Annotated in this window: 105 protein-coding genes, 4 tRNA genes, 3 rRNA genes and 2 pseudogenes (2 of these 114 running past the window's edge); 60 read left to right on the top strand and 54 right to left on the bottom strand. The window is 60.6% G+C overall.

Translation table 11 applies throughout. The features are described from left to right. Positions 1 to 183 carry the end of a 1-acyl-sn-glycerol-3-phosphate acyltransferase gene (locus tag HU715_RS17365; RefSeq protein ID WP_186705029.1) on the top strand. 984 nt of this gene lie to the left of the window's left edge, so the window shows 183 of its 1,167 coding nt (coding positions 985-1,167); its start codon lies beyond the left edge, outside the window; its stop codon occupies positions 181 to 183. 280 nt (positions 184 to 463) lie between these two features. Here the strand turns inward: HU715_RS17365 and HU715_RS17360 are convergent, their stop codons facing one another. Then, complete coding sequence (locus tag HU715_RS17360; RefSeq protein ID WP_014340169.1) at positions 464 to 745, bottom strand: hypothetical protein; 282 nt, start codon at positions 743 to 745, stop codon at positions 464 to 466. A gap of 414 nt (positions 746 to 1,159) precedes the next feature. On the opposite strand from HU715_RS17360, the gene HU715_RS17355 reads away from it, so the two are divergent. Continuing rightward, positions 1,160 to 1,366: a hypothetical protein gene (locus tag HU715_RS17355; RefSeq protein WP_058544127.1), complete on the top strand. Its 207-nt coding sequence runs from the start codon at positions 1,160 to 1,162 to the stop codon at positions 1,364 to 1,366. A 163-nt stretch (positions 1,367 to 1,529) separates the two neighbouring features. Here the strand turns inward: HU715_RS17355 and HU715_RS17350 are convergent, their stop codons facing one another. Continuing rightward, positions 1,530 to 2,114 carry a YajG family lipoprotein gene (locus tag HU715_RS17350; RefSeq protein ID WP_003205489.1) on the bottom strand — a complete coding sequence of 195 codons (585 nt, stop codon included), beginning with the start codon at positions 2,112 to 2,114 and terminating at the stop codon, positions 1,530 to 1,532. A gap of 205 nt (positions 2,115 to 2,319) precedes the next feature. Here HU715_RS17350 and HU715_RS17345 point away from each other — a divergent pair, with 205 nt between their 5' ends. Together HU715_RS17345 and mqo are read left to right on the top strand one after the other, a co-directional pair. After that, positions 2,320 to 2,553: a hypothetical protein gene (locus tag HU715_RS17345; protein WP_186705028.1), complete on the top strand. Its 234-nt coding sequence runs from the start codon at positions 2,320 to 2,322 to the stop codon at positions 2,551 to 2,553. Between the two features lie 738 nt (positions 2,554 to 3,291). Further along, the gene (gene mqo, locus HU715_RS17340; protein WP_186705027.1) at positions 3,292 to 4,797 is read left to right on the top strand and encodes a malate dehydrogenase (quinone); all 1,506 of its coding nucleotides are present in this window, start codon (positions 3,292 to 3,294) and stop codon (positions 4,795 to 4,797) included. A 63-nt stretch (positions 4,798 to 4,860) separates the two neighbouring features. Here mqo and HU715_RS17335 read toward each other — a convergent pair whose 3' ends face one another. From HU715_RS17335 to HU715_RS17325, 3 genes are all read right to left on the bottom strand, one after another. After that, the gene (locus HU715_RS17335; RefSeq protein WP_186705026.1) at positions 4,861 to 5,319 is read right to left on the bottom strand and encodes a hypothetical protein; all 459 of its coding nucleotides are present in this window, start codon (positions 5,317 to 5,319) and stop codon (positions 4,861 to 4,863) included. A 189-nt stretch (positions 5,320 to 5,508) separates the two neighbouring features. Continuing rightward, positions 5,509 to 5,796, bottom strand: coding sequence for a PA4642 family protein (locus HU715_RS17330; protein ID WP_186705025.1), 288 nt, complete (start codon positions 5,794 to 5,796; stop codon positions 5,509 to 5,511). A 61-nt stretch (positions 5,797 to 5,857) separates the two neighbouring features. Continuing rightward, on the bottom strand, positions 5,858 to 6,343 hold the full coding sequence (locus HU715_RS17325; RefSeq protein ID WP_186705024.1) for a hypothetical protein: 486 nt from the start codon (positions 6,341 to 6,343) through the stop codon (positions 5,858 to 5,860). A gap of 331 nt (positions 6,344 to 6,674) precedes the next feature. On the opposite strand from HU715_RS17325, the gene dauA reads away from it, so the two are divergent. After that, positions 6,675 to 8,414, top strand: coding sequence for a C4-dicarboxylic acid transporter DauA (dauA, locus tag HU715_RS17320; protein WP_186705023.1), 1,740 nt, complete (start codon positions 6,675 to 6,677; stop codon positions 8,412 to 8,414). Between the two features lie 151 nt (positions 8,415 to 8,565). Here the strand turns inward: dauA and HU715_RS17315 are convergent, their stop codons facing one another. Beyond that, positions 8,566 to 9,039 carry a WbuC family cupin fold metalloprotein gene (locus tag HU715_RS17315; RefSeq protein WP_186705022.1) on the bottom strand — a complete coding sequence of 158 codons (474 nt, stop codon included), beginning with the start codon at positions 9,037 to 9,039 and terminating at the stop codon, positions 8,566 to 8,568. A 3-nt stretch (positions 9,040 to 9,042) separates the two neighbouring features. After that, positions 9,043 to 9,600: a hypoxanthine-guanine phosphoribosyltransferase gene (locus HU715_RS17310; RefSeq protein WP_053125250.1), complete on the bottom strand. Its 558-nt coding sequence runs from the start codon at positions 9,598 to 9,600 to the stop codon at positions 9,043 to 9,045. A gap of 162 nt (positions 9,601 to 9,762) precedes the next feature. Here HU715_RS17310 and upp point away from each other — a divergent pair, with 162 nt between their 5' ends. Beyond that, positions 9,763 to 10,401, top strand: a complete 639-nt coding sequence (upp, locus tag HU715_RS17305; protein ID WP_186705021.1) for a uracil phosphoribosyltransferase — start codon at positions 9,763 to 9,765, stop codon at positions 10,399 to 10,401. Between the two features lie 2 nt (positions 10,402 to 10,403). Continuing rightward, positions 10,404 to 11,678 (top strand): uracil-xanthine permease family protein, encoded by a 1,275-nt coding sequence (locus tag HU715_RS17300; protein ID WP_186705020.1) that lies wholly within the window; start codon positions 10,404 to 10,406, stop codon positions 11,676 to 11,678. Positions 11,679 to 11,810: 132 nt separating this feature from the next. Here HU715_RS17300 and hemH read toward each other — a convergent pair whose 3' ends face one another. Further along, complete coding sequence (gene hemH / locus HU715_RS17295) at positions 11,811 to 12,836, bottom strand: ferrochelatase (RefSeq protein ID WP_186705019.1); 1,026 nt, start codon at positions 12,834 to 12,836, stop codon at positions 11,811 to 11,813. A gap of 13 nt (positions 12,837 to 12,849) precedes the next feature. After that, positions 12,850 to 13,749, bottom strand: a complete 900-nt coding sequence (locus HU715_RS17290; protein ID WP_186705018.1) for a TIGR01777 family oxidoreductase — start codon at positions 13,747 to 13,749, stop codon at positions 12,850 to 12,852. Positions 13,750 to 13,945: 196 nt separating this feature from the next. Between HU715_RS17290 and HU715_RS17285 the strand changes: the two genes are divergently transcribed. The 6 genes from HU715_RS17285 (at position 13,946) to HU715_RS17260 (ending at position 19,707) form a co-directional block, all read left to right on the top strand. Then, positions 13,946 to 14,932 (top strand): NAD(P)/FAD-dependent oxidoreductase, encoded by a 987-nt coding sequence (locus tag HU715_RS17285; protein WP_186705017.1) that lies wholly within the window; start codon positions 13,946 to 13,948, stop codon positions 14,930 to 14,932. A gap of 176 nt (positions 14,933 to 15,108) precedes the next feature. Further along, complete coding sequence (locus tag HU715_RS17280; RefSeq protein WP_186705016.1) at positions 15,109 to 16,071, top strand: YbgA family protein; 963 nt, start codon at positions 15,109 to 15,111, stop codon at positions 16,069 to 16,071. Next, positions 16,071 to 17,015 carry a MerR family transcriptional regulator gene (locus tag HU715_RS17275; RefSeq protein WP_186705015.1) on the top strand — a complete coding sequence of 315 codons (945 nt, stop codon included), beginning with the start codon at positions 16,071 to 16,073 and terminating at the stop codon, positions 17,013 to 17,015. Before HU715_RS17280 ends, HU715_RS17275 begins: the two co-directional genes overlap by 1 nt. A gap of 12 nt (positions 17,016 to 17,027) precedes the next feature. Continuing rightward, on the top strand, positions 17,028 to 18,479 hold the full coding sequence (gene phrB, locus HU715_RS17270) for a deoxyribodipyrimidine photo-lyase (protein WP_186705014.1): 1,452 nt from the start codon (positions 17,028 to 17,030) through the stop codon (positions 18,477 to 18,479). 121 nt (positions 18,480 to 18,600) lie between these two features. Further along, positions 18,601 to 19,374 (top strand): SDR family NAD(P)-dependent oxidoreductase, encoded by a 774-nt coding sequence (locus tag HU715_RS17265; RefSeq protein WP_186705013.1) that lies wholly within the window; start codon positions 18,601 to 18,603, stop codon positions 19,372 to 19,374. Positions 19,375 to 19,401: 27 nt separating this feature from the next. Continuing rightward, on the top strand, positions 19,402 to 19,707 hold the full coding sequence (locus tag HU715_RS17260; RefSeq protein WP_186705012.1) for a YkgJ family cysteine cluster protein: 306 nt from the start codon (positions 19,402 to 19,404) through the stop codon (positions 19,705 to 19,707). A gap of 193 nt (positions 19,708 to 19,900) precedes the next feature. Here HU715_RS17260 and HU715_RS17255 read toward each other — a convergent pair whose 3' ends face one another. The 6 genes from HU715_RS17255 to hemA all read right to left on the bottom strand — a co-directional run bounded on the left by HU715_RS17255 (position 19,901) and on the right by hemA (position 25,280). Further along, positions 19,901 to 20,419: an acyloxyacyl hydrolase gene (locus HU715_RS17255; protein ID WP_186705011.1), complete on the bottom strand. Its 519-nt coding sequence runs from the start codon at positions 20,417 to 20,419 to the stop codon at positions 19,901 to 19,903. Positions 20,420 to 20,533: 114 nt separating this feature from the next. Beyond that, positions 20,534 to 21,325 (bottom strand): glutamate racemase, encoded by a 792-nt coding sequence (murI, locus tag HU715_RS17250; RefSeq protein ID WP_186705010.1) that lies wholly within the window; start codon positions 21,323 to 21,325, stop codon positions 20,534 to 20,536. Next, positions 21,318 to 22,073, bottom strand: a complete 756-nt coding sequence (locus tag HU715_RS17245) for a molybdopterin-synthase adenylyltransferase MoeB (RefSeq protein WP_186705009.1) — start codon at positions 22,071 to 22,073, stop codon at positions 21,318 to 21,320. The genes murI and HU715_RS17245 overlap by 8 nt, the downstream gene beginning before the upstream one ends. Further along, positions 22,067 to 22,897 carry a peptide chain release factor N(5)-glutamine methyltransferase gene (gene prmC, locus HU715_RS17240; RefSeq protein ID WP_186705008.1) on the bottom strand — a complete coding sequence of 277 codons (831 nt, stop codon included), beginning with the start codon at positions 22,895 to 22,897 and terminating at the stop codon, positions 22,067 to 22,069. Before prmC ends, HU715_RS17245 begins: the two co-directional genes overlap by 7 nt. A 14-nt stretch (positions 22,898 to 22,911) precedes the next feature. Then, a complete protein-coding gene (gene prfA / locus HU715_RS17235; RefSeq protein ID WP_186705007.1) occupies positions 22,912 to 23,994 on the bottom strand; it encodes a peptide chain release factor 1 in 1,083 nt (360 codons plus the stop codon). Then, positions 23,991 to 25,280, bottom strand: coding sequence for a glutamyl-tRNA reductase (hemA, locus tag HU715_RS17230; protein WP_186705006.1), 1,290 nt, complete (start codon positions 25,278 to 25,280; stop codon positions 23,991 to 23,993). The genes prfA and hemA overlap by 4 nt, the downstream gene beginning before the upstream one ends. A 172-nt stretch (positions 25,281 to 25,452) precedes the next feature. On the opposite strand from hemA, the gene HU715_RS17225 reads away from it, so the two are divergent. The 8 genes from HU715_RS17225 (at position 25,453) to ychF (ending at position 32,370) form a co-directional block, all read left to right on the top strand. Continuing rightward, positions 25,453 to 27,177 (top strand): tetratricopeptide repeat protein, encoded by a 1,725-nt coding sequence (locus tag HU715_RS17225; protein ID WP_186705005.1) that lies wholly within the window; start codon positions 25,453 to 25,455, stop codon positions 27,175 to 27,177. Between the two features lie 4 nt (positions 27,178 to 27,181). After that, positions 27,182 to 27,799: a lipoprotein insertase outer membrane protein LolB gene (gene lolB, locus HU715_RS17220; RefSeq protein ID WP_186705004.1), complete on the top strand. Its 618-nt coding sequence runs from the start codon at positions 27,182 to 27,184 to the stop codon at positions 27,797 to 27,799. Between the two features lies 1 nt (position 27,800). Beyond that, positions 27,801 to 28,652, top strand: a complete 852-nt coding sequence (ispE, locus tag HU715_RS17215; protein WP_186705003.1) for a 4-(cytidine 5'-diphospho)-2-C-methyl-D-erythritol kinase — start codon at positions 27,801 to 27,803, stop codon at positions 28,650 to 28,652. Positions 28,653 to 28,689: 37 nt separating this feature from the next. Beyond that, positions 28,690 to 28,764: transfer RNA gene (locus HU715_RS17210), tRNA-Gln, on the top strand. 47 nt (positions 28,765 to 28,811) lie between these two features. Continuing rightward, complete coding sequence (locus HU715_RS17205; protein WP_003171603.1) at positions 28,812 to 29,753, top strand: ribose-phosphate pyrophosphokinase; 942 nt, start codon at positions 28,812 to 28,814, stop codon at positions 29,751 to 29,753. A gap of 140 nt (positions 29,754 to 29,893) precedes the next feature. After that, positions 29,894 to 30,496, top strand: coding sequence for a 50S ribosomal protein L25/general stress protein Ctc (locus HU715_RS17200; RefSeq protein ID WP_060740648.1), 603 nt, complete (start codon positions 29,894 to 29,896; stop codon positions 30,494 to 30,496). A 166-nt stretch (positions 30,497 to 30,662) separates the two neighbouring features. After that, positions 30,663 to 31,247, top strand: a complete 585-nt coding sequence (gene pth / locus HU715_RS17195; RefSeq protein ID WP_003185374.1) for an aminoacyl-tRNA hydrolase — start codon at positions 30,663 to 30,665, stop codon at positions 31,245 to 31,247. A 22-nt stretch (positions 31,248 to 31,269) separates the two neighbouring features. Beyond that, positions 31,270 to 32,370, top strand: a complete 1,101-nt coding sequence (gene ychF, locus HU715_RS17190) for a redox-regulated ATPase YchF (RefSeq protein ID WP_060740647.1) — start codon at positions 31,270 to 31,272, stop codon at positions 32,368 to 32,370. Positions 32,371 to 32,462: 92 nt separating this feature from the next. Here the strand turns inward: ychF and HU715_RS17185 are convergent, their stop codons facing one another. The 5 genes from HU715_RS17185 to HU715_RS17170 all read right to left on the bottom strand — a co-directional run bounded on the left by HU715_RS17185 (position 32,463) and on the right by HU715_RS17170 (position 37,657). Then, complete coding sequence (locus tag HU715_RS17185; RefSeq protein ID WP_186705002.1) at positions 32,463 to 34,526, bottom strand: calcium-binding protein; 2,064 nt, start codon at positions 34,524 to 34,526, stop codon at positions 32,463 to 32,465. 318 nt (positions 34,527 to 34,844) lie between these two features. Beyond that, positions 34,845 to 35,216 (bottom strand): c-type cytochrome, encoded by a 372-nt coding sequence (locus tag HU715_RS27335; RefSeq protein ID WP_225917651.1) that lies wholly within the window; start codon positions 35,214 to 35,216, stop codon positions 34,845 to 34,847. 5 nt (positions 35,217 to 35,221) lie between these two features. Continuing rightward, entirely contained in the window at positions 35,222 to 35,809 is a 588-nt protein-coding gene (locus tag HU715_RS17180) for a hypothetical protein (RefSeq protein WP_186705001.1), read from the bottom strand. A 4-nt stretch (positions 35,810 to 35,813) separates the two neighbouring features. Next, on the bottom strand, positions 35,814 to 36,257 hold the full coding sequence (locus HU715_RS17175; protein WP_186705000.1) for a DUF3592 domain-containing protein: 444 nt from the start codon (positions 36,255 to 36,257) through the stop codon (positions 35,814 to 35,816). 182 nt (positions 36,258 to 36,439) lie between these two features. Further along, a complete protein-coding gene (locus tag HU715_RS17170) occupies positions 36,440 to 37,657 on the bottom strand; it encodes an MFS transporter (RefSeq protein ID WP_186704999.1) in 1,218 nt (405 codons plus the stop codon). Positions 37,658 to 37,986: 329 nt separating this feature from the next. On the opposite strand from HU715_RS17170, the gene HU715_RS17165 reads away from it, so the two are divergent. The 3 genes from HU715_RS17165 to ggt all read left to right on the top strand — a co-directional run bounded on the left by HU715_RS17165 (position 37,987) and on the right by ggt (position 42,258). Then, complete coding sequence (locus tag HU715_RS17165; protein WP_186704998.1) at positions 37,987 to 40,044, top strand: methyl-accepting chemotaxis protein; 2,058 nt, start codon at positions 37,987 to 37,989, stop codon at positions 40,042 to 40,044. Between the two features lie 103 nt (positions 40,045 to 40,147). Continuing rightward, positions 40,148 to 40,224, top strand: a tRNA-Met gene (locus tag HU715_RS17160). Between the two features lie 192 nt (positions 40,225 to 40,416). Beyond that, positions 40,417 to 42,258 carry a gamma-glutamyltransferase gene (gene ggt / locus HU715_RS17155; protein ID WP_367617214.1) on the top strand — a complete coding sequence of 614 codons (1,842 nt, stop codon included), beginning with the start codon at positions 40,417 to 40,419 and terminating at the stop codon, positions 42,256 to 42,258. Positions 42,259 to 42,528: 270 nt separating this feature from the next. On the opposite strand, the pseudogene HU715_RS27705 reads toward ggt, so the two are convergent. Then, a pseudogene (locus HU715_RS27705) lies at positions 42,529 to 42,960 on the bottom strand (methyl-accepting chemotaxis protein); the annotation flags it as partial. Between the two features lie 108 nt (positions 42,961 to 43,068). Further along, positions 43,069 to 43,755: pseudogene (locus tag HU715_RS27700) on the bottom strand (PAS domain-containing protein); the annotation flags it as partial. 302 nt (positions 43,756 to 44,057) lie between these two features. Between HU715_RS27700 and HU715_RS17145 the strand changes: the two are divergent. From HU715_RS17145 to HU715_RS17135, 3 genes are all read left to right on the top strand, one after another. Beyond that, complete coding sequence (locus tag HU715_RS17145; RefSeq protein ID WP_186704995.1) at positions 44,058 to 45,476, top strand: short-chain fatty acid transporter; 1,419 nt, start codon at positions 44,058 to 44,060, stop codon at positions 45,474 to 45,476. Between the two features lie 114 nt (positions 45,477 to 45,590). Further along, positions 45,591 to 46,751 carry a hypothetical protein gene (locus HU715_RS17140; protein ID WP_186704994.1) on the top strand — a complete coding sequence of 387 codons (1,161 nt, stop codon included), beginning with the start codon at positions 45,591 to 45,593 and terminating at the stop codon, positions 46,749 to 46,751. 182 nt (positions 46,752 to 46,933) lie between these two features. Then, positions 46,934 to 47,461, top strand: coding sequence for an SET domain-containing protein (locus HU715_RS17135; protein WP_186704993.1), 528 nt, complete (start codon positions 46,934 to 46,936; stop codon positions 47,459 to 47,461). A gap of 10 nt (positions 47,462 to 47,471) precedes the next feature. Here the strand turns inward: HU715_RS17135 and can are convergent, their stop codons facing one another. Continuing rightward, complete coding sequence (can, locus tag HU715_RS17130; RefSeq protein ID WP_186704992.1) at positions 47,472 to 48,116, bottom strand: carbonate dehydratase; 645 nt, start codon at positions 48,114 to 48,116, stop codon at positions 47,472 to 47,474. Between the two features lie 5 nt (positions 48,117 to 48,121). After that, positions 48,122 to 48,250 carry a hypothetical protein gene (locus tag HU715_RS27470; protein WP_264083867.1) on the bottom strand — a complete coding sequence of 43 codons (129 nt, stop codon included), beginning with the start codon at positions 48,248 to 48,250 and terminating at the stop codon, positions 48,122 to 48,124. On the opposite strand from HU715_RS27470, the gene HU715_RS17125 reads away from it, so the two are divergent. Beyond that, positions 48,249 to 48,653: a serine kinase/phosphatase gene (locus tag HU715_RS17125; protein ID WP_186704991.1), complete on the top strand. Its 405-nt coding sequence runs from the start codon at positions 48,249 to 48,251 to the stop codon at positions 48,651 to 48,653. The genes HU715_RS27470 and HU715_RS17125 overlap by 2 nt on opposite strands. Before the next feature lie 248 nt (positions 48,654 to 48,901). On the opposite strand, the gene rimI is transcribed toward HU715_RS17125, so the two are convergent. Together rimI and HU715_RS17115 are read right to left on the bottom strand one after the other, a co-directional pair. Continuing rightward, on the bottom strand, positions 48,902 to 49,354 hold the full coding sequence (gene rimI / locus HU715_RS17120; protein WP_047229376.1) for a ribosomal protein S18-alanine N-acetyltransferase: 453 nt from the start codon (positions 49,352 to 49,354) through the stop codon (positions 48,902 to 48,904). After that, positions 49,347 to 50,126, bottom strand: a complete 780-nt coding sequence (locus HU715_RS17115; protein ID WP_186704990.1) for an energy transducer TonB — start codon at positions 50,124 to 50,126, stop codon at positions 49,347 to 49,349. Before HU715_RS17115 ends, rimI begins: the two co-directional genes overlap by 8 nt. Before the next feature lie 180 nt (positions 50,127 to 50,306). On the opposite strand from HU715_RS17115, the gene mksB reads away from it, so the two are divergent. Genes mksB through mksF form a run of 3 tightly spaced genes read left to right on the top strand, consistent with a single transcriptional unit; the run spans position 50,307 to position 55,115 of the window. Beyond that, complete coding sequence (mksB, locus tag HU715_RS17110; RefSeq protein ID WP_186704989.1) at positions 50,307 to 51,587, top strand: Mks condensin complex protein MksB; 1,281 nt, start codon at positions 50,307 to 50,309, stop codon at positions 51,585 to 51,587. Next, on the top strand, positions 51,577 to 52,278 hold the full coding sequence (mksE, locus tag HU715_RS17105) for an Mks condensin complex protein MksE (RefSeq protein ID WP_014340217.1): 702 nt from the start codon (positions 51,577 to 51,579) through the stop codon (positions 52,276 to 52,278). The genes mksB and mksE overlap by 11 nt, the downstream gene beginning before the upstream one ends. Next, entirely contained in the window at positions 52,275 to 55,115 is a 2,841-nt protein-coding gene (gene mksF / locus HU715_RS17100; protein ID WP_186704988.1) for an Mks condensin complex protein MksF, read from the top strand. The genes mksE and mksF overlap by 4 nt, the downstream gene beginning before the upstream one ends. A 196-nt stretch (positions 55,116 to 55,311) precedes the next feature. Here the strand turns inward: mksF and HU715_RS17095 are convergent, their stop codons facing one another. From HU715_RS17095 to HU715_RS17030, 14 genes are all read right to left on the bottom strand, one after another. Next, complete coding sequence (locus tag HU715_RS17095; protein WP_186704987.1) at positions 55,312 to 57,615, bottom strand: PqiB family protein; 2,304 nt, start codon at positions 57,613 to 57,615, stop codon at positions 55,312 to 55,314. Next, entirely contained in the window at positions 57,608 to 58,231 is a 624-nt protein-coding gene (locus HU715_RS17090; protein ID WP_186704986.1) for a paraquat-inducible protein A, read from the bottom strand. The genes HU715_RS17095 and HU715_RS17090 overlap by 8 nt, the downstream gene beginning before the upstream one ends. Then, positions 58,218 to 58,877, bottom strand: coding sequence for a paraquat-inducible protein A (locus tag HU715_RS17085; protein ID WP_186704985.1), 660 nt, complete (start codon positions 58,875 to 58,877; stop codon positions 58,218 to 58,220). Before HU715_RS17085 ends, HU715_RS17090 begins: the two co-directional genes overlap by 14 nt. A gap of 148 nt (positions 58,878 to 59,025) precedes the next feature. Then, positions 59,026 to 59,141, bottom strand: a 5S ribosomal RNA gene (rrf, locus tag HU715_RS17080). 157 nt (positions 59,142 to 59,298) lie between these two features. Further along, positions 59,299 to 62,190, bottom strand: a 23S ribosomal RNA gene (locus HU715_RS17075). A gap of 242 nt (positions 62,191 to 62,432) precedes the next feature. Then, positions 62,433 to 62,508: transfer RNA gene (locus tag HU715_RS17070), tRNA-Ala, on the bottom strand. A 10-nt stretch (positions 62,509 to 62,518) separates the two neighbouring features. Then, positions 62,519 to 62,595 (bottom strand) — tRNA-Ile (locus HU715_RS17065). A gap of 123 nt (positions 62,596 to 62,718) precedes the next feature. Next, positions 62,719 to 64,255, bottom strand: a 16S ribosomal RNA gene (locus HU715_RS17060). The 16S, 23S and 5S rRNA genes sit together here with 2 tRNA genes alongside, the layout of an rRNA operon. A 553-nt stretch (positions 64,256 to 64,808) precedes the next feature. Continuing rightward, on the bottom strand, positions 64,809 to 65,429 hold the full coding sequence (gene msrQ / locus HU715_RS17055; protein ID WP_186709153.1) for a protein-methionine-sulfoxide reductase heme-binding subunit MsrQ: 621 nt from the start codon (positions 65,427 to 65,429) through the stop codon (positions 64,809 to 64,811). Continuing rightward, positions 65,429 to 66,442, bottom strand: a complete 1,014-nt coding sequence (msrP, locus tag HU715_RS17050; RefSeq protein ID WP_186709152.1) for a protein-methionine-sulfoxide reductase catalytic subunit MsrP — start codon at positions 66,440 to 66,442, stop codon at positions 65,429 to 65,431. Before msrP ends, msrQ begins: the two co-directional genes overlap by 1 nt. A gap of 75 nt (positions 66,443 to 66,517) precedes the next feature. Next, entirely contained in the window at positions 66,518 to 67,363 is an 846-nt protein-coding gene (gene pssA / locus HU715_RS17045; protein WP_053125264.1) for a CDP-diacylglycerol--serine O-phosphatidyltransferase, read from the bottom strand. 144 nt (positions 67,364 to 67,507) lie between these two features. Beyond that, positions 67,508 to 68,524 carry a ketol-acid reductoisomerase gene (ilvC, locus tag HU715_RS17040; protein ID WP_003185459.1) on the bottom strand — a complete coding sequence of 339 codons (1,017 nt, stop codon included), beginning with the start codon at positions 68,522 to 68,524 and terminating at the stop codon, positions 67,508 to 67,510. 45 nt (positions 68,525 to 68,569) lie between these two features. Then, a complete protein-coding gene (gene ilvN / locus HU715_RS17035) occupies positions 68,570 to 69,061 on the bottom strand; it encodes an acetolactate synthase small subunit (RefSeq protein WP_003176102.1) in 492 nt (163 codons plus the stop codon). Positions 69,062 to 69,063: 2 nt separating this feature from the next. Next, entirely contained in the window at positions 69,064 to 70,788 is a 1,725-nt protein-coding gene (locus HU715_RS17030; protein WP_186709149.1) for an acetolactate synthase 3 large subunit, read from the bottom strand. Between the two features lie 400 nt (positions 70,789 to 71,188). On the opposite strand from HU715_RS17030, the gene HU715_RS17025 reads away from it, so the two are divergent. Then, entirely contained in the window at positions 71,189 to 71,611 is a 423-nt protein-coding gene (locus tag HU715_RS17025; RefSeq protein WP_186709148.1) for a DUF4124 domain-containing protein, read from the top strand. Between the two features lie 6 nt (positions 71,612 to 71,617). Here the strand turns inward: HU715_RS17025 and HU715_RS17020 are convergent, their stop codons facing one another. The 3 genes from HU715_RS17020 to mrcB are packed head-to-tail and all read right to left on the bottom strand — an operon-like array spanning position 71,618 to position 75,001. Continuing rightward, the gene (locus tag HU715_RS17020; protein WP_186709145.1) at positions 71,618 to 71,947 is read right to left on the bottom strand and encodes a YqcC family protein; all 330 of its coding nucleotides are present in this window, start codon (positions 71,945 to 71,947) and stop codon (positions 71,618 to 71,620) included. After that, on the bottom strand, positions 71,947 to 72,666 hold the full coding sequence (locus HU715_RS17015) for a tetratricopeptide repeat protein (protein WP_186709143.1): 720 nt from the start codon (positions 72,664 to 72,666) through the stop codon (positions 71,947 to 71,949). Before HU715_RS17015 ends, HU715_RS17020 begins: the two co-directional genes overlap by 1 nt. Positions 72,667 to 72,682: 16 nt before the next feature. Next, positions 72,683 to 75,001 (bottom strand): penicillin-binding protein 1B, encoded by a 2,319-nt coding sequence (gene mrcB, locus HU715_RS17010; protein WP_186709141.1) that lies wholly within the window; start codon positions 74,999 to 75,001, stop codon positions 72,683 to 72,685. 118 nt (positions 75,002 to 75,119) lie between these two features. On the opposite strand from mrcB, the gene HU715_RS17005 reads away from it, so the two are divergent. The 3 genes from HU715_RS17005 to HU715_RS16995 all read left to right on the top strand — a co-directional run bounded on the left by HU715_RS17005 (position 75,120) and on the right by HU715_RS16995 (position 77,604). Further along, positions 75,120 to 76,676: an AAA family ATPase gene (locus HU715_RS17005; RefSeq protein WP_186709139.1), complete on the top strand. Its 1,557-nt coding sequence runs from the start codon at positions 75,120 to 75,122 to the stop codon at positions 76,674 to 76,676. Positions 76,677 to 76,767: 91 nt separating this feature from the next. Then, the gene (locus HU715_RS17000) at positions 76,768 to 77,109 is read left to right on the top strand and encodes a pentapeptide repeat-containing protein (RefSeq protein WP_186709138.1); all 342 of its coding nucleotides are present in this window, start codon (positions 76,768 to 76,770) and stop codon (positions 77,107 to 77,109) included. Between the two features lie 222 nt (positions 77,110 to 77,331). Continuing rightward, a complete protein-coding gene (locus HU715_RS16995; protein ID WP_186709137.1) occupies positions 77,332 to 77,604 on the top strand; it encodes a TfoX/Sxy family protein in 273 nt (90 codons plus the stop codon). A 222-nt stretch (positions 77,605 to 77,826) separates the two neighbouring features. Here the strand turns inward: HU715_RS16995 and HU715_RS16990 are convergent, their stop codons facing one another. Genes HU715_RS16990 through HU715_RS16975 form a run of 4 tightly spaced genes read right to left on the bottom strand, consistent with a single transcriptional unit; the run spans position 77,827 to position 81,377 of the window. Beyond that, on the bottom strand, positions 77,827 to 78,675 hold the full coding sequence (locus HU715_RS16990) for a ChaN family lipoprotein (protein ID WP_186709136.1): 849 nt from the start codon (positions 78,673 to 78,675) through the stop codon (positions 77,827 to 77,829). Positions 78,676 to 78,697: 22 nt separating this feature from the next. After that, complete coding sequence (locus HU715_RS16985; RefSeq protein ID WP_186709128.1) at positions 78,698 to 79,465, bottom strand: heme ABC transporter ATP-binding protein; 768 nt, start codon at positions 79,463 to 79,465, stop codon at positions 78,698 to 78,700. Beyond that, positions 79,465 to 80,448 carry a FecCD family ABC transporter permease gene (locus HU715_RS16980; RefSeq protein WP_186709154.1) on the bottom strand — a complete coding sequence of 328 codons (984 nt, stop codon included), beginning with the start codon at positions 80,446 to 80,448 and terminating at the stop codon, positions 79,465 to 79,467. Before HU715_RS16980 ends, HU715_RS16985 begins: the two co-directional genes overlap by 1 nt. Positions 80,449 to 80,498: 50 nt before the next feature. Then, positions 80,499 to 81,377, bottom strand: a complete 879-nt coding sequence (locus tag HU715_RS16975) for a heme/hemin ABC transporter substrate-binding protein (protein WP_186709126.1) — start codon at positions 81,375 to 81,377, stop codon at positions 80,499 to 80,501. Between the two features lie 248 nt (positions 81,378 to 81,625). On the opposite strand from HU715_RS16975, the gene HU715_RS16970 reads away from it, so the two are divergent. Next, the gene (locus HU715_RS16970; RefSeq protein WP_186709124.1) at positions 81,626 to 81,943 is read left to right on the top strand and encodes a Rieske (2Fe-2S) protein; all 318 of its coding nucleotides are present in this window, start codon (positions 81,626 to 81,628) and stop codon (positions 81,941 to 81,943) included. Here HU715_RS16970 and sfsA read toward each other — a convergent pair. Beyond that, on the bottom strand, positions 81,899 to 82,645 hold the full coding sequence (gene sfsA, locus HU715_RS16965) for a DNA/RNA nuclease SfsA (RefSeq protein ID WP_186709121.1): 747 nt from the start codon (positions 82,643 to 82,645) through the stop codon (positions 81,899 to 81,901). The genes HU715_RS16970 and sfsA overlap by 45 nt on opposite strands. Further along, the gene (locus HU715_RS16960; RefSeq protein WP_186709118.1) at positions 82,645 to 83,817 is read right to left on the bottom strand and encodes a pyridoxal phosphate-dependent aminotransferase; all 1,173 of its coding nucleotides are present in this window, start codon (positions 83,815 to 83,817) and stop codon (positions 82,645 to 82,647) included. Before HU715_RS16960 ends, sfsA begins: the two co-directional genes overlap by 1 nt. A gap of 338 nt (positions 83,818 to 84,155) precedes the next feature. Between HU715_RS16960 and dksA the strand changes: the two genes are divergently transcribed. The 14 genes from dksA (at position 84,156) to HU715_RS16890 (ending at position 103,769) form a co-directional block, all read left to right on the top strand. Next, on the top strand, positions 84,156 to 84,599 hold the full coding sequence (dksA, locus tag HU715_RS16955) for an RNA polymerase-binding protein DksA (protein ID WP_186709115.1): 444 nt from the start codon (positions 84,156 to 84,158) through the stop codon (positions 84,597 to 84,599). A 234-nt stretch (positions 84,600 to 84,833) separates the two neighbouring features. Beyond that, the gene (gene gluQRS, locus HU715_RS16950; protein WP_186709100.1) at positions 84,834 to 85,715 is read left to right on the top strand and encodes a tRNA glutamyl-Q(34) synthetase GluQRS; all 882 of its coding nucleotides are present in this window, start codon (positions 84,834 to 84,836) and stop codon (positions 85,713 to 85,715) included. A gap of 77 nt (positions 85,716 to 85,792) precedes the next feature. Beyond that, complete coding sequence (locus HU715_RS16945) at positions 85,793 to 85,969, top strand: hypothetical protein (protein ID WP_003176118.1); 177 nt, start codon at positions 85,793 to 85,795, stop codon at positions 85,967 to 85,969. Then, on the top strand, positions 85,953 to 88,907 hold the full coding sequence (locus HU715_RS16940; RefSeq protein WP_186709097.1) for a sensor histidine kinase: 2,955 nt from the start codon (positions 85,953 to 85,955) through the stop codon (positions 88,905 to 88,907). Before HU715_RS16945 ends, HU715_RS16940 begins: the two co-directional genes overlap by 17 nt. Before the next feature lie 22 nt (positions 88,908 to 88,929). Beyond that, complete coding sequence (locus HU715_RS16935) at positions 88,930 to 90,363, top strand: sigma-54-dependent transcriptional regulator (RefSeq protein WP_186709094.1); 1,434 nt, start codon at positions 88,930 to 88,932, stop codon at positions 90,361 to 90,363. Positions 90,364 to 91,080: 717 nt separating this feature from the next. Beyond that, positions 91,081 to 92,478: a polynucleotide adenylyltransferase PcnB gene (locus tag HU715_RS16930; protein WP_186709091.1), complete on the top strand. Its 1,398-nt coding sequence runs from the start codon at positions 91,081 to 91,083 to the stop codon at positions 92,476 to 92,478. A 3-nt stretch (positions 92,479 to 92,481) separates the two neighbouring features. Continuing rightward, positions 92,482 to 92,967, top strand: a complete 486-nt coding sequence (folK, locus tag HU715_RS16925) for a 2-amino-4-hydroxy-6-hydroxymethyldihydropteridine diphosphokinase (RefSeq protein ID WP_186709087.1) — start codon at positions 92,482 to 92,484, stop codon at positions 92,965 to 92,967. 373 nt (positions 92,968 to 93,340) lie between these two features. Then, positions 93,341 to 94,141 carry a 3-methyl-2-oxobutanoate hydroxymethyltransferase gene (gene panB, locus HU715_RS16920; RefSeq protein ID WP_186709086.1) on the top strand — a complete coding sequence of 267 codons (801 nt, stop codon included), beginning with the start codon at positions 93,341 to 93,343 and terminating at the stop codon, positions 94,139 to 94,141. Next, positions 94,138 to 94,998: a pantoate--beta-alanine ligase gene (gene panC / locus HU715_RS16915; RefSeq protein ID WP_186709083.1), complete on the top strand. Its 861-nt coding sequence runs from the start codon at positions 94,138 to 94,140 to the stop codon at positions 94,996 to 94,998. The genes panB and panC overlap by 4 nt, the downstream gene beginning before the upstream one ends. A gap of 371 nt (positions 94,999 to 95,369) precedes the next feature. Continuing rightward, positions 95,370 to 97,034 (top strand): glucose-6-phosphate isomerase, encoded by a 1,665-nt coding sequence (gene pgi, locus HU715_RS16910; protein WP_186709079.1) that lies wholly within the window; start codon positions 95,370 to 95,372, stop codon positions 97,032 to 97,034. A gap of 191 nt (positions 97,035 to 97,225) precedes the next feature. Continuing rightward, on the top strand, positions 97,226 to 99,163 hold the full coding sequence (gene acs, locus HU715_RS16905) for an acetate--CoA ligase (protein WP_186709076.1): 1,938 nt from the start codon (positions 97,226 to 97,228) through the stop codon (positions 99,161 to 99,163). Between the two features lie 238 nt (positions 99,164 to 99,401). Next, entirely contained in the window at positions 99,402 to 100,418 is a 1,017-nt protein-coding gene (locus tag HU715_RS16900) for a class I SAM-dependent rRNA methyltransferase (protein WP_186709073.1), read from the top strand. A gap of 119 nt (positions 100,419 to 100,537) precedes the next feature. Further along, on the top strand, positions 100,538 to 103,471 hold the full coding sequence (locus tag HU715_RS16895; protein ID WP_186709070.1) for a DUF748 domain-containing protein: 2,934 nt from the start codon (positions 100,538 to 100,540) through the stop codon (positions 103,469 to 103,471). A 1-nt stretch (position 103,472) separates the two neighbouring features. Continuing rightward, on the top strand, positions 103,473 to 103,769 hold the full coding sequence (locus HU715_RS16890) for a DUF2845 domain-containing protein (protein WP_186709067.1): 297 nt from the start codon (positions 103,473 to 103,475) through the stop codon (positions 103,767 to 103,769). A gap of 329 nt (positions 103,770 to 104,098) precedes the next feature. Here the strand turns inward: HU715_RS16890 and HU715_RS16885 are convergent, their stop codons facing one another. After that, positions 104,099 to 104,452 carry a BON domain-containing protein gene (locus HU715_RS16885; protein ID WP_186709064.1) on the bottom strand — a complete coding sequence of 118 codons (354 nt, stop codon included), beginning with the start codon at positions 104,450 to 104,452 and terminating at the stop codon, positions 104,099 to 104,101. Positions 104,453 to 104,795: 343 nt separating this feature from the next. Continuing rightward, positions 104,796 to 105,218: a pilin gene (locus HU715_RS16880; protein ID WP_186709061.1), complete on the bottom strand. Its 423-nt coding sequence runs from the start codon at positions 105,216 to 105,218 to the stop codon at positions 104,796 to 104,798. 223 nt (positions 105,219 to 105,441) lie between these two features. On the opposite strand from HU715_RS16880, the gene pilB reads away from it, so the two are divergent. From pilB to yacG, 5 genes are read left to right on the top strand one after another with little or no spacing between them, the layout of a single operon-like run. Beyond that, positions 105,442 to 107,142, top strand: a complete 1,701-nt coding sequence (gene pilB, locus HU715_RS16875; protein WP_186709059.1) for a type IV-A pilus assembly ATPase PilB — start codon at positions 105,442 to 105,444, stop codon at positions 107,140 to 107,142. 2 nt (positions 107,143 to 107,144) lie between these two features. Next, complete coding sequence (locus HU715_RS16870; protein WP_186709057.1) at positions 107,145 to 108,362, top strand: type II secretion system F family protein; 1,218 nt, start codon at positions 107,145 to 107,147, stop codon at positions 108,360 to 108,362. A 1-nt stretch (position 108,363) separates the two neighbouring features. Beyond that, positions 108,364 to 109,233, top strand: coding sequence for a prepilin peptidase (locus HU715_RS16865; RefSeq protein ID WP_186709046.1), 870 nt, complete (start codon positions 108,364 to 108,366; stop codon positions 109,231 to 109,233). Positions 109,234 to 109,245: 12 nt separating this feature from the next. Further along, the gene (gene coaE / locus HU715_RS16860) at positions 109,246 to 109,869 is read left to right on the top strand and encodes a dephospho-CoA kinase (RefSeq protein WP_186709043.1); all 624 of its coding nucleotides are present in this window, start codon (positions 109,246 to 109,248) and stop codon (positions 109,867 to 109,869) included. Then, positions 109,866 to 110,072, top strand: coding sequence for a DNA gyrase inhibitor YacG (gene yacG / locus HU715_RS16855; protein ID WP_186709040.1), 207 nt, complete (start codon positions 109,866 to 109,868; stop codon positions 110,070 to 110,072). Before coaE ends, yacG begins: the two co-directional genes overlap by 4 nt. A gap of 146 nt (positions 110,073 to 110,218) precedes the next feature. Here the strand turns inward: yacG and HU715_RS16850 are convergent, their stop codons facing one another. From HU715_RS16850 to HU715_RS16840, 3 genes are all read right to left on the bottom strand, one after another. Further along, the gene (locus tag HU715_RS16850) at positions 110,219 to 110,434 is read right to left on the bottom strand and encodes a hypothetical protein (protein WP_053125334.1); all 216 of its coding nucleotides are present in this window, start codon (positions 110,432 to 110,434) and stop codon (positions 110,219 to 110,221) included. A 63-nt stretch (positions 110,435 to 110,497) separates the two neighbouring features. Then, the gene (locus HU715_RS16845; RefSeq protein WP_186709037.1) at positions 110,498 to 111,184 is read right to left on the bottom strand and encodes an energy-coupling factor ABC transporter permease; all 687 of its coding nucleotides are present in this window, start codon (positions 111,182 to 111,184) and stop codon (positions 110,498 to 110,500) included. A gap of 18 nt (positions 111,185 to 111,202) precedes the next feature. Further along, positions 111,203 to 111,616 carry a tautomerase family protein gene (locus HU715_RS16840; protein WP_186709021.1) on the bottom strand — a complete coding sequence of 138 codons (414 nt, stop codon included), beginning with the start codon at positions 111,614 to 111,616 and terminating at the stop codon, positions 111,203 to 111,205. 151 nt (positions 111,617 to 111,767) lie between these two features. On the opposite strand from HU715_RS16840, the gene HU715_RS16835 reads away from it, so the two are divergent. The 5 genes from HU715_RS16835 to HU715_RS16815 all read left to right on the top strand — a co-directional run. Then, positions 111,768 to 112,661 (top strand): LysR substrate-binding domain-containing protein, encoded by an 894-nt coding sequence (locus tag HU715_RS16835; RefSeq protein ID WP_186709018.1) that lies wholly within the window; start codon positions 111,768 to 111,770, stop codon positions 112,659 to 112,661. A gap of 218 nt (positions 112,662 to 112,879) precedes the next feature. Further along, entirely contained in the window at positions 112,880 to 113,506 is a 627-nt protein-coding gene (locus tag HU715_RS16830; protein WP_186709015.1) for a DUF1780 domain-containing protein, read from the top strand. Beyond that, positions 113,503 to 114,030, top strand: coding sequence for an MOSC domain-containing protein (locus HU715_RS16825; protein ID WP_186709012.1), 528 nt, complete (start codon positions 113,503 to 113,505; stop codon positions 114,028 to 114,030). The genes HU715_RS16830 and HU715_RS16825 overlap by 4 nt, the downstream gene beginning before the upstream one ends. A 52-nt stretch (positions 114,031 to 114,082) precedes the next feature. Further along, positions 114,083 to 114,256: a DUF3094 family protein gene (locus HU715_RS16820; protein WP_039593877.1), complete on the top strand. Its 174-nt coding sequence runs from the start codon at positions 114,083 to 114,085 to the stop codon at positions 114,254 to 114,256. 60 nt (positions 114,257 to 114,316) lie between these two features. Next, positions 114,317 to 114,787, top strand: the start of a protein-coding gene (locus HU715_RS16815) for an NAD(P)/FAD-dependent oxidoreductase (protein WP_186709009.1). Its footprint extends 828 nt past the window's final position; the window shows 471 of its 1,299 coding nt (coding positions 1-471); it begins with the start codon at positions 114,317 to 114,319; its stop codon lies off the right edge, out of view.

The raw sequence follows: 114,787 nt of genomic DNA, 5'->3' as shown, positions 1-114,787 counted from the left end.
GACCCGCAGTTACAGGTGCCGACGGCGGCCGAGGTGTTTGGTGCTGATGAGTTGGCCAAGGCCCAGGAGGAATGGCAGCGCCGACTGGACGCATGCCCGCCGGAACACCGGCCATTCCTGGTGCTGCAATATGCGACGCCGGTGCGTAACCAATATCGGGTCAAGGCGGGGTTGGCGCTTTAAAGCCGGGCTTGCGAGGGCCTGGTTTGGCCTCTGTGGCCTCTGTGGCCTCTGTGGCCTCTGTGGCCTCTGTGGCCTCTGTGGCGAGGGAGCTTGCTCCCGCTCGATTGCACAGCAATCGCAACACAGGCTTGGAGCTAGGGTTGAGCGTTCGAGAGGGGCTGCTTTGCAGCCCAGCGGGAGCAAGCTCCCTCGCCACAAAAGCACTTTTGCCAGGCAATCCTCATTTGCCCTGCAAACACTTTTACAAAGCGATCCTCGATTGCCTTGCAAGGCTACTGCTTCAGAACTGCGTACTGATCCACGACACCAGCAACGCCAGCGCCAGGCAGCCGAAGCCAAACCGGTAGAAAAACCGGTTCATGCGCTGGGTGGCCAGATCCAGCAGCGCTTCAAATCGTTCGTTGCCATCGCGATTGCGGGCTTCAAGGCAGGCCCGCGCCCGTTGTTCACGGCGGCGCGTCGCATGCAGCACCCAGCCGCCCGGGCAGGCAAACAGCAACGCGAGCAAGTTGATCAGTTTGGCGGGGTGGGCAGCGAACAACGAAAGCAGATGCGACGACATCACGAACCTCAAGCGAAAAACGGACGGGACACGTCCGTGGCCTACGAACAGGGCGCGGATTCTACCGAAAGCCTGCCGCCCTGCGCCGTTTTTTCCGACCAGTAACGATCCCCTACGGGATTGGATGCTTTTGTGGCGAGGGAGCTTGCTCCCGCTGGGGTGCGAAGCGCCCCCATGAGCGTAATCAATCAACCGAGACGCCGCAGGGTCAGTTTGGGGCTGCTGCGCAACCCAGCGGGAGCAAGCTCCCTCGCCACAGGAATGTCGCCAAGCGTTCGGGCCGTGTGTGTTTTTTGTTGGGCTGGCCTGGTCATTACAGGCTCGGCGATCAGGCCTTGGATTAATTTTCCCAGTCACGGTTTCGTCATCTGATTAGGCCACTCTGTCGCCCTTCAAACCTGCACGGAACCCGTCATGCTGCACGCCGAAAACCAGGATCGTCTCTATCTCATCAGCCCGAGCGACGAACAACAGAACCTCGTCGACAGCTTGTCCTTCAATGTGCAGGACCGCCATTGGCTGGTGTATTGCGCCCTCGGCGGCCATCCACATGCCGACCTGCCGGAGACAGACCTGCTGACCGGGATCAGCGTGCTGGAGTTCTATTCCCAGGCAGCCTGAGAATTTCGCCCATAAAAAACCCCTGTGGGAGCGAGTCGGTGTGGGAGCGGGCTTGCTCGCGAAAGCGTTGTGCCAGTCAACATTCATGCAGCTGGCCCACCGCCTTCGCGAGCAAGCCCGCTCCCACACAAGCTCGCTCCCACAGGGGATAGGGGTTTGTTATTTACTCAGCCAGCACCTGGCCAATGGTCGGGTCCTTGAACAGCCGGGTCAGGGCATCGCTCAAGACATCGCTGACCAGCTTGGTATTGGTGTCCTGGTTAGGTGCCATGCCGAAGCGCTGGTCCAGGGACGCACCGTAGCGACCGCTATAGCGCCGGTTGGCGTTCTGCACGTCGGAGCGGAAGGTCGCGCCGATGGTGGCTTCGGTCACGTACATGCCTTCCTTGGGCGACTGGTACTTGAGCTCGGCCAAGGTCACGGTCAGTTGCGGAGCATTCAAGGCATTGGCGGTCGGCGTGAAGCCCAACAAACGCACCGCGGCTTCAGCCTGGGCCTGCAGCTTGGGCAGGATCTGCGCGCCCTGCACCGTGATCACGCTGGTTTCCGGATACAGCCCACCGCGGGTGCCGAGCGTCGGCGACGGACGACCGTCCACGACCCGCACCACCACCGGCTGGCCACGACCCACAGGCGCCAGTTGGGCATTGAGCTTGGGCTCCGGGTTAAGTTGTTGCGGGCTGTGGGCGCAGCCGACGAGGGTCAGACTGGTCACAGCGATCAAACCGAACAACAGGCGTTGCAACATGCTCTTCTCTCCAGAATCGGGCACAAACAGGCCGGCAGTATAGCGGTGCGCCATCGCGGTGAACTAGCGTCATACGATGAATACTGAAATGTCTGACACGGGCCGTGATTGCCGGTTCCTGTCACCCCACTGTCACGATCCTTACACCGGTATGTCATGGCCCGCTGTCAGGCTTGCTCCAAGCTTCCTGACCCGGTATCCGCTCATGCGCTTCCTCATTTCGCTGTTCACCCCGCGCCCCCATCACCGCAGCTTCGCCCTGCTCGATCGCAACGGCCGTTGCCAGGCGTTCAAGCAGTGCAGCCTGCAACCCATGGGCGAAGGCTGGGTGGAAATCGATGAGATCCGTCTCAACTGGTTGCACCAGCCATTGCCCGCCAGCGCCCGCGTGCAACCGCTTCGTGCCCGCGCACGCAACCGGCAACTGTTGACCACCTGACCGGACGGCTAATAAAAGTCATTAAACACGACCATTTCCCTGCGTTTCTTCGATACAATCTCCCCCCGATTATAAGGACGTCTCCTGATCGGGCCGCGCAACACCGCTGATGCGCTGGTATTGGCACCCCGCACCGCCCACAGAGAGCCGCCCACACAGATCGAGTGAAGCTGGCGCGCTTGCTGTTCCTCCAGGCAAATCACCACTTTTCGCGAATCTGCAGAGCTGTCATTACGCTCGGTCACTGAGCTGTCTGCCCGTTTTGCCTGTCATGTATTCCATGGGGGCAACCAAACCGGGCGCAGTGCCAGGCTGGGACAGCCCTTTTTTGAGGTTCACGTCTTCAAAAGAGCGTGAAAAAACGGGTTTTCACAACTTCACGAGAGTGTGGCGAGCAAATGAAGAGTTTTGCGTCTGAACAAGCACCATTGGCGTCTGAAACAGCCCAACGACACAGGACCGGATATCGCTCAAGAACCGGCGCCTGAAGCCTGTCCGCTACGGATTTGGTTGCACGAACGGATGTCTCGGCCATAAGTCGAATTGCCTGCCCGGCGCTTAAATGAGTTCATGTGACTCTTGAGGCCAGGCTGCATGCATCCGCAGTAGGTGCGAAAAATTGCGAAGATTCGGACATGGCGATCCTGGCCATGGATCACTGGGGCGCAACTGACCTGCCCCGCCACTCCTGGCCGCTATGCCGACAATTTGGTGCTGCAGATTTTGGAGACGCGTTAAATGGCGCATAACGAAGCAGTCGATGTAGTTCTGGTAGGGGCCGGCATCATGAGTGCCACCCTGGCCGTGCTGCTCAAGGAGCTCGACCCCGCGATGTCGCTGGAAGTCGTCGAGCTGATGGATTCCGGTGCCGCGGAGAGTTCCAACCCGTGGAACAACGCCGGTACCGGCCATGCCGGGCTGTGTGAGCTCAACTACACGCCCCAGGCGGCCGACGGCACTGTCGACATCAAGAAAGCCGTGCACATCAACACCCAGTTCGAGGTGTCGAAACAGTTCTGGACGTACCTGACCCAAAAAGGCACGTTCGGCTCCTCCAAGTCTTTCATCGCCCCGGTGCCACACCTGAGCTTCGTGCAAGGCGAGAAAGGCGTGGCGTTCCTGAAGAAGCGTTTCGAGTTGATGCACCAGCATCACGCCTTCGCCGACATGGAATACACCGAAGACAAGGCCAAGATGGCCGAGTGGATGCCGTTGATGATGCCTGGCCGGCCAGACGATGAAGTCATCGCCGCCACCCGCGTCATGAACGGTACCGACGTCAATTTCGGCGCGCTGACCAACCAGTTGCTCAAGCACCTGACCAGCGCCCCGGATACCCAAGTCAAATACTGCAAGCGCGTTACCGGGCTCAAGCGCAACGGCAGCGGCTGGACCGTGAGCATCAAGGACGTCAATTCCGGCAGCACCCGCGAAGTCGACGCCAAGTTTGTATTCCTCGGCGCCGGCGGCGCGGCGCTGCCGCTGCTGCAAGCCTCGGGCATCGAGGAAAGCAAGGGCTTCGGCGGCTTCCCGGTCAGCGGCCAGTGGCTGCGTTGCGACAACCCGGAAGTGGTCAAGCACCACCAGGCCAAGGTCTACAGCCAGGCCGCCGTGGGTTCGCCGCCCATGTCGGTGCCGCACCTGGACACCCGCGTGGTCGACGGCAAGAAATCCCTGCTGTTCGGACCCTACGCCGGTTTCACCACCAAGTTCCTCAAGCACGGCTCGATCATGGACCTTCCGCTGTCGGTACGTGCCGGCAACATCGGCCCGATGCTGGCCGTGGCCCGGGACAACATGGACCTGACCAAGTACCTGATCAGCGAAGTGATGCAATCCATGGAACAGCGCCTGGAATCCCTGCGCCGCTTCTACCCCGAGGCGAAAGCCGAAGACTGGCGCCTGGAAGTGGCCGGCCAACGGGTACAGATCATCAAGAAAGACCCGAAGAAAGGTGGCGTCCTGCAATTCGGCACCGAACTGGTGGCGGCCAAGGACGGCACCCTCGCCGCCCTGCTCGGCGCATCGCCGGGTGCATCGGTGACCGTGTCGATCATGCTGGAACTGATCGAGCGCTGCTTCCCGGACAAGGCCAAGGGCGAGTGGGCTACCAAGCTCGCGGAGATCTTTCCGGCACGGGAAAAAGTGCTGGAAACCGACGCGGCGCTGTATCGCAAGATCAATGTGCAGAACAACATTGCGTTGGAGTTGGTCGAAGACAGCAAGGCGCACAGTTACGCCTGATACCTTGCCGTTAATATAAAAAGCCTCCCGTGCAAAACGGGAGGCTTTTTATTTTCCGCGGCGTTATTTCATGGTGAATTTGATGCGTGTTCCGCCGTTGCGAACATAGTCGTCATCATCTTCTACATCAATCAATTGAGCGACACAATAATCCGTCGGCTCCGCATTGACCCAACGACGATAAGGCATTGCCCCTTCACTGACCGGTGTTCGTGCGACATGCCCAAAGCTGAAATGACAGGTGCGGCTGTCCTGCGTGTAGCTGAGGGCCTCTCGCTCGGCGCGCGATTGGGGCAGATAGTACGTCAGCTCCTGGCTCTCACCCGGGACTATCCAAAAATTGTGGCCCGAAGAGGCCCAATAATCAGTCCAGCTAAAGCCGCTACCAGGCACAATGTCGGCAGCTGTTGCGTTGTAGATTTCGACATTGACGATTTCATCTCGTGCGCAGGAAGCAGAACTTGCCAGGCACGCCGCCAGGGACAACAACACCCCGGCGATATACTTCTTTTGATCTTCCATGATGCATACAGCTCCATTTAAACGATGACGTTAAAGCCACTTGGCTTCGACGCAAAAGTAATGGAAATCCAAACAAAACAAAACACTCCGAATGGTGACATATCCTTTCGGAGCAACTTTAAAAGGAAGAAACTAGTTACGCACAAGCGAAGCGTTCAACGCCCCGAAGAGCGTTAACGGGATTTCAACTCAGCCGCGCGCCTTGTTGATCAACTCGATGTATTCCTCGGCATTACGCTGGTCCTTGATCAGCGCAACGAAATCGTTGCCGTGCTCATCCTTGCCATCGAGGTCATGGCCGGCCTCGACGAAGAACGTCAGGAAGCGCTCGAAATCGTCGACCCGCAGGCCACGGTAGGCCTTGATCAGTTTGTGCAACGACGGCGAAGTGGCATCGACCGGTTCGAAATTGAGGAACAGCTTGATCTGCTCGTCGCCAATTTCGTCGCCAATCACTTGTTTCTTGTCTTTACGCATTGCCGGCTCCAACTCGCACAATTCACGGGGCGGGCAGTTTACCCCCGGCAGGCCCCGGGGCTCAACGCGGGCGTTCGGCGCCGGTGTGCAGGTCGGCCCAGATATGGCCGTTGGCGTAAGTGAGGAACTGCACATAAACCGTGTTGTTGCGCAGCAGATCGATGACCACCCGGTACTGGGCCTGTGGATAAGACAGCGTCAGGGTCTTGCTCGCCTCATCGAAGACTGGCTTCTTCAGGCTTTTGCTTTCGCCGTCGAAGTTGAGGATCACCTGGCTGACGGTCGCTCCTTTGTTCAAGGGCTTGCCCTTGAGACGGACCAGCAGGGGCGAAGTGACCGGGATCGGTTGCTGGTTAGACTGGCGCTGGTTACCCAGCACCACCGAATATTCGGTCACTTGCAGCAACTGCTGCTGTTCAGGTTGTTCCTGGCGCACCACCAGGTCATCCGGTGGCAGGAACTGGCTGTGCATCGGCGCGGCCACGGCCGTCAAAGGCAGACAGGCGATCAACAACAAAATGGCGCAACGGCGGATCGATACACGCATGGCAAGCTCCAGGGTCTTGGCCGGGCACTCTAGCATGAGCACCGGCGGTAAAAATAAGCGATCCGGATCAATACATCCGGGCAGCGGGCGCGGCATACTCAAAGTGGGCATCAGCCTCGATCTCACTGGCGCATGCCTGTGTGGCGAGGGAGCTTGCTCCCGCTGGGTGGCGCAGCCGCCCCAAACAACAGGCGACTGCGATTCCCCTGGCAAACCGCGTCGACCCGTTTTACGACGGCTGCGCCGCCGAGCGGGAGCAAGCTCCCTCGCCACAGGGATCGTTGTTCGGCAGATCCAGATGTAACGCCCGTTCATTTTGTGTGGAGTGCCCATGTCTTTTTCCGCCCCACCGCTGTTCGCCGCCTGGCGCCAAACCTGGCGGGCCGGTTACACCCTCGAACGCCTGCGCGGCGATCTGGTGGCCGGGCTGACCGTCGGCATTATCGCCATCCCCCTGGCCATGGCCCTGGCGATTGCCGTCGGCGTGCCGCCGCAGCACGGTCTGTACACGGTGTTGGTGGCAGCGCCGCTGATCGCCCTCACTGGCGGCTCACGCTTCAACGTGAGCGGGCCGACAGCGGCGTTCGTGGTCATCCTGCTGCCCATCACCCAGCAATACGGCCTGGGCGGCCTCTTGTTGTGCACCATGCTTGCCGGCCTGATCCTGATCGCCCTGGGCCTGATGCGCGCCGGCCGTTTGATCCAGTACATTCCCTACCCGGTCATCCTCGGTTTCACCGCGGGCATTGGCGTGGTCATTGCTACCTTGCAACTGAAGGACCTGCTGGGGCTGACCACCGCAGGCCAAGCCAAACACTACATCGAACAACTGGGGGAATTGCTCGTGGCGCTGCCCGGTGCCCGTCTCGGCGATGGAGTCATCGGCGCCGCGTGCCTGGCGGTGCTGATTGCCTGGCCGCGCTGGGTGCCCCGGGTGCCTGGGCATCTGGTGGCCCTGCTGGTGGGTACGCTGCTTGGGCTGGCGATGGAAAGCGGCGGATGGCCGATCGCGACGCTGGGCGAACGGTTCAGCTACGTTGTCGATGGCATCGTTCACCCAGGCATCCCACCTTTCTTACCGAGCTTCGACTGGCCCTGGAACCTGCCGGACGGCCAGGGGCATCGGTTGATCCTCTCCTATGACCTGATCCGCCAACTGCTGGCGCCCGCCTTTGCCATCGCCATGCTCGGCGCCATCGAATCCTTGTTGTGCGCGGTGGTGGCGGATGGCATGACCGGCAGCAAGCACGACCCCAACGCCGAGTTGATGGGCCAGGGCCTGGGCAATTTGGTGGCGCCGCTGTTCGGTGGCATCACCGCCACCGCCGCCATTGCCCGCAGCGCCACCAATGTGCGCAGCGGCGCCTCTTCACCGCTGGCCGCGATTATCCACAGCCTCGTGGTGCTGGTGGCGATTGTGCTGCTGGCGCCGCTGTTCAGTTATTTGCCCATGGCCGCACTGGCCGCGCTGTTGGTGATGGTCGCCTGGAACATGAGCGAAGCCGGGCATGTGCTGCACACCCTGCGCATCGCCCCGCGCAGCGACGTACTGGTGCTGCTGACCTGCCTGGGCCTGACGGTGCTGTTCGACATGGTCCTGGCCGTCGCAGTCGGCCTGCTGCTCGCCGCCGGGCTGTTCATCAAGCGCATGAGCGAACTGACCGACAGTGCCGAACTGCCGCGCCACTTCCACCAGGCCCTGCTGGACATGCCCGAACATGTACGCTGCTACGGGATCCGTGGGCCGCTGTTCTTCGGCGCGGCGGAAAAGGCCCTGGATGTGCTGCGCCGGTTCGACCCGGGCGTTCGTGTAGTGGTCGTGGACATGAGCGCCGTGCCGATGCTGGACATGACCGCCCTGGCCGCGCTGGAAAATATCCTGAAGGATTACCGCAAGCACGGCATCGGCCTGATCCTGGTCGCGACCGCGCCCCGGGTACGCCTGAAACTGCGCCGCGCCGGCATTCATCGCGAACAACGTCAGTTGGCGTATGTGCAGACCTTGGAGCAGGCGCGGGTCAAGAGCGAAAAATGGCTAGCCGGTAGCGCGACTCAAGCAAGGCTGGCCTGATCTGTAGCAAGGGAGCCTTTGTGGCGAGGGAGCTTGCTCCCGCTGGGCTGCGTAGCAGCCCCTTGGGGTGGAGTTGTGCAATTGCAGGTGGGTGCTCCGCACCCAAGCGGGAGCAAGCTCCCTCGCCACAAAAGCTCTCAGGCCACAGGTGCTAGGCGAATTGGGCGCGCATCCAGGCGTGGTATTGCGCTACGCCAGGCTCGCCTTCGCGGGGCGCCCAATGGGCCAGTTCGCCCTCGCCCACGGGCCGGTAAGGGCCGGCCTTGCATTCGAACATCAGGCTGTCGGCTTCCAGCACCACCAAGCCGTGGTACACGCCAGCCGGCAAGTCGACGCCGAGGCAATCGCCGCCGGCCTGCAGGATGCGCTTGTCCACCACCGCACCGGCCTGGTCAAAAATCAACACCCCCAATCGGCCCTTGAGCACCAGCAAGGTTTCCGCCTTGTCGGCACTCAGGTGACGGTGCGGCGGGATGTAGGTGGAAGGCTGCAAACCCACCGCCATGCGATGGCACGGCTCATCCATCCCATGGAAATTATGGTGCTGCCGCCCGCGAGGATTGGCCGCGGCTTTCTCGGCCAACTCATCGAACAGCGCTTGTTCCAGAAAGCTTGGCCGAGTCATCGATTACATGCCCTTGACGGCGAAGATGCCATTGGCGTTGCGCCAGTAACCTTTGTAGTCCATGCCATAACCGAAGATGTAGCGGTCGATGCATGGCAGGCCGACGAAATCGGCTTTCAAGTCCGGCCGCGCCTTGCGGTCATGGTCCTTGTCGATCAGCACGGCGGTGTGCACGGCACGGGCGCCGGCGTGTTTGCAGAAGTCGATGATTGCGCCCAGGGTGTGACCTTCGTCGAGGATGTCATCGATGATCAGCACGTCGCGGTCGATGAACGAGACTTCCGGCTTGGCTTTCCAAAACAGATCGCCGCCGCTGGTTTCGTTGCGATAACGCGTCGCGTGCAGGTAGGACGCTTCCAGGGGGAAGTTCAGGTAGGTCAACAGCTTGCCGGAGAAAATCAGCCCGCCGTTCATCACGCAGAACACCACCGGATTGGCATCGGCCAGTTGCTCGTTGATTTGCGCACCGACACGGGCGATGGCCGCTTCGACTTCGGCTTCGGTGTACAGGCAGTCAGCCTCTCGCATGATTTGACGGATATGCTCGAGATCAGCGGACATGGCGCTCTCCAAGGGGCAGGGTTCGGAAAAGCCGGCAAAGGTACGCATCCCGCCCGGCCAGATCAAGCGTTTGTGGACTAACGTTCTGTATTGTCTATAGGACAACACCCTCGGATAGATTAATCTAGGCCGGTTTTTTTGCCCGCCGCCGGAGCCTTCCCCATGCCCATCCTCGAGATCCGCCACCCGCTGATCAGACACAAACTCGGCCTGATGCGCCGCGCCGATATCAGCACGAAGAACTTCCGTGAACTGGCCCAGGAAGTCGGTGCCCTGCTCACCTACGAAGCCACCAAGGACCTGCCGCTGGAGTCCTATGACATCGACGGTTGGGCCGGTACGGTCCAGGTCGAGAAAATCGCCGGCAAGAAAATCACCGTGGTGCCGATCCTGCGCGCCGGCATCGGCATGCTCGAGGGCGTCCTGAGCCTGATCCCCGGGGCCAAGGTCAGCGCCGTGGGCGTGGCTCGCAACGAGCAGACCCTGCAAGCGCATACCTACCTGGAAAAACTGGTGCCGGAAATCGACGAGCGCCTGGCGATGATCATCGACCCGATGCTCGCCACTGGCAGCTCCATGGTCGCCACCATCGACCTGCTGAAAAAAGCCGGTTGCCGGGACATCCGCGCCATGGTGCTGGTCGCGGCCCCCGAAGGCATCAAGGCCGTGCAGGACGCCCACCCGGATGTGACCATCTACACCGCGTCCATCGACCAGAAACTCAACGAACATGGCTACATCATCCCGGGCCTGGGCGATGCCGGCGACAAGATCTTCGGCACCAAGCAGAAGGACGCTTGAGCATGCAAGACGAGTTCAACGATCCGCTCTGGCGCCAGATCCTGTCCGGTGCCCAGATGCTGTTCGTCGCCTTCGGCGCGCTGGTATTGATGCCGCTGATCACCGGGCTGGACCCTAACGTGGCGCTGTTCACCGCCGGTCTGGGAACGATCCTGTTCCAGGTCGTCACTGGGCGCCAGGTACCGGTGTTCCTGGCCTCGAGCTTTGCCTTCATCACCCCGATCATCCTCGCCAAAGGCCAGTTCGGCCTGGCCGCGACCATGGGCGGCGTGATGGCGGCGGGTTTCGTCTACACCTTCCTGGGCCTGGCGGTGAAGATCAAGGGCACCGGGTTCATCGATCGGCTGCTGCCGCCGGTGGTGATTGGCCCGGTGATCATCTCCATCGGCCTGGCCATGGCGCCGATTGCCGCCAACATGGCGATGGGCAAGGCCGGCGACGGCACCGAGCTGATTCATTATCAGACCGCGATGATGATTTCGATGCCGGCCCTGCTCACGACCTTGATCGTCGCGGTGTTCGGCAAAGGCATTTTCCGCCTGGTGCCGATCATTTCCGGCGTGCTGGTGGGCTTTGCCATGGCGTTTTTCTTCGGTGTCGTGGACACCGCGAAAATCGCCGCCGCGCCATGGTTCGCCCTGCCGGCCTTCACCGCGCCGGAGTTCAACTGGCAGGCGATCCTGTTCATCGTGCCGGTCGCCCTGGCGCCGGCCATCGAGCACATCGGTGGGGTGATTGCCGTAGGCAGCGTGACCGGTCGCGACTACCTGAAAAAACCCGGCCTGCATCGCACGCTGCTGGGTGACGGCATTGCCACCACCACCGCCGGCCTGTTCGGCGGCCCGCCCAACACCACCTACGCCGAAGTGACCGGCGCGGTGATGCTGACCAAGAACTACAACCCGAAGATCATGACCTGGGCGGCGATCTTTGCCATCAGCCTGGCGTTCATCGGCAAGTTCGGCGCGCTGCTGCAAAGCATCCCGGTGCCGGTGATGGGCGGGATCCTGTGCCTGTTGTTCGGCTCGATTGCGGCGGTGGGCATGAACACGCTGATCCGCCACAAGATCGACCTGGGCGAGGCGCGCAACCTGGTGATCGTTTCGGTGACGCTGGTGTTCGGCATCGGCGGTGTGCTGGTGGGCACCGGCACCGGCCCGGACGACTTCGGCCTCAAAGGCATCGCGCTGTGCGCGGTGGTGGCGATCGCGCTGAACCTGCTGCTGCCGGGTAATGACGGTTGGAAGCAGAAGAAGGTGGATGAGCCGCTGATTTAAAAGTTCTGTTGTCTGACAGGCCCTCTTCGCGAGCAAGCCCGCTCCCACACTTGATCCTCAGCGTACACAAACTTTGTGAACGACAAAGATCCAATGTGGGAGCGGGCTTGCTCGCGAAGGGGCCGCTGAAATCTACAGAGCTATCGGCGCCCGTTCGCAGAGGGTACTCAACGCCTTCGCCCACTGCGGCTCATCATTGAGGCAAGGCACCAACACCAATTCATCCCCACCCGCTTCGCGGAACTGCTCGCGGCCGCGATCGCCGATTTCCTCCAGGGTTTCAATGCAGTCGGCGACGAACGCCGGGCACATCACCAACACCTTCTTCACGCCGCTTTTAGCCAGTTCATCGAGACGCGCCTCGGTGTAGGGTTCGATCCACTTGGCCCGTCCCAAGCGCGACTGGAACGACACCGACCATTTGCCGTCCGCCAGCCCCATGCGTTGGGCGAACAGTTCGGCCGTACGGATGCATTGCGCGCGGTAACAGGTGGCCATGACCTCCGGCGGCGCGTTCTTGCAGCAGTCGGCATCCCTGAAGCAATGGAACCCCGTTGGGTCGAGCTTGGTCAGGTGCCGTTCCGGCAGGCCGTGAAAACTCAACAACAGATGATCGTGTTCCTGCATCAGGTACGGCTTGGCGCTGGTGACCAGGGCGTCGAGGTATTCCGGCTGATCGTAGAACGGCTGGAGGATCGAAAACTGCACATCGAGTTTCTTTTCCCGCACGACCCGCTTGGCCTCCTCGATCACCGTGGTCACGGTGCTGTCGGCGAACTGCGGGTACAACGGCGCCAAGGTGATCTTCTTGTGTCCCTGGCTCGCCAGCCGCACGAGCGCCGATTCAATGGACGGCTCGCCATAACGCATCGCCAGTTCCACCGGGCCCTGGGTCCACTGCGCGGTCATGGCCTGTTGCAGCCGGCGACTGAGCACCACCAGCGGCGAACCCTCCTCCCACCAGATCGAGGCGTAGGCATGGGCCGACTGCTCGGGACGCTTGATCAGGATCAGCGATACCAGCAAGCGCCGCACCGGCCATGGCAGGTCGATGACATACGGATCCATCAGGAATTGATTGAGGTAGCGGCGCACATCGGCCACCGAGGTGGAGGCAGGCGAACCCAGATTCACCAGAAGCAACGCGTGATCGGTCATGCAACGTCCTATTTCAAAGGCGGCTGGACAAGTCTTCCAGGGCCGCGGGCAAATCAGTGAACCGGAATGTGAAACCCGCCGCCTGCAATCGGGCCGGCGTGGCGCGCTGGCCGCCGAGCAACAGCAAGGACAATTCCCCCAGCGTGACCTTCAGCGCAAGCTCCGGCATCGGCACCACGGCCGGCCGATGCAAGACGCGCCCCAGGGCCTTGGCAAAATCGCGGTTGCGCACCGGGTTCGGCGCGCACGCATTATAAGGACCGCTGGCATCGGTGCGGTGCAGAAGAAAATCAATCAGGGCGATTTGATCGTCAATATGAACCCATGGCATCCACTGCCGACCATTGCCGATACGCCCGCCCAGCGCCAGTTTGAACGGCAGCAGCAGCCGCGACAAAAAGCCGCCCTCGGCAGACAGGACCAGGCCGGTACGCACCAGCACCACGCGCAGGCCCAAGGCCTCGGCCCGCTGCGCGGTTTCTTCCCAGGCGATGCACAACTGGCTGGCGAAATCTTCGCTCACCGGCCCCGACTCCTCGGTCAACTCACGCTCGCCACCATCGCCGTACCAACCCACCGCGGAACCGGAAATCAACACCTGCGGTTTCTGCTCGCAACGCCCCAGCCACGCCAGCAAAACTTCGGTCAACGTGATGCGACTGCTCCACAACAGCATCTTGCGTTTATGGCTCCAGGGACGGTCGGCAATCGGTGCTCCCGCGAGGTTGACCACCGCATCCACCGGCTCGTCAATTTCGTCGAGCCTGGCGACGCCCCGCACCGATGTCCCGCAGATTTTCGCCACCTCTTCGGGTCGACGACTCCATACCGTCAAGCGATGCCCCTGCTGCAACCAGAGGCGGCAGAGCTGACGTCCGATCAAACCAGTACCGCCGGTCAGCAATATGTGCATGAGATGTTCCTCGCATCGCGTTTTACCCGGCCCATTAGTCTATTTTTATAGGTAGGGATTTTTCGTATCGGACAGGGTCTGTGTTTAACAATAGGACAACCTGTCCAAACGCGAACGGTAAAACTTATACCAAAAACCAAAATTGTACAGGTTTAATCGACGGCGTAGTCTGTACAGAAAGGTAAACGAGGCCCTCATGACTGTACCTATCGCAATCATCGGCACCGGCATCGCCGGACTTTCAGCCGCCCAGGCCCTGACGGAGGCCGGGCATGTCGTTCAACTCTTCGATAAAAGCCATGGCAGTGGCGGACGCATGTCGAGCAAGCGCAGCGATGCCGGCGCGCTGGACATGGGCGCGCAATACTTCACCGCTCGCGACCGCCGCTTTGTCACGGAGGTCCAGCGCTGGCAAGCCAACGGCTGGGCCGCGGAATGGAACCCGCAGCTCTACAACTTCCAGAATGGACAATTGAGCCCATCGCCGGACGAGCAGACCCGCTGGGTCGGCACCCCGCGCATGAGCGCCATCACCCGCGCCTTGCTCGACAAGCTGCAAGTGCAGTTTTCCTGCCGGATCACCGAGGTGTACCGCGGCCAGGAACATTGGCATCTGCAGGACGCGGAAGGTTTCACCCATGGCCCCTTTGGCCAAGTGGTGATTGCCACACCCGCGCCCCAGGCCACCGCGTTGCTGGCGGCCGTACCGAAACTGGCTGCGGTGGCCGCCGGCGTGAAGATGGACCCGACCTGGGCCGTGGCGCTGGCTTTCGAAGCACCGTTGGATACGCCCATGGAAGGCTGCTTCGTGCAGGACAGCCCGCTGGACTGGCTGGCACGCAACCGCAGCAAACCGGGACGCGACAGCAAACTCGACACTTGGGTACTGCACGCCACCAGCGACTGGAGCCGGCAGCACATCGACCTGTCCAAGGAAGCGGTGATCGAACACCTGCACGGCGCGTTCGCTGAGCTGCTGCACAGTGCGATGCCCGCCCCGAGCTTCAGCGTGGCCCATCGCTGGCTCTACGCCCGCCCCGCCGGCAGCCACGAATGGGGCGCCCTGGCCGATGCCGACCTGGGCCTGTATGTATGCGGCGACTGGTGCCTGTCCGGCCGGGTCGAAGGCGCATGGCTCAGCGGCCAGGAGGCAGCACGCCGCCTGCATGCCAGCCTGCAATAAGATCGCGCGTTAGCGCTCGTCATCCGCTGCTGTCGAACGAGACAGCAGCCTGCCTGCGACACTCATTGCGTCAGTCCCTTCGATAAATCCAATTGACTTGCATACATTCGGACCTATGATGGAAATATTGTACAGAGCAAAAAATCTGTACAAGATTTAGCTATCAGAGGTCGCCCATGTCCAAAGCAGCCATCGCCAAACCCAGAATCGCCATCAGCGCCTGCCTGATGGGGGCTGAAGTTCGCTTCAATGGCGGGCACAAGCAATCGCCATTGTGCAGCCGCACCCTCGTCGAGTACTTCGATTTCGTGTCGGTGTGCCCTGAAGTCGCTATCGGCCTGGGTATTCCTCGCGAACCGATCCGCCTGGTGGGCGACCCCGAACACCCCGAGGCGCTCGGCACGGTGAATCGCGACCTCGACGTGACCCGGCCACTGGCCGACTACGGGCGGCAGATGGCGGGTGAACTGGATGACATCTGCGGCTACATCTTCATGCAGAAATCGCCCTCCTGCGGACTGGAGCGGGTCAAGGTCTACGACCACAACGGCGTGACCCAGGACGGCGGCGGGCGCGGCATCTATGCCCAGGCCTTTTGCGAACGCCATCCCGACCTGCCGGTGGAGGAAGACGGTCGCCTCAACGACCCGGTGCTACGGGAAAACTTCCTGACCCGGGTGTTTGCCTATGCCGCCTGGCAATCCCTGCGCCGCCAGGGCCTGACCCGTCGCGACCTGATCGAATTTCACTCGCGCTACAAATACCTGCTCATGGCCCACAACCCGGAGCAGTACAAGGCCCTGGGCAAACTACTGGGCACCATGGGCAAGGCCGATGCCAACGAGCTAGGCCCACGCTATTTCAGCGCATTGATGGCCGCCCTGAAGAAATGCGCCACCCGCCGCACCCACACCAACGTGCTGCAACACCTGAGCGGATATCTCAAGCGCGACATCGACGCCGAGGACAAACAAGAGGTGCAGCACCTCATCGGGCAATATCGCCTCGGCATCGTGCCCTTGGTAGTGCCGCTGACATTGCTCAAGCATCACCTGCGCCAGCACCCCGATCCTTACCTGGCGCAGCAGGTCTACCTGCAACCGCACCCGGAAAACCTCAGCTTGCGAAACGCTATCTAATGAAGAACGACCCCGACGCCAGCGCCCGCGAAGACTTGGGGGCCGATTTTGCCCAGGCCTTGGCCCAAGGCTGGCTGCCCATTCGCGAAGTCGCCCGGCAGACCGGGGTCAACGCCATCACGCTACGGGCCTGGGAGCGCCGGTACGGCCTGATCGTGCCGCACCGCACACCCAAGGGTCACCGACTGTTCAATGCCGAGCATGTACAACGGATCCGGAACATCCTCACGTGGATCGATCGTGGCGTTGCGGTGAGCAAGATCAAGCCGTTGCTGGACACACCAGCGCCGACCGAAACCACACAGCCGGCGGAGAACGACTGGCAGCGTCAGCGCCACGCCTTGGTGCTGGCGGTGACGCAACTGGCCGAGCGCCAGGTCGATGACCTGATCAACCAGGCGATGGCGCTGTATCCGCCCTGGACCGTGTGCGAGCAATTACTCCTGCCATTGCTGGCCGACCTGCACCTGCGCTGGCAAGGCCAGTTCGGTGCGCAGTTGGAACGCGTCTTCCTGTACTCGTGGCTGCGCAGCAAGTTCGGCAGCCGGATCTATCACAACAACCGCCAACTGCGCGGCGCGCCCCTGTTGCTGGTCAATCAATCGGACCTGCCCCTGGAGCCGCACCTGTGGCTCACCGCCTGGCTGGCCAGCAGCGCCGATTGCCCAGTGGAAGTGCTCGACAGCCCGCTCCCGGCGGGCGAGCTGGCCCTGGCGGTCGAACGTCTCAAGGCCCGTGGCGTCCTGTTGTATTCCAGTCACGCCCTCAACCTGTCCCAACTGCCCAGGCTATTGGGCGCAATTGATTGCCCAATCATCATTGCCGGCCCAGCCGCGTCGATCCACCACGCCCGGCTATCCACAGGCGTCTCGATGATCGAGGTGTCCTGGGCCGAAGACCCGCTATCGGCTCACCGCGAACTGAGTCGCCGAGAACTCCTTTAGATGAAGAACAGCATGCGATTGATCTGGCTGCGCAGCGACTTGCGCCTGCGCGACAACACCGCCCTGGCGGCCGCCGCAGCCCAAGGGCCTTGCGTGGCGGTGTACCTGACCAGCCCCGAGCAATGGCGTGCCCATGACGACGCACCGTGCAAGATCGATTTCTGGCTGCGCAACCTCGGCGCGTTGAGCGCGGCCCTGGATGAATTGAACGTCCCGCTCTTGATCCGCGAGGCAGCGCATTGGCATCAGGCTCCGCACGTGCTGCTCACGCTATGTCGCGAACTGAACATCAGCGCCGTGCATGTCAATGAAGAGTACGGCGTGAATGAAACGCGACGCGACGCCGAGGTCGCCCATGCCTTGAATGACCAGGGCATCGAGTTTCACAGTCACCTCGATCAACTGCTGTTCAAGCCCGGCAGCGTGCTGACCAAGACCGGCAATTATTTCCAGGTGTTCAGTCAGTTCCGCAAGGTCTGCTACAACCGCCTGCATTTCTCATTGCCGAGCCTGGTCGCCACACCGCCGCGGCAGGCGCCCACCGGTATTGCCCGCGACCCGGTACCGATGCAAGTCGATGGATTCGCCCCGCCCAGTGAAGCATTGCGCGCCCTCTGGCCCGCCGGTGAAACCGAAGCCCGGCGGCGCCTGGACAGTTTTGTCGACCAGCACCTCGACGATTACCAGCACGAACGGGACTTCCCGGCCCGGCCCGGCACCAGCCAACTCTCGGCGTACCTGGTGGCTGGGGTGGTGTCGCCGCGTCAGTGCCTGCATGCAGCGCTGCAAGCCAACCAGGGAGAATTCGAAAGCGGAAGTGCCGGTGTTGTGACCTGGATCAATGAATTGCTCTGGCGTGAGTTCTATAAACATATTCTGGTGGGCTATCCGCGCGTGTCGCGTCATCGCGCGTTCCGCCCGGAAACCGAGGCGCTGGCGTGGCGCAGGGCCCCCGCGGAACTGGAGGCCTGGAAACAGGCGCGCACCGGCTTGCCGATCATTGATGCGGCCATGCGCCAATTGATGGAGACCGGCTGGATGCACAACCGTTTACGGATGGTCGTGGCCATGTTTTTGACCAAGAACCTGTTGATCGATTGGCGCGAAGGCGAGCGCTTTTTCATGCAGCACCTGATCGACGGCGACTTGGCCGCCAACAATGGCGGCTGGCAATGGAGCGCCTCCACTGGCACCGACTCGGCGCCCTGGTTTCGCATATTCAATCCGTTGAGCCAGTCGGAAAAATTCGATCGCGAAGGATTATTCATCAAACATTGGTTACCTGAGTTGAACGATCTCGATAAACGAAGTGTCCACCGCCCTAATGTGCAAGGCGAATTGTTTGGCAATACAAACTACCCGGCACCGATTGTTGATCTGGCCCAGTCCCGGGCACGGGCGCTGGCAGCGTTCAGAAGCCTGCCGACGCGACAGGACGCAGCCCTTGAAGGGACGGGCGATTAGCGAACATGAAATTACCGGTCTCCGGGATGCATTATTTATCCGATGACATATAGTCTTACTAATCGCAGGAACTCGACTGAAGCGGTGTATCAGAGCCCTGCGCAAGCGAAAGGAGTATGGAATGGGTGTACGACCGCCACGGCGCTACTGGCTTACCGGAGCTGGCAACGGAATCGGCGCTTCGTTGGCTGAAGCGATACTCGAGACGGGGGCCTACCTGGCCGTCAGTTCGAACTCGGCCCGATCCTGCGAAACCCTTTCGATACGTTATCCCGGACAGGTGCTGATAGCGCCCGGCAATTTGACCGACAGCCAGACCGTGCGCGAGATCGGCGAACACATCACTCGACAATGGGGCGCGCTGGATCAGGTGATCCTCAATGCCGGCACGGCTGAGTACGTTGACGGGCAGCCCGCCGATCACACATTGATCGAGCATATCGTGCGCAGCAACCTGCTGGCCGCCAGTTTCTGCATCGAAGTGGCCATGCCCTTGTTACGCGCCGGGATTGAATCTCATCTGGTGGGTATCGCCAGCCTGGCAACCTACCTGCCGCCTTCGAAAATCGAAGCGGGGGGCAACGGGATGCGTCATCTGTTCGAATCGGCTCGGGCAGAGCTGGCCCCCGCCGGCATCGATGTGACGTTGGTGCACCCGGGGTTCGACGACCCATCGCTGGAGCCCGACGATTGTTTCCCGGCCCCGTGCCACTGGTCGCCAGAGGAAGCCGCGCGACAGGTGCTGGATCATTTGGTCGAACGTCCCAGGGAAGTTGCGCTCCCCATTGCCTCCATGACCGGGCTCTGGCCCCTGCCTTCATCCGCCGAAACCCTGCCGGCCGACTCGGGCTCATGCCAGGCAAAAAACGGCTGTCCGATCAAGGGACGCCCCTGAGCCGCCGATTGCCTTACACTGCGCGCCATGAAAACCATCCCCCTCCATGAAATCCAGGCACCGGCGGTTACGTGCTCGACGTGCGCGGCGTGCTGCTGTCAGTTGGAAGTGATGCTGATCACCGACACCGGGGTCCCGGAGCGTTTTATCGACACGGACGATTGGGGTGGGGAAGTGATGCTGCGGCTTGACGACGGATGGTGCGCTGCCCTGGATCGCGACAGCATGATGTGCACCATCTACGAAAAGCGCCCACTGATCTGCCGCGAGTTCGAGATGGGCGCACCGGAATGCTTGGAAGAACGCCAGGGCATTGCCACGGCGTATCGGTAGAAGATGCTCGGCTTTTGAGGGCATGCAGCGCTATTCACTCAGCAGGATGATAAACCTGTGGCGAGGGAGCTTGCTCCCGCTTGAGTGCGAAGCGCTCATAAAATAGGCTGCTGCGCAGCCAGCGGGAGCAAGCTCCCTCGCCACAATGAATCAAACAACCCTTAAGTGAGCAACATTGCCAAGGGTTCGAGCTTTACAGCGGCATCGTGTAATGCAGCGCGTAGCTTTCCACACCGTCGTTGGTCGACTTGATACCCGCGTTGGAGTAGTGAGTGGCGCGAATGCCCACTTCATGCCCACCATTGAAGCGCAGGCCGAACCCGATGCGATCTTCGAACTGGAAGGCCGTGCCGAGCTTGTTGTCTTCCACTTGGGTATTGGCGAACAACGCGACACCGACACCTGCCTCGATGTAAGGCTTCACGTTCTGGCCGGAAAATTCGTACACGAACACGGGCGAGAACGACAGGCTGTGGTTGCTGGATGCTTCGTCCCCGTCCCAATAGGTATAGGCGCCGCTCCAGTAGCCGGTCAGGCGGCCGACGTCACTTTGCAACCAGCTCTTGTCCCAGTCGAACTGCATGCCCAGGCGATAGGTCATGGTCGAGTCGCTGGTCTGGCCCACCCCAAACTCCACACCCGCTGCCTGCGCAGTGTAAGTGTGCCCCAACAACGCAGCCGCAAACGCGGCAAAGCAGAATAAGCGCTTCATTAGAAACATCCTTTTCCGAACAGACTTAGTCGATTTTGTTACAAACACTCAAAGCTATAGAAATCCACGCTAAAACAGAAGTTCAGCAGGAATTACCTAATTTTCACGTTTTTTTTACAGCTCGAAGCTTCGCACAACGCCAGACGAATGCCATAGCGTTGGTAGGATTTTTCTTAGATGTATCGGATCGGCACTCGTCCAGAAGTGCGTTTCGCTGGCAGGTCCTTCAGACAACAACCCTCGCTCAATCAACAGGCGTTGAAGTTGCCGGGCCACCGCCGCCCCCGTGTCGATGAGGCTGATATGTTCAGGAATCATCCTCTCGAGCAATGGCTTGAGGAACGGATAGTGCGTGCACCCCAGGATCAGCGTATCGCAACCGGCCGCCAGCAACGGCTCGATGTACTGGTGCAGCAGTTGATACAGGGCTGGGCTTTGCAGGTCACCCGTTTCGATCAGTTCCACCAAACCCGGACACGGCTGCGTGATGACCCGCACATCGCTGGCGAAACGGTCGAGCAGCGCGGCGAACTTGGCGCTCTGCAAAGTGCCGGTGGTGGCCAATACGCCGACGATACCGCTGCGGGTTGCGGCGGCCGCCGGCTTGACCGCCGGCTCCATGCCAACGATGGGCCACTGGGGAAAATCACGGCGCAGGTCGGCAACGGCAGCCACCGTTGCGGTGTTGCAGGCAACGACCAACGCCTTGGCGCCCTGGCCCAGGAGAAAGTCAGCAATGATCGCGCAGCGTTGCCGGATGTATTCCGGGGTCTTTTCGCCGTAGGGAATATGCCCACAGTCTGCCACGTACAACAGCGACTCATTGGGCAGCAGTCGACGGATCTCCCCCAGTACCGACAGCCCGCCGACACCCGAGTCGAGCACACCGACCGGCGCTTCACTCATGTGGATCACCGCAGACGCTGCAACCTGGGTCACGCTTGACCCGCAGCTCACGGAACCGTGTACCCAAGGCATCGATCAACAGCAGACGCCCCACCAGCGGTTCACCGAAGCCGGCGAGCAACTTCAAGGCTTCAAGGGCTTGCAAGCTGCCCACCAGGCCCACCAGCGGCCCGATCACGCCGGCTTCGCTGCAGGTCAGCTCGGCTTCGCTGCCGTGGCCGTAGAGGCAGTGGTAGCAAGGGCTTTCGGGGCGGCGCGGGTCGAAGACCGACAACTGCCCTTCCAGGCGAATCGCCGCGCCACTGACCAACGGTTTGCCCGCCGCGACACAGGCCGCGTTCACCGCTTCGCGGGTCGAGAAGTTGTCCGAGCAGTCGAGCACCACATCCACCGCCCCGACCGCCGCGGCCAGGCTGTCTTCGTCCATGGCCGCTCGGTGAGGCACCAACCGAACCTCGGGGTTGATCGCCCCCAGGCGCCGCATCGCCGAATCGACCTTGCTCAGGCCGACGCTGTCGGTGTCGTGGATGATCTGGCGTTGCAGGTTGGTCAGGTCGACGCTGTCGAAATCCGCCAGGTGCATCTCGCCCACGCCAGCGGCAGCCAGGTACAACGCTACCGGGGCGCCGAGCCCGCCGAGCCCGATGATCAACACCCGGCTTTGCTTGAGACGCAACTGGCCGTCGATGTCGACGTGCTGCAACAGAATCTGCCGGCTGTAGCGCAACAGCTCCTGATCGTTCAGCACGGCAGGCACCCCAGACTGATGCGTTCATGAGCGCCGAGGTCCTTGCGGCTGTGGACTTGCGTGAAACCTTGGGCGCTCAGCAAATCGCGCACCGCTTCGGCCTGATCGTATCCGTGCTCTAGCATCAGCCAGCCACCCGGTTCCAGGTGAGCCGGGGCCTCGGCCACGATCTGGCGCAGATCGTCGAGCCCGTCGGGCCCGGCCACCAAGGCACTGGCCGGCTCGAAACGCACGTCGCCCTCGGCCAGGTGCGGATCGCTGGCCGCGATGTACGGCGGGTTGCTGATGATCAACTGGAAACGCTCGCCTTCCAAAGCGCTGAACCAGTGGCTGCTCAACACCGTGACGTTGCGCAGGTCCAGGCGCTGGCGATTGCGTTCGGCCAGGGCTACGGCTTCCAACACCCGGTCGACCGCCGTGACCTTCCAGGCCGGGCGCTCGCTGGCCAAGGCCAGGGCAATCGCGCCGCTGCCGGTGCCCAGGTCCAGGACCCGGGCCGGTGTCGCCGGCAACAAGGCCAACGCGGTTTCCACCAGCAGCTCGGTGTCGGGACGCGGGATCAGGGTATGGGGCGCGACTTCCAGGTCGAGCTTCCAGAAGCCTTGTTGCCCAAGAATGTAGGCCACCGGCTCGCCGGAACGCCGCCGCCGCAGGTATTCGGAGAACAGCAACGCCGCCTCGCTGGGCACGATCCGCTCCGGCCAGGTGTGCAGGAAGCTGCGGGACTTGCCCAGGGCAGCGGCCAGCAACAACTCGGCGTCCAGCCGTGGCGTGGGTGAATCCGGCAGTTCGGCGGCGCGTAACAGACTGGCGATGATGGTCATTTATTCACCTGTGCTCACTCGCCAATCGCCGCCAACTGGTCGGCCTGGTATTCGGCCAACAAAGGCTCGATCACCGCATCGACACCACCGGCAAGGATCTCGTCCAGGGAATACAGGGTCAGGTTGACGCGATGGTCGGTGACCCGGCCCTGGGCGAAGTTGTAGGTACGGATCCGCTCGGAACGATCGCCCGAGCCCACCAGCAACTTGCGCTCGCTGGCGATGGCGTTGGCGGCGGCACTGGTCTGTTGGTCGTTGAGCTTGGCCGACAACCAGGCCATCGCCCGCGCACGGTTCTTGTGCTGGGAACGTTCTTCCTGGCACTCGACCACGATGCCCGAGGGCAAGTGCGTGATACGGATCGCCGAGTCGGTCTTGTTGACATGCTGGCCGCCCGCGCCGGAGGAGCGGTACGTGTCGACCCGCAGGTCCGCCGGGTTGATCTCGATGGCTTCCTGCTCGTCCGGCTCGGGCAATACCGCCACGGTGCAGGCCGAGGTGTGGATGCGTCCCTGGGATTCGGTGGCCGGCACGCGTTGCACACGGTGGGCGCCGGATTCGAACTTCAGCTTGCCGTAGACATTGTCGCCCTCGACCCGGGCGATGACTTCTTTATAGCCGCCGTGTTCGCCCTCGTTCTCCGAGAGGATTTCCACCCGCCAACCGCGACGCTCGGCATACCGCGAATACATGCGGAACAGGTCGCCAGAAAAAATCGCCGCCTCGTCGCCGCCGGTGCCGGCACGGATCTCCAGGAACACGTTGCGCCCGTCATTCGGGTCCTTGGGCAGCAGCATGCGTTGCAGGCTGCTTTCCAGTTCGAGCAATTGCTCCTTGGCTTCGCGGACTTCCTCCACGGCCATTTCACGCATGTCCGGGTCGCTGTCCTTGAGCAGCGCCTGGGCGCCTTCGAGATCGCCCTGCACTTTAAGCAACTGTTTATAAGTGGTAACAATCGGCTCGACTTCCGCGTATTCCTTGGAATAGGTGCGGAATTTGTTCTGGTCGGAAATGACTTCGCCATCGCCCAGCAAGGCGGTCAGTTCTTCGAAACGGTCCTGGAGGATGTCCAGTTTGTTGAGCAGTGACGCTTTCATTGCGGTTTTTTATCCGAAAAGCTATCCGGTGAACCCTCACCGAGGGCAAAGAGTTCCTGGGCCATGGCCAGCGCATCGAGGCGGCCCTCGGCGGTCAGCTTCTTGAGCTGGACACTGGGGGCATGGAGCAATTTGTTGGTCAGGCCGCGGGCCAGTTGCACCAGCACCTCTTCGGCACTACCGCCGTTGGCCAGCAGGCGCTGGGCCTTTTGCAGCTCCTCGTCGCGCAGGCGCTCGCTCTGTTGACGATACGCCTTGAGCACATCCACCGCAGCCAGCTCGCGCAGGCGCACCATGAAGTCCTCGGCGCCGACACTGATCATCTCCTCCGCCGCCTGGGCCGCGCCCTGCCGGCTCTTGAGGTTCTCGGCGACCACCTCGTGCAAGTCGTCGACGCTGTAGAGGTAAACGTCGTCCAACTCGCCGACTTCCGGCTCGATGTCCCGGGGAACGGCGATGTCCACCATGAAAATCGGCTTGTGCTTGCGCAGCTTCAGGGCACTTTCCACGGCGCCCTTGCCAAGAATCGGCAACTGGCTGGCGGTGGAACTGATGACGATGTCGCTGTGCACCAACTCGGCGGGAATGTCCGACAGCAGCACCGCATGGGCACCGAACTGTTCGGCCAGGGTACTGGCCCGTTCCAGGGTGCGGTTGGCAACGACGATACGTTTCACACCCAGGTCATGGAGATGGCGGGCGACCAGGGTGATGGTCTCGCCGGCGCCGATCAGCAGCGCCTGGCTGCGTTGCAAATCACTGAAAATCTGTTTCGCCAGGCTGACCGCGGCAAACGCCACGGACACCGGGTTCTCGCCAATGGCGGTGTCGGTGCGCACCTGTTTGGCGGCGTTGAACGTCGCCTGGAACAGGCGCCCCAGCAGCGGGCCGACGGTGCCGGCCTCGCGGGCCACGGCGTAGGCCGACTTCATCTGGCCGAGAATCTGTGGCTCGCCCAGCACCAGCGAATCGAGCCCCGAGGCGACGCGCATCATGTGACGAACGGCCGCATCGTCTTCGTGCACATAAGCACTGGCGCGCAGCTCTTCAAGGCTCAAATCATGGTATTCGGCCAACCAGCGCAACACTGAATCGGACGAAACGTGATCCTGTTCTATATAGAGCTCGCTGCGATTGCAGGTGGAGAGGATCGCAGCTTCGCGGCTGTCGGTCAGTCGGCAGAGCTGCTGCAAGGCCTCGACCAGCTGCTCAGGCGTAAAGGCCACGCGCTCGCGGACGTCTACTGAAGCAGTCTTGTGGTTGATACCGAGTGCAAGGAAGGCCATTCAAGGTCGCTGATGGTGACGTGAAGCCGGCAATTGTCCTACTTCGTCAGATCCAGAACAACTACTCCATCTCTATCGCCCGGCCCTGGAGGGTAAATCGACGGGGCGGTTATGTTTGCCCCAAGGCTTGTGTCATGATGATCCGACCGCAGGTTAGTCGTCCTCTTCCTATATGAATAGATCTTCCGCGTTGCTCCTCGCTCTCGCCGTGCTCAGCGGCTGCCAGTCCATGGCCCCCGTTTCGACGGACGGTACGCCGCCCGTCGAAGACAGCGTGCAGGCCCCTGAAAAACCCAAGGTCTACGGCTCCTTCAGCGAAGAAACCATCTTCAGCCTGTTGAGCGCCGAACTGGCAGGCCAGCGCAATCGCTTCGACATTGCGCTGGACAACTACGTGACCCAGGCCATCAATACCCAGGACCCGGGCATCTCCGAGCGGGCATTTCGCATTGCCGAATACCTGGGCGCCGACCAACCCGCGCTCGATACGGCGCTGATCTGGGCCAGGAATGCCCCGGACGACCTCGAAGCGCAGCGCGCCGCCGCCGTGCAACTGGCCCGGGCCGGGCGCTACGACGACTCCATGGTGTATATGGAGAAAGTCCTGCTGGGCAAGGGCGACACTCATTTCGATTTCCTGGCGCTGTCCGCCGCCGACACCGACCAGGAAACCCGCAACGGCCTGATGAAAAGCTTCGATCGCCTATTGCAGCGCCACCCGAACAACGGCCAGCTGATTTTCGGCAAGGCCCTGCTGCTGCAACAGGACGGTGACGCCCAGGGCGCCCTCACCCTGCTGGAAGACAACCCGCCGGAAGCCGGCGAAGTGGCGCCGATCCTGTTACGGGCACGCCTGCTGCAAGGCTTGAACCGTGGCGACGAAGCGCTGCCGCTGCTGCAAAAAAGCATCAAGAAGTATCCGGACGACAAGCGCCTGCGCCTCACCTACGCCCGCATGCTGGTGGAAAACAACCGCATGGACGACGCCAAGGTGGAGTTCTCCAGCTTGGTCCAGCAATACCCGGAAGACGACGAGTTGCGCTATTCCCTGGCGCTGGTCTGCCTGGAAGCCAAGGCCTGGGAAGAGGCCAAGGGTTACCTGGAAGACCTGATCGCCCGGGAAAGCCATGTCGACTCGGCCCACCTGAACCTGGGTCGCATCGCCGAGGAACGCAACGACCCCGAGAGCGCACTGATCGAGTACGCCCAGGTCGGCCCGGGCAACGATTATCTGCCGGCACAGTTGCGCCAGGCCGATATCCTGATCAGCAATGGCAAGACCGCCGATGCCCAGAGTCGCCTCGCCGTACAACGTGACTCCCAGCCCGACTACGGGATCCAGCTGTACCTGATCGAAGCCGAAACCCTGTCGGCCAACAATCAGGGCGACAAGGCCTGGAACGTACTGCAACAAGCCTTGAAGCAATACCCGGACGATCTGAACCTGTTGTATACCCGCGCCATGCTGGCGGAAAAACGCAATGACCTGGCCCAGATGGAAAAAGACCTGCGCCTGATCATCCAGCGCGATCCGGACAACGCCATGGCCCTTAACGCCCTGGGCTATACGTTGTCGGATCGCACCACCCGCTACGACGAGGCCAAGCTGCTGATCGAACAGGCCCACCAGATCAATCCGGAAGACCCGGCGGTACTCGACAGCCTTGGCTGGGTGAATTACCGCCTGGGCAATCTCGACGAAGCCGAACGCCTGTTGCGCCAGGCCCTGGAGCGCTTTCCCGACCAGGAAGTCGCCGCGCACCTGGGCGAGGTCCTGTGGGCCAACGGCAAACAACGCGAAGCCCGGCAGATCTGGAGCCGATTCCTCAAGGATCAGCCCGACAGCCCTATCTTGCGCAGCACCATCAAACGCCTGACCGGATCCGAGACTCTTTAAGATTATGTTTTTGCGCCATCTCATCGTGTTCAGCTTCATTGCCCTGCTCGCCGGTTGCGCGGGCTTCGGCGCCCGTGAATCCGTCCAAGGCCAGGGCAACCAGGCCCAGTGGCGCGAGCACAAGCAACAACTGAGCGGCCTGGACGGCTGGCAGATCGACGGCAAGATCGGCATTCGCGCCCCGAAAGACTCGGGCAGTGGCACGCTGTTCTGGCTGCAACGCCAGGACTACTACGATATTCGCCTGTCGGGCCCGCTGGGTCGTGGTGCGGCCCGCCTGACCGGCCGGCCGGGCCAGGTTTCGCTGGAAGTCGCCAACCAGGGGCGCTACGAGGCGCCCAGCCCCGAAGCGCTTCTGGAAGAGCAACTGGGCTGGAAACTGCCGGTTTCCCACCTGACCTGGTGGGTTCGTGGATTGCCGGCACCGGACAGTAAAAGTCGCCTGACACTCGACGCCGACAGCCGCCTGTCCAACCTGGAACAGGACGACTGGCAGATCGAATACCTCAGTTATGCCCAGCAGAACGGCTACTGGCTGCCCGAACGCATCAAGCTGCACGGCAGCAACCTCGACGTCACACTGGTGATCAAGCAATGGCAGCCGCGCAAGCTGGGGCAATGACATGACCGCTGCACGCCTGACCCTGCCCTCTCCGGCCAAGCTAAACCTGATGCTGCACATCCTCGGTCGCCGCCCGGACGGCTACCACGAGTTGCAGACAATTTTTCAGTTCCTGGACTACGGCGACGAGCTCACCTTTGCCGTGCGCGACGACGGCGTGATTCGCCTGCACACCGAATTCGAAGGCGTCCCCCACGACAGCAACCTGATCGTCAAGGCCGCGCAAAAACTCCAGGCACAATCCGGTTGCGCGCTAGGCATCGATATCTGGATCGAAAAAATCCTGCCCATGGGCGGCGGCATCGGTGGCGGCAGCTCGAATGCGGCGACGACTTTACTGGGCCTCAATCACTTGTGGCAGTTGGACTGGGACATCGATCGCCTCGCGGCGCTGGGCCTTTCCCTGGGCGCCGACGTGCCGGTTTTCGTGCGTGGCCACGCCGCTTTTGCCGAAGGCGTTGGGGAAAAACTCACCCCAGTGGAACCCGAAGAACCCTGGTACGTGGTGCTGGTGCCGCAAGTCTCTGTAAGTACAGCAGAAATTTTTTCAGATCCACTGTTGACACGTAACTCTCCTCCCATTAAAGTGCGCCCCGTTCCCAAGGGAAACAGTCGAAATGACTGCTTACCGGTGGTAGCAAGGCGTTATCCAGATGTTCGTAACGCTTTGAATTTGTTAGGTAAATTTACCGAAGCAAAACTCACCGGAACTGGAAGTTGTGTGTTTGGGGGCTTCCCAAGCAAAGCTGAAGCTGATAAAGTCTCGGCCCTTCTGACAGAGACCCTTACAGGGTTTGTAGCAAAAGGAAGCAACGTTTCGATGTTGCATCGCAAGCTGCAAGACCTGCTCTAAAAGGAATCGAGTGCTGGGCACTCGCAGCAACAGATACAGGGGCGTCGCCAAGCGGTAAGGCAGCAGGTTTTGATCCTGCCATGCGTTGGTTCGAATCCAGCCGCCCCTGCCATTTTCCTATACTCATCCAGGTATACCCTCAGCCTTCAGGTACTGCGCGTGTCCAAGATGATGGTCTTTACGGGGAACGCTAACCCCGATCTGGCTCGGCGTGTCGTACGTCAGCTGCATATCCCTCTCGGTGACATTTCTGTCGGTAAGTTCTCCGACGGCGAAATCACTGCCGAGATCAATGAAAACGTTCGCGGTAAAGACGTCTTCATTATTCAGCCGACTTGCGCTCCGACCAACGATAACCTGATGGAACTCGTCGTGATGGCTGATGCCTTCCGCCGTTCCTCGGCTACTCGTATCACTGCTGTTATTCCTTACTTTGGTTATGCCCGTCAGGATCGCCGTCCGCGTTCCGCACGTGTGGCGATCAGCGCGAAAGTCGTGGCTGATATGCTGACCGTAGTCGGCATCGACCGTGTCCTCACGGTTGATTTGCATGCTGACCAGATCCAGGGTTTCTTCGATATCCCCGTGGATAACATCTACGGTTCCCCGGTCCTGGTGGATGATATTGAAGATCAGCGCTTCGAAAACCTGATGATCGTGTCCCCGGACATTGGTGGCGTCGTGCGTGCACGGGCTGTTGCCAAATCCCTGGGAGTGGATCTGGGTATCATCGACAAACGCCGTGAGAAAGCCAATCACTCCGAAGTGATGCATATCATCGGCGACGTCGAAGGGCGCACCTGTATCCTGGTCGATGACATGGTCGATACCGCCGGCACCCTGTGCCACGCGGCCAAGGCCCTGAAAGAGCATGGCGCTGCCAAGGTCTTTGCCTACTGCACACACCCTGTGCTGTCGGGTCGAGCGATCGAGAACATTGAAAATTCCGTGCTGGACGAGCTGGTGGTGACCAACACCATCCCGCTGTCCGCTGCAGCACAAGCCTGTGCGCGTATCCGCCAACTGGATATCGCACCGGTAGTTGCCGAAGCGGTTCGCCGCATCAGCAATGAAGAATCGATCAGTGCGATGTTCCGTTAAGGGCCCTGCCCTTTCCAGAAGATCTCGTTGACGAAAAGCGCCCCGCCCCAACACTCATGTTGGGGCGGGGCTTTTTTGCCCATACCGCTTTGGCGTCGGTCGCAGACGTCATTCGGAAATGGCTATTTTGGAGATACAACATGAACGATTTTACTCTGAATGCTGAAGTGCGTTCCGACCTGGGGAAAGGTGCGAGCCGCCGCCTGCGTCGTCTCGCAAGCCTGGTTCCAGCTGTAGTCTACGGTGGCGACAAAGCCCCTGAGTCCATCAGCATGCTGGCCAAAGAAGTTGCCAAACTGCTCGAAAACGAAGCGGCCTACAGCCACATCATCGAGCTGAACGTTGGCGGCACCAAGCAAAACGTTGTGATCAAAGCCCTGCAGCGTCACCCGGCCAAAGGCCACGTGATGCACGCTGACTTCGTCCGCGTTGTTGCCGGTCAGAAGCTGACTGCTGTTGTTCCAGTGCACTTCATCAACGAAGCTGCCCCGGTCAAGAAAGGCGGCGAGATCTCGCACGTGACTTCCGAGCTGGAAGTGTCCTGCCTGCCGAAAGACCTGCCTGAATTCATCGAAGTCGACCTGGCTGACGCCGAAGTCGGCACGATCATTCACCTGTCCGACCTCAAGGCCCCTAAAGGCGTTGAGTTTGTTGCTCTGGCACACGGCGATGACAAGGCTGTTGCCAACGTCCACGCTCCACGTGTTGCTCCAGAAGCCACTGAAGAAGGCGCTGCAGAGTAATTTCACTCTGTCGCCGGAGTGACCGGAAACATCGCGGACTGGAACGTAGCGAGACAGCGGGCGAGAACGCGAAGTTTACTTAACGGTAGATCCGCCATTTTCGTCCACTGTCGCAACAACGCCTGATTGCGACATTGTTATCCACACTCCAGGAAGGGCCCCTATCGTGACTGCCATTAAACTGATCGTTGGCCTGGGAAATCCAGGCGCTGAATACGAACAGACCCGGCATAACGCAGGGGCCCTTTTTGTTGAGCGCATCGCGCACGCACAAGGCGTCAGCCTGGCTGCCGATCGCAAGTATTTCGGCCTGACCGGGCGCTTCTCGCACCAGGGTCAGGATGTTCGCCTGTTGATTCCCACCACCTATATGAACCGCAGCGGCCAGGCCGTGGCGGCATTGGCCGGTTTCTTCCGCATCAAGCCTGAAGAAATCCTGGTGGCCCACGACGAACTCGACCTGCCTCCGGGCGTTGCCAAGCTCAAGCAAGGCGGCGGCCATGGCGGTCACAACGGCTTGCGCGACATCATCGCGCAACTGGGTAATCAGAATACCTTTCACCGCCTGCGGCTCGGCATCGGCCACCCGGGCGTTGCCAGTATGGTTTCAAACTTTGTCCTGGGTCGTGCGCCTCGCGCCGAACAGGAAAAACTCGATGCCAGCATCGACTTTGCCCTCGGCGTGCTGCCGGATATCCTCGCCGGTGAATGGAACCGTGCGATGAAAAACCTGCACAGCCAGAAGGCCTGACACTTATCCGAGGGGAAACACCATGGGATTCAATTGCGGCATCGTCGGCCTGCCTAACGTCGGCAAGTCCACCCTGTTCAACGCCCTGACCAAATCCGGTATTGCGGCCGAGAACTTCCCCTTCTGCACCATCGAGCCGAACAGCGGCATCGTACCGATGCCCGATCCGCGCCTGGAAGCCTTGGCGGCGATCGTCAACCCCAAGCGCATCCTGCCGACCACCATGGAATTCGTCGACATCGCCGGCCTCGTGGCCGGTGCGTCGAAAGGCGAAGGCCTGGGTAACAAGTTTTTGGCCAACATCCGTGAAACCGATGCCATCGCCCACGTCGTGCGCTGCTTCGAAGACGAGAACGTGATTCACGTCTCCAACAGCGTCGACCCGAAACGCGACATCGAAATCATCGACCTGGAACTGATTTTCGCCGACCTCGACAGCTGTGAAAAACAACTGCAGAAAGTCGCCCGTAACGCCAAGGGCGGCGACAAGGACGCGGTTGTCCAGAAAGGCCTGCTGGAGCAGTTGATCGCCCACTTCACCGAAGGCAAGCCTGCGCGTAGCCTGATGAAGAACATGAGCACTGACGAGAAGCTGGTGATCAAGGGCTTCCACCTGCTGACCACCAAGCCGGTCATGTACATCGCCAACGTCGCTGAAGACGGTTTCGAGAACAACCCGCACCTGGACGTGGTCAAGGCCATTGCCGAAGAAGAAGGCGCCATGGTCGTGCCGGTCTGCAACAAGATCGAAGCGGAAATCGCCGAGCTGGACGACGGTGAAGAGAAGGACATGTTCCTCGAGGCCCTGGGCCTGGAAGAGCCCGGCCTGAACCGCGTGATCCGCGCGGGCTACGAGATGCTCCACCTGCAGACCTACTTCACCGCCGGTGTCGAAGAAGTCCGCGCCTGGACTGTGCGTGTCGGTGCTACCGCACCGCAAGCCGCTGGCGTGATCCACACCGACTTCGAGAAAGGCTTCATTCGCGCCGAAGTCATCGCCTACTCGGATTTCATCCAGTACAAGGGCGAAGCGGGCGCCAAGGAAGCGGGTAAATGGCGTTTGGAAGGCAAGGAATACATCGTCAAGGATGGTGATGTGATGCACTTCCGTTTTAACGTCTGACGTTTTTCGCATCAGGTCATTGGGGCGATCAACGTCCTCAGACCCCATCGCGTGGCAGCTACTCGCTGCCACGCGACCGTCTGGAGCCGACGTCAGGTCAATAAATGCCCTGGATCGGCCTCGGGCGCTACCCCGATCAGCCCTATCTCGGCGTCGGGAGCAAAGATCATGTCATCCTCATCAAGGCTTTCTCGCCAGTCCCCAGCAAGCGCGACCTGGAATCGGTGGCCTTGTGCATCCGCCTCCACATCCCTCAGGTAAGTGCGGTCCAGTTCGTTGTTATAAACCATTTCCAGCGTAGTGCCCGTACCCTCTCCGAAGCCGGTATAGCCCAGGGCCGATACATCGATCTTGTCGTCAACGGTAAAGCCTTCTATAAGATCGGCAAAGCTATGGCTGTCCGTACGATAGCTGTCCTCGGTAGAGAGATAGCGGAACACGTCGGCGTTTTCACGGTTATCTGTCCACAACGAAATGTCGGCTCTATCTCCGCCGTTGAGACGGTCTGCGCCCGCGCCACCGATGATGACATCAGCGCCAGCACCGCCGTTGATACGGTCATTGCCGTCCAGGCCATAGATGATTTCCGACAAGGCAGAACCGGTCATCGTATCGTTACCAGACGCCCCTTCGACAGTGGGTGCGGTGAACACCACGTTAGAGCTGTCTAATTGCCCCGACAGGTTGCCGTCCAAGATCAGTTCAAACCGTTGTCCAGAGGCATCCGCGTCGTAGTTCTTGAGGTAGGTGCGAGTGCCGTCTGAGCTCGCCATGACAGCCAAGGTGCCGCCATGGCCGTCGCCAATGCCGGTGAAGCCCAGGCCAATCAGATCGATGCGGTCCTGAGAGGCGTCGAAGTCCATGACCCGGTCGCTGTTGTTTTGCGTGGTCGTGCGGAAACTGTCGTTCAGTTCGGTGAAGCGGAAAATGTCAGCGCCAGCGCCGCCCTGCAGAACGTCGCGTCCGCCGTTGCCTTGGAGCACATCATCACCCGCCAAGCCGTGGATGATTTCAGCGGCATCGCTCCCCTGCAGGATTTCTTCGCCGGCGTATCCGTCCACATGGAGCTTGCCATCCTGGCTGCCGAAGCCGGTATCCACACTGCCATCCGCGTTCAAACGGATGACGCTGAAATCTCCGTTGCTCGTGCCAGCGGCGAGGATCTTGCCATCGTCTTGTACCGTCAACGCCACAGGCGTGTCGGCCTCGAAGGTCACCCTACCCTTGGAGCCAAAGCTGGCATCGAAGGAGCCATCAGCGTTAAGCCGCGCGACAGTAGCCAAAGTATCGTCTTCGCCATGACCCATCACGATGATCTTGCCGTCAGCCTGTACCGTGACCACGGAGTCTTCGCCAAAACCCATGGCAGCGTTCAAAGAGAGGACACCATCATCACCAAAACGGGTATCCAGCTGACCGTCGGGGTTGAAGCGCTGCAGGGTGTACGTCGGATCACCCACGCCGGCGGCATTGTATGCAGCCCCGACCACAACACTTCCATCTGCCTGCACCGCGGTAGAAATCCCTCCGTTGTAGTAAGCGTCTTCGGGAATCTTGACAGTCAGCACGCCATGTTCGCCAAAGCCTTCGACGAAAGTGCCGTCATTGCCGATCCTTGTCACTGTGGCCTGATCAAATCCACGGGCGCTGACCTGGAATGTGCCATCCGTATTCGCCGTCAGGTCGATGTCCTTGAAGTCGTGGCTGATGTCGACCGTAATAGCGCCATTTTGGCCAAAGCTGGCATCGCGCGTCCCGTCGCTGTTGAAGCGCTCCACCTGTACGCCGGTGTTCAACGCAACGGCGACAAGCACCTTGCCATCGGTCTGCACCGCCGTCAGCTCGTAGCGCGACGCCGGGGCTATCGCAGCAGGTACGATGTCGATGCCACCTTCATGGAAGCTGGTGTCCAGGCTACCATCGGCGTTTAGCCGGACAACGGAATGCTTCTGTTCGTAACCGTAGCTTTCTTCGCCTGGCGCTCCGGGGTATCCCCATGCCAGGTACTCGGTATAGCCTCCAACCAATATCTTGCCGTCCGGTTGGATAATGATGCTCTGGTTATTATCGAGCTGGCCGGTGAGGTCGACCTGGACAGTGCCCGGGCCAGTTATCACGGTATGGGTATTTGCCATCGTGCTATCGCTGGTTGCCATGGGTTAATCCTTTAACGGGTGTTGGATTCGTCACTCTAGTAGAGCAGTAAGGATTTGCACGCCGCCCCAGCGTTGGCTCGAGCAGAGTTCGACCGGTGGTTGGTTGAAGCCGAAGGAAAGGGGCACTTCCGCTTTAACGTCTGAGTTGCATAAGACGGTGTCAGTGATGGTGATGGTGATGGTGATGGTGATGGTGATGGTGATGGTGATGGTGATGGTGATGGTGATGGTGTGTATATCCGTTATTCAGGTAACGGATATACACACAAATCCTGCGACACTCACAAGATAAACAGCACGCAGCAAAAGTCTAAAAAATCACCGGCCTTTAAAAATCACGCCACGCATATATACATTCAAATCGCGAAAGTCCCTAACCCCCCATTCAAACGGCACCAACTTCACACCATTCTCTTTCAACGTCCTGGGAATCAAGTCCCCATTGGGTCGAAGTATTACCGACGACACAATAACCCCCGGATAAACCCTAAGGCGCTCCTTGAAAGCCGAAGTCGTAAGATCAGGCGTAGGAGGATTGCTCTTATGAGCCAAAGGCCCCGTCCCCTTGAGGTCCACCCCATGGCACATCACACATCGCTGCAAATAGATATTTTTCCCATTGGCATTATCCGCAAAGGACAGCGATGTTTGAATCAGCGACAAAATCCCTAGCGAAGCAATGACTGACATTCACACTAGAACAGGTAACCCATATAGATCGCCGCACCACCACCGGCCTGCAACCCAGCATTCACACCCGCCATGACCACCGCCCCCTTGGCCGAGCGCGCCAGTTGCCGGTTGACCGTGGTCGCCGCAATGAGCGAAGTCGCCGGGTTGGCGCTCAAGGCCACCGATAACGCCAGCAACTTGGGGTCGAGCCCGAACAGCAGGGCCGTGGCCGAACCGCCGACCACCAGGCCCACGCCCACCTCGGTATACATGCAAGGACCCGTGATGTCGTCGCTGGTCAGGTCGCGATTGACCAAGGCGTCGCTGACAAACACCTTGCCGGTGCTGGGAAACGCCTCCGCCGCACCGGCCGCAGCCACACCCTTGCCCTTGATCTGGATATTGATCTTGCCGAAGCGTGGCAGCCTTGCGCCAAACCCGACACCCACGCCAACACCGCCATAGCGATAGCTGACGTCCTCGCCCTGGGGCGAACGCAGGATAATCGAGCCGCCACTGCCCGCCACCATGACCACGGTCAGACCGCCACCGCTGGCGGTCTGGTACTGCCAGCGACTTTCATTGACCGGGAGAGGGATGTTGTAGCTCATACGTTCAAAGTCCTTTATGTGAATGAACCGCACCGCGGCCGCGTTGACGGAAAGCTTTTAGCAGGCCGACAAGGGTGAACACCAAACCGATGAACCCCAGCACCCCGGAGGTCCCCCACAGTGCTGACGGGGAATCGACGATGGCGCTGCCAGCCGGCTGCTCGGGCAAGTAGTGCACGCGCACCGGTTGGTCTTTCTGGTAACCGAAGATAAAACCGCCCTGGGGATAGGAAATTTTTTCGCCGCTGACGGTGGTGAAGGCGATTTCAGGATGCGAACCACCAGCATTCAAATGGCTGACGATGCCATCGGCGGTCTGTGCCTGGGCGAGAAAGTCGCGTCGATCAAGGGTGAGGTTGACGGCAATGCCCAACAAGCCAACGCCAATCAGAGAAAAAAGCAGGCCCAGCAGTAGGGTCCCGATGCGTGACGGGGTGTCGTTAGCCATGGCTTGTCCCGGTATTCGTCCATGAAAGAAGGCGGCGAGAATAACAAAAAGCCAGGCTATGGCGTATCACTGGATTTGAATGCAGGGCTACGGTGTTGGGTCAGTTTGAAATGATGCTGGAGATACCGACGCCTTCGCGAGCAAGCTCGCTCCCACAATGGTTTTTCGTTGTTCGCAAACACTCAAGCCTTCCGGGTCCTCGGCAAGAAAATCGCCAACACCCCGAGCAACGGCAGGAACGAGCACAGCCAGTACACATACTCGATGCCACGGATGTCCGCCAGGTGCCCCAGCAACGCGGCGCCAATCCCACCGAAACCAAACATCAGCCCGAAGAACACGCCGGCGATCATCCCGACGTTGCCCGGCACCAGTTCCTGGGCGTACACGACGATGGCCGAGAACGCCGAGGCCAGGACGAAACCGATGACCATGCTGAGGATGCTGGTCCACAGCAGGTCTACGTGAGGCAGGATCAGCGTGAACGGTGCCACGCCGAGGATGGAGAACCAGATCACCGCCTTGCGCCCGATCCTGTCGCCAATCGGCCCGCCAAAAAAGGTCCCCGCCGCCACCGCGCCGAGAAACAGGAACAGGTGCAACTGCGAAGAGGCCACCGACAGGTCAAACTTCTCGATCAGGTAGAACGTGAAGTAGCTGGTAAAACTGGCCATATAGAAGTACTTGGAAAACACCAGCAGCCCCAGCACCACCAGGGCACTCAAGACTCGGCCCTTGGACAACCCATGAGTGGCCGCCTGGCCTTGCTTGAGCTTGAACAGGTTCAGGTGGTTGGCGTACCAGCGGCTGATGCGGTACAGCACGTACAACGCAAACAGGGCGAACAGCCCGAACCAGGCCACATTGCCCTGCCCGTAGGGAATGATGATCGCCGCCGCCAGCAGCGGGCCGAAGGCGGAGCCGGCATTACCGCCCACCTGGAACGTCGATTGCGCCAGCCCGTAGCGGCCACCCGAGGCCAGTCGCGCCACCCGCGACGCTTCCGGGTGGAAGGTCGACGAACCAATGCCGATCAACGCAGCCGCCAACAGGATCAGGGCAAAACTGCCGACCATGGACATCATCACAATGCCGATCAGCGTGCACACCGTCCCGGCCGGCAACAGCCACGGCTTGGGGTGCCGGTCGGTGTGATAGCCGACCCATGGCTGCAACAAAGATGCGGTCAACTGGAACGTCAGCGTGATCAAGCCAACTTGGGTGAAGGTCAGGCCATAGCTGTCCTTGAGCATTGGATAGATCGACGGCAGCACCGCCTGGATCAAGTCATTGATCAAGTGCGCCAGCGCCACGGCGCCGATGATGCGCATGACCAACGGGCTGCTTTGCGCCGGAGCGGCAACGGCCGAGGTGTCGGCCTGGGTATTGCTGATAGCCATGGGGTTTCCATACGACAGAGGGTGCACACGGGCAGGTGCGTCAATGTGCCATTTTTCGGTGCGACAAGGCTATCCCCTTAGCTTGCTATCGACCTTGAAAAATTGTCGAATTCCAAGGTGATAGCCCAACGCCATGGTCTGAATCTTGCCTTGTTAATGAGCTACAACGCGGCTCCTTACAAAGGGGACCGAGAATGGGAAGTTTCGCTACAGAGCTGGCCTACCGAGCCGATTTGGACAAACTTTCGAAGCCTTTTAAAAGGGCACCCGTTTTAGCACTGTGTAGAAACGCACAAAAACAGTGCAGGGGTGTTCAGGGGAGTATGGGCATGCAGGCTTTTCTATCACCGGGAATCAGGTTGTTGGGGCGTTTCGGCTTCGCCCGCAAATTCCAATTGCTGTTCCTGCTATTTATCCTGCCGCTCATGGGCAGCCTGTGGCTCATCGGCCAGGATTATCGCGACAAACTCAGCCTGATTTCCGGGGAACGCGCCGGGGTGCGCCAGTTGTTGGCCCTGGATAACCTCGACAACCTGCTCACCGCCCAGCGCAACCGCGCCGCCCGCTGGCGTGCCACCGAGACCAATCGGCAGCCGACACCCGCGACGCTGGCCGCCATGGCGGCGTACGATGCAGTGCAACCGGCCCTCAACCAGGCCGCCAGTGACCTGGCCAATACCCTGCAAACCGCAGGGGCCGAAGCCGACACCCTCGCCCGTTATCAAACCCTGCAAACCAGCCTCAACGGCCTGGATTCGAAAAGCCTGGGCAGCGTGGGTTGGTGGCCGGATGGCTATGACCGCTTCACCGCAGCGCTCAGCGCCCTGCAAGCGTTGCGCGAACAAATGGTCATGGATAACCGCCTGACCCTCGCCTCCTGGCTGGAGACTTATCTGTTGACTCAGATTTCCACCCAGCAGACGCCGGACCTGATCGAACGGGTCGGCCGTCTGGCCAGCGTCGGCCAGGCCTCCGTGGTGTCGGGCCAATTCACCTTGCAGAGCCGCCTGCAACTGCGGGACCTGCGCAGCCGTATCGGCGACGCCCGGGATCAACTGGTCAAGACCGGAACATTGCTGGAAACCCGCCTGCCCAGCGACCTGCAGACCTGGGCAGGACAATTCCAAGGCAGCCTCAAGCACTTGGACGCCGGCCTCAAAGTCCTGGATGACGGCGTGTTCGGCGGCGCCATCAATCTGAAGCCGGAAGACTTCGAAAAACACATGGATGCCCTCCTCGCCGACCTGGCGACCCTGCGGCAACAATCGCTGGTGGCGCTGGATACGCGACTGGACCACTACTACGGCTCGGCGATTCGCCAGTTCATCCTGGTCGCGACGATCCTCGGCTGCCTGCTGCTGGCCGCGCTGTATCTTTTTGTCTGCCTGCAAGCGTCGATCCGGCGCAGCGCCAGCGGTATCACCTTACTGGCCGAGGCCCTGCGCGACGGCAATCTCAGCTTGCAAGTACCGGTGCAAGGGCGCGATGAACTGGCGGCCATCAGCACCGCCCTCAACGTCGCCGTGGTGCAGTTGCGCAACAGCCTGCTGGGGGTGGATCACGAGACGTTGCAGTTGAGCAACGCCGTGCGCACCCTCAATACACACTCCAGCGGCGCCCTGGGAGAAGTCGAGGCCCAGCAAATACAGATCAGCCAGATCGCCGCCGCCGCGACGCAACTGGCCGCCACCTCCCAAGGCGTGGCAAAGAGCTGTGAACAAGCTTCCGACAGCGCCCAGCAAACCCGGCGCATCGCCGCCGACAGCAGCCGCGACAGCCAGCGCACCACGGCGAGTATCCAGCAGCTCAACCAACGGCTCAACGAAACCGCCGCCGCACTGGGGCGGGTCAGCGAACAGGGGCAACAGATCCAACTGGTGGTCGATACCATTCGTGGCGTCGCCGAGCAGACCAATCTCCTGGCCCTCAATGCCGCTATCGAAGCGGCTCGCGCCGGCGAACAAGGCCGCGGTTTCGCGGTGGTCGCCGATGAAGTGCGCAGCCTGTCGCAACGCACCCAGTCCTCCACGCAACAAATTGCCGGCACCGTCGACAGCCTGCGCGCCACGGTCAACGAAGCCGTCAGCCTGATGGAAGCCGCCTGCGGCCAAGCCCAGACCGACGCCCAAGCCGTCACTGGCCTCGGCGAGCGACTGGGCGAAATTGCCAGCGCCGTGCAAAGCGTCACCGACACCCTGGCGCAAATCGCCACCGCCGTGGATGAACAAGCCAGCACCGCCGATGAAGTCAGCGGCAACATCCAACAGGTCGACCAGGCGGCCATGCGCTTGCTCGAAGGCGCACGGGCCGTGAACGTGGCGGCCGATACCTTGAGCCAGGGAAGCCAGGCCTTGAGTGCCAACACAGGGAGATTTCAGCTCGGCTGACGGGGATTTGCAGCGAGGATTGTTAAGCGGTTGAAAGCGCAGAGAAATATTTCAGATTTACGCTTGACACATCTTCGTTACCGGCGAATAATGCGCGCCACTTGGCTACATAGCTCAGTTGGTTAGAGCATAGCATTCATAATGCTGGGGTCCGGGGTTCAAGTCCCTGTGTAGCCACCAAGTACTAAAAACGGCTTATCGAAAGATAAGCCGTTTTTTTATGCCTTGAAAAAATAACCGCTCTCTCAGAATTGTTTATGCCCCTGCGATCAGGGACAGACTGGGCTTTGCTCAGTCCCGTGTCGATTTGCGCCACACGCCTCGCATCGCTACAGTCGATCCTATATCCCAAGCCCACGGATGGAGCGACACGTGCTCACAGATCTGAAACCGAACCTTCATCGCCTGTCAGCCGTTTCGTTGCTGGCTGTCGCGTTCACGCTTGGCGCCTGCAAGGCCCCGCCCTCCTCCACCGCCACACCAGCATTGCCCGCCCCGCCGGAAATCACGTCCGGCTACCGCACCGACGTACAGACGCGTTACGCCGACAAGCACATGGCGGCCGCGGCCAACCCGCTGGCGGCCGAGGCCGGGCGGGAGATGTTGCGGCGCGGCGGCTCGGCCATCGACGCGGCGATTGCGATGCAAGCGGTGCTGACCCTGGTGGAGCCGCAATCGTCGGGCATTGGCGGCGGCGCGTTCATTGTGCTGTGGGATGGCAAGGCCGTGCGCACTTACGACGGTCGCGAAACGGCACCGGCCGGCGCCACCGAAAGACTTTTCCTGCAAGCCGACGGCAAACCCATGCCGTTTACCGCCGCCCAAATTGGTGGCCGCTCCGTTGGCACTCCCGGGGTGTTGCGTGGGCTGGAACTGGCCCACCGTAAACACGGGCGCCTGCAATGGGCGACGTTGTTCGAACCGGCCATTGCGTTGGCCGAACAAGGCTTCGCGATTTCGCCCAGGCTGCATTCATTGATCGCGACCGACCCGTCTTTGCCGGGCTCGCCGGACATGGCGGCATACTTTCTCAATGCCGATGGCAGTCCGAAGGCAGTTGGCACCATCCTGAAAAATCCGGCCTTGGCAGGGGTGCTCAAGCGCATCGCCAACGAAGGTCCCGATGCGTTGTACAAAGGGCCGGTTGCCGAGGAGATCGTCGCCAAGGTGCAGGGTCACGCCAACCCCGGCAGCCTTTCGCTGAACGACCTCCAGGGCTACACCGCACGGGAGCGGCCCGCGTTGTGCACCGACTACAAGCGCTGGCAAATCTGCGGCATGCCTCCACCGTCTTCGGGCGGGGTTGCCGTGGCACAGATCCTCGGGACGTTGCAGGCCCTGGAACAGCGCGACAGCAATGCCGCCCTCGCCCCCTTGAAACCCCTCAAGACCGATAAACCCGCCGGCATTGAACCCTCTCCCGAAGCGGTGCACCTGATCGCCGAAGCCGAGCGCCTGGCCTACGCCGACCGCGCCCAATACATCGCCGACCCGAATTTTGTAGCCGTGCCACTCAACGGACTGGTAAATCAAGGTTACCTGGCCAGCCGAGCCAGCCTGATCGGCCCTCGTAGCATGGGTGTCGCCAAGCCCGGCACACCACCGGGCATCCAGGTAGCCTACGCCCCGGACCGTTCACCGTTGCGTATTTCCACCTCGCAAGTGGTGGCGGTGGATGACCAGGGTGGTGCGGTGTCCATGACCACGACGGTGGAGTCGGCGTTCGGCTCGCACCTGATGGTCCAGGGTTTCATGCTCAACAACCAGATGACTGACTTCTCGTTCATCCCTGAAGAAAACGGGCAAAAAGTCGCCAACCGCGTCGAACCCGGCAAACGCCCACGTTCATCCATGGCGCCGACACTGGTCTTCGACCATCAGGGTAGACTGCTGGCCGCTGTCGGCTCCCCCGGCGGCTCGCAAATCATCGAATACGTCGCCAAGTCAGTGATCGGCCTGCTGGATTGGAACCTGGATCCGCAAACCGCCATCAACCTCCCCAACTTCGGCAGCCGCAATGGCCCCACCGAACTGGAGAAAGGACAGTTCAGCCCGACGCTGGTCCAGGCGCTGAAAGACAAGGGCCACACGGTGAGCGAAATCGATATGAACAGCGGCACCCAGGCTATTGTCCGGGTGCGTGATGCTCAGGGGAAAACCTCACTGGCCGGCGGTGCGGATCCGCGACGGGAAGGCGCAGCGCTGGGGGATTGAGTACTCGTCGATCAAGTTGAGGCAGCTTAGGGAGTTGAATACTGTGGCGAGGGAGCTTGCTCCCGCTGGGCTGCGAAGCAGCCCCCATTGGATCACCAAGATCGTTCAGGCAGACCGCGTCAACCGTTTTACGACGGCTGCGCCGCCGAGCGGGAGCAAGCTCCCTCGCCACAGGGTGAGTGTTTGGCTGGAATGATCAGTCTGTGAGCACCAGAAAATCCTGTGGGAGCGAGCCTGCTCGCGATAGCGGCGGCTCGCTCAGCCGTTTTCTCAAGTCGATAGCTGATTAGCGAACTGGCTCACCGCATCGACCACTTTTTTCGCCCCATCCTGGATCTCAACGATCACCGTCCCCGCCTCGGCGGCCAAGGCCAGTCCGTGTTCGGCCTGGTGCTGGCCGTCGGTCATGAGTGCTACGGCGTTGCGGGCCATGTCCTGGTTCTGGCGAACCACGCCGACGATTTCATCGGTGGCCTGGCTGGTGCGCGATGCCAATTGGCGCACCTCATCGGCCACCACCGCAAAGCCCCGGCCTTGCTCGCCGGCCCGGGCCGCTTCGATCGCGGCGTTGAGCGCCAGCAGGTTGGTCTGTTCGGCGATGCCGCTGATGGTCTTGACGATGGTGCCGATCACCAGGGATTGCTCATTCAACGCCTCGATGCCTTGACCGGCGGTTTGCATGTGCCGGGCCAGGTCGCGCATCACGTCCACGGCCTGGGTCACCACCGTCGTGCCGCGCTGGGCGCTGTTGTCGGTCTGCAGCGAGGTGCTGTACGCAATATTGGCCGCCTCGGCGACGGCTTTTTCCTGGTTGACCTGGTCGGTGATGTTGGTGGCGAACTTCACGACTTTATACAGTCGATCGTTGGCATCGAGCACCGGGTTATAGGACGCCTCCAACCATACTTCACGACCGCTGCTGTCGAGACGCTTGAAGCGCCCGGCCACGAATTCCCCGCTGTTCAAGCGTTTCCAGAAATGCTGATAGCCCGCGCTGTTGTATTCCTCAGGCTCACAAAACGTGCGGTGGTGCTTGCCCTTGATCTGCGCGAGGCTGTAACCCATGGCGTTGAGGAAGCGATCATTGGCCGTCAGTACGTGCCCGCCCAGATCGAACTCGATCACTGCCGTTGAACGCACCAACGCGCCGATGAGGTTTTCATGTTCCCGGGACGCTTCGATGGTGCGGGTCAGGTCATTGGAGTACATCGAAAAATAGCGGACCCGCCCGTCAGCATTCCGTACGGGCTGGAGGATTGAACGCAGCCAGGCTTCCTGGCCATTGCCCCGCAGCAGGCGCACGGCACCGGAAAAGTGTTCGCCACGGGTGAGCGCCGACTTGAAGCGAACCTGGAACTCATTGGATTTCAAGTACGCAGGCACCAGCTCATCCACAGCCCGGCCGATCAGGTCCTGGCTCTTGTAGCGCATCTCGTCGAGGAAATTCTGATTGACCGATTGAATCCGTCCGTCGGCATCCAGGGTGAGGCCAAGCATTTCGCGATCCAGGCTTTCCTTGACTTGCACAAGGCTGGACAGTTCTTGGCGAAGAGCCAGTAGCTCCTGCTTCAGGCGGTTGTTGAACATGGGCAGCTCCGACAGCAGAAGAATTGAATAGGCTGTTCCCTTGCCATCGGCCCAGCGTTTTTTTTCTAAAGAGCGCCGCGAGCCGGTACTGAAAATATACCGTCGCCCGCCGAACCCGATCAGCCTCCCACGGTCACTGGATTGTTCTACTGTTGCGCCTGGCTTTTGAAGCAGCCTTGAATATTCATAATCATAAAAACGAGGTAATTGCCGTGACCACTGACATCGAAGACAGCCGTTCCGCCCGCTTCGCCTTGCGCTGTTCCAGTTTCGCCGAGCGCTGGTTTCCCGACTCCTGGGTCTTCGCCGCGCTGGCGGTGCTGGTGGTCGCCGTGGCGACGCAATTCATCGGCGCCACGCCCACGGCAGCGGCCATGGCGTTCGGCGACGGCTTCTGGAGCCTGATCCCGTTCACCATGCAAATGGCCTTCGTGGTGATTGGCGGTTACGTGGTCGCCAGCTCGCCGCCGGCCGTCAAATTGATCGATCGCCTGGCGCGCATTCCGACCAACGGTCGCTCTGCGGTGGCGTGGGTGGCCCTGATTTCCATGGTCGCGTCGTTGCTCAATTGGGGCCTGTCGCTGGTATTTGGCGGTTTGCTGGTGCGCGCCCTCGCTCGGCGCACCGACCTGAAGATGGATTACCGCGCCGCCGGCGCCGCCGCCTACCTGGGCCTCGGCGCGGTATGGGCCCTGGGGTTGTCTTCGTCGGCGGCGCAATTACAGGCCAACCCGGCCAGCCTGCCCCCCTCGATCCTGTCGATTACCGGCGTCATTCCTTTCACCCAGACCATTTTTCTCTGGCAGTCCGGCGTGATGCTGCTGGCGCTGATCGTGATCTCGCTGATTGTCGCCTACGCCACCGCTCCCGGCCCCAATAGCGCCCGTGATGCCGCCGCGTGTGGAATCGATCCGAGTTTCAGCATGCCGGCATTGCAGCCCCGTACCCGCCCGGGAGAATGGCTGGAGCACAGCCCGCTGCTGACCATCGCCCTGGTGCTATTGGCCGCCGGCTGGCTGTTCCATGAATTTTCGACCAAGCCTGCGATCAGCGCCATTTCCGGGCTCAACACCTATAACTTCCTGTTCATCATGCTCGGGGCCTTGCTGCACTGGCGGCCGCGCAGCTTTCTCGACGCCGTGGCCCGCGCGGTGCCGACCACCACGGGCGTGTTGATCCAGTTTCCGTTGTACGGCTCGATCGCCGCGCTGCTGACCACGATCAAAGGCAGCGACGCCCAGACCCTGGCTCACCACATCTCGACCTTTTTCGTCCAGATCGCCTCCCATGACACGTACGCGTTGCTGATGGGCGTCTATTCGGCGGTGCTGGGCTTTTTCATTCCTTCCGGTGGCGGCAAGTGGATCATCGAGGCGCCCTACGTCATGCAAGTGGCTAACGACCTGAACTATCACCTCGGTTGGGCGGTGCAGATCTATAACGCCGCCGAAGCGCTGCCGAACCTCATCAACCCGTTCTACATGCTGCCGTTGCTGGGGGTGTTGGGGCTGAAGGCCAGGGACTTGATCGGGTTTTCCTTCGTGCAGTTGCTGGTGCACACGCCGTTGGTACTGGCGCTGCTGTGGGCGCTCGGGACGACATTGACGTATTTGCCGCCAGTGATGCCATAAAGCCTTAAAACAGGGCCGATATTTCCATCGGCCCACTTCTTCTTCGGCTCGGTCTGTTTCAGTATGGATACACCCCTGTTTTCCTGGGGCCCCCACGCTGAAAAGGATCTGAGCATGTTCAAACTCGCCGTACTTCCTCTTGCCGCCCTCACCCTGAGCGCCGCCGCCCACGCCGCCGACATCGACGTAAACCTTGGCAGCACCGAACGCGTCACCCGTCTCTTCGCTTATCCCAACAACTGCAACGTCATTTGTTTTCGCGACTGGACACTGGAACAGACCGTCGAGCATTACCTGACGCAAAGTGTCCAGCGCGACGGCTACGACGCGGCCAAGGTCAGCGTCAAAAGCGACAACGGCACCGTCTACGCCAACATCAGCGGCGTGCCGAAAAGCTATGGCCAACCGCTGAAGGCCCTACTCGACGCTGGGGACCTGGCGTACAACGGCGCAACCAAACTCAACAACGACAAGAAATGGTCCTACAACTGGTACCTGTTCCTGCCGCTGGGCATGGCCCTGGAGAACCGTAAGAGCGTCGAGTTGCTGCACTTCCCGCCGGATTACTCCCTGACCCAGGCGCAGGATTACTTGGAATCGGCCACCACCGACCGCTGGGCCACGCTGCTCACCGTCAACGGCATCGCCGCGCCAAACACACCCGCTTACCAGACCATCATCGACATTGCGCCCATCGCTGCGCCGTCCAATGCTGGCAGCACCTTGGAGGGGCTCTACAGCTACTTCAACGATTACCAGACCACCATGGTCAAAGAGGTTACCCAAACCGCCAGCGGCGCCGCATTGCCGATGGTGGCCTTCGGAGCGCCCGTTCGGAACTGGATCAAGACCCAGTACGGCCAGACCATAGGCGTGCTCGGCCTGGCAACCATCACGCCGACGGCGGGGGTCAAGGTGCCGGTCCTGGGTTCCAACCACCCGAGCTATATCTGGTACGCCGCTGACAAGGAAAACTACGACGGCGACGAAGCCAAGGCGGATGCCGCCGGCTTGAAAGTCATGGGCCAGGACTTGAGTGCCGCCTGCTGGCAGGCCGGCATGGGCAGCAAGCCGGGCACCGATCCAAGCACCCTGCTGAACCAGTGCACGCAGACCTGGCAGGTCACGGACAAGGAAAAGACCTGCGAATTGTTCTACACCTCGGTGCGTAAACTGAGCGAGGCAGACGCGGCGAAGAAATGCGAAACACCGGCGATCAAGTCGCAACTTCCACAATTGAAGGTGCCCATGCCGCTGCCTGCCGAGGCGGTGTAAACCTCGGGGCGCTTTCCCGCGTAAGCCTGCGCTGACACGGGAAAGCGCCTTTGGCTCCTGTCAGAGTCGACAGTAGATCCTGCCCCCGACTTGGGCGAAGCTATCAAAAGTTTCTTTCAACGAACCGCCGGCAGGATCGCCAGCGCCAACAAGTCGAGTGTCTATCACCGACAAGGACTGTCATGAGCCTGTTCATCCGCGATAGCGCCTGTTCACAGCGCCGGGATTGCATCTACCCGGAAAAACAACTCAGCACCCGCCTGGGCTACCCTTCTGTGCGCGACTTTGAAGTGCATCAGACGACCGACGGGCGCGGCCACGGCATCATCGCCCGCAAGCCCTTCGCGCCCATGACGAGGATGTGCAGGGTGTCGGGGTTGCTGGTGAGTCGACGGCGCCGGGACACGTTGCAAATCCTGCCGAACGTGCACATGTATGACCCACGCTTCGCCGGATTGCTGCTGCACTCCTGCAACCCGAACGTGTTCCTCGACATGAGCGAACTGTGGTTATGGTCACTGGCCCGTATCGATGAAGGTGACTGCCTGACGATGGACTACGCCAGTACCGAACAGAAACTGTACCGGCAGTTCGCCTGCCGCTGTGGTTCGTACAACTGTCATGGCTGGATTACCGGCTACGACGAACCGCCCAATGAGCAGGGAATGACATTTCTACGGCACTGGCGTCGTCAATGTCACCGCGACTGACGAGCCTCAGTCAGGGCGCGCCAACCGGACGCAGCCGATACTGCGGCGGCAATTGCTCGAAACCGCTGATCGTGGTGTCCAGGCTCTTCCAGCGTCCGTCCTTGATCCCGTAGATGCAGCCATGAATCGACAGTTTCTGCCCACGGTGCCAGGCGTTCTGCACGATGCTGGTATGGCCGACGTTGGCGACCTGCTGGATCACGTTGAGTTCGCACAGGCGATCCACACGCTCCTCTTCGGTCGGCAACTGGCCCAACGCCTCGCGATGCTCGTAATACAGGTCGCGAATCGAGCGCAGCCAGCCGTCGATCAGGCCCAGTTGCTGGTTCTGCATCGAGGCACGCACACCACCACAGCCATAGTGGCCAGTGACCAGGATGTGTTTGACCTTGAGCACGTCCACGGCGTACTGGATCACCGACAGGCAGTTGAGGTCGGTGTGCAGCACCACGTTGGCCACGTTGCGGTGCACGAACAGATCACCCGGCAGCATGCCGACGATCTCGTTGGCCGGCACCCGCGCATCGGAACAGCCGATCCACAGGTACTCCGGGGTTTGCTGACGAGCCAGCTTGGCGAAAAAGTCAGGATCCTCCTGCTTGATCGCATCGGCCCAACGCGCGTTGTTATCAATCAGATCTTGTAATTCGTTCATGCTGTCTAGCCTCGATAGAGAGTGCGCAACTGTGACAGACGACCGCCGGTCGGGGTCACGTCGGTGATGCATTGGAATTCCTGGCTGCGCTGCCGGTCGACACCAGTAAGGCCCACAGTATGAGGAATTGCCATGAATGATTCACGACGCCCCTTCGATGCGACGCAGCCGGAACCCATCGACGACAACGAGGATCGCATGGGCTCGATGCATGAGTTGGAGTTCGACGACGAACAGCCCAGCGCGAAAATCGGCGACGAACTGCCCAATGACGAACGCGAGCAATTGATGCCGCGTGAGCGCGTGCGTGAAGCGGGCATGACCGGCGCCTCGACGGATGACCATCAATCCACCGATGACGACATGAGCCCGGAAACCCTCATCCGCGAAGACGGCGCCCGGGACGCCTCCGAGGCCGGCGACGACGAGCAGGCGGATTGGGACCTGAGCGTCGTGAATGAAAATGATATTGGCGGAGGCGATGGGCTGGACGAAGCGGAAATGGCCGATATCGATCCGTTGGATGGCAAGCGTTGACCAGCCCTGTGGGAGCGAGCCCGCTCGCGATAGCGGTGGGTCAGCTTGCATTAATGTCGAATGTGCCGCCGTCTTCGCGAGCAGGCTCGCTCCCACATGGATTTTGGGTTTGATCGCAAATTTGATGTACACCGCCGAGCCCCTGTGGGAGCGAGCTTGCTCGCGATGGCGGTGAATCAGCTTGCATCAATGTCGGATGTGCCGAAGCCATCGCGAGCAAGCCCGCTCCCACAAGGGGTCGTGGCCGTTCAGTCCACCAAGGTACACGCCATGACCACCGCATCCTCGCGCCCACCCACCGCCGGGTAGTAATCCCGGCGCCGACCCACTTCGTTGAAGCCATAGCGCTCATACAGCCGGAACGCCGTGCGGTTGCTGTCGCGCACTTCCAGGAAACATTCCCGGGCCTCGGCCTTGTAGGCGATCGACATCAGGTGTTCCAGCAGGCGCAAGCCCAGGCCACGGCCCTGGTTTTCCGGCTTGACGGTGATGTTGAGCAGGTGCGCCTCGTCCAGGATGATCTGCACCACCCCATGGCCGACTTGCTGCTGGCCTTCGAACATCAGCCAGATCTGGTACTTGCCCAGCCCGTCGAGAAATATCCCGCGGGTCCAGGGGTGGCTGTAGGCCGCGTATTCGATTTTCAGTACAGCGTCGAGGTCCGCCTCGGTCATCGGGCGGAACGATACAGCGTCACTCATTCGATTCTTTCCAGCGCGCCATCAGCCGGCGCATGGCTTGCCAGACATCAGCCTTGCGCTGTGGCGTTTCCATTAACAATTCCAGCCCGGGCAACGCCCAGGCCGAGCCCAGGCCTTCGACCTGCAATTCGCGATTGAACGCCTCGGCATCCGCCTCGCCGGCAAACTTCACCGCCGGCAGGCCGATCAGCCACAGGCACACGCAGGGCTCGTCTTCGAGCCGCGCCGAAACGAAGCCCTGGACGAAATCCCGCGCAGCTTCGGGCCCCTGGTCCATGGTGCCTCGCGACAACAGCGGCCAACGCACCGGTTCGCCAATGATCTGCGGGCTGTCCGGCAGACCGGCGGCGCGCAGCATGTCCTTGAGCAGCAGGTAGGCCGGATCGCGGCTTTGAAACGGCTCGCCCGTGGGCAACTCCACCAACAGCAGGCAACGCCCGGCCCGCAGCAGTTGCAGGGCGAAACGCGGCGGGGCGACATAGGGGGCCTTGGGCGGTGCCTCGACCACCTCTTCCACCGGTTTGGCATTGGTGCGGGTCGAGGCCAGGCTCGGACGCGGCACTTCGATCTTGGGCCGCTCGGAGGCTGGCGCTGGCGGCTCGGCGACCGTCTTGGCCACAGGCGCCGTCACGACCGGCGCGACGTACTCGGGCTCGGGCGTTTCCAACAGCTCGGGCCGCGACGGGGCGGCGAACGGCAATTCGGTACGCGGCAGCCAGTTGACCACCTGCATGGCGGTCAGATAGGCGCGGCGACGGGACTCGATAAGCAAAGGTCGGCCACTTGTGGATAACTGAAAGTGGAAGCGATTCTACCGCCCTTCGACGCGGATCGCTTCCCTGTGAGTCAATTATCGATCAATAGGGAACGACAGTCCGTCCAAGGGGTGAATCGCAACCGGCCCGATGCAGTACAATCGCCGCTTTTAATTGCCAACCCGACGGCCATTGCGATGATCGAACCCAAGCGCGTCTTGCGCGCCCTCGCTGAACACTGGGCATTGCTGGAACCTTTGTGCGAGCACTTCGACCAGGGCACCCTGAGCCTCAACGAATTGCGTTCACAGCTGGCCGCCCAACAACTGGACAGCACGCCCCAGGACATCACCAACCTGCTGGATGTGTGGATCCGCCTGGACATCCTCGTACCGGTGGCGAAAAGCCCGAACCGCTTCGAGCTCAACGCCCAGATCCATGACTTCCTCGCCTACCTGCGCCGCGAACACCGCCTGGGCCTGTGTTTGGAAATCGAAGCCTACCTGCGTCACCTCGAACGCCTGGCCGGCTACATCCAGGATGCCTTCGATGTGCGCGACGGCAACGACCTGGCCCGCCAGTTGCGCCTGCTGGACATGCGCGTGCGCGACGTCCTGAAGAAACTGGCCAACGACGAACAGGCCCTTGTCGCCGTGGCCGAACGGGCCAAGACCAGTGACCGGCAGATCCCGCTGCGCCAGCGCTATGCCGAAGTGCTGGCGACCTGGGACGAATACGTCGAGCCGATGATCCAGTTGGTGAACGCCGACGGCGCGTTCGAGCAAGGCGTGCGCAAGGTCGAGAACGTGCTGTTGCGCATGCTCACCGAACAGCAGCGCCTCGGTCACCTGGTGGACGACGACATGCTGCTGCGCACCCACGCGCGCATCCTGGAGATGCAGACCAGCGCCCAGCTGACCCTGCGCCACGCCCGGGAACTGCTTTTGCCGTTGCGCGAAGAGGCCCGCCGCCATAACGCCGTGACCCGTGGTGCCGCCCTGGCCCTGGCGGCCATTCGCCGCAAAGGCATTGACGCCGTGCCGCAAGCGGCCATGCCGCTGTTCACCCGGCCGCAAAGCACCTTCCTGGGCAGCGCCAGCCAGGTTGAAGCCTACGTCTATGCCCTGGCCCGCTTCGAACCGAAACCGGCGCGTTTCCCCAAGTCCCACAAGACCCACAAGGGTGGCGAAGCGCCGCGTGCGCCACGCACCGTGCGCGAGATGGTCGAGCGCTGCGAAGACGCCCTGCCGATGCCGGACTTGATGACTTGGCTGCTGGAGCAGGAGCCGGACGGCGCCACCGACGAATTGCTGTACTGGTTCTCGCGCCTGTCGCGGGAAAAACGTTTCAAGCGCGAGCGTCTGGAACGCCGCGAATACCACACTCACGAGCATCAGGTCAGCCTGCGCTCCTTCGCCCTGCTCTCGGCCGGCGACATCGCCGCCGAGGATTCTGCGAGCATCCCCCATGCATCTTGATCTATCCGAACTGTCCCAGCTGGCGCCGATCTTCCGCGAGCTGTTCAAGGGTTACCACGTCAGCCGCCGCGACCCGGAACTGTACGCGCAGTTGTCGAACTTCCAGGACCAGTACCGCACGCTGTTCAAGGCCCTGGGCTTCGAACTGGTCTGCGACACCCGTGGTTTCTACTACTTCGTGCCGGACCTGGCCGCCGCGGCGGTGAACAAGACCGCCCAGCGCCTGGCCCTGTTCACCTTCATCCTCGTCGAGCACCTGGCCGACCAGGGCCGCGATCCCATCGCCGTGCTTGACGGCGGCAGCCTGGGCCGCGATGAGCTGCCTTCATTGCTGGAGAAATACCGCGACCTGTTCATCCAGGCCGAAGTACAGACCCAGGAAGAGCTGGAAGAAAAAATCATGCGCCGCATGACCCAACTGGGTTTTGCCAGCGAAGAAAACGGCGTGTACCGCTTCTTGCCGCCGATGCATCGCTTCCTCGACGTCTGCCTGTCCGTCCAGCAGGACCGCGACCTGGCCGCCAGCCTGCACAGCGTGCTGCCGCTACCGGCACCGGTATTGATCGATGAAGACAGCGACGAAAAACTGCTGCAGACCGATGATCCGCTGGACCTCAGCGAATTCGAAGGTGAAAGCGAAGAAGACGCACTGGCCCGCGCCATTGCCGAAGAACAGGAGACCGACGCATGAGCAAGGAACGCTACGGCATCCGCCGCTTTGCCCTTTTGAACACCGCCGGCTACAGCCTGGGCTTGTTCCCCCTGGAAGAACCGTTGTCGGTGTATGGCGCGAACAACCTGGGTAAATCCGCCTCGATCAACGCCTTGCAGTTCCCGATCCTGGCGCGCATGTCGGACATGAGCTTCGGCAAGTACAGCCTGGAACAATCCCGACGTTTCTACTTTGCCTCGGACACCAGCTACATCCTGGTGGAAGTCGCCCTGCCCCACGGCCCACACGTGATTGGCGTGGTCGGTCGCGGCCCTGGCGGTGGTTTCGGTCACCAGTTCTTTGCCTATGCCGGCAAACTGGACCTGGCCCACTATCAGAAAAATGACACCTGCCTGCGCCAGAAAGAGCTGTTCACCAACCTGGAGCGCGAAGGCCTGAAAGCCTACGAACTCAAGCCGGATGAACTGCGCCGCCTGCTGGTGGGTGGTCACACCTCGATCCCGCTGGACCTGACGCTGATCCCGCTGCGCTCCACCAGCGAGCAAAGCCTCAAGACCTTCCGCGCGCTGTTTATCAACCTGCTGCACATGCGCGAAATCACCGCGGCCAAGCTCAAGCAACTGTTCCTCGATGCCTTCGAGCACAGCCTGCGCTCCGGCAGCGTGGACTACATCGCCGCGTGCGAAGAAGCCTTCCGCGATGTACGACGCATGGAGCAGGACTACAACTCCCTGGTGGCTGCCGGTCCGCTGGTGGAAGCCTTGGCCAATGGCGTGAAGCAGCGCGACATCCTGCGCGGCAAATTGCATCGCCTCTCGCCGTTGCTCGACTCACTGCTGGGCACCTGGTCGGACTACGCCAGCGCGCGCAAGGAAGAGCTGACCATCCAGGCCGAACACTACCGCAACGAGCAGGATTCGCTGCAGAACGACCAGCGCGGCGGCACCCAGGAGCTGATGCGCCTGGAGCGGGAAATCAGCGGTATCCAGCGCTGGATCGGCGAGCTGTCGGTGCTCAAGAACCGCTTTGCCCTGGTGGATGACGTCAAGGTCCTGGAGCAACAACTGCTTGCCGCCAAGGACGCCCACGACGAACTGGCCGGCGCCCTGGCCCAGTCCCGGCAGTTCAGCGCCGAAGACTTGGAAGAACGTCTGCGGGACCTGGAAAAGCGCCTGAAGTCGGTCAAGCAACAACTCGATCACGCCGACAACAACAGCTACGCCCGCCTGCGGGAAGAATTCTCCCAGCAGGACGTGGAACGCCTGATGCGCTTGTTCAACAGCGCCCTGTTCAGCCTGCCGCTGGGCGAACACGGCATCGCGTTGGACGAGAACGGCGAGTGGGTCAAATCCATGGAGCTGATCCTCGACGGCTTCAAGGGCGAGCGTTTCGAAGTGCCGGGCCTGTCCATCGACCTGTCCCACATCGAGCCGCCGGCCCTGCAAGCCCTGGCCGACCGTGCCGCGCTGCGGGACCAGAAAGAGCGCTTGGAAAAAGAGCTCAAGCAGCTCAAGACCCAGCAAGCCGTGGCCGCCGACCGCGCCGCGAGCAAGACCCAGACCGAGGCGCTGTACCAGCAGGTCCTGGACGCACAGAAAGCCCTGGAGGATTTCCGTCGCACCCAGACCTTGAGCGCCGAGGAAGGCGAGAAACTCGAGCAACTGGCGCAGATGGAAGCCGCCCAGGACGAGCTGAAGCGCTCCAGCGATGCGTTCACCGAACGCGTCCAGCAGCTGTCCGCCAAGTTGCAACTGGTGGGCCGGCAGATCGCCGACATGGAAGCCAAGCAGCGCACCCTCGACGACACCCTGCGCCGCCGTCAATTGCTGCCGGCGGACCTGCCGTTCGGCACGCCGTTCATGGACCCGGTCGATGACTCCATGGACAACCTGCTGCCGCTGCTCAACGACTATCAGGACAGCTGGCAAGGCCTGTTGCGCGTCGACGGCCAGATCGAAGCGCTGTACGCGCAGGTGCGCCTCAAGGGCGTGGCCAAGTTCGACAGCGAAGACGACATGGAGCGGCGCCTGCAACTGCTGATCAACGCCTATGCCCACCGCACCGACGAAGCCCTGACCTTGGGCAAGGCACGCCGTGCGGCCGTGACCGACATCGCCCGGACCCTGCGCAACATCCGCAGCGACTACGACAGCCTCGAGCATCAACTGGCGCTGTTCAACCGCGAGATCAACAAGCGCCAGGTGTCCAACCTGCAGAGCTTCCGTATCGTCCTGGCGCCAAACAAGGAAGCGCTCAAGCACATCGACCAGATCATCCACAGCGCCGGCCAGTATGAAGAAGGCGAGACGCTGTCGGTGTTCGACCTCAGCCAGAGCGCCGAGCAGGACAACAAGAACGAAGAAGCCAAGGAATACCTGGCGCGGCTGGTGGCGGCGAACCACAACCAGCTCGGCCTCAAGGACCTGTTCGAACTGGCGTTCGAGATCACCAAGGTCAATGGCCAGCCGGTGATCCACACCGACATCGATGGTGCGGCGTCCAACGGCACCACCATGACCATCAAGGCGCTGACCAACATGTACTTGTTGCTGCACCTGATGGACCGCGAACAGGCCGGTCGCGTGCGCCTGCCGTACTACCTGGACGAAGCGGCGGACATCGACGAGAAAAACCAGGCCGCGCTGCTGGAAACCAGTCTGCAACTGGGCTTCGTGCCGATCCTTGCCAGTGTAAAGCCGCAAGTCTGCGCCAGTGTCGCCATCGACCTGGAAGGCGGCAGCGGCCCGAACGGCATCTACATCGACGAAGCGGACTGGAAATACATCCGTCGTCACGATGCGGTGAAGGCCACGGTGAATGTCCAGGCCGATGAGCCGGAGCTGGATTCGGTGTGATGTGAATCTCTGGATGTGAAAAAGGCCGCGATCCATTGGATCGCGGCCTTTTTTTGTTATCGCATACTCTGTGGTGAGGGAGCTTGCTCCCGCTCGACTGCGCAGCGGTCGCAGACTTTGGGGCCGCTACGCCCGAAGCGTCGGACCGGCCCAGCGGGAGCAAGCTCCCTCGCCACAGGCATCACATCCAAATAGCTTACTTGCCGAGACTGATCTTCGGTGCCCAGGTCAGCCATTCATCTTCAAACTTGTCGAACAACGGGAAGGTTTGCTCCGGTCGCGCCGGGTTACCCATCCGCTCACCATCCGGCGTTGCGAACGCAATGCCGCCCTGGATCAACGTTTCAAGGGACTCGGTTCGCACCGTCGCGCCCTTGAACAGACCGAAGTCCAGACCGAAGCCACTGCTGTTCCAGAAGCGAGAGCCGCTGCGCACCAGCGGTGCATACTTGGGCTCGATCAGGATATGGATCAGCACCCGGTCCGCCGTCTGGCCGAGTTCATAACCAGTGACCTTGCCCACCGTGATTTCCCGATAGGTGACCGGCACGCCGATCTTCAACGAACCACGGCGGGCTGCGCTCAGCACCAGGCTGAGACCGGCCTCGGGTATCGCGCTTTCCGGCGGGTTGGCCAGGGCCACGAAGCTTTTCTGTGGCCCAAGGTTTTTCACCGAAGGCTGCACTTCAACGTATTGGCCTGTGACCAGCGTCTCCAGGTTGGAGGTCTTCATCAACCCCAACTCAGGCTTGACCACCCAGAACTGCGACCCGACCCGGGCGATGCGCTCAGGCACTTCGGTGATACGCGCAGTGAGCAATACCGATTGCATGTCGGCGCTGAGATCGACACCTTCGATCTTGCCCACATCCAACCCTTTGAAACGGATCGGCGTACCACTGCGCAAGCCATCGGCGCGGTCGACCTTGATCGTCACCACGGTGCCGCGCTGTTGTGCGGCTTCGTGATCGGCAAACAGCCGGAAACGCGGAATGCGTCTTTTCAGCGGCACATTGGGTTCCGGCGTTTCGAAGGCGATCCCGCCGGCCATGAGGCTTTGCAAGGATTCGCTCTTGACCTGGATCCCCCCTGTCAAACCGCCCGTGAGCGTGATGCCACTGGCGTTCCAGAACCGTGTCGAGCCGTTGACCAGCCCTTCATATTCCTTCTCGATGTGTACACCAATGATCAGTTGCTTCTTTTTGCGAGAAAACTGGTAGCTCTGCACCGAGCCGACCTTGACCTGCTTGTAGAGAATCGGACTGCCGACTTCCAGGGAACCGAGGTTTTCGGTCAGCAGGACCAAATGCAGGCCCGGTGAACGCAAGTCCAGCGGTGGCGCCTTGGCCCGGGCTTCGTACTCGCGCTGCGGCGCGCCACCCTTGTCACCCGGTCGCACGGCAATGTAGTTGCCCTTGACCAAGGCTTCCAGGCCGGTGATACCCGCCAGGGAGATCGACGGCTTGACGACCCAGAACTGCGTGCCGGTCACCAGGTAATCTTCGGCCAACGGGTCCAGGGTCAATTCAGCCGTGGCGCTGGACAGGTCCGGATCGACCTTGAGGGTCTTCAGACTGCCGACCTGAATGCCCTTGTACATCACAGGTGTGCGACCGGCCTGCAAGCCTTCGAAGTCGCTGAGCTTGACCTTCACGCGAATGCCCGCTGCCGCTGCATCGAAGTCTTCGTAAAGGCGGAAGGGCAGGCTTGGATCCGTCGGTGGACTGTCCTTGCGGCTTTCCGGCGTGGCGAAGGCGATGCCTCCGGCCACAATGCTGGCCAGGGACTCACTGCGCACTTTGACGCCCGAGAGGTTGGCATCGATGCTGATGCCACTGGCGTTCCAGAAACGCGTGTGTTTACGCACCAGGCTGGCGTAGGTCGGCTCGATGAAGATCTTGATTTCAACAGTGCGCTGGTCTTCGGACAACAGGTAGCTTTTCACCTGGCCAACCTGGATCTGCTTGTAGAAAACCGGACTGCCGCGGTCCAGCGACCCCAAGCGCTCAGCCTTCACAGTCAGGTGCAAACCCGGCTTGGAATCCGACAGCGGCGGCTCTTCGACCAAGGCCTTGAATTTACGGGTCGACTCGCCTTCGCCCGGACTGATCGCCACGTAGTTGCCCGATACCAGGGTTTCCAGGCCGGTAATCCCGGCCAGGCTCACGCTCGGCTTGACCAACCAGAAACGTGTTCCGCTTTTGAGGTATTGCCCGACATCCTTGTTCATCTCGATGGTTGCGATGACGCCCTTCGAGCTGCCTTCATCATCGAGCGTGAGGTCTTTGACTTTGCCGACCGTCATGCCTTTGTAGACGACCTCGGTCTTGTTGACCTGAATCCCTTCACCGCTCTCAAAGCGCACATTGATTTCGATTCCGGTCTCGTTATAAGCCCGCCAGCCGAGCCAGCCGCCGATGATCAACGCAATCAGCGGCAGGACCCAGATGGCCGACCAGTTCGAAGCCGGTCGGGTTTTAGCGGTAGGCAAATCAGTCATGGTCGTTATCCGACTCCGTGTTATCCCAAATCAGTCGGGGATCGAAGGTTACTGCGGCAATCATTGTCAAAATCACTACGCTGGCGAAAGCAATCGCACCGAGACCGGCTTCGACACTGGCGAGTCGTCCAAAATTCACCACCGCCACCAGGATGGCGATCACGAAAATATCCAGCATCGACCAACGCCCAATGAACTCGATGAAACGGTACATCAGGATGCGTTGCCGCGCCGACATGGGCTGGTGCCGCTGTACGGAAAACAGTAACAAGGCGATGCCCACCAGTTTGAAGGTGGGCACGAGGATACTGGCGATGAACACCACGGCGGCGATAGGAATCATGCCGTGCTGAACCAACTCAATGACACCGGCCATGATGGTGCTCGGAGCGCCTTGGCCCAGCGAGTTGATGGTCATGATCGGCAGCATATTGGCCGGGATATAAAGAATCGCGGCAGTGATCAACAACGCCCAGGTCCGCATCAAGCTGTTCGGGCGACGGGGATGGACCCGTGCGCCGCAGCGAGTACAGGTTTGGTTGTCGGTTTCGGCGTCTTGCCGATTCAACTCATGGCATTCCGTACAAACCAGAATGCCGGCATCAATCGCCCGCATGGGCATCTTCTCCTGATAACGCCTGCCAGATCTGATGCGGTGACATCACCACTTCCAGCCAGACCTGAACAAGTAACAAACTGATGAAGCACACCAAGCCAAGGCCTACGGTGATGGCCGCCATGTCTGCCAACTTGACGATGGCCACCAGCACGCCCATGAGGTAAACCTCGAGCATCCCCCAATCCCGTAGATGGTGATAAATGCGGTACAGCAACAAACCGTAGCTACGGCCAATATCCAAGCGAATGGTCAGCAATACCGCCAACTGACAAAACAACTTGAGCAGCGGAATGCCCATGCTGCACAAAAACACGACGACCGAGACGCCTTGCATGCCGGTATCGAACAAACCCACTACTCCGCTCCAAACGGTGTCCTGGGAGGACTGCCCGAGCAGATTGAGTTGCATGATGGGTAAGAAGTTGGCTGGCACAAATAACAGCAAGGCAGCAATCACCAAGGCAAGGCTGCGTTCGACTACATTGTGTCTGTGGGCATACAGCTCGTAACCACAGCGGGGGCACTCGGCTTTTTCGCCATGGGCCAATTGGGGCTTGCGCATCAACAGGTCGCATTCATGACACGCCACCAGATCGCTCAGGGGTAGATCTGACAACCTATCAGTGTCTGACGGATCGGGCATAAACAGCTCTGGCTCAGCTAAGGTGGGGCTATTCTAGTGCTCCAGCTCGAAAATAACTGTGCAAATTTATCACGAGCTTTCGCAGAGTTTTATGGCGGGCAAAACAAAACCCCTACCTGCATCAGCAGATAGGGGTTTCGGAATTTAATCTTGACGATGACCTACTCTCACATGGGGAAACCCCACACTACCATCGGCGATGCATCGTTTCACTGCTGAGTTCGGGATGGGATCAGGTGGTTCCAATGCTCTATGGTCGTCAAGAAATTCGGGTACTGAGTCGTGGCCTGTTGGCCTCGCTTCAGCAAATTGGGTATGTGATAGCTTTCGGTGTTTTGTGAGATTCGAACTTTCGGTTCGTTTCGTCTTCACACACCGCAATCTGGCGCTCTTTCGAGTCAGCAAATTGCTTGGGTGTTATATGGTCAAGCCTCACGGGCAATTAGTACAGGTTAGCTCAACGCCTCACAGCGCTTACACACCCTGCCTATCAACGTCGTAGTCTTCGACGGCCCTTCAGGGGACTCAAGGTCCCAGTGAGATCTCATCTTGAGGCAAGTTTCCCGCTTAGATGCTTTCAGCGGTTATCTTTCCCGAACATAGCTACCCGGCAATGCCACTGGCGTGACAACCGGAACACCAGAGGTTCGTCCACTCCGGTCCTCTCGTACTAGGAGCAGCCCCTCTCAAATCTCAAACGTCCACGGCAGATAGGGACCGAACTGTCTCACGACGTTCTAAACCCAGCTCGCGTACCACTTTAAATGGCGAACAGCCATACCCTTGGGACCGGCTTCAGCCCCAGGATGTGATGAGCCGACATCGAGGTGCCAAACACCGCCGTCGATATGAACTCTTGGGCGGTATCAGCCTGTTATCCCCGGAGTACCTTTTATCCGTTGAGCGATGGCCCTTCCATACAGAACCACCGGATCACTAAGACCTACTTTCGTACCTGCTCGACGTGTCTGTCTCGCAGTCAAGCGCGCTTTTGCCTTTATACTCTACGACCGATTTCCGACCGGTCTGAGCGCACCTTCGTACTCCTCCGTTACTCTTTAGGAGGAGACCGCCCCAGTCAAACTACCCACCATACACTGTCCTCGATCCGGATAACGGACCTGAGTTAGAACCTCAAAGTTGCCAGGGTGGTATTTCAAGGATGGCTCCACGCAGACTGGCGTCCACGCTTCAAAGCCTCCCACCTATCCTACACAAGCAAATTCAAAGTCCAGTGCAAAGCTATAGTAAAGGTTCACGGGGTCTTTCCGTCTAGCCGCGGATACACTGCATCTTCACAGCGATTTCAATTTCACTGAGTCTCGGGTGGAGACAGCGCCGCCATCGTTACGCCATTCGTGCAGGTCGGAACTTACCCGACAAGGAATTTCGCTACCTTAGGACCGTTATAGTTACGGCCGCCGTTTACCGGGGCTTCGATCAAGAGCTTCGCGTTAGCTAACCCCATCAATTAACCTTCCGGCACCGGGCAGGCGTCACACCCTATACGTCCACTTTCGTGTTTGCAGAGTGCTGTGTTTTTAATAAACAGTCGCAGCGGCCTGGTATCTTCGACCGGCGTGGGCTTACGCAGCAAGTGCTTCACCCTCACCGGCGCACCTTCTCCCGAAGTTACGGTGCCATTTTGCCTAGTTCCTTCACCCGAGTTCTCTCAAGCGCCTTGGTATTCTCTACCCAACCACCTGTGTCGGTTTGGGGTACGGTTCCTGGTTACCTGAAGCTTAGAAGCTTTTCTTGGAAGCATGGCATCAACCACTTCGTCACCCAAAGGGTAACTCGTCATCAGCTCTCGGCCTTGGAATCCCGGATTTACCTAAGATTCCAGCCTACCACCTTAAACTTGGACAACCAACGCCAAGCTGGCCTAGCCTTCTCCGTCCCTCCATCGCAATAACCAGAAGTACAGGAATATTAACCTGTTTTCCATCGACTACGCTTTTCAGCCTCGCCTTAGGGACCGACTAACCCTGCGTCGATTAACGTTGCGCAGGAAACCTTGGTCTTTCGGCGTGGGTGTTTTTCACACCCATTGTCGTTACTCATGTCAGCATTCGCACTTCTGATACCTCCAGCAAGCTTCTCAACTCACCTTCACAGGCTTACAGAACGCTCCTCTACCGCATCACTTACGTGATACCCGTAGCTTCGGTGTATGGTTTGAGCCCCGTTACATCTTCCGCGCAGGCCGACTCGACTAGTGAGCTATTACGCTTTCTTTAAAGGGTGGCTGCTTCTAAGCCAACCTCCTAGCTGTCTAAGCCTTCCCACATCGTTTCCCACTTAACCATAACTTTGGGACCTTAGCTGACGGTCTGGGTTGTTTCCCTTTTCACGACGGACGTTAGCACCCGCCGTGTGTCTCCCATGCTCGGCACTTGTAGGTATTCGGAGTTTGCATCGGTTTGGTAAGTCGGGATGACCCCCTAGCCGAAACAGTGCTCTACCCCCTACAGTGATACATGAGGCGCTACCTAAATAGCTTTCGAGGAGAACCAGCTATCTCCGAGCTTGATTAGCCTTTCACTCCGATCCACAGGTCATCCGCTAACTTTTCAACGGTAGTCGGTTCGGTCCTCCAGTTAGTGTTACCCAACCTTCAACCTGCCCATGGATAGATCGCCCGGTTTCGGGTCTATTCCCAGCGACTAGACGCCCTATTAAGACTCGCTTTCGCTACGCCTCCCCTATTCGGTTAAGCTCGCCACTGAAAATAAGTCGCTGACCCATTATACAAAAGGTACGCAGTCACCCAACAAAGTGGGCTCCCACTGCTTGTACGCATACGGTTTCAGGATCTATTTCACTCCCCTCTCCGGGGTTCTTTTCGCCTTTCCCTCACGGTACTAGTTCACTATCGGTCAGTCAGTAGTATTTAGCCTTGGAGGATGGTCCCCCCATATTCAGACAAAGTTTCTCGTGCTCCGTCCTACTCGATTTCACTTCTAAGATCCTTTCGCGTACAGGGCTATCACCCACTATGGCCGCACTTTCCAGAGCGTTCCGCTAAAATCAAAGAAGCTTAAGGGCTAGTCCCCGTTCGCTCGCCACTACTAAGGGAATCTCGGTTGATTTCTTTTCCTCAGGGTACTTAGATGTTTCAGTTCCCCTGGTTCGCCTCTTGCACCTATGTATTCAGTACAAGATAACCATCTTATGATGGCTGGGTTCCCCCATTCAGACATCTCCGGATCAAAGTCTGTTTGCCGACTCCCCGAAGCTTTTCGCAGGCTACCACGTCTTTCATCGCCTCTGACTGCCAAGGCATCCACCGTATGCGCTTCTTCACTTGACCATATAACCCCAAGCAATCTGGTTATACTGTGAAGACGACATTCGCCGAAAATTCGAATTTCTCAACTAAGAGAACTCACAAATTTTACCTTAGCCTGATCCGTTACCAGTGAAAGTAACGTTCAGTCTATCTTTCTATCACATACCCAAATTTTTAAAGAACGATCTAATCAAAAGACTAGAAATCAACATTCACCATCACCTTGATGGAATGCTCATTTCTAAGCTTTCAGAAGCAGTTTATGGTGGAGCCAAGCGGGATCGAACCGCTGACCTCCTGCGTGCAAGGCAGGCGCTCTCCCAGCTGAGCTATGGCCCCATAACAAAATTGGTGGGTCTGGGCAGATTCGAACTGCCGACCTCACCCTTATCAGGGGTGCGCTCTAACCAACTGAGCTACAGACCCAATTTCGAGCTTGTAACTGTTAGCTGTGAGCTATCAGCTTGGAGCTTAAAGCTGCTTCTATCGTCTTCTTCAATGAATCAAGCAATTCGTGTGGGAGCTCATGGAGCAGCTGCGGTCGTCGATTAAGGAGGTGATCCAGCCGCAGGTTCCCCTACGGCTACCTTGTTACGACTTCACCCCAGTCATGAATCACACCGTGGTAACCGTCCTCCCGAAGGTTAGACTAGCTACTTCTGGTGCAACCCACTCCCATGGTGTGACGGGCGGTGTGTACAAGGCCCGGGAACGTATTCACCGCGACATTCTGATTCGCGATTACTAGCGATTCCGACTTCACGCAGTCGAGTTGCAGACTGCGATCCGGACTACGATCGGTTTTGTGGGATTAGCTCCACCTCGCGGCTTGGCAACCCTCTGTACCGACCATTGTAGCACGTGTGTAGCCCAGGCCGTAAGGGCCATGATGACTTGACGTCATCCCCACCTTCCTCCGGTTTGTCACCGGCAGTCTCCTTAGAGTGCCCACCATAACGTGCTGGTAACTAAGGACAAGGGTTGCGCTCGTTACGGGACTTAACCCAACATCTCACGACACGAGCTGACGACAGCCATGCAGCACCTGTCTCAATGTTCCCGAAGGCACCAATCCATCTCTGGAAAGTTCATTGGATGTCAAGGCCTGGTAAGGTTCTTCGCGTTGCTTCGAATTAAACCACATGCTCCACCGCTTGTGCGGGCCCCCGTCAATTCATTTGAGTTTTAACCTTGCGGCCGTACTCCCCAGGCGGTCAACTTAATGCGTTAGCTGCGCCACTAAGAGCTCAAGGCTCCCAACGGCTAGTTGACATCGTTTACGGCGTGGACTACCAGGGTATCTAATCCTGTTTGCTCCCCACGCTTTCGCACCTCAGTGTCAGTATCAGTCCAGGTGGTCGCCTTCGCCACTGGTGTTCCTTCCTATATCTACGCATTTCACCGCTACACAGGAAATTCCACCACCCTCTACCATACTCTAGCTCGACAGTTTTGAATGCAGTTCCCAGGTTGAGCCCGGGGCTTTCACATCCAACTTAACGAACCACCTACGCGCGCTTTACGCCCAGTAATTCCGATTAACGCTTGCACCCTCTGTATTACCGCGGCTGCTGGCACAGAGTTAGCCGGTGCTTATTCTGTCGGTAACGTCAAAACACTAACGTATTAGGTTAATGCCCTTCCTCCCAACTTAAAGTGCTTTACAATCCGAAGACCTTCTTCACACACGCGGCATGGCTGGATCAGGCTTTCGCCCATTGTCCAATATTCCCCACTGCTGCCTCCCGTAGGAGTCTGGACCGTGTCTCAGTTCCAGTGTGACTGATCATCCTCTCAGACCAGTTACGGATCGTCGCCTTGGTGAGCCATTACCCCACCAACTAGCTAATCCGACCTAGGCTCATCTGATAGCGCAAGGCCCGAAGGTCCCCTGCTTTCTCCCGTAGGACGTATGCGGTATTAGCGTCCGTTTCCGAGCGTTATCCCCCACTACCAGGCAGATTCCTAGGCATTACTCACCCGTCCGCCGCTCTCAAGAGGTGCAAGCACCTCTCTACCGCTCGACTTGCATGTGTTAGGCCTGCCGCCAGCGTTCAATCTGAGCCATGATCAAACTCTTCAGTTCAAACATCTTTGGGTTTTGAGAAAACCCTAAACTTGGCTCAGCAATCGTTGGTTACATCTTTGATTTCTCGCGGAGTAACTTGTGATGCTGATAATCTGTTGACTAGCAGTCTGACTCCACAAGCACCCACACGAATTGCTTGATTCAGTTGTTAAAGAGCGGTTGGCTGAGTCTTTCGTCTCAACCGAGGCGCGCATTCTACAGCGCCCCGTGTATCTGTCAAGCGGTTATTTTAAGAAGTTTTCAAAGTTTCGCTTCGGAAACATCAACAACTTCAACCACTTGCGCTTTCGATCTCTCGTTAGCGGGAGGCGAATTCTACAGCGTTACTCGCTGCTGTCAACACCTCTTTTTCACCGCTTTCGACCGAGAAGATCGAACCGCCGATAGAGCCAAACATCACCGCTCTATCTGCTCCTTCCAAGCTTCGATGAACTGAAGCCCAACACCTTCGAAACCTACTTAACTCATTGAATCTCAAGGAGTTTTCCGTTTCGACTGCGCCGGAAGTGGGGCGAATTATAGACTTCCAGAATCTGCCGTCAACCCCTAATTACGCTTTTGTTGCAGAAGATACTTTCCTACCCAGCAAACGCGGGATCCGACGCATAACCGACGGCACCCTTAGCACTAATAGTGCGGCACCTATAAAGGCGTATATCGCCCATTCTTTCAGATCCGCCCGCACGATCCACAGCATATGCAGCAGCCCCAGCCCCAGAATCAGATACACCAGGCGATGCAGTTTCTTCCAGCGCACCCCCAATCGTCGCTGACTGTAGCGATTGGATGTAACCGCCAATGCCAATAGCCCGAGAAACCCAAGCGCCCCCACAATAATATAAGGCCGCTTACTCAACTCGACGCCCAACTGCGACCAGTCGAACCCCAATATGAACGCCGCATACCCGCTTAAATGCAGCACCACATAAGCAAAGCACCACAACCCCAACTGACGCCTGACTGCAATCCACCCCACCCACCCCGTCAATTTCTGCAACGGCGTCATGCTCAAGGTGATCAACAACAGGATCAGCGTCCCCAACCCGAGCCGATCCACCAGCACTTTGCCCGGGTCAGGACCCAACGAATTCATCAAGGCCTCGTAAAGCCAGAACAACGGCCAGACCGCCGCCGCGATGAAGACGCTGATTCGCCAGACTGGAAAACGCATCAGTAGTCCTTCCTCAGGTCCATCCCTGCATATAAAGAAGCGACTTCATCCTGATAGCCGTTGAACATCAGCGTGTCGCGCACATTGGGACTGAACAGCCCGCTCGGCAAACGGCGCTCACGTGCCTGGGTCCAACGCGGGTGATCGACTGTTGGATTGACGTTGGCATAGAAACCGTATTCGTCAGACGCAATGCTTTGCCACGTGGTCTTCGGCTGCTCGCTCACCAGACTGATGCGCACGATGGACTTCACACTTTTGAACCCATACTTCCAAGGAACCACCAACCGCAGCGGCGCGCCGTTCTGGTTCGGCAACTCCCGCCCGTACATCCCCACCGCGAGAATCGCCAACGGGTTCATCGCCTCGTCCAAACGCAGCCCCTCCACATACGGCCAGTCGATCAAGGCGAAACCGGAACGCTGCCCCGGCATGACCTTGGGGTCCTGCAGGGTTTCGAAACGGATGTACTTGGCCTTTGAGGTCGGCTCGACTTGCTTGAGCAATGCGGAGATGGGAAAGCCGATCCACGGAATGACCATGGACCAGGCCTCGACACAGCGCAGCCGATAAATCCGCTCTTCCAGTTGATAAGGCTTCATGAAGTCTTCCAACCCATAGCGCCCCGGCTTACCCACCTCCCCGTCCACCACCACGCTCCAGGGCTCGGTCTTCAAGGAGCCGGCATTGGCTGCCGGGTCCCCTTTGTCGGTGCCGAACTCATAGAAGTTGTTGTAATGGGTCGCATCCTTGAACGGTGTGATCGCCTCATTCTTGACCGTGACCGCCTCCCATTGGACCAAAGGCAGTTTCTCGGCAAACCAGGACGGCGCCTTGCCCGGTTCGACATCGGCATAACGCGCCGCATCGGCAGCGCTGGCCCATTGCGGCAAGCTGCTCACGGCGAGACCCGCCATGGTTGCACCGAGCATCTGGCGACGAGATAGATAGAAGGATTCGGGCGTGACGTCCGATTCACGGCAGTCGGACGACTTGGGGATCTTGATCAGCATGACAACTCCGCAGTATTGGAGGGCAGGTGCACCAATAGACTGCGGAGTATGGGGGAAATTACATTAAGGCAACGTTTAGCGTCGGCGAAGACGCAACAAGTACTGCACCGGGCCGGAAGCCGCATAAGCGAGGAATACCAGCAGCAGGATACGCGGCGGATCACTGAACACCACGGCGAATACCAGCACCACCGCTAGAATCGCAACGAACGGCACACGCCCCTTCAGATCCAGCTCCTTGAAGCTGTTGTACTTGATGTTGCTGACCATCAGCATCCCAGCCGCGGCAACCAGAAGCGCCACCAGGAACGACATTTTTGAACCCTGGATGCCATAGTCGCTGAATGCCCAGACTACACCCGCCACGACACCCGCCGCAGCCGGACTGGCCAGGCCGATAAAGTAACGCTTGTCAGCCTTGCCGACCTGGGTGTTGAAACGCGCCAGGCGCAACGCCGCACCCGCCACATAGATGAAGGCGACCATCCAGCCGACCTTGCCCATGTCTCCCAGCGCCCAGCCGAACGCCAGCAAGGCGGGCGCCACGCCAAACGCGACCATGTCGGACAGCGAATCATATTCGGCGCCGAACGCGCTTTGGGTATTGGTCATGCGGGCGACGCGCCCGTCCAGGCCATCGAGCACCATGGCGACGAAGATCGCAATGGCGGCGAACGCGAAGTAACGGCTCGCCCCTGCGCTATCGCCGGCGCTCAAGGCGGCCTGGGCGCTCATGGAGCTGATGATGGAATAGAAACCGGCGAACAGGTTCGCGGTGGTGAACAGATTCGGCAGCAGATAGATGCCACGATGCCGGACCTTTCGGCCTTCAGCGTCATGGCCTTCTTCGATATGTTCATCGATGGGCAACAGGCTTTCGGCGTCAGGAGCCTGGTTTGGCTCGTCGGGACGTTCGCTCATGGACAATACCTTGCAACGGTGTGAAAAAATTCGACAGATGTCTGGGACGACGGTTCGGCCGCAAACGATGCAGCTTTATACCAGAAGCCATCGCCCAAACGAAAAAACGCGGCCAAGGCCGCGTTTTTCGATCAAGCTCGCGACTTAGTTCTTGGCTTTGTCGACGATCTTGTTGGCACCGATCCACGGCATCATCGAACGCAGTTGCTCGCCGATGATTTCGATACCGTGGGCGGCGTTGTTGCGACGCTTGGCGGTCATCGAAGGATAGCCGGTGGCGCCTTCGCTGATGAACATCTTGGCGTATTCGCCGTCCTGGATACGTTTCAGGGCGTTGCGCATGGCCTGGCGGGACTCGGCGTTGATCACTTCCGGACCGGTCACGTACTCGCCGTATTCGGCGTTGTTGGAGATCGAGTAGTTCATGTTGGCGATACCGCCTTCGTACATGAGGTCAACGATCAGCTTCAGCTCGTGCAGGCATTCGAAGTAGGCCATTTCTGGCGCGTAGCCGGCTTCAACCAGGGTTTCGAAACCGGCCTTGACCAGCTCGACGGTACCGCCACACAGAACGGCTTGCTCGCCGAACAGGTCGGTTTCGGTCTCGTCCTTGAAGGTGGTTTCGATGATGCCGGTACGACCGCCACCCACGCCAGCAGCGTAAGACAAGGCCACGTTCTTGGCGTTGCCGGATGCGTCCTGGTAGATCGCGATCAGGTCAGGGATACCGCCGCCCTTCACGAACTCGGAACGCACGGTGTGACCCGGGGCCTTCGGCGCGATCATGATCACGTCGAGGTCGGCACGTGGCACGACTTGGTTGTAGTGGATCGCGAAGCCGTGGGAGAAGGCCAGGGTGGCGCCTTTCTTGATGTTCGGTTCGATTTCGTTCTTGTACAGCGCCGATTGGAACTCGTCCGGGGTCAGGATCATGACCAGGTCGGCAGCGGCAACGGCAGAAGCCACGTCGGTCACTTTCAGGCCGTGGGCCTCGGCCTTGGCAACGGTGGCCGAGCCTTTACGCAGGCCGACAGTTACGTCAACGCCGGAATCTTTCAGGTTGCACGCCTGGGCGTGGCCTTGGGAACCGTAACCAATGATGGCGACTTTCTTGCCCTGGATGATCGACAGGTCGCAATCTTTATCGTAGAAAACTTTCATGAATTTCCCCTATATCCGGCCATTCAGGCCATTCGCTAATTTGGTTTAGATGCTCAGTACTTTGTCGCCGCGGGCAATCCCGGTGACGCCACTGCGTACGGTTTCCAGAATCGAGGCAGTGCCGATCGATTGGATGAAGCTGTCGAGCTTGTCGCTGGTACCGGTCAACTGAACGGTATAGACGCTGGCGCTGACATCGACGATCTGCCCACGATAAATATCGGTAGTACGCTTGATCTCGGCGCGCTGGGCGCCGGTGGCCTTGACCTTGACCAGCATCAGTTCACGCTCGATGTGAGCGCTTTCCGACAGGTCCACCAGCTTGACCACCTCGATCAGCTTGTTCAGGTTCTTGGTGATCTGCTCGATGACTTCATCGTGCCCCACGGTGGTCAGCGTCAGACGCGACAAAGTCGGGTCTTCGGTGGGTGCCACGGTCAGGCTTTCGATGTTGTAGTTGCGCTGCGAGAACAGGCCTACAACACGAGACAGCGCACCCGGTTCGTTTTCCAGAAGCAAGGAAATAATGTGTCGCATGATTAGGTACGCTCCGTCTTGCTCAGCCACATATCGCGCATGGAGCCGTCTTTGATCTGCATCGGGTAGACGTGCTCGCTGGTGTCGACCGCAATATCGATCACCACCAGGCGATCCTTCATGGCGAACGCTTCCTCCATCTTCGACTTCAAGTCCTTCGATTCGGTGATGCGCACGCCAACGTGACCGTAGGCCTCCGCCAGCTTGACGAAATCTGGCAGCGATTCCATGTAGGAGTGCGAGTGACGGCTGCCATAGCTCATGTCCTGCCACTGGCGAACCATCCCCAACACACCGTTGTTCAGGATCACGATCTTCACCGGCAAACCATATTGCAGGCAGGTGGACAGTTCCTGGATGTTCATCTGGATGCTGCCCTCGCCCGTGACGCAGGCGACATCGGCTTGCGGAAAGCTCAACTTGATGCCCATGGCCGCCGGAAAACCGAAGCCCATGGTGCCCAGGCCGCCGGAGTTGATCCAGCGGTTGGGTTTGTCGAACTTGTAGTATTGCGCGGCGAACATCTGGTGCTGGCCCACGTCGGAGGTCACAAAGGCATCGCCCTTGGTCACTTCGCACAGGGTTTCGATCACGGTCTGCGGCTTGATCACGCTGCCGTCGCCCTTGTCATAAGGGAACAGGCCGCGATCGCCACGCCATTCATCGACTTGCTTCCACCAGCTGGCCACGGACTCCTTGTTCGGAACCTCGCCGATTTCCTTGAGAATGGCGACCATTTCGGTCAGCACGCTCTCTACAGGACCGACAATCGGCACGTCTGCCTTGATGGTCTTGGAGATGGACGCCGGGTCGATGTCGATGTGGATGATCTTGGCGTTCGGGCAGAATTTCGCCGCGCCGTTGATCACACGGTCGTCGAAACGCGCGCCGACCGCGAGTATGACATCGGCGTGGTGCATCGCCAGGTTGGCGGTGTAGCTGCCGTGCATGCCGAGCATGCCAATGAACTGACGGTCCGAACCCGGGAACGCACCCAGGCCCATCAGCGTATTGGTGACCGGCAGGTTGAGCATTTTGGCCAACTCGGTCAGCGGCGCGGAGCCACCGCCGAGGATCACGCCACCACCGGAGTACAACACCGGGCGCTTGGCCGCCAGCAGCATTTCGGCGGCCTTGCGGATTTGCCCGGAATGACCACGGACCGCCGGGCTGTAGGAACGCAGCTTGGCTTTTTTCGGGAAGATGTATTCGAACTTCTCGGCCGGGTTGGTCATGTCTTTGGGGACGTCGACCACGACCGGACCCGGACGACCGGATTCGGCCAGGTAGAAGGCCTTCTTCATGACTTCCGGGATTTCCGACGCGTGCTTGATCATGAAGCTGTGCTTCACGATCGGCCGGGAGATACCGATCATGTCGGTTTCCTGGAATGCATCGGTGCCCACCATGGTGCTGGGCACCTGGCCGGAGATGATCACCATCGGGATGGAGTCCATGTACGCGGTGGCGATACCGGTGATGGCGTTCGTGGCGCCAGGACCGGAAGTCACCAGGACCACGCCGGCCTTGCCGGTAGCACGGGCATAACCATCAGCCATATGGGTGGCCGCCTGCTCGTGACGAACCAGGATGTGGGTCACTTCCGGCTCTTTGAACAGGGCATCGTAGACATGAAGAAGAGCACCACCGGGGTACCCGTAGATATATTTGACGCCTTCGTCACGCAAAAAGCGGACGAGCATCTCACCGCCAGATAAAAGCTCCACGTTGTTCACCTCTAAAACGCCAGAATACCGACCCACAAAAGGGGACGGGTCTTAATAGGTTTACTTCTCGGCAGAGCATGAGCGACGGTGGTCGCCGACTACGTCAGCACTGACTGAGCAAGTATTGGGATCGTCCCAAGTGTTGCGGGCCTTTCCCACCCAGCGCGAGGTAACGCGTTGCGGGTGTAACAGGTCGGCGCGGATATGCGCCTCATGATCTGCCGAGTGGGTCTGCTTCTGGCAGTCCCTCTACAGCGGACTTTGGATTCTTCTGTTTCGCCTCCTTCAAGTCAAGTCGTCTATGTGCTTTATTCGAAGTAAGCGCATGAGAACGCAAGAAAAAACCCTTAAACGGCAACTGTGTTAGCTTCAATTGCGCAATCCAAGACAAGGAAACAGCATGCGAATGATGTTATTGACGGCCAGCCTGCTGGTGGGCCTGAGCCCGATGAGCATGGCCGGCCAGATCTATAAATGGGTGGACGCCCAAGGCGTGACCCACTTTGGCGCCCAACCGCCCCAAGGCGTGGAAGCGACGACCGTGGGCAAGTCCGCGACGCCAGCGCCCAAACCACTGCCCCCCGCATCAGGCGGGGTCGTTGGCGATCAAAAGGCCATCGACCAACAGGTCAAAAAAGAGGTTGCCGAGCAGGAAGCCCAACTCAAGGCGTTCTGCGAACAGGCCCGGACCAACCTGGCGCAATTGCAGAACAACCCCAGGGTGCGGGAAGACGTGGAGGGGGAAATGCGCCGCCTCACGGATGAAGAGCGACGCCAGCGGATCGATGAGACCCGCCAGCAGATCGAGGAACACTGCCAGTAATGGCGATCAGCCGACGTCGCTGATCAACTGATCGAACTGCGCCAGCAGCCGCTGCAACTGGGCGCCCTGCCCTGGCCGCTGGGCATAGACCATCTCGGCCATGGCAAGGATGCCCGAGGCGTTGGGCAGCGGCAGGTCGTTTTCCAGGATGGCTTTCATCCTGGGCAGGAAAATCCATTGCAGCCACTGCTCGAAATCCAGGGTGTCGACCGCGAACGGCTCGACACTGGCCAGCGCCTGCGCCGAAGGTGAAACATCGCTCCACCAGCCCTGGACCCGCAGCTCCCGCTCGATCAGCAGCAACTGATCGGCGATTTGGGGAAAACGCGTATCCATCAGAGCGAAACCTTGGCCTTCTGACGGGCCAACGCCGCGCCAGCCGAATCGCCTTGTTTCTCACGAGCCTGGGCGATCAATTCCCACAGGCTGGCCTGAAGTGCCGGGCGACCACTGGCGAAGGTCAGGCCACGGCGGGCCAATTGCTCGGCTTGCGGCGCATCGCCCTGGGCCATACGCACCTGGGCCAGGCGATAAAGCACTTGTGGCTCACGTGGCGCCACACGCTGGGCACGCTCCAGGCTGGAGGAGGCGCCGTTGAGGTCGCCGCCAGCCTGTTGCTGTTGTGCCGTGGTCAGCAGGGCCAGCACCGGGCCGTCCAGTTGCTCATCGGCGGACAAGCCACCGGCACTGGCCGACGGGATGCTGCTCGGCGTCGAGGGCATGCTGTAGCTGCCCTGATCGATCGGCGAGGTTTCGATAGGGCCTGGCGTGATCGGGCCCGGCGTGATCGGCGTGCTGCTGATCGGCGCCGAGGTCGTCGCGCCGCCACCGGGCACCATCACCACCACACCGGTGTCGCCTTGCGGAATCGCCTGGGCCTGGCCCTGCACGGGTCGTTTCACCGTCGTTTGACGGAAACCACCGTTGGCCGAGATCCGCTCGCTGTTGGACACAGCGGTGCCGGAGTCAACGACCGGAATCGAACCGCGTTGTACGGTAGAGCAACCACTGAGCAAAGCCACGGCCGTTACCGCTGGAATCAACCACTTGTTCACTTGAAACCCTCTTTGCTTAATTCATCCAGTCCTTGACCCAATCCATCACCGATTCGGCGGGATTCGTGCCGCCACAGGCTGCACCGGGTGGCGGTTCGCTGCCGCGAATATACGGCATCTGTACTGCGCCCGGGCAATTGGCGTCGGAACCTTGGCCAGTACGCGAATCAACCCAGGCCTGGACGATATTGTCGGGTTGCGGCATGTCCAGCGGCAACGGGTCGGCCTTGCGCATGAAACTGGTCCAGACCTGCAGCGCGCCGGTGGCGCCGGTGAACGGGGTCTTGCCGTTGTCATCACGACCGAGCCAGACCACCGCCAGCAGGTCCTGGCTGAAACCGGCGAACCAGCTGTCACGCGAGTCGTTACTGGTGCCTGTCTTACCCGCCAGGGTCAGGGTCCGGGGCAGCACGTTATAGACCGAACTGCCGGTGCCTTCACGCATGACCCGCTGCATCGCGCTCTGGATCAGGTAAATGGACGCCGGATCGAAACGTTGCTGGATCTGGAACGGATAACGCTTGAGCGGCTCGCCATCGGCGGTCAGCACGCTGCGAATCCCGCGCATCGGTGTATTGAAACCGCCGTTGGCCAACGTCTGGTACATCGCCGCCACTTCTATTGGCGTCAGCCCACCAGCGCCCAGCAGCATCGACGGGAAGGCCGGGAACTCGCGGCTTACCCCCAGGCGCGCCAGGGTCTTGAGTACGTTCGGCACGCCGACTTCCAGCCCAAGGCGAGCCGTCGACAGGTTGTAGGAATGCGCCAGCCCTTGGTAGAGGAACACCGTGCCGTGGGGGCGACGATCATAGTTTTGCGGCGTCCAGACCTGACCGTCCGCGCCCTTGATCGAGAATGACTCGTCGGACAGCCAGCTCGTCAGCGTGTACTGGCTGGGCTTTTCCAAGGCGGTAAGGTAAACCGCTGGCTTGATCAACGAGCCGATCGGGCGCACCGCGTCCAATGCCCGGTTGAATCCCGCAAAGCTGGCCTGGCGACTGCCGATCATCGCTTGGACCTCACCGGTTTCCGGGTTGGTCACGACCATGGCCGCCTCGACTTCGTCGGAGCCCTTGCGCCCCGCCAATCGCTTGAAGGTGTCCTCGACCGAGGCTTCGGCCTTCATCTGCAGGATCGGGTCGAAACTGGTGAAGATGCGCAGGCCTTCTTCGGTCAAGTCTTCGTCGCGGTAGTCTTCCCGCAGTTGACGCTTGACCAGGTCCATGAACCCTGGGAACGAACTGTCCGCCAGGCTGCCACGCTTGGTCACGCCCAACGGCATCTTTTTCGCCGCTTCGACTTGCTCGGCTGTCGCCACACCTTGTTGTTGCAGCAAGTCGAGCACCAGGTTGCGCCGCTCGAGGGCACGTTCCGGATTACGACGCGGGTTGTAGGAAGACGGCCCCTTGACCATGCCCACCAGCAACGCCACTTGATGCAGCTTGAGTTCGGACAGCGGCTGGCTGAAGAAGAACTGGCTGGCAAGGCCGAAACCGTGCACCGCCCGCTGACCGTCCTGGCCGACGAAGACCTCGTTGAGGTAGGCCTCCAGGATCTCCTGCTTGTCGTAGTGCAACTCCAGCAACAACGCCATCATGGCTTCGGTGAGCTTGCGGGTCAGGCTGCGCTCGTTGGTCAGGTAGAAGTTCTTGACCAACTGTTGGGTCAGGGTACTGCCGCCCTGGCGCATATGGCCCGAGGAGGTGTTGACCCAGATAGCCCGGGCAATCGATTTGGGCGAGACGCCGAAGTGATGGTAGAAGTCGCGGTCTTCGACGGCGATCAGCGTATCGAGCAGGAACGGTGGTACCTGGTCGATCTTGATCAGGATCCGGTCTTCGAGATTCTTGGGGTACAGGCCACCAATGAGCAGCGGCTCAAGGCGCACCACCGACAGGCTCGCGTTGTTGGCGCCGGTCAGCGCAGCCACGTAGTCGCCGGAAAAACGCACCCGCACCGGTTGCGCCTGTTCCATGCCTTCATAGAACTGGAAACCACGGGTATTGAGGTCGATGGTATTGCCATTGACCGAGGCCGCACCCGGACCATTGGCCACGCTTTCACGGCGATAACCCAAGGCATCGAGTTCGGTCAGGAAGTCGGCCTTGCTCAACTTTTGTCCGACGAACAGCTCCAACGGCCGGGCATAGACCTTGGCCGGAATGGTCCAGCGCTTGCCGGAGAACTTCTCCTGGACCACGGCATCGAGATAGACCGCAAAACCGGCGAGCACGACGAGGCCCACCAGGCTGAGTTTAAGGGCCCAGCCCAGCCAGGGCCGCAGGCGGCTGGCGGGTGGTTTCTTGGGGGTACGGGGGGATCGGGTACGAGTCATGGCGGCGGATTATACGCACTTTGCTGCGGTTCAACATGAGCCCCCCACGCGGTTTGCGTTAGCGCGGCTAGCGGCCATAATGACGGCCTTGAATTTTCCAGTCTATGAAGGACCGCCCGTGAGCCAATCCCTGATCGCCGCCTTGCAAAACCCGGCCCTCTACCCGCATCCCGTCGAAGCGTTCCAGGTCATCGAAACCCACATTTCCTGGGTATTGCTCACCGGGCCATACGCCTACAAATTCAAAAAGCCGGTCAACTTCGGCTTCCTCGATTTCACCAACCTCCAAGCGCGCCAGCATTTCTGCGACGAAGAATTGCGCCTGAACCAGCGCCTGACCCAGGACCTGTACCTGGAAGTCCTGCCGGTTACCGGCAGCGCCGAAGCGCCACAGCTCGGTGGCGACGGCCCGGCCATCGAATACGCCCTGAAAATGCGTCAATTCCCCCAGAGCCAATTGCTCAGCACACTGCAAGCCAACGGCGAACTGACCACCGCGCACATCGACGAGATGGCCGCCCAGATCGCCCAGTTCCACCTCTCCACGCCCAAGGTGCCCGCCGAAAACGTCGCCGGCACGCCGCAAAGCGTGATGGCGCCGGTGCTGCAGAACTTCGAACAGATCCGCCCGTTCCTCAACGACAAGGCCGACCTGCTGCAACTTGAAGCACTGCAAGCCTGGGCCGAGAGCAGTTTCGAACGCCTCAAGCCGCTGCTCACCCAGCGCAAGGCCGACGGTTTCATCCGCGAATGCCACGGTGATATCCACCTGGGCAACGCCACCGTGATCGACGGCAAGGTGGTGATTTTCGACTGCATCGAATTCAACGAACCGTTCCGCTTCACCGACGTCTACGCCGACACCGGCTTCCTGGCGATGGACCTGGAGGATCGCGGCCTCAAATCGTTGGCGCGGCGTTTCGTCAGCCAATACCTGGAACTGACCGGCGACTACCAGGGCTTGGAACTGCTGAACTTCTATAAAGCCTACCGCGCCCTCGTCCGGGCCAAAGTCGCACTGTTCAGCATGCCGGCCGAAGCCGATCCGGTGCAGCGCGCAACCACCCTGCGCCAATACCGCAACTACGCCAACCTGGCCGAAAGCTACAGCACCATTCCTTCGCCCTTCCTGGCCATCACCCACGGTGTTTCGGCCGTTGGCAAAAGCCATGTCGCAATGCGCCTGGTCGAAGCACTGGGGGCCATTCGCCTGCGTTCGGACGTGGAGCGCAAGCGCCTGTTCGGTCAACAACAGGTCCCCAACGATCCGCAGGCCGGCATTTATGGCAGCGACGCCAGCAGCGCCACCTACGCCCACCTGCATGAAGTCGCCGCGACGATCCTGCGCGCCGGTTTCCCGGTGGTGATCGATGCCACCTATCTCAAGCACGATCAGCGCGATGCCGCGGCAAAAGTCGCCGAGGCCACCGGCGCTCCGTTCCTGATTCTCGACTGCGACGCGCCGCAAGCGGTCATCGAAAGCCGACTGGCGCAGCGCCAGGCCGACCAGCAAGACCCCTCCGATGCGAACCTGGCGGTCATTGCCGCACAACAGTCCAGCCGCGAAGCCCTGACCCCGGCGGAAATTCTCTGCAGCAAACGGGTCCAAACCAATGAAAGCGGTACGCTCGACATTGTCGTCGCGCAAATCCGCCAGCGTTTGCCAGGCCTGTAAATCACTATTTTGGCCGTGAAGCGATGCCCGGCTTCACGGCCAATAAATAGTGGCACTATACTGGCGTCATAAAACCAACAGGTGATATGAAATGAGCCATCCCAAGATTCTCAACAGCCCGCTTTATGCTCTGCTGCGCAAAGATGACATTTCAGGCTTCAACAAGGAGCGCCCTCAAGGCACGGTCGACATGCGCGGCGGCGATTTTCGCGGCCTCGATTTGCGGGAATTGAACGCGGAGGACGTCGATTTCACCGATGCGTATTTCCGTGCCACCGACTTACGCGGCATCGATTTCCGCAAATCATCATTGGAAGGCGCGAGCCTGGCCCATGCGCAGATATCCGGGGCCTACTTCCCGCCCGAGCTGTCTGCGGACGAAATCCTGATGTCGATGAATTTCGGCACCCGATTGCGCTACCGCACCCGCTGACAGTCTCTAACGAGGCCGGTCAACCCGCGGACCTGCCACGACCGAACACATCTCCAGCGCCCTCGCTTGCGCTGGAGAATGCAGTCTATTCCCACCTCATCGTGCGTAATGCATTAGAAGCTTTTGCGTCGAATCCCACCAAAGAATCACGTTTTTCCTACTGACCGCTACACTGCTCAGAAGCTTGCCCACCGCACCAGTCGGCCGTCGCAAGGAGGCTCGATGAATGATGAACTGCAACACCTGAAGAATCTGGGCAAGACATCGGCCCAGTGGCTGCACGCCGTGGGTATCCACAGCGCTTCTGATCTACGCCGGCTCGGGGCCGTGGATGCCTATCGCGCCGTGCGCACTCGCGGTTTCCGGGCGTCCAAGGTGTTGCTCTACGCCATTGAGGGTGCGTTGATGGACGTGCATTGGAATGACATCCCCGCTGAACGCAAGGAAGCCTTGAATAAACAGCTGGACGCTATTTCGGCGCGCCACAAAGCCTGACACCCCTTTTCGTTCCCTGTGCGAACCCTGGCCGCGAGGTTATTTCGACGAATCGTAAAACAATGTTTGACATGGTAATGAGAATCGCTATGATTAGCACATCCGGTCGCGAGACTGGTCGATATTTGAACAGCCCTTGGTTCGGACTCTCAGATATCTCCTCATCAGGCTAATCACGGTTATTTGACCCGGCTCTTGCCGGGTCTTTTTTTGCCTGCAATTTCATTGACGGATGTGTTCACGCATCTGCACACAATAATCCTGTGGCGGCATGGCCGGGGTGTACCACACGTAATCGGCCATGGCCGACGTTACGTCACTGCCCTCCTCAGCCAGCATCAGGACGACCGGTGCCTCGCTGGCGCCAAGATCCAGCGCATGCAGCGGCATACCGACATCTTTTCGCCCATGCCAGGCGCCAGCGAACAACAATGCCGGGGTCGGCGCTTGCAGCAGGCGTTCGGCCATGCGCCGGTCACGCTGTTGCTGTACGGCCAGCATTGGCGGCATTTGCGACTCTGGCAGCAAACCGCAGTGGGATTCACGAATCTGTTCCAACAACGCGTCCTTCACCGTGACGGCATTGGAGCGAGTGCCCACCAAGCCGGGCGCTTGCCGATAGAAGCGCTGGATCTCAGCGGCGTCCAGATTGGCGGCCAGCAATGGATAACGTTGCGCCAGGGCAAACTCGACGATGGGCCCATAGAGATTCCAATCCCAGCCGGGGGACCAGGCCAGCGCGCCGGGCAAATCCTTGGGCAAGGCGGGCAACTGGCGAACGGAATCAACTCGTGGCTGTTGCGCGGGGGTGAGCATTTCCAGCAACAGGCTGCCTTGGGCCCGCTGCCCGGCCAAGGATTGGAGTAGCCATCGCTGCAGCGCGTGGTGATCAGGATTGTCGTGCCGCTCACCCACCACCACTCGTGGCGCCCTTGCCAGGCGTTCGACCAGCACTTGAGGCGTCACGGCCTGACCGTTGTGCAAGTCACGAATCCGTCCGCCAAGCGGGGGCGGAGCAATGCTCTGGCAGGCCGTCAGTACACTCAATGCCAGAATCAGGAGCAAGCGCACGTCCCTATCCTCCAGGGCGCCCTCAGCGGGCAATGATCAACGGATGCCCGCGCTCCGGATGGTCTTGCACCAGCACGTCCAGGCCGAACACCGCCTTGAGCGGTTCCGGGCGCAGCACCTGCCGGGGCGTGTCCAGGGCCACCGGTCGACCGGAGGCGAGCAGTAACAGGCGATCACAGTAACGCGCCGCCAGGTTCAGGTCATGCAGGATTACCAGCACGGCAGCGCCGCGACTGGTGAACTCCCGCACTGCCTGGAGGATCGTGTGCTGGTGCAACGGATCGAGCATCGAAGTGGGCTCGTCCAGCAACAGGGTTTGCCCTGTTTCACCGGGCCACAACTGCGCCAGCACCCGCGCCAGATGCACCCGCTGGCGTTCGCCACCGGATAACGCCAGGTAACTGCGGCCATGCAGATGCGCGGCGTCCGCCGCTTGCAGCGCCGCGGCGACGATTTGCTCGTCCCGCAGCCGGCCGCTCTGGTGCGGCAAGCGCCCCATGCCGACGACTTCCTCGACACGGAAAGCAAAATCCAGGGTTGACGATTGCGGCAAGACCGCCAGGCGGCGGGCGCGCTCGGCACCCTGCCAGTGGGCCAGTGGCCGGTCATCGAGCCAGACCTGCCCCTGGCTCGGGCGCAATTCGCCACACAGGCCCGCCAGCAAGGTGCTTTTGCCCGCACCATTAGGCCCGAGCACACCTAGCACTTCGCCGGGGTTGAGCAGCAGATCGACGCCCGCCAGCACGGTTTTCCGGCCACGTTGAATGTGCAGGTTCTGCGCTCGCAGCATCAGGCGCGCCCTCGCACCAATAGATAGAGAAAGAACGGCGCGCCGATGAACGCCGTGACGATGCCGATCGGCAATTCCGCCGGGGCCAGCGCCAGGCGTGCCACCAGGTCGGCCAGCAACAACAGGCTTGCGCCCGCCAGCACCGAAGCGGGCAACAAGACCCGGTGATCAGGGCCGGCCACCAGGCGCACCAGATGCGGCACCACCAGCCCCACAAAGCCGATCATGCCCGCCGCCGCCACCGCCGCGCCAACCCCCAGCGCCGTACAAAACACCAGCTCACGCTTGAGGGCTTCGACGTTGACACCCAGGTGGGCGGCCTCGGACTCGCCCAGCAACAGCGCATTGAGTTGCCGGGCCCGGCGTGGCAACCAGAGCGCGACGCCGGCGCTGACCAGCAACAGCGGCCACAACCTCGCGTAGCTGGCGCCGTTGAGACTGCCCAGGTTCCAGAATGTCAAGGTGCGCAGGGTCGCGTCATCCGCCAGGTAAGTGAACAGGCCGACGGCGGAACCGGACAACGCAGTCAAGGCAATGCCGGCCAAGAGCATGGTCGCGACATGGGTCTGGCCATTGCGTCGACCGAGACGATAGACCAGCGCCGTCACGCCGAGCCCGCCGAGGAACGCACACAACGACAACACGTAGGGACCAAAGGCTTCGGGCAACCCGCCCAGCGTCGAGCCAGCGACAATCGCGAATGCGGCCCCGAGCGCCGCGCCGCTGGACACTCCCACCAGCCCCGGGTCCGCCAGTGGGTTACGGAACAGGCCCTGCATCGCCACGCCGGACAACGCCAACACCCCGCCCACCGCCAAGCCGAGCAGCGTGCGTGGCAAACGGATCTGGCCTAGGATCAGTTCGGCCTGCTCCAGACCATCGGCGGCCACTGGCAAACCCAACAAGCGCAAGGCGGCGCGCAAAGTGTCCAGCAGCGGCAGGCTCACCGGCCCCAGGGCCAGGGACAACCAGGTCGCCAGCAGACACAGCAGGCCCAGGCCGATGAATAAAGTGCGTGGCTTGACCAACGCGGTCATGGCGCCGTGGCCGACTCAGCCGGATAGAAACCGGCCGTCAGTTTCACCAGGCTTTGCGGCAGACGCGGACCCAACCCGCCCACCAACAGCGTCGGGTCGAGCTCCATGACGCGCCCGTCCCTCGCGGCCCGGGTCGAGGAGAGGATCGGGTTTTCCCTGAACAACGCCGCTCGCGCCTCTTCACCGCTCAGGGCTCGGTCGGCGAAGACCAGCACTTCAGGATTCAGGCCAGCCAGGCTTTCCACGGAAAAAGACTTGTAGCCACTGTGAGTCGCGAGGTTGTGACCGCCGGCCTGCTGCAACAGCCAGTCGGCGGAAGTGCCCTTGCCAGCAACCAGTGGCTTGCCACCGGAACTGCCCACCAACAGCAACACCCCAGGTGCCTTTTGCTTACGTTGGGCCTCCACTACACGGGCGTGTTGCTGGGTGAGCTGTTCCTGATAACGATCGAATACCTGGGCTGCCGCGGCCTCGGCCCCCAGCAACTGGCCCAAGTGACGCAAATTGCCTTGCAACGTCGGCAGGTCAGGGGTGGCCGAGAACAGTTCGACCTGCACGCCGGCGCTGCGGATTTGCGCCAGCACCGGTGGAGGTCCCATTTCTTCGGTGCCCACCAGGATCTGCGGGCGCAGGCTCAATACACCCTCGGCGGACAATTGTCGCTGATAGCCAATGCTGGGCAGGGCCCGCAACGACTCAGGATGCTGGCTGGTGGTGTCCACGCCCACCAGTTTCGATTCGCCGCCCAGCGCACTGACCCACTCCGACAGGGCGCCGCCAGCGCTGACCCAACGCTGCGGCGACTCAGCGGCGCTGATCCCCTGGTTGACCAACAGTGCGACACAGAGCGCAACAACGCGGATGTTCAGGCGCATCGGGCAGCTTCCTCGAAGAAGTTTTTCACAGGACCGTGTAGGGCCAAGTATCCTCAGCCACTTGCGAAGGAGGCGCCATTTGATAATTGTTTTCATTTGACCGTCAAGCATGGATCTTCCCCGGCAAATGAGAGAACCCTGTGGGAGCGGGCTTGCTCGCGAATGCGGTGTCTCATACAGCACTGCGTCCCCTGACACACTGCATTCGCGAGCAAGCCCGCTCCCACAGGTTCTTACCGAGGACACCCATGAAGTTTCTTTGTACCGCCGCCCAATTGCCCGACAACGGCAGTCGCGGCTTCGAGCTCGATGGGCGCAAGCTCCTGGCCGTGCGGCGCGCCGGCCAGGTGTATGTCTATCTCAATCGCTGCCCGCACCGTGGCGTGCCGCTGGAATGGCAACCCGACCAGTTCCTCGACCCCAGCGCCAGCCTGATCCAGTGCGCCACTCACGGCGCGCTGTTCCTGATCGAAAGTGGTGAATGCGTGGCCGGCCCCTGCGCCGGCCAGTTCCTCGCAGCCCTAGATAGCCGGGAGGACGAGCACGGCGTCTGGGTCGAGCTCTAGCAACACCGGCAACGCACGGTCCACCCACATCTGTTCGGGCGTCAGCGTGACCCCGTAGGCCAGCACCTCCACACCCGCCGCCACCGCGTCACGCAGGGCAGCGGCGTACACCGGGTCGATTTCGTGTGCCGGGCGCACGGCCTCGATGCCACTGAGGTTCACGCAATACAGCTGCACCGCCCGCACGCCTTGCCGGGCCAGGCAGGCCAGTTCTCTCAAGTGTTTAGCCCCACGCAGGGTCACCGCATCGGGAAACGCCGCCACGTGGGTGCCATCGAACCCCAGCGTGACACTTTTGACTTCGACCCAGGCCGAGCCCAGCTCATAGTCCAGGCGAAAATCGATACGGCTGTTTTCCACGCCATAGGCCACTTCACGCTTGAGCCCGGTAAACCCGTTCAGTTCACTGATGACGCCTGCGCGCAAGGCTTCTTCAACCAAGGCATTGGCCCGTGCGGTATTGATGCAGGCGAGCCGTCCCTGAGGGGTTTCGCCGATTTCCCAAGTGCCGGGCAACTTGCGCTTGGGGTCGCTGGAGCGACTGAACCAGACGCGCGCGCCTTCGGCCATGCAATTGAGCATCGAGCCAGTGTTGGGGCAGTGAATGGTAAGAAGTTCGCCATGAACGGTCTCGATATCAGCGAGAAAACGCTTGTAACGTCGTATCAAGCGGCCTTCTTCCAACGCAGGGGAAAAACGCATCAGCCTTGCCAACTCCGCAGTCCGCGCCCGATTCGCTCCACCGCTTCCTGTAACCGCGGCAGGCTCTGTGTATAGGCGAAACGCACATGGTGCCCGGCCTGGTGGCGTCCGAAGTCCAGACCCGGCGTGAAGGCCACGTGCTCGGTTTCCAGGAAATGCTGGCAGAACGCAAAGGCATCGCCGCCGAACGCGCTGATGTCGGCATAAAGGTAAAACGCCCCTTGCGGCTCCACCGCGATGCCGAAGCCCAATTCCCGCAAGGCCGGCAGCAGAAAGTCGCGGCGCAACGCGAACTCGGCCCGACGCTGCTCGAAGATCTCGATGGTGGCGGGCTCGAAACAGGCCAGGGCGGCATACTGGGCCATGCTCGGCGCACTGATGTAGAGGTTCTGCGCAAGCTTTTCCAGCTCGCCGATGGCCGCCGAAGGGGCCACCAGCCAGCCGAGCCGCCAACCGGTCATGCCGAAATACTTGGAAAAACTATTGAGGACAAAGGCATCGTCATCCACTTCCAACACGCTGGCGGCGTCGGTGCCGTAGGTCAGGCCGTGATAGATCTCGTCCACTACCAGATGGCCGTTGTGGGCCTTGATGGCCTTGGACAGCCCCGCCAGCTCGTCCCGGGCCAGAATCGTCCCGGTCGGGTTGGCCGGCGAGGCCACCAACGCACCGACGCTGTCCTGGTCCCAATGGCGGTTCACCAGGTCCGGCGTCAGTTGGTAACGCACATCCGGCCCCACCGGCACCAATTGCGCCGCGCCTTCCACCAGGCGCAGGAAATGACGGTTACAGGGATAGCCAGGGTCGGCCAACAGCCAATGCTTGCCCGGGTCGACCAACAACGCGCTGGCCAGCAGCAGCGCGCCAGAGCCGCCCGGCGTGATCATGATGCGTCGAGGGTCGATGTCGACGCCGTAGCGCTGCCCATAGAAACCCGAGATGGCCTCGCGCAGCTCAGGGATGCCCCGGGCCGCGGTGTAACGGGTCTTGCCCGCCGCCAGCGCGGCCTGGCCGGCCTGGATGATCGGCTCGGCGGTGGTGAAGTCCGGCTCGCCGATCTCCAAGTGGATGACGTCATGCCCGGCGGCTTGCAGTTCGTTGGCGCGGGCCAACAGCGCCATCACATGGAAAGGTTCGATGGCGCGGCTGCGCGCACTATAGGGCTGAGCCATTGGCCTTCCTTCAGGGGAAAAAGAACCGATTCTACCCAACTCGGGAACAACTGCGGGAACGAGCACGAACCCGAAGCGGTCTGAGCCCTCGGATTGCAGGAAATGACTCCCGCGATTGGCCCAGGCTTGACTAGAATCAAGCATTGAGCAGGTTGACATCCCCACCGAAGCGAACCCGGCCACGTTTTACAAGCCCCGGCCGCCGCAGGCTCGACAACCGGGAGTAGCGCGGCCCGATTTGATCTGGTAAGTTCGCCCGCTTGCAGCCGCAGGGCCGGCAGGTGTCGGTGATGGAGCAATCCTGCGTAGTGGATTACAAGAGTAGAGGCGGTCCATTCATGCCCACCCAAGCAAAGCAAAATCAAAATCAAACGCTCAGCGGGTTTGAGCCGTACGTCCCGCAAGCTGGCGAAGAGTACATGGGCGCCCCCATGCGCGCGCACTTCACCAAGATCCTGAACAAGTGGAAACAGGACTTGATGCAGGAAGTCGACCGCACCGTGGATCACATGAAAGACGAAGCGGCCAACTTCCCCGACCCGGCCGACCGTGCCAGCCAGGAAGAAGAGTTCAGCCTCGAGCTGCGCGCCCGTGACCGTGAGCGCAAGCTCATCAAGAAAATCGACAAGACCCTGCAATTGATCGAAGACGAAGAGTACGGTTGGTGCGAGTCCTGCGGCGTCGAGATCGGCGTCAAGCGTCTGGAGGCGCGTCCGACCGCCGACATGTGTGTCGACTGCAAGACCCTGGCGGAAATCAAGGAAAAACAGGTCGGCAAGTAATTGCTGGGGCTGTCACCGAAACGGAGCGTTCATACGCTCCGTTTTTTGTTTCCGAAGTTCTCCCCAAGCCTGGTGAACCCATGTGGGAGCGGGCTTGCTCGCGAAAGCGGTGGATCAGCCAGCATTGATGTAACAGATACACCGCCTTCGCGAGCAAGCCCGCTCCCACAAGGGAATTATGCTTCGGCATCAAGATTTGTATGCCTTTCGCCCGGACCCAGTAACATTCGCCCTATGACTGCCTACATCGGACGCTTCGCCCCCACCCCCAGCGGCCATTTGCATTTCGGTTCGCTGGTCGCCGCACTGGCCTCGTACCTGGACGCCCGGGCTGTGGGTGGGCGCTGGTTGCTGCGCATGGAGGACCTCGACCCACCCCGGGAGGAGCCGGGCGCGCAAGCGGCGATTCTCAAGGCGCTGGAAAGCTACGGGTTCGAATGGGACGGCGAGATGGTTCGCCAGAGCGAACGCCATGACGCCTACGATCAAGTCATCAACCGGCTGTTCAGCCAGGGGTTGGCCTATGCCTGCACCTGTTCGCGCAAGCAACTGGAGGCCTACCAGGGTATTTATCCGGGACTGTGCCGCAATGCCGGGCACGGCACCGAGGACGCCGCCATCCGCCTGCGCGTCCCCGAGCTTGAATACCACTTCACCGACCGGGTCCAGGGCGAGTTCCGCCAGCACCTGGGCCGTGAGGTCGGTGACTTCGTGATCCGCCGCCGAGACGGGCTCTACGCTTATCAACTGGCCGTGGTCCTGGACGACGCCTGGCAAGGGGTGACCGATATCGTGCGCGGCGCCGACCTGCTGGACTCCACGCCGCGCCAGCTCTACCTGCAAGAACTGCTCGGGTTGCCGCAACCGCGTTACCTGCACGTGCCGCTGATCACCCAGCCCGACGGGCACAAGCTTGGCAAATCCTACCGTTCACCGCCGCTGGCGGCCGACCAGGCCACGCCGCTGTTGCTAAGGGCCTTGCGAGCACTGGGCCAGCAACCGGGCCTCGAACTGGCCGATGCCAGCCCACGGGAACTGCTGGCCTGGGGCATTCGCCACTGGGATGCGGGCAAGATCCCGCGCACACTGAGCCTGCCCGAAGCGCAAATACGTTGACGGCCCTTGCAGCTTGGCGCCCATCCGTTACCATCGCCGCACGTTTTCGGGCACGCGCATAAATTAGAGAGGCCGGGATGTACATCTATCGCTTGGTCCTGCTCCTGGTAGTGGGGATTTACCTGTTCTCCCCGGCCATCATGGATTGGTGGATCGATGCCACGGGTGCCTGGTATCGGCCGTATCTGCTCTGGCTGATCCTGATTGTCGTGACCTTCATCCTGCAGAGCCAAAAAGATGCCGATGAGCTTTAGCCTGACCCAGATGATCCTGATCAGCGCCGCCTACCTGGCGGTGCTGTTCGGCGTAGCCTGGATCAGCGAACGAGGCATGATCCCCCGGGCGATCATCCGCCACCCGCTGACCTACACCCTGTCGCTGGGTGTCTATGCCAGCGCGTGGGCGTTCTATGGCACGGTCGGGCTGGCCTACCAATACGGCTATGGTTTCCTGTCCAGTTACCTGGGGGTGTCAGGGGCGTTCCTGCTGGCGCCAGTGTTGCTCTACCCGATCCTGAAAATCACCCGCACCTACCAACTGTCATCACTGGCCGACCTGTTCGCCTTTCGCTTTCGCAGCACTTGGGCCGGCGCGCTGACCACGATCTTCATGCTGGTCGGCGTGTTGCCGCTGCTGGCCCTGCAAATCCAGGCCGTGGCCGATTCCATCAGCATCCTGACCCGCGAGCCAGTACAGCACCGAGTGGCGTTGAGCTTCTGTGCGTTGATCATCCTGTTCACGATCTTCTTCGGCTCCCGGCACATCGCCACGCGGGAAAAACACGAAGGCCTGGTGTTTGCGATCGCCTTCGAGTCGGTGATCAAGCTGATCGCCATCGGCGGTGTCGGCCTCTATGCCTTGTACGGCGTGTTCGATGGCCCGCAGCAGCTTGAGCTCTGGCTGCTGCAGAACCAGACCGCCCTCGCCGCCCTGCACACGCCTTTGCAGGAAGGCCCGTGGCGCACGCTGTTGCTGGTGTTCTTCGCCTCGGCGATCGTGATGCCGCACATGTACCACATGACCTTTACCGAAAACCTCAACCCGCGCTCGCTGGTGAGCGCCAGTTGGGGCCTGCCGTTGTTCCTGCTGTTGATGAGCCTGGCGGTGCCGCTGATCCTCTGGGCCGGCCTGAAGCTGGGCGCCAGCACCAACCCGGAATACTTCACCCTCGGCATCGGCATCGCCGCCAACAGCAAGGCCCTGGCATTATTGGCCTACGTCGGTGGCCTGTCGGCGGCCAGCGGCTTGATTATCGTCACCACGCTGGCCTTGTCGGGCATGGCCCTCAACCACCTGGTGCTACCGCTCTACCAGCCGCCAGCCGAAGGCAACATCTATCGCTGGTTGAAGTGGACCCGACGGGCGCTGATCGTCGCGATCATCATGGCCGGCTACGGGTTCTACCTGATGCTCGGTGACGGGCAGGACCTGGCCAACCTGGGCATCGTCGCCTTCGTCGCCACCTTGCAGTTCCTGCCCGGCGTGCTGTCGGTGCTGTATTGGCCGACCGCCAACCGCCGCGGCTTCATCGCCGGCCTGCTGGCAGGAATCCTGGTGTGGCTGGTGGCGATGCTGTTGCCGCTGATGGGCAACCTGCAGGGCTTCTATATTCCGCTGCTGAACATGATCTACGTGCTCGACGACACCAGTTGGCACATGGCGGCCATCGCTTCCCTGGCGGCGAACGTGCTGATGTTCACCCTGATCTCGCTGTTCACCAACGCCAGCAGCGAAGAAGCCAGCGCCGCCGAGGCCTGTGCGGTGGACAACGTGCGTCGCCCGCAGCGCCGCGAGTTGCACGCCGCCTCACCCCAGGAATTCGCCACGCAACTGGCCAAGCCCTTGGGTGCCAAGGCCGCGCAAAAGGAAGTCGAACAGGCCCTGCGCGACCTCTACCTGCCCTTCGATGAACGCCGCCCATACGCCTTGCGTCGCCTGCGGGACCGGATCGAGGCCAACCTGTCCGGCCTGATGGGCCCCAGCGTGGCCCAGGACATGGTCGAGACGTTCCTGCCCTACAAGGCTGGCGGCGAGAACTATGTCACCGAAGACATCCACTTCATCGAAAGCCGCCTCGAGGATTACCATTCGCGCCTCACCGGCCTGGCCGCCGAACTGGACGCCTTGCGCCGTTACCACCGCCAGACCCTGCAGGAATTGCCGATGGGCGTTTGCTCCCTGGCCAAGGACCAGGAAATCCTGATGTGGAACAAGGCCATGGAAGAGCTCACCGGAATCGCCGCCCAGCGCGTGGTCGGTTCTCGCCTGAGCACCTTGGGCGAGCCGTGGAAAGGCTTGTTGCAAGGGTTCATCGACCTGCCGGACGAGCACTTGCACAAACAGCACCTGGCCCTCGACGGCCAGACCCGCTGGCTGAACCTGCACAAAGCGGCGATCGACGAGCCACTGGCTCCCGGTAACAGCGGCCTGGTGCTGCTGGTGGAAGACCTGACCGACACCCAAATGCTCGAAGACAAGCTGGTCCACTCCGAACGACTGGCAAGCATCGGTCGGCTGGCCGCCGGGGTGGCCCACGAAATCGGCAACCCGATCACCGGCATCGCCTGCCTGGCGCAGAACCTGCGCGAAGAGCGCGAGGACGACGGCGAGCTGACGGAAATCAGCGGGCAGATCCTCGAACAGACCAAGCGCGTGTCGCGCATCGTCCAGTCGCTGATGAGTTTCGCCCATGCTGGCGGCCACCAACACAATGACGAACCCGTCTGCCTGGCCGAAGTGGCCCAGGACGCCATTGGTCTGCTGGCCCTCAACCGGCGCAATTTCGAAGTGCAATTCTTCAACCTGTGCGACCCGGAGCACTGGGTCGATGGCGACCCCCAGCGGCTCGCCCAGGTGTTGATCAACCTGCTCTCCAACGCGCGGGACGCCTCACCGGCCGGCAGCGCGGTGCGGGTCAAGAGCGAAGCTTTCGAACACACGATCGACCTGATCGTCGAAGACGAAGGCAGCGGTATCCCACAGAACATCATGGACCGATTGTTCGAACCTTTCTTCACCACCAAGGATCCTGGCGAAGGCACCGGTCTGGGCCTCGCACTGGTCTATTCCATCGTTGAAGAGCATTATGGACAAATCACCATCGACAGCCCGGCCGATGTTCAGAGCCAACGCGGCACCCGTATCCGGGTGACCTTGCCGCGTCATGTCGAAGCGACGTCCGCTGTGAACTGAGACCGTCGAGAGAATCGAATCAATGCCGCACATTTTGATCGTCGAAGACGAAACAATTATCCGCTCCGCCTTGCGCCGCCTGCTGGAACGCAACCAGTACCAGGTCAGCGAAGCCGGTTCAGTGCAGGAAGCACAAGAACGTTTCAGCATCCCCACGTTCGACCTGATCGTCAGCGACCTGCGCCTGCCTGGCGCCCCGGGCACCGAGCTGATCAAGCTCGGCCAGGGCACGCCGGTGCTGATCATGACCAGCTACGCCAGCCTGCGCTCGGCGGTCGACTCCATGAAAATGGGCGCGGTGGACTACATCGCCAAACCGTTCGACCACGACGAGATGCTCCAGGCCGTGGCCCGCATCCTGCGGGATCGACAGGCGGCCACCAGCAATCCTGCGGAACCCGTCGGCAAGGCCAGCGCCTCGGCGAAAGCCGGCGCCAGCAACAATAACGGCGAAATCGGCATCATTGGCTCCTGCCCGCCCATGCAGGACCTGTACGGCAAGATCCGCAAAGTCGCGCCGACCGACTCCAATGTCCTGATCCAGGGCGAGTCCGGCACCGGCAAGGAATTGGTGGCCCGTGCCCTGCACAACCTGTCGCGCCGGGCCAAGGCACCGATGATTTCTGTGAACTGCGCGGCGATTCCGGAAAGCCTGATCGAGTCCGAACTGTTCGGTCACGAGAAGGGCGCGTTCACCGGCGCCAGCGCCGGGCGTGCCGGGCTGGTGGAAGCGGCGGACGGAGGTACGTTGTTCCTCGATGAAATCGGCGAGCTGCCATTGGAAGCCCAGGCGCGGTTGCTGCGGGTGCTCCAGGAAGGCGAAATCCGCCGGGTCGGCTCGGTGCAGTCGCAAAAGGTCGATGTCCGCCTGATCGCGGCCACCCACCGTGACCTCAAGAGCCTGGCGAAAATCGGCCAATTCCGCGAAGACTTGTACTACCGCTTGCACGTGATCGCCTTGAAGCTCCCTGCCCTGCGCGAGCGTGGCGCCGACGTCAATGAAATCGCCCAGGCGTTTCTGGCCCGCCAGAGCGCGCGGGTCAACCGCACCGACCTCAAGTTCGCCCCGGACGCCGAGCAGGCCATTCGTCATTACGCCTGGCCGGGTAACGTTCGAGAGCTGGAAAACGCGGTCGAGCGGGCGGTGATCCTGTGCGAGAGCCCGGAAATTTCCGCCGACCTGCTGGGCATCGATATCGAGCTCAGTGACCTGGACGACGAAGAATTCATCGGCCTGGCCCCGCAACAGGGCGGCGGCGCCAACAACACCAGCCACGAACCTACCGAAGACCTGTCCCTGGAGGATTACTTCCAGCACTTCGTCCTCGAGCACCAGGACCACATGACCGAAACCGAACTGGCACGCAAGCTGGGCGTCAGCCGCAAGTGCCTGTGGGAACGTCGTCAGCGCCTAGGGATTCCACGACGCAAGACTGGAGCGACCAGCGAAAGCTGAGGTGTGGGGGTAACACCACTGAATGTGAAAAAACTGTTACCCCAGTCTTTTTCACGTAACAGAAGCCGGGGCTTACGGTAACGAAACCCCGGCTTTTTTTCGCCCCGGAAAAATGGCTATAACCCTAGAACCCCCGGTTTCGTTGGGTCTCGCAAAAGTTGGCACGCACCCTGCTATAGCTTTGGTACAAGAACAATAACAAGCAATGCAAAAGACAATAAAAATAAGACGAATCGACTCACGCACAATAAAAACAAGACGGCGAGAGGCGCAGCTAACTGATTCTTTTGGAGAGGCGTTGTATTTGGGGCTTGCCCCACAACCAGGCCGAGAACAATAAAAACTGTCTCAAGACAGGTGCCTGAACTGGTTGGATCGATTGATCACTGCAACACAGCGACCAAAGCAATCCGTTTGCTCTTGGCTCCCGATTGGGAGGGTCACGAAGGGAAAACCTCGTGGCGCGGGCACTCAACAAAAACAAGAAGCCCGAAACCAATAATAAAAACAGAGCACGCAACTAATTCTGGGGGAGCTTCGGCTCCCCTTGTGGTTTCTGTCGCCCCGCCTTCCCCGCAGCCTACATGCCTGTCGCTGAAAGCTTGCAGCCCAAAACTCCTCTGTCCTACACCATCCCTCGACTAAATGCTAGAATCCCCGCCCATCATGCGGTCATTCTTCGTTTTTGGCCGAACATTCCTTCAAACAGTGCATCCCATGCTGAAGAAGCTGTTCCAGTCATTCCGTTCTCCCTTGCGTCGTACGCAACACATTCGCAGCACGCCTGAAGTGCTCAACAGCGGCCAGCATTCACTGCAAAAGGCCCAGTTCAGCCGTTATGCGGTGAACATCGTCGAACGTTTGCAGAACGCCGGCTACCAGGCTTACCTGGTCGGTGGCTGCGTGCGCGACATGCTGCTCAACATCACTCCCAAGGATTTCGACGTTGCCACCAGCGCCACGCCGGAACAGATACGGGCCGAGTTTCGCAACGCCCGGATCATTGGCCGGCGCTTCAAGCTGGTCCATATCCATTTCGGCCGCGAAATCATCGAAGTGGCGACTTTCCGGGCCAATCACCCGCAGAGCGATGAAGAGGAAGACAGCAACCAGTCTTCCCGCAACGAGAGCGGGCGCATCCTGCGCGACAACGTCTACGGCACGCTGGAAGAAGACGCGCAACGCCGCGACTTCACCATCAATGCCCTGTATTACGATCCGGTCAGCGAACGCATCCTCGATTACGCCAACGGCGTACACGACATCCGCAATCGCCTGATCCGCCTGATCGGCGATCCCAAGCAACGCTACCAGGAAGACCCGGTGCGGATGCTGCGGGCCGTGCGTTTTGCCGCCAAGCTGGATTTCGGCATCGAAAAACACAGCGCCACGCCGATTCGCGAACTGGCGCCGATGTTGCGAGAGATCCCCTCGGCCCGTCTGTTCGAGGAAGTGCTCAAGCTGTTCCTGTCGGGCAACGCGGCAGATACCTTCGAGATGCTGGTGGACTTGCAGTTGTTCGATCCGCTGTTTCCGGCCAGTGCCGAGGCCTTGGAGCACAATCCGACCTATACCCACACCTTGATCAGCGAAGCACTGATCAACACCGACCTGCGCATCAAGCAGAACAAGCCGGTAACACCGGCGTTCCTGTTCGCCGCCCTGCTCTGGCCTGCCCTGCCGGCCCGGGTGCTGCGCCTGCAAGACCGTGGCATGCCGCCGATCCCGGCGATGCAGGAAGCCGCCCACGAGCTGATCGCCGAACAGTGCCAGCGCATCGCCATTCCAAAACGCTTCACGATGCCGATCCGCGAGATCTGGGACATGCAGGAGCGCCTGCCACGGCGCAGCGGCAAACGTGCCGACCTGCTGCTGGACAACCCGCGGTTCCGCGCCGGCTACGACTTCCTCCTGCTGCGCGAAAGCGCAGGCGAGCAGACCGATGGCCTGGGCGAATGGTGGACCGATTACCAGGACGCCAACGACAGCGAGCGTCGCGACATGATTCGCGAGCTCAGCGGCAAGGATGACGGCGCCAGCGGCCCACGCAAGCGTCGTCGCAGCAGCGGTGCCAAGCGTAAACGGGCCAGTGAACCGAGCGCTTCGGGCGAATAATCGATGGAACGCATCTACATCGGCATGGGCAGCAACCTCGCCGAACCCGCCGAACAATTGCGCAGCGCCGTCCAGGCGCTGGCGCAGTTGCCTGACACGCAACTGGTAGGTGTCTCGGCGTTTTATCAAAGCGATTCCCTGCTCCCCGGCCAGCCGCGCTACACCAACGCGGTGGCAGCGCTGGACAGCCGCCTGGCACCGCTGGACCTGCTCGATGCGCTGCAAGCCATCGAAACCGGACAGGGTCGCGAACGCCTCGAACGTTGGGGGCCGCGCACCTTGGACCTGGACATCCTGCTGTTCGGTGATCGCCTGATCGACGAGCCACGCCTCAAGGTTCCCCACTACCACATGCAGGCCCGGGCCTTTGTGCTCTACCCACTGGCCGAACTGGCCTCCGCCGACCTGCGCCTGGCCGATGGGCGCCTGCTCGAGGATCTCCTTGCGGCGTGCCCATTAGTCGGCCTGGAACGCTTGCCTCCAAACTGATGCAGCCTAAGGGAGCCCCTGGCCTGAAGATGTCGACTGTTAGATCGCCTTCGCGAGCAAGCCCGCTCCCACAGTAGATCTGTGTGGTACACAAAGTTTGTGTCCGCTGAAGATCCAATGTGGGAGCGGGCTTGCTCGCGAAGAGGCCCGCAGGTCCAGCATCATCAGCAACTGACACCCCATCCCAAGCTGAAACGCATCAGTCACCCCGGTAACACCCGGCGGTAACACATCCAATTGACTTCCCGAGTGCTCCTCACGACTATAGGCGTCCCGTCGCCGCCAACGCGGCGCTAATGGGCGTAATCCAGGCCTTACAAGCACCACGCATAGAAGGTGCGCCTGAATTTGAGCGCCTAATGAGGACTTTTTCATGCCAGCTATTACCCTGACCACGCTGCAAGGTCTCAAGCAAAAAGGTGAAAAAATCACCATGCTGACCTGCTATGACGCAACCTTCGCCCACGCCTGCAACGAGGCCGGTGTCGAAGTGCTGCTGGTGGGCGATTCCCTCGGCATGGTGCTGCAAGGTCACGACAGCACGCTGCCGGTGACCACCGCCGAGATGGCCTACCATGTGGCCGCCGTCAAACGTGGTAACACCGATGCGCTGATTCTCGCCGACCTGCCGTTCATGGCCTACGCCACCCTCGAGCAAACCATGACCAACAGCGCCATGCTGATGCAGGCCGGTGCCCACATGGTCAAGGTCGAAGGCGCGTTGTGGCTGGCCGATTCGATTCGGCTACTGGCCGAGCGAGGCATTCCAGTGTGTGCGCACCTGGGCCTGACCCCCCAAGCGGTGAATATCCTCGGCGGCTACAAGGTCCAGGGCCGCAACGAGAACCAGGCGCGGCAAATGCGCGCCGATGCGATTGCCCTGGAGCAGGCGGGCGCGGCGATGTTGCTGCTCGAATGCGTGCCCAGCGAGCTGGCTGAAGAAATCACCCATGCGGTGAAGATTCCAGTGATCGGAATCGGCGCCGGCAGCGCTACCGACGGCCAGGTACTGGTGCTGCACGACATGCTCGGATTATCGATCACCGGGCGCGTGCCCAAGTTCGTCAAGAACTTCATGGCTGGGCAAACCTCTATCCACGGCGCCTTGAGTGCCTACGTCGCTGAAGTCAAGGCGGCGACCTTCCCGGGCACCGAACACGGGTTTTCTGCATGAACACCGTCAAAACCGTACGCGAACTGCGGGCCGCCGTGGCCCGTGCCCGCGGCGAAGGCAAGCGCATTGCCTTCGTGCCAACCATGGGCAACCTGCACAGCGGGCATGTGGCGTTGGTCACCAAGGCTGCGCAACGGGCCGACTTCGTGGTGGCGAGCATTTTCGTCAACCCGCTGCAATTCGGCGCCGGCGAAGATTTGGACAAATACCCCCGCACCCTGGCGGCCGACCAGGAAAAACTGCTCCAGGCCGGCTGCCACTTGCTGTTCGCCCCCAGCGTCGAAGAGATGTACCCCGACGGCATGACCGGACAAACCCGGGTCAGCGTTCCGCAATTGTCCGAAGGCTTGTGCGGCGCCAGCCGTCCCGGGCATTTCGAGGGTGTGGCGACGGTGGTCAGCAAACTGTTCAACATGGTCCAGCCTGACCTGGCGGTGTTTGGCCAGAAAGATTTCCAGCAACTGGCGGTGATCCGCGCCCTGGTCCATGACCTGAACATGCCGATCCAGATCATCGGCGAGCCGACCGTTCGCGCCGAAGACGGCCTGGCGCTGTCGTCACGCAACGGTTTCCTCAGCCCGGACCAACGCGCCGTCGCGCCCGTGGTCTATCGCGCCCTGAACCAGATCGCCGAGGCGATCAAGCAGGGTCAGCGGGATTTCCCGGCGCTGATCGGCGCGCAGCTCAAGCAACTCGAAGCCGCCGGCCTGCGTCCCGACTATCTGGAAATCCGTCACGCCAAGACCTTGCGTCCGGCGTCGAGCGAGGACCGCGACCTGGTGATTCTGGTCGCCGCCTTCCTGGGCACCACGCGCCTGATCGACAATCTGCACCTGGATCTCGACACGCCCGCCTGAAGCCCCTTGTGGGAGCAGGAGCCTGTGGGAGCAAAGCTTGCTCGCGATAGCGGTCTGACAGTCGACATAGGCGTTGAATGTGGCCGCATCGTCGCGAGCAAGCTTTGCTCCCACAAGGCTCGCCCCACAGCAATTCAGTTTGCCCGCAAGACCTCACCGCGTTTCCGTCTGTCGACCCCTTCCCATCCTCGATGTATAAAAAAGTACCGGGAACCAGTCAGACAAAGTCAAGACAGATCGCAACGCGAGGTTTACTGTAGTCGCCCTGTGTCTGGCGATCGTGTCGATGCAGTGTCCGGACGCCCACCTCGAGCCGCGCCGGAATTTTTCGTGTACAAAAGGTCGTTCAAGTAAAAAGGAAACCCGCAGCGATGGCGTATTACCGAACCCCTCATGACGTGACCGCTCTGCCAGCCTGGCAAGCGCTGAATGACCACCGCAAAGCCATGCAGGATTTCAGCATGCGCGAAGCGTTCAATGCCGATCCGCAGCGTTTCACACAATTCACCCTGTCGAGCTGCGGTCTGTTTCTCGACTACTCGAAAAACCTGATCAACGCCCAGACCCGCGACCTGCTGGTGGGCCTGGCCAACGAAGTCGACCTCAAGGGCGCGATCAAGGCGCTGTTCGAGGGCGAAATCGTCAACGCCTCGGAAAACCGCCCTGCCCTGCACACCGCCCTGCGTCGGCCGGTGGGGGACAAATTGCTGGTCAACGGCGTCAACGTGATGCCGGACGTGCACAAAGTGCTGAACCAGATCACTGACCTGGTCGGCCGCATTCACGACGGCCTGTGGCGCGGCTACACCGAAAAGCCCATCACCGACGTGGTGAACATCGGTATCGGTGGTTCCTTCCTCGGCCCGCAGTTGGTGTCCGAAGCGCTGTTGTCCTACACGCACAAAGGCGTTCGCTGCCACTACCTGGCGAACATCGACGGCAGCGAGTTCCACGAACTGACCATGAAACTGCGCGCCGAAACCACGCTGTTCATCGTCTCGTCGAAATCGTTCAACACCCTCGAAACCCTGAAGAACGCCCAGGCCGCCCGCGCCTGGTACCTGGCCCAGGGTGGTTCCGAAGCGGAGCTGTATCGCCACTTTATCGCCGTATCGAGCAACAATGCCGCCGCCGTGGCCTTCGGCATCCGTGAAGAAAACATCTTCCCGATGTGGGACTGGGTAGGCGGGCGCTACTCGCTGTGGTCGGCCATCGGCCTGCCGATCGCCCTGGCCATCGGCATGTCGAACTTCAAGGAATTGTTGTCCGGCGCCTATTCCATGGACCAGCATTTCCAGAGCGCCCCATTCGAACAGAACATGCCGGTGCTGCTGGCGCTGCTGGGCGTGTGGTACGGCAACTTCTGGGGCGCGCAGAGCCATGCGATCCTGCCGTACGACCACTACCTGCGTAACATCACCAAACATTTGCAGCAGTTGGACATGGAATCCAACGGCAAGAGCGTGCGCCAGGACGGTACCCCGGTGTCGACCGACACGGGCCCGGTCATCTGGGGCGGCGTTGGCTGCAACGGTCAGCACGCCTACCACCAGTTGCTGCACCAGGGCACCCAGTTGATCCCGGCCGACTTCATCGTGCCGATCGTCAGCTTCAACCCGGTTGCCGACCATCACCAGTGGCTGTACGCCAACTGCCTGTCCCAGAGCCAGGCACTGATGCTGGGCAAGACCCGCGCCGAGGCCGAAGCCGAGCTGCGGGACAAGGGCGCCAGCGAAGAAGAGGTGCAGAAACTGGCCTCCCACAAGGTGATCCCGGGCAACCGCCCAAGCAACACCCTGGTAGTCGAACGCATCAGCCCACGGCGCCTCGGCGCGCTGGTGGCGCTGTATGAGCACAAAGTGTTCGTGCAGAGCGTGGTCTGGGGCATCAACGCCTTCGACCAATGGGGCGTGGAGCTGGGCAAGGAACTGGGCAAGGGCGTCTACAACCGCCTGGTAGGCAGCGAAGAAAACCCGGCCGAAGATGCCTCGACCCAAGGCTTGATCAACTACTTCCGCGGGCGTCATCGCGGCTGATCCCTGGGTTTGCATTCCTCCTGTGGGAGCGGGCTTGCTCGCGAAGACGGTGTGTCAGTTGCCATTAATGTGTCTGACACACCGCTTTCGCGAGCAAGCCCGCTCCCACACGGGCTCCATGAACAACTTGAACTGAATATTCACTGGGCGCATCTTTATATCTTGTCGCAAAACAAGAATAAGGAACCGTCATGTTCGATATCAGCCAGTACCCCCACGCCGATGCCGTCCGCCGGGCTGCGCAACTGAGTCAGGACGAGTACAAGCGGCTCTACAAGGAATCCATCGAACACCCCAGCGCCTTCTGGGCCGAGCAGGCCACGCGCTTTCTCGACTGGATGACACCCTGGCAAACCGTCCAACGCTATGACCTCAAGAACGGCGACGCGACCTGGTTCGCCGGCGGCAAGCTGAACGTCAGCGCCAATTGCATCGACCGTCACCTGGACGCACGGGGCGACCAGATCGCGATCATCTGGGAAGGCGACGACCCTGCCGAATCGGCGCAAATTACCTACAAGAAACTCCACAATCATGTCTGCCGCCTGGCCAATGTGCTGAAAAGCCGTGGCGTGAAGAAAGGCGATCGGGTCTGCATCTACATGCCGATGATTCCCGAGGCCGCCTACGCCATGCTCGCCTGCACCCGCATCGGCGCGGTACATTCGGTGGTGTTCGGCGGCTTTTCGCCAGACTCCCTGCGCGACCGGATTCTCGACGCCGATTGCCGCACCGTGATCACCGCTGACGAAGGTGTACGCGGCGGGCGCTTCATACCGCTCAAGCGCAACGTCGACAAGGCCCTGGAAAGCTGCCCGAACGTCAGCACCGTGCTGGTGGTCGAGCGCACCCAGGGCGAAGTGGACTGGGTGGAAGGTCGTGACCTCTGGTATCACCAGGCCATGCACGACATCAGCGACGATTGCCCGCCCGAACCGATGGACGCCGAAGACCCGCTGTTCATCCTCTACACCTCAGGCAGTACCGGCAAACCCAAGGGCGTGCTGCACACTACCGGCGGCTATCTGCTGCAAGCGGCGATGACGTTCAGGTACGTGCTCGACTACCGCGACAACGAGGTGTTCTGGTGCACCGCCGACGTCGGCTGGGTCACCGGCCACAGCTACATTGTCTATGGCCCGCTGGCGAACGGCGCCACCACGCTGATCTTCGAGGGCGTGCCGAGCCACCCCACCAGTTCGCGTTTCTGGCAAGTGATCGACAAGCATCAGGTCAACATCTTCTACACCGCGCCGACCGCCCTACGCGCGTTGATGCGTGAAGGAGCCGGACCGTTGCAGGAAACGTCCCGCAAAAGCCTGCGATTGCTCGGCAGCGTCGGCGAGCCGATCAACCCGGAGGCGTGGGAATGGTATTTCAACGTGGTCGGCGAACAGCGCTGCCCGATTGTCGATACTTGGTGGCAGACCGAAACCGGCGGCATCATGCTCAGCCCGTTGGTCAGTGCCCCACGGCTCAAGCCAGGCTGCGCCACACGGCCGATGTTCGGCGTGCAACCGGTCTTGCTGGATGAGGTGGGCAAGGAAATCAACGGTGCCGGCAGCGGTGTGCTGGCGATCAAATCCAGTTGGCCAGGGCAGATTCGCAGTGTCTACGGCGACCATCAACGCATGGTCGACACCTACTTCAAGCCCTACCCGGGTTATTACTTCACCGGTGACGGCGCGCGCCGCGACGAAGACGGCGACTACTGGATCACCGGGCGCATCGACGATGTGATCAACGTCTCCGGGCATCGCATTGGCACCGCCGAGGTGGAAAGCGCCCTGGTGTTGCATGACAGCATCGCCGAAGCCGCCGTGGTCGGTTACCCCCACGACCTCAAGGGCCAGGGCATCTATGCGTTTGTCACGCCGATGAACGGTGTGGAGGCCAATGATGAGCTGAAGAAGGAATTGTTGGCTCACGTCAGCAAGGAAATCGGCAGCTTCGCCAAGCCGGAGCTGATCCAGTGGGCGCCGGCGTTGCCCAAGACCCGTTCGGGCAAGATCATGCGGCGCATCCTGCGCAAGATCGCCTGCAACGAGCTCGATAGCCTTGGCGACACCTCGACCCTGGCCGATCCAAGCGTGGTGGAGGGGTTGATCGACAAGCGGCTGAATCGCTAGGCCAAACGACTCGGTTGCCCTGGTGCATCGGGCCCTTGCGCCACTGGACTGTGGGAGCAAAGCTTGCTCGCGAAACAGGCACCTCGATTTCTGAGAGACCGCGTTGCCTGCATCGCGGGCAAGCCTTGCTCCCACAAAGCCCCTGGCCACAGAGGTACTTGGCTCACATCTGTATGCAATACCCAAGTATCCATAACTGCTAAACTCCCGCGCCTCATTTCTCTAAGGCGCGCCCGGCATGTCTTCCTTGAATCAGGCGCTGCGCGCCGCCCTCGACCAGCGCCAGGAACTGCTCGGCCAACTGCACCAGCAAGGCACCGACTGCTATCGCCTGTTCCATGGCAGCCAGGAAGGCGCGCCCGGCCTGACCATCGACCGCTATGGCCCGCAACTGCTGGTGCAGAGCTTCCACCAGTCGCTGGAACGCGACGACCTGCTGCAATTGCACGGCATCATCAACGAACGCCTGGGCCTGGAGAGCCTGTTGGTCTACAACAACCGCGCCCGGGGCAATTCCCGCGTCGACCGCCAGGACACCGTCTATCAGGCGGACGAAGCCGCCCTGCAAGACCTGGTCGGGCATGAGTGGGGCTTGAATTATCGTGTCCGCGGCCGCCATGCCGGGCAGGATCCCCTGCTGTTTCTCGACCTGCGCAATGCCCGGGGCTGGGTCAAGGCACACAGCCGCGGCAAAAGCGTGTTGAACCTGTTTGCCTACACCTGCGGCGTCGGCCTGAGCGCCGCCGCGGGTGGCGCGCGTGAAGTGTGCAACCTGGATTTTGCCGAAGGCAACCTGGCAGTGGGCCGTGAAAACGGCCTGCTCAACCCCGATTTGCAGCCTATGGAATTCGTGCAGTCGGATTACTTCCCGGCGATTCGCCAATTGGCCGGCCTGCCCATCAGCCAGCGTCGCGGGCAAAAACTGCCCAGCTATGTGCGCCTGGAGCAACGCCAGTACGACCTGGTGCTCCTCGACCCACCGGCCTGGGCCAAAAGTGCGTTCGGCACCGTCGATCTGTTGCGCGACTACCAAAGCCTGCTGAAACCGGCGCTGCTCACCACCGCTGACAATGGTGTACTGATCTGCTGCAACAACCTGGCAAAAGTGCCCATGGATGACTGGCGCGAGCAGGTGTTGCGCTGTGCGGAAAAAGCCGGCCGCCCGGTGCGCGACTGGAGCGTGCTGACCCCAGGCAGCGACTTTCCCTCCCTGGATCAGCAACCGCCGCTCAAGACGCTGATCCTCCAGCTCTAGGCCCCGGACTGATTCTCACAGGGAAACCAGATAAATCTCATAAATCACAGTGGCTTCGGAACCGTAAACGCATGCCATACTCCAAGGCACTCCGAATTCACACCTAGATGAAGCCGCACATGCCCAAAGGATTGATTCGCGCTATCGGCGCCCTGTTGACCGCACTGGCCCTCTACAGCCTGTTGGGTTTCCTGATTCTGCCAGGCATTGCCTTGCGCATCGCCAACCAGCAATTGGCCGCCCTTGCGACAGTACCGGCCCAGATCCAGCGCATCGAACTCAATCCCTTCAGCCTTGAAGTCACCCTCTGGGGCTTGAACATCGGCGAACCGGGCAAAGAGCAAGTCGGCTTCGAACGGCTGTACGCCAATTTGCAACTCGACAGCCTGTGGTCCGGCGCCTTGCACCTGGTCGACATCGAGCTGGACAAGCCCAAGACCGAAGTTGTGTTCACCAAGGACGGTCAGCTAAACCTGCTGGGCCTGTTCAAGCTACCGGCCAGCGAACCGACGCCCGCCGATCCCGAGGCCAAACCTTTTCCGCTGCGGGTCGATCGAATCAAGTTGGCTGGCGGTTACGTGCATTTCCAGGACCTGCGTCCCAGCGAGCCCATCGAGTTCCTGTACGACACCCTCGATTTCGAGCTGAAGAACCTCAGCACCCTGCCCGACGACAACGCCGACATGACCTTGGTGGCCGCCGGCCCCGAGGGCGGGCAGATCGACTGGACCGGCAATTTCAGCCTCTCGCCAATTGCTTCCCAGGGTACGCTCAAAGTCACTGGTGGCCAGATGAAAGCCTGGTGGCCCTATGTGCGCGACGCGGTGCCGCTGGTGTTGGAAAACGGCGTCCTGAACCTCAGCACCGACTACAAGCTCAACTTGGCCAAAGGCACCGAACTGCTGCTCAGCAACGTCGCGGTCAGTGTCGCGCCCTTCGCCATCAAGGCCCCCGATGGCCGTCCATTGGTGAAACTCGAGCGCCTGGATGTCAGCGAAACCACGGTAGACCTGGCCAAGCAGCAAGTGGTGGTGGGCAAGATCCGTAGCCAGAAGCTGGAAACCTGGGCCGCTCGCGAGGCAGACGGGCAGCTGGACTGGCAGAAACTCTTCGCCAGCCAGCCGGCCAAACCGCAGGTCAAGGCTGAACCGGCATCCGCCCCGGCGGCAGCCGACTCGCCAAAACCTGAACCGGCACCACCGAGCCAACCGTGGCAGGTGCTGTTGAAGGACGTGCAACTGCGCGACTACCACGTGCACCTGGCCGACCGCCAGGCGCAGCCTGCCGTGGCACTGGAAGTCGGCCCACTGAACCTCGACCTGCAGAACTACGACACCCTCAACGGCTCGCCCTTTACCCTCAAGCTCGACACCGGGCTGGGCAAGCAGGGCAAGATCCTGGCCGACGGCGAGGTCAACCTCAACCCGATCAGCGCCAGGCTCAAGGTCAAGACCCAGGACATCGACCTGCGCGTCGCCCAGGCGTACATCAACCCGTTCATTCGCCTGGAGCTGCGCTCCGGGATGCTCGGCAGCGACCTGGCGGTCGACCTCAAGAGCACCGAACCGCTGGCCTTTGCGGTCACCGGCACCGCCCAGGTCGACCAGTTGCACACCCTCGACACCCTCAAGACCCGTGATTTCCTCAAGTGGCAGAAGCTGGTTCTCGAAGGCCTCAACTACCAGCACGGCGACAGCCTGTCCATCGACAAGGTCAACCTGTTCCAGCCTTACGCGCGGTTCATGATCAATGACGACCGCACCACCAACGTCGATGACCTGCTGATTCCGCAACCGGCCGACAGTGGCGCGAAGAACACCGCGGCCAAACCGGCGGCCCAGGAAAAACCGCTGGGCATCCACATCGGCGGCGTCGCCATCAATGACGGTTCGGCCAACTTCGCCGACTTCAGCCTCACGCCGAACTTCGCCACGGCCATCCAGCAACTCAATGGCCAGATCGGCACCATCGACAGCCGCCAGGCCAAACCGGCCAGCGTGGACATCAAGGGCAAGGTCGACCGTTACGCGCCCGTCACCATCAAGGGCGCGGTCAACCCTTTCGATCCGATGGCCAGCCTCGACATCGCCACCAGCTTCAAGCGGGTCGAGCTGACTACCCTGACGCCCTACTCCGGCAAGTTCGCCGGCTATCGCATCCGCAAGGGTCGACTCAATCTCGACCTGCATTACCGCATCACCAAGGGCCAGCTCCAGGCGGACAACAAGGTGGTGGTCGAGCAATTGCAGTTGGGGGAAAAAGTCGACAGCCCGGACGCCGTGAGCCTGCCGCTGAAACTGGCCATCGCGCTGCTCAAGGACTCCGAGGGCAAGATCTCCATCGAACTGCCGGTCAGCGGCAACCTCAACGATCCACAATTCAGCGTCATGCCGATCGTCTGGCAGACCCTGCGCAACCTGGTGGTCCGCGCGGCCCAGGCGCCGTTCAAGCTCATTGGTGGACTGGTGGCCGGCGGCGGTTCTGAAGACCTGGGCAGCGTCGCATTTGCGCCGGGCTCCAGCGATCTGAGCAAGGATAACGAAGGCACGCTGCTCAAACTCTCCGAAGCCTTGGCCAAACGGCCCGAGCTGCGCCTGGAGATCGAGGGTACCGCCGCCGAAAGCAGCGACGGGCCATTGCTCGCGGCCCAGCGGCTGGAGCGCGAATACCAGTACAACTACTACAAGATGCTCCAGCGTCGGGGTGACAAGGTTCCGGCCCAGGCTTCGCTGATAGAGGTGCCCGAGGATGAAAAGGCACCGCTGCTCGAAGGCATCTACCGCACGCGCCTAAAGACCCAGCCGCCGGCCGAATGGACGCAACTGGATAAAACGGCGCGCATCGAGAAACTGCGCGAAGGCGTGATCAAGTTCTGGAGCGGCAGCGACGTGCTGTTGCGCCAACTGGGACAGGAACGGGCCAGCAGCATCAAGGATTTCCTGGTGGACAAAGGTCAGTTGGCTGACGACCGCGTGTATTTCATCGACGCCAGCCTCGGCCAGGCCGAAAGCGATGGCCGGGTGGTCACGCCTATGCATCTGGATGCCGAATAAGATGAAACCCTGGTACGGGCTCGGCCTGGGTCTATTGCTCGCCGCCGGCCAGGCATCGGCGGCCACCACGCTGCGCTGCGGCAACCAGTTGATCAGCGTCGGCGACCGCTTGAGCGAAGTGCTGCAGAAGTGCGGACAGCCTGCGGCGCGGGATGACTTGGGCTACAAGCGCAGCGTCAATCGCCGGGAAGAATACCCGGTGGAAGAATTGACCTACGGCCCCAACAACGGCATGTATCAGTACCTGCGTTTCGAGGGCAATCGGCTGGTGGAGATCACCAGCAAGCGGGGGCGGTGACCGGGCCGCTACACAATCAGCAGCATATGAGTTGATCGTGCTGCCGCCTTCGCGAGCAAGCCCGCTCCCACAGTGGATCGCATTTTTCCTGAAGAAACTCGGTTCACTGTGGGAGCGGGCTTGCTCGCGAAAAGGGCAACTCGGTCTCCCTGGCTGCCCAGCCCATATACATTTTCCACCCTGAAATAGAACAGGCCCCCGACACGAATGCCGGAGGCCTGTAATGGCCACATCCCTATGGCCTTTCGCATGAACTCCAAAGCAACGGCAAGCGTATGACTCAGCCCGCTTGCCGTGCCTTCTCCCAGTCCAGGCGAGAAGTCTTGGCCTTACTCGGCCTTCAGGCCGTCAGCCGATACGTCCTTGACGCCCTTGATTTTCTTGGCGATTGCCACAGCGGTGTCTTTTTGTGCTTCAGTGACTTTGGTCATCGAAGACAGGGACACAACACCTTTATTGGTTTCGACTTTGATATCAGTGCCTGGAATGCCTTTTTCAGTGACCAGGTCAGCTTTGACCTTGGTGGTGATCCAGGTATCGGAAACGTCTTCTTTGGCCTCTGTCACTTCGCCTGCAGCCAGCATCATTGGCGCCTGAGTCGCTTGGGTGGTCTCGGCGAATGCGCTAGCCATGGTCAGGGTCAGAGCGGTAGCAGCGGCGGCAGTGATAGCGAACTTCTTCATACGAGTAACTCCTGTTTTTCTCAGAAACCGCCGGAGATGAATCCCGGCAGGGTTAACAGGAGTAGTGCGAAGGCTGTGCCAGTTTTGAAACATTTATAAATTGCTTATGAATCAGCAGGTTAAGCGAAGCGGCAATTTCCGCAATCATGCAAAATGCATGAGCCGCCGATTTTCGACATGCAACTTGCGGGTTTTAGCCTCTTTCTAAGCTTCTGAATTGCGAAGGGTTTTCTGTGGCGAGGGAGCTTGCTCCCGCTGGGCTGCGTAGCAGCCCTTTTGTTGGCCATACGGCGCAAGCAATCTCGCGCCGCGGTCACGGACTAAACCTCAGTGGATAGGGTAATCAAGGAGCAACCGCCACTGTGCAGCCACCTGCGGGCAAAAACTCTTCAGCAACATTGGAAGAGCAGCTCCAGGTACCTGTCCCGGCACGACTGAGGATGATCGTTTTACCTACGATGGAAGAAGGCGCTTCCTTTATGGTGCAAGTGACGCTGGCCGTCCCTGCAGCAGCATCACCTGAAACAGACATCGTGCAGTTGTTGCTCGACGCCGGTACGCCCGTATTGGCAGCCGTTGGAGTGGTCCCTTTATTCAAGAGGTCTTCCACCGGCACCTTCAACGAAGAAGCTTCTGCCAGCCCAACCGTCACCTTCGCCCGCGCCTGGTACTTGGAATACTGCGGCAACGCAAACGTCGCCAGAATGCCGATGATCGCCACGACGATCAGCAGCTCGATCAGCGTAAAGCCCTTTTGCTTGTTCATAGACATCTCCCATGCATGAGTCGAATCTCATGACCTGAAATCGCCATTGCAGGGCACATGCCAACCCTCAAGCCCCATCAATAAAGGGTGTCGATCCCGCACAACGGCGACGTCCTACCTCAACAACCGCACTATCTGACGTTTTTTGTCACCCCGGCCCGCTGGTTTGGCGTGGATGCTTGACTAGGCTATAAGTCATGAACTGTCCGCGTCCGGTATTCCCATGAATGACATCGCCCTCAGCGGCCTGACCAAGCAATTGGTGCTGGCCGAACTGCTCACCGAGCAAAGTGCGCAACAGGCGTATCAACAGGCCCAACGCAGCCGCATCCCCCTGGTCAGCTACCTGGTGCAGAACAAACTGGTCCAGAGCCGCCAGATCGCGGAAATCGCCTCGGAGCATTTCGGCGTGGCCCTGCTGGACCTCAACAGCCTGGACAAGGAAGCCCAACCCACGGGCCTGGTCAGCGAAAAACTGGTGCGCCAGCACCACGCCCTGCCGCTGTGGCGACGCGGCAACAAGCTGTACGTGGGCATCTCCGACCCGACCAATCACCAGGCCATCAACGACATCCAGTTCAGCACCGGCCTGACCACCGAAGCCATCCTGGTGGAGGACGACAAGCTCAGCGACGCCATCGAAAAATTCTTCGAATCCAGTAGCACCGGCCTGGAAGGCATGGGCGACGTCGACCTCGACGGCCTGGACATCGAATCGATCGACGACACCAAGCAGGACTCCATCGGCGGCCAGGACACCGATGACGCGCCCGTGGTGCGCTTCGTCAACAAGATGCTGCTGGACGCGATCAAGGGCGGCTCTTCCGACCTGCATTTCGAACCCTACGAAAAAACCTACCGGGTGCGGGTGCGCACCGACGGCATGCTGCGGGAAGTGGCCAAGCCGCCGATCCAATTGGCGACCCGCATCGCCGCCCGCCTGAAGGTCATGGCCAGCCTCGATATTTCCGAGCGGCGCAAACCCCAGGACGGCCGGCTGAAAATGCGCCTGTCGAAAACCAAGTCCATCGACTTCCGGGTCAACACCCTGCCCACGCTCTGGGGCGAAAAAGTGGTGATCCGGATCCTCGACCCGTCCAGCGCGCAAATGGGCATCGATGCCCTGGGCTACGAGCCGGATCAGAAAGACCTGTACATGGCCGCCCTCAAGCAACCGCAAGGGCTGATCCTGGTCACCGGCCCGACCGGCTCGGGCAAGACCGTGTCGCTGTACACCGGACTGAACATCCTCAACACCGTGGACATCAACATTTCCACCGCCGAAGACCCGGTGGAGATCAACATGGAAGGCATCAACCAGGTCAACGTGAACCCACGCCAGGGGCTGGACTTCGCCCAGGCCCTGCGCTCGTTCCTGCGCCAGGACCCGGACGTGATCATGGTCGGCGAGATCCGCGACCTGGAAACCGCCGAGATCGCCATCAAGGCCGCCCAGACCGGGCACCTGGTGCTGTCCACCCTGCACACCAACAGCGCCGCCGAAACCTTGATCCGCTTGCAGAACATGGGCATTCCGGGGTTCAACATCGCCACCGCCGTGCACCTGATCATCGCCCAGCGGCTGGCGCGCAAGCTGTGCAGCCACTGCAAGAGGGCCATCGAGATTCCCGAGGAAACCTTGCTCAAGGAAGGTTTCCCCCGGGAACGCATCGGCACATTCACGATCTATGAGCCGGTCGGTTGCGAACAGTGCAACCACGGTTACAAAGGGCGCGTGGGGGTTTACGAAGTGGTCAAGAACACGCCCGAGCTGCAACGGTTGATCATGGCCGAGGGCAACTCGCTGGAAATCGATCTGCAGATGCGCAACGACGGCTTCAATGACCTGCGCGCATCGGGGCTGCTCAAAGTGATGCAGGGCGTCACCAGCCTCGAAGAAATCAACCGGGTCACCAAGGATTGAACATGGCGGTCAAGGCAGTCAAAACCGATGTGTACACCTGGGAAGGCAAGGACCGCAAAGGCACGAAAATGACCGGTGAGCTGACGGGCCAGAGCCCGGCCCGGGTCAAGGCACAACTGCGCAAGCAAGGCATCAACCCGGAGAAGGTCCGCAAGAAATCCACCTCGATATTCAGCAAGGGCAAGCGCATCAAGCCGCTGGACATCGCCCTCTTCACCCGCCAGATGGCCACGATGCTCAAGGCTGGCGTACCGCTGTTGCAAGCGTTCGACATCATCGGCGAGGGCTTCGACAACCCCAACATGCGCAAACTGGTGGATACGGTGAAGCAGGAAGTTGCCGCCGGCAACAGCTTCGCCGCCTCGCTGCGCAAATGCCCGCAGTATTTCGACGAGCTGTACTGCAACCTGGTGGACGCCGGCGAACAGGCCGGCGCCCTGGATACGCTGCTGGACCGGGTCGCGACCTACAAGGAAAAGAGCGAAGCCCTCAAGGCCAAGATCAAGAAAGCCATGACTTACCCGACGGCGGTGATACTCGTCGCAGCGGTGGTCACGGGCATCCTGCTGGTCAAGGTGGTGCCGCAGTTCGAATCGGTCTTCTCCGGGTTCGGGGCGCAGCTGCCGGCCTTCACGGTGATGGTCATCGGCCTGTCGGAGCTCATGCAGGAGTGGTGGTGGATGCTGCTGGGCGGTTTGGCCGGGGCGTTTTTCGGGGTGAAATATGCCCTCAAGCGGTCCCAGGCGTTTCGTGACTGGCGGGACAAATGGCTACTCAAGCTCCCCTTGATCGGCACCTTGATGTACAAGTCCGCGGTGGCTCGCTTTGCCCGCACGCTCTCGACCACCTTCGCCGCCGGCGTGCCGCTGGTCGAAGCCCTCGATTCGGTGTCGGGCGCCACCGGCAACGTGGTATTCAAGCGCGCCGTGCAGCGCATCCGCCAGGACGTCTCCACCGGCATGCAGTTGAATTTTTCCATGCGCGCGTCGGGGATCTTTCCGAACCTGGCCATCCAGATGACCGCCATCGGCGAGGAATCCGGCGCGCTGGACGACATGCTCGACAAGGTCGCGAGCTTTTATGAGGCCGAAGTGGACAATCTGGTGGACAACCTCACCAGCCTGATGGAACCCTTCATCATGGTGATCCTGGGGATCGTCGTCGGTGGCCTGGTGGTTGCCATGTACTTGCCCATCTTTCAACTCGGCTCTGCGATCTGACATGCCCTTGAGCGAATTTTTCGTGCTGTACCCCCTGGCTTTCGTGCTCGTTGCGGCATTGCTCGGCCTGATCATCGGCAGCTTCCTCAACGTGCTGGTGTGGCGCCTGCCGAAGATGCTCGACCGCGAATGGCGCTCGCAAGCCCACGATTTGCTGGGCCTGCCGGCTGAGGCTCCGGGGCCGGTCTATAACCTGATGTTGCCCCACTCCCAGTGCCCGCACTGCGACCATCGCATCCGCGCCTGGGAAAACATCCCCGTGCTCAGCTACGTGATGTTGCGCGGCCGCTGTTCGAGCTGCGCCGCGCCCATTGGCAAGCGTTACCCCCTGACCGAAGTGGCCTGCGGCGCGTTGTCGGCGTTCGTCGCCTGGCATTTCGGCTTTGGCTGGCAGGCCGGCATGGTGATGGTGTTGACCTGGGGCCTGCTGGGCATGAGCCTGATCGACGCCGAGCATCAATTGCTGCCCGATACCTTGGTGCTGCCGTTGTTGTGGCTGGGCTTGATCGTCAACAGCTTCGGCCTGTTCGTTCCCTTGGACCAAGCGATGTGGGGCGCGGTGGCCGGCTACCTGGCGCTGTGGTCGGTGTTCTGGGTGTTCAAGCTGATCACCGGCAAGGAAGGCATGGGCTACGGGGACTTCAAGCTGCTGGCGATGGTGGGCGCCTGGGGCGGTTGGCAAATCCTGCCGCTGACGCTGCTCTTGTCGTCGCTGGTGGGCGCCGTTATCGGGGTCATTGTGCTGCGCCTGCGTGACGCGCCCGGGTCGACACAAATCCCCTTTGGGCCTTATCTGGCCATTGCCGGCTGGATTGCCTTGCTCTGGGGTGGTCAAATAACCGACTTCTACTGGCAGTCTGTCGGTTTCTAATGTCGATCTTTTATGAATAACCCTTTGGAAAAACCCTGGATCCTCGGCCTGACCGGCGGCATCGGCAGCGGCAAGAGCGCGGCGGCCCAGCATTTTATCGATCTGGGTGTGCACGCCGTCGACGCCGATCACGCCGCACGCTGGGTGGTCGAGCCCGGGCGCCCGGCGCTGGCGAAAATCGCCGAACACTTCGGCCCAGGCGTATTACAGGCCGACGGCGCCCTGGACCGTACGGCGCTGCGCAAGCTGATTTTCGAGCAGGCCGAGGAACGCCGCTGGCTCGAAGCACTGCTGCATCCGTTGATCGCCGAGGAAATCGCCCATCACCTGGCCCAGGCACAATCGCCCTACGCGATCCTGGTGTCGCCGCTGTTGATCGAGTCAGGCCAGTACGCCATGACCCAGCGGATCCTGGTGATCGACGCGCCAGAACAATTGCAGATCGAACGTACCTTACAGCGCGACCAGACCAGCGAGCAGCAGGTCCAAGCGATCCTCAAGGCCCAATCCAGCCGCCAGGATCGCCTGAGCCATGCCGACGACGTGGTGGTCAACGACCGCGACCTCGCCTGGCTGCACAGCGAGGTCGAGCGCCTGCATCACTTTTACCTTACTTTGCGTGGAGGCCAATCATGAGCCAAACCCCAACCGTTGATTGTCCAACCTGTGGCGCACCCGTGGAATGGAGCCCGGAGAGCAAATTCCGGCCGTTCTGTTCCGACCGCTGCAAACTGATCGACCTGGGCGCCTGGGCGTCGGAAGAACACAAGATCCCCGTGGCCCCGGACGCCGAGGATGAGTTGTTCAGCGAAGACTTCAATCCTCGCTCCCATCACTAAGGCCCGGTCTGAATCAACGTGGCGAGGGAGCTTGCTCCCGCTTGAGCGCGAAGCACTCATCGTTTTTTAGGGGCCGCTACGCGCCCCAGCGGGAGCAAGCTCCCTCGCCACAGGCTCATTGTCATCTCAGGTAACGGAGTTATCCCCTAAGGCCGCATGAAACCGTAATCCTGTTCATCGTCGAGGTTTTCCGCCAGGAAACTCAACTCGTCGGCCAGGTCTTCAGCGCTGCGCACGGTCTTGCTCTGCTGCACGATGGCACTGAGCAAGGCACGCAGGCTCAAGCCCGGGTCGAAACCGATCTCCATTGCGGCATCGTGGCTACGCCTGATCTCTTGTCTGGCCCACTCATAAACACTCATGGTTGTGCTCCTGGAAGTTTTCCAGAGCATGAAGGGCGTGTGATGGAGCAGCCTTGACGTGAATCAAGGCTTGTCATCATCGTTCCACGGCGCCGACAGGTAGCGCGTGCGGTTGAAGGTCTCCAGCCATTCGGGGCTGAACACCACCAACGCACTGATCACCATGCCGTTGATGAACGCCTCGGGAAAGATGATCAGCCAGAGGTAGCCGATGAAATCCTCCAGCCAGTAAGGCATGGCGAATATCCCGTCGTACCACAGCAGGCCAAGCCCAAGCAGCAGGCACGCCAATGCCGAAAGCGCGGCGGCGAGAAACCCCGAACAGAAGATGTAGACGAACAGATTGCGTGGCTGGGCGCGCTCCACCAGGATCGCGCAGCATTCGGTGATAAGCACCGGCAGCAAGATCAGCAGCGCGCCGTTGACCCCGACCGCCGCCATGTCCTGGCGTCCCAGCAGCACCAGCGCAAGCTGCGCGCACAAGCCACCCAGGACCGCCAACGGCCAGTCCAGCAGCAACGTCACGGCGGTCATGCCGATGAAATGATACGAGACACCCGTATCGAAATCCCGGCGTACCAGCCACAGCATGAACAACGCCAGCACCGTGCCGAATAACAGATGCTGGCGACGGCTGTCGGTGAACAGCTCGACCCACGGTGCCCGCACCACGGCCCAGGCCAACACCGGCACATACACCAGCCAGCCGGCCGCCTGGGTCTGCGAGGAGAGCAGTTCGGCACCGATCATGGTTACTCCGTTCGTTCGCTATTGGGGAGCGACACTTCCTGGTTGTTGTACCAGAGCCATTGCAAACCTACCAAAGCCAACCGACCAATCCGAATAGTCATTCTCATGCATGAAGATGAAAACGTCTTGTGGACGAACCCGGGCTTGAATCCCGAGGTTGTCGGCAATTTTTTTGTAGAGCTCGCGCTTCATCGCATCACTGCGGCCCCTGCGCATCGTAATCTCAATCACGATCAAATGGTCTGAACGATCCACACCGTTAAACGTGCGGCTGTAGAAAAACTGCTCGGGATCGTAGTCCGTGACCAGGTTGAACAATTCATCCTCGGGCATGCCAATGCTCTCGACCAGCGCTTGGTGTATGCCCTCGACAATGCGCTGGCGTTGCGACTGGCTGGTGCCCTTGATGACGGCTGTACGAACGAATGGCATGTGAGTTGCTCTCAATTGATTGGGGAAGTTCTCCCCAGTCGCCGCGACGTCAAACAATCGTCAAGCCCCAGGAAGCCGAGGAATTCTGCGAAATCCCCACCGTACCGGATACCGATTTATGCGCCCGATGTAATTGAGTTAAAGTCACTTCATGAAACGTCACCTACCCCCATTGAATGCACTGCGTACCTTCGAGGCGGCTGCCCGCCTGGGCAAGATGAATGCGGCCGCCGAAGAGTTGTCCGTCACCCCGGGTGCTGTCAGTCGCCAGGTCCGTCAGTTGGAGCTGAGCCTTGGCGTGGACCTGTTCGAAGGTCCAAAGAACAAACCGCAGCTCACCCCTGCCGGGCAAGAACTCCTGCCGGAATTGACGGCCGCGCTGGATCAGATCGAGGCCGCGGTGGGCAGGGTCCGAGACACGGCGACCGGCACCCTGGACGTGTCCTGCTTCAGCACGTTCACGGTCAAGTGGCTGATTCCCCGTCTTTTCGACTTCAATACAACTTACCCGCAGATCAAGATCCGCTTGAGTTCACCGATCCATGGGACCGACCCGGGGCGGGACCGTTATGACGTGATGATCACGGCAGAACAGGACGTCGTGGATGAATGCAAAAACACCGTCCTGTTGTTCCCCGAACGCTTGGGCATCGTCTTGGCGCCGTCCTTATCCGCGCGTATCCAATTGACTGACTTGAGCTCGATTTTTCGCCATCCCCTCCTGCACACCAAAACCCGTCCGGATGCCTGGGCGAACTGGGGCGATGCGATGGGATACCCCGCCAGCGCGCCGGCCGGACTGGAATACGAGCACTATTACTTTACGTTGGAGGCGGCAATTGCCGGCTTGGGGATTGGTGTCGCGCCATGGCACCTGGTGGCCGATGACATTCGCCTGGGTCGCCTGGTGGCACCGTTCGGATTTCAGCCAAGCCGCTACACCTATATCGCCAAGCGCAGCGCGCAACACAGCAAGAAACGGGATCTTTTCTGCGCCTGGTTGGCGCGTCAGGCTGAACAGGATGGCCTGCCGGGCCCTGCCTGAGGTTCATCCTGTGGGAGCGGGCTTGCTCGCGAAGGCGGCATTACAGTCAACGATGATGTTGAATGTGCTGTCCTCTTCGCGAGCAAGCCCGCTCCCACAATGGGGTCTGCGGTGTACATGAGTTTTGTGGCAACAGCATTACCTGCCTGAGCGAAAATTTCGCCCCATCACAGCAGCTTTATTTTTTTTGGCCACATTTGAACGCTAAGCTTGGGCTCATGGATGACTCCGATTACTTACGCCTGCTGACCATCGCGGCCGAGCAAGCCAACGCCTTTCTTTCCAATGCCCGCAAATGGGAGCGTGAGCGTTGGGTCTGCCAGCGTCTGCTGCAAGGGCTGAACGTGCCTTATCGGGCCGACGAGTTCGCCCCGGCCGGGGAGCCGCCGGACGTACTGTTTCGCGATGCCAATTTCGAGGTGTTTTTTGTGCTCGACGAGGGCCGTCGCCTCAATGACGAATGGCGCGATGAACTGCAACGCCGCCGCAGCGCCTTTTCCCTGAGCCAACTGGTGCGGCGCGAAGCCAAGCCCAGGCGGATCCCGGCCAATGAATTCCTGCTGCGCCTGGCCCCGACGCTGCGCAAGAAAGCCCACAACTACACCGAGCGCGGCATGGACTTGGGCGATCTGGACATCATCGCCTTCGCCAGCCTCAAGCGCGAAGTGCTGGACCTCAACAGTCACTTTCCACCGCCCACCGAATACCTGCGCCAGGGCTGGCGCTCGCTGTCGCTGGTGGGGCCGACATTTGCCCGGGTGCTGTTCGCCCATCCCGATGCGCCGGACTTCCTGCGGGGCAACCTGGGCCGCAGCATTGTCTTCGATGTGGGGATCAGCCTGTGAGTCCATTGCAGGAGCTGATCGCCGCCGTGCCGCAACAGGGCCGTGTGCGCTGGATCGGCGTGCGCCCCCAAGGCCACGCACCGATGATCGAACTGGACGCCGTGGAGGCGCGCCTGGAGGCCGGGCTGACCGGCGATCATGCCCGCCCCGGAGTGCGCAATGCGCGGCAAGTCACGCTGATCCAATGGGAGCACCTGGCCGTGATCAGCGCACTGATGGGCCGCCCCGAGGACCAGCCGGTGCTGCCACAGGCCCTGCGGCGCAACATTGTGGTCAGCGGCATCAATCTGTTCAGCCTCAAGGGCCGGCGCTTTCGCATCGGCCAGGCCATTTTTGAAACCACCGGCTGGTGCCAGCCCTGCGCCCGATTGGAGCGAAACCTCGGCGAAGGTACATTCCAGGCCGTACGCGGCCATGGCGGAATCACCGCCCGGGTGTTAAAAAGTGGAATCATTCGCCTGGACGACCCCCTGGCCGTCGAACCCGTGCCGGCGAGCGGCTATGCTGCTTTCAATGCCGGCTAGCCGGACGCTGTAACGTCTTCACATTCCGCAACGTCTACCTGACGAGGCCTTTATGACCAGCCGCCTGAACCCAGACGACCAGAAGCATGTCGAAGAGTACCTGCAACTGTCCCAGCACCGAGTCGAGCGCCGGCCTTTCCGGCCGTGGATGCTCCTGGTGGTGGTACTGGCCATCACGATTGGCCTGGGCCTGTTGAGCCGACTGATCAGTTACCTGACGCTATGAGCCGCTTGATGCTCGCGCGGGTAACGGCACCGAATTCCTTTAGCCTTGCGAGATATCCCCATGACTCATCGTATTGTCATCGTTGGCGGCGGCGCCGGCGGCCTGGAGTTGGCTACCCGTCTGGGTAAGACTCTGGGCAAGCGCGGCACGGCCAGTGTGATGCTGGTCGACGCGAACCTGACCCACATCTGGAAACCCCTGCTGCACGAAGTGGCTGCCGGCTCCCTCAACTCTTCCGAAGACGAACTCAATTACGTTGCCCAGGCAAAATGGAACCACTTCGAGTTCCAACTGGGCCGCATGAGCGGTCTGGATCGCGAGCGCAAGAGAATCCAGCTGGCCGCCACCTATGACGAGGCGGGCATCGAGCTGCTGCCGGCGCGGGAATTGGGCTACGACACCCTGGTGATTGCCGTCGGCAGCACCACCAACGATTTCGGCACCGAAGGCGCGGCGCAACACTGCCTGTTCCTCGACACCCGCAAGCAGGCGGAGCGCTTTCACCAGCAATTGCTTCACCACTATCTGCGT

Origin of the sequence: Pseudomonas zanjanensis (genome assembly GCF_014268745.2) — a bacterium.
Classification (GTDB): Bacteria; Pseudomonadota; Gammaproteobacteria; order Pseudomonadales; family Pseudomonadaceae; genus Aquipseudomonas; species Aquipseudomonas zanjanensis.
The sequence above is the reverse complement of the archived record's forward strand: the minus strand, read 5'-3'. Positions and strand labels throughout refer to the sequence as shown.

Coding starts and splice junctions, on each gene's coding strand:
- prfA (WP_186705007.1), bottom strand. CDS start 23,994: ATGAAAGCGTCACTGCTCAACAAACTGGACATCCTCCAGGACCGTTTC.
- HU715_RS16835 (WP_186709018.1), top strand. CDS start 111,768: ATGAAACGTCACCTACCCCCATTGAATGCACTGCGTACCTTCGAGGCG.
- gluQRS (WP_186709100.1), top strand. CDS start 84,834: ATGACTGCCTACATCGGACGCTTCGCCCCCACCCCCAGCGGCCATTTG.
- mrcB (WP_186709141.1), bottom strand. CDS start 75,001: ATGACTCGTACCCGATCCCCCCGTACCCCCAAGAAACCACCCGCCAGC.
- HU715_RS16880 (WP_186709061.1), bottom strand. CDS start 105,218: ATGAACAAGCAAAAGGGCTTTACGCTGATCGAGCTGCTGATCGTCGTG.
- ispE (WP_186705003.1), top strand. CDS start 27,801: ATGACCGCTGCACGCCTGACCCTGCCCTCTCCGGCCAAGCTAAACCTG.
- HU715_RS17125 (WP_186704991.1), top strand. CDS start 48,249: ATGAATGATTCACGACGCCCCTTCGATGCGACGCAGCCGGAACCCATC.
- dauA (WP_186705023.1), top strand. CDS start 6,675: ATGTCTTTTTCCGCCCCACCGCTGTTCGCCGCCTGGCGCCAAACCTGG.
- HU715_RS17265 (WP_186705013.1), top strand. CDS start 18,601: ATGGGTGTACGACCGCCACGGCGCTACTGGCTTACCGGAGCTGGCAAC.
- HU715_RS16840 (WP_186709021.1), bottom strand. CDS start 111,616: ATGCCATTCGTTCGTACAGCCGTCATCAAGGGCACCAGCCAGTCGCAA.
- HU715_RS17225 (WP_186705005.1), top strand. CDS start 25,453: ATGAATAGATCTTCCGCGTTGCTCCTCGCTCTCGCCGTGCTCAGCGGC.
- can (WP_186704992.1), bottom strand. CDS start 48,116: ATGAACGAATTACAAGATCTGATTGATAACAACGCGCGTTGGGCCGAT.
- HU715_RS17315 (WP_186705022.1), bottom strand. CDS start 9,039: ATGACTCGGCCAAGCTTTCTGGAACAAGCGCTGTTCGATGAGTTGGCC.
- HU715_RS17275 (WP_186705015.1), top strand. CDS start 16,071: ATGAAGAACGACCCCGACGCCAGCGCCCGCGAAGACTTGGGGGCCGAT.
- HU715_RS16940 (WP_186709097.1), top strand. CDS start 85,953: ATGCCGATGAGCTTTAGCCTGACCCAGATGATCCTGATCAGCGCCGCC.
- HU715_RS17025 (WP_186709148.1), top strand. CDS start 71,189: ATGCGAATGATGTTATTGACGGCCAGCCTGCTGGTGGGCCTGAGCCCG.
- HU715_RS17325 (WP_186705024.1), bottom strand. CDS start 6,343: ATGCGTGTATCGATCCGCCGTTGCGCCATTTTGTTGTTGATCGCCTGT.
- pssA (WP_053125264.1), bottom strand. CDS start 67,363: ATGAGCGAACGTCCCGACGAGCCAAACCAGGCTCCTGACGCCGAAAGC.
- HU715_RS17165 (WP_186704998.1), top strand. CDS start 37,987: ATGCAGGCTTTTCTATCACCGGGAATCAGGTTGTTGGGGCGTTTCGGC.
- HU715_RS16865 (WP_186709046.1), top strand. CDS start 108,364: ATGCCCTTGAGCGAATTTTTCGTGCTGTACCCCCTGGCTTTCGTGCTC.
- HU715_RS17360 (WP_014340169.1), bottom strand. CDS start 745: ATGTCGTCGCATCTGCTTTCGTTGTTCGCTGCCCACCCCGCCAAACTG.
- hemA (WP_186705006.1), bottom strand. CDS start 25,280: ATGGCCTTCCTTGCACTCGGTATCAACCACAAGACTGCTTCAGTAGAC.
- HU715_RS17085 (WP_186704985.1), bottom strand. CDS start 58,877: ATGCCCGATCCGTCAGACACTGATAGGTTGTCAGATCTACCCCTGAGC.
- HU715_RS17175 (WP_186705000.1), bottom strand. CDS start 36,257: ATGGCTAACGACACCCCGTCACGCATCGGGACCCTACTGCTGGGCCTG.
- HU715_RS16960 (WP_186709118.1), bottom strand. CDS start 83,817: ATGGCTCAGCCCTATAGTGCGCGCAGCCGCGCCATCGAACCTTTCCAT.
- HU715_RS17135 (WP_186704993.1), top strand. CDS start 46,934: ATGAGCCTGTTCATCCGCGATAGCGCCTGTTCACAGCGCCGGGATTGC.
- lolB (WP_186705004.1), top strand. CDS start 27,182: ATGTTTTTGCGCCATCTCATCGTGTTCAGCTTCATTGCCCTGCTCGCC.
- HU715_RS27335 (WP_225917651.1), bottom strand. CDS start 35,216: ATGTCAGTCATTGCTTCGCTAGGGATTTTGTCGCTGATTCAAACATCG.
- HU715_RS17280 (WP_186705016.1), top strand. CDS start 15,109: ATGTCCAAAGCAGCCATCGCCAAACCCAGAATCGCCATCAGCGCCTGC.
- acs (WP_186709076.1), top strand. CDS start 97,226: ATGTTCGATATCAGCCAGTACCCCCACGCCGATGCCGTCCGCCGGGCT.
- HU715_RS16820 (WP_039593877.1), top strand. CDS start 114,083: ATGACCAGCCGCCTGAACCCAGACGACCAGAAGCATGTCGAAGAGTAC.
- ilvC (WP_003185459.1), bottom strand. CDS start 68,524: ATGAAAGTTTTCTACGATAAAGATTGCGACCTGTCGATCATCCAGGGC.
- HU715_RS17090 (WP_186704986.1), bottom strand. CDS start 58,231: ATGCGGGCGATTGATGCCGGCATTCTGGTTTGTACGGAATGCCATGAG.
- msrQ (WP_186709153.1), bottom strand. CDS start 65,429: ATGCGTTTTCCAGTCTGGCGAATCAGCGTCTTCATCGCGGCGGCGGTC.
- HU715_RS17335 (WP_186705026.1), bottom strand. CDS start 5,319: ATGGAAGATCAAAAGAAGTATATCGCCGGGGTGTTGTTGTCCCTGGCG.
- mksB (WP_186704989.1), top strand. CDS start 50,307: ATGATCGAACCCAAGCGCGTCTTGCGCGCCCTCGCTGAACACTGGGCA.
- HU715_RS17290 (WP_186705018.1), bottom strand. CDS start 13,749: ATGCACATATTGCTGACCGGCGGTACTGGTTTGATCGGACGTCAGCTC.
- HU715_RS17170 (WP_186704999.1), bottom strand. CDS start 37,657: ATGGCTATCAGCAATACCCAGGCCGACACCTCGGCCGTTGCCGCTCCG.
- HU715_RS17330 (WP_186705025.1), bottom strand. CDS start 5,796: ATGCGTAAAGACAAGAAACAAGTGATTGGCGACGAAATTGGCGACGAG.
- HU715_RS16970 (WP_186709124.1), top strand. CDS start 81,626: ATGAAGTTTCTTTGTACCGCCGCCCAATTGCCCGACAACGGCAGTCGC.
- dksA (WP_186709115.1), top strand. CDS start 84,156: ATGCCCACCCAAGCAAAGCAAAATCAAAATCAAACGCTCAGCGGGTTT.
- ychF (WP_060740647.1), top strand. CDS start 31,270: ATGGGATTCAATTGCGGCATCGTCGGCCTGCCTAACGTCGGCAAGTCC.
- HU715_RS17095 (WP_186704987.1), bottom strand. CDS start 57,615: ATGACTGATTTGCCTACCGCTAAAACCCGACCGGCTTCGAACTGGTCG.
- HU715_RS16930 (WP_186709091.1), top strand. CDS start 91,081: ATGCTGAAGAAGCTGTTCCAGTCATTCCGTTCTCCCTTGCGTCGTACG.
- hemH (WP_186705019.1), bottom strand. CDS start 12,836: ATGACCGATCACGCGTTGCTTCTGGTGAATCTGGGTTCGCCTGCCTCC.
- HU715_RS17310 (WP_053125250.1), bottom strand. CDS start 9,600: ATGTCCGCTGATCTCGAGCATATCCGTCAAATCATGCGAGAGGCTGAC.
- HU715_RS16845 (WP_186709037.1), bottom strand. CDS start 111,184: ATGATCGGTGCCGAACTGCTCTCCTCGCAGACCCAGGCGGCCGGCTGG.
- HU715_RS16850 (WP_053125334.1), bottom strand. CDS start 110,434: ATGAGTGTTTATGAGTGGGCCAGACAAGAGATCAGGCGTAGCCACGAT.
- HU715_RS16935 (WP_186709094.1), top strand. CDS start 88,930: ATGCCGCACATTTTGATCGTCGAAGACGAAACAATTATCCGCTCCGCC.
- HU715_RS17260 (WP_186705012.1), top strand. CDS start 19,402: ATGAAAACCATCCCCCTCCATGAAATCCAGGCACCGGCGGTTACGTGC.
- HU715_RS17345 (WP_186705028.1), top strand. CDS start 2,320: ATGCGCTTCCTCATTTCGCTGTTCACCCCGCGCCCCCATCACCGCAGC.
- HU715_RS17285 (WP_186705017.1), top strand. CDS start 13,946: ATGACTGTACCTATCGCAATCATCGGCACCGGCATCGCCGGACTTTCA.
- pilB (WP_186709059.1), top strand. CDS start 105,442: ATGAATGACATCGCCCTCAGCGGCCTGACCAAGCAATTGGTGCTGGCC.
- yacG (WP_186709040.1), top strand. CDS start 109,866: ATGAGCCAAACCCCAACCGTTGATTGTCCAACCTGTGGCGCACCCGTG.
- mqo (WP_186705027.1), top strand. CDS start 3,292: ATGGCGCATAACGAAGCAGTCGATGTAGTTCTGGTAGGGGCCGGCATC.
- panB (WP_186709086.1), top strand. CDS start 93,341: ATGCCAGCTATTACCCTGACCACGCTGCAAGGTCTCAAGCAAAAAGGT.
- HU715_RS17020 (WP_186709145.1), bottom strand. CDS start 71,947: ATGGATACGCGTTTTCCCCAAATCGCCGATCAGTTGCTGCTGATCGAG.
- HU715_RS16830 (WP_186709015.1), top strand. CDS start 112,880: ATGGATGACTCCGATTACTTACGCCTGCTGACCATCGCGGCCGAGCAA.
- HU715_RS16985 (WP_186709128.1), bottom strand. CDS start 79,465: ATGCTGCGAGCGCAGAACCTGCACATTCAACGTGGCCGGAAAACCGTG.
- HU715_RS16885 (WP_186709064.1), bottom strand. CDS start 104,452: ATGAAGAAGTTCGCTATCACTGCCGCCGCTGCTACCGCTCTGACCCTG.
- prmC (WP_186705008.1), bottom strand. CDS start 22,897: ATGACCATCATCGCCAGTCTGTTACGCGCCGCCGAACTGCCGGATTCA.
- pgi (WP_186709079.1), top strand. CDS start 95,370: ATGGCGTATTACCGAACCCCTCATGACGTGACCGCTCTGCCAGCCTGG.
- HU715_RS17140 (WP_186704994.1), top strand. CDS start 45,591: ATGTTCAAACTCGCCGTACTTCCTCTTGCCGCCCTCACCCTGAGCGCC.
- HU715_RS17180 (WP_186705001.1), bottom strand. CDS start 35,809: ATGAGCTACAACATCCCTCTCCCGGTCAATGAAAGTCGCTGGCAGTAC.
- HU715_RS17000 (WP_186709138.1), top strand. CDS start 76,768: ATGAGCCATCCCAAGATTCTCAACAGCCCGCTTTATGCTCTGCTGCGC.
- HU715_RS17300 (WP_186705020.1), top strand. CDS start 10,404: ATGCAAGACGAGTTCAACGATCCGCTCTGGCGCCAGATCCTGTCCGGT.
- murI (WP_186705010.1), bottom strand. CDS start 21,325: ATGAGTGAAGCGCCGGTCGGTGTGCTCGACTCGGGTGTCGGCGGGCTG.
- HU715_RS16945 (WP_003176118.1), top strand. CDS start 85,793: ATGTACATCTATCGCTTGGTCCTGCTCCTGGTAGTGGGGATTTACCTG.
- msrP (WP_186709152.1), bottom strand. CDS start 66,442: ATGCTGATCAAGATCCCCAAGTCGTCCGACTGCCGTGAATCGGACGTC.
- mksE (WP_014340217.1), top strand. CDS start 51,577: ATGCATCTTGATCTATCCGAACTGTCCCAGCTGGCGCCGATCTTCCGC.
- phrB (WP_186705014.1), top strand. CDS start 17,028: ATGCGATTGATCTGGCTGCGCAGCGACTTGCGCCTGCGCGACAACACC.
- HU715_RS16900 (WP_186709073.1), top strand. CDS start 99,402: ATGTCTTCCTTGAATCAGGCGCTGCGCGCCGCCCTCGACCAGCGCCAG.
- HU715_RS16895 (WP_186709070.1), top strand. CDS start 100,538: ATGCCCAAAGGATTGATTCGCGCTATCGGCGCCCTGTTGACCGCACTG.
- folK (WP_186709087.1), top strand. CDS start 92,482: ATGGAACGCATCTACATCGGCATGGGCAGCAACCTCGCCGAACCCGCC.
- panC (WP_186709083.1), top strand. CDS start 94,138: ATGAACACCGTCAAAACCGTACGCGAACTGCGGGCCGCCGTGGCCCGT.
- HU715_RS16890 (WP_186709067.1), top strand. CDS start 103,473: ATGAAACCCTGGTACGGGCTCGGCCTGGGTCTATTGCTCGCCGCCGGC.
- HU715_RS17200 (WP_060740648.1), top strand. CDS start 29,894: ATGAACGATTTTACTCTGAATGCTGAAGTGCGTTCCGACCTGGGGAAA.
- ilvN (WP_003176102.1), bottom strand. CDS start 69,061: ATGCGACACATTATTTCCTTGCTTCTGGAAAACGAACCGGGTGCGCTG.
- HU715_RS16995 (WP_186709137.1), top strand. CDS start 77,332: ATGAATGATGAACTGCAACACCTGAAGAATCTGGGCAAGACATCGGCC.
- HU715_RS17350 (WP_003205489.1), bottom strand. CDS start 2,114: ATGTTGCAACGCCTGTTGTTCGGTTTGATCGCTGTGACCAGTCTGACC.
- HU715_RS27470 (WP_264083867.1), bottom strand. CDS start 48,250: ATGGCAATTCCTCATACTGTGGGCCTTACTGGTGTCGACCGGCAGCGC.
- HU715_RS17355 (WP_058544127.1), top strand. CDS start 1,160: ATGCTGCACGCCGAAAACCAGGATCGTCTCTATCTCATCAGCCCGAGC.
- HU715_RS16870 (WP_186709057.1), top strand. CDS start 107,145: ATGGCGGTCAAGGCAGTCAAAACCGATGTGTACACCTGGGAAGGCAAG.
- rimI (WP_047229376.1), bottom strand. CDS start 49,354: ATGAGTGACGCTGTATCGTTCCGCCCGATGACCGAGGCGGACCTCGAC.
- upp (WP_186705021.1), top strand. CDS start 9,763: ATGCCCATCCTCGAGATCCGCCACCCGCTGATCAGACACAAACTCGGC.
- coaE (WP_186709043.1), top strand. CDS start 109,246: ATGAATAACCCTTTGGAAAAACCCTGGATCCTCGGCCTGACCGGCGGC.
- HU715_RS17255 (WP_186705011.1), bottom strand. CDS start 20,419: ATGAAGCGCTTATTCTGCTTTGCCGCGTTTGCGGCTGCGTTGTTGGGG.
- sfsA (WP_186709121.1), bottom strand. CDS start 82,645: ATGCGTTTTTCCCCTGCGTTGGAAGAAGGCCGCTTGATACGACGTTAC.
- HU715_RS16975 (WP_186709126.1), bottom strand. CDS start 81,377: ATGCGCCTGAACATCCGCGTTGTTGCGCTCTGTGTCGCACTGTTGGTC.
- mksF (WP_186704988.1), top strand. CDS start 52,275: ATGAGCAAGGAACGCTACGGCATCCGCCGCTTTGCCCTTTTGAACACC.
- HU715_RS17185 (WP_186705002.1), bottom strand. CDS start 34,526: ATGGCAACCAGCGATAGCACGATGGCAAATACCCATACCGTGATAACT.